We start from the raw sequence: 113,557 nt of genomic DNA, 5'->3' as shown, positions 1-113,557 counted from the left end.
TCACGCTGGACAAGCCCGACCTGCCCATCACCTACATCGACAACGAGCCCGATGCCATCGATTACGTGCTCGAAACGGCCAAGGAAGGTTCGGTCATCACCATTTTCACCGAGGACATCAAAGCTACCATTGCCAAGCTGGAAGCCTTCGAGGCCCGCGTACGGGAGGGGCAGCCGGCGTAGCCCTCACCCCCCGGCCCCCTCTCCGAAAAAGGAGAGGGGGAGCCAGGCGTCAGCAACGAAATTCTATTTCAATAAAAAGCCCCGCCGGATGAGTCCGGCGGGGCTTTTTGCCTGCTGTGGTTGGCGGTTTATTCGCCTACGAAATCCGTGTAATCCGAATAAATCCGCTGAATCCGTGGTCTACTTCAGCGTGAAGGTGGTTTTGCCGATCAGGTAGCCGTCGGCGTACAGCTCCACGGTGTGCTGGCCGGTTTTGTATTCGGTGCCCTTGGCGTAGACGAACTGCACGCCCTGGCGGGTGTTGTCGTACACCAGCTCCTGCTTGGCGGTGTAAAAGGCTTCGTTGCCGTCGATGAGGAAGGTGCCGCCGCCGGTGCTCAGGTTGTAGAGAGCCGCGCCGTCGGGCTCGAGCAGGCGCATCATGATCTGCTTGGTTTCCTTGGGGGCCACGTCGTTCTGAGCCAGGTTGAAGGTCACTTTGATCTTCTCCACCTTCTTGGCCTTGAACTCGTTGTTGTCGTCGTCGTCCTCCTTGTTGCGGCGGTTGATGACGCCGATGCGGATGTTGTCGGCCCGCAGGCGCGAGGCAATGGCCACTTTCTCGCTCAGCTCCTGGTTGGTGCGCGCAATGGTGCCGATGGTGTCCGTGAGCTTGTTCTGCCGCTCCTTCAGGGTTTGCGTTTCGGTGAACAGCATCTCGTTATCCTTCTTCAGCTGCACGATTTCGTCGTCTTTCTGGCGCAGCTGCCGCTCGAAGTTCTGGGCGCGCTGCTGAAAGCGTTTCTGATCGGCCACCGAGAAGGAGCTGGCGCGGAAGGAGCGCAGCTTCAGCAGGTCGGCGTTGACGGAGGCAATTTTGGATTCCAGCGAGTCATTGGCCAGGCCCATGCTCTGCAGCTCCTGGCTTTGGCGCTCAAAATCGGCCTTCAGGGTTTCGTACTGCTTGATCTGTTCCTCCAGCTTGGTGTCTTTCACCTTGATGTCGGCGGCCAGCTGCTCGTTCTGCTTCGTCTTCTGCTGGTTCATGTAGAAGAGGATGCCGTTGATGCCGACAAGCACGAGCACCAGAGCCGCCAGCAGCAGCCAGCGGTTGTTATTGCGGCGTTCGGGAGCTTGTTGTTGTTCCATAAAGCGGGGGAAAAGTGAATGAAGCCGGGCCGACCGGGGCCCGGCCACAACGTTACCTTTACGCCAAAAATACACGGATAAGTTAGGCGGGCAACTTTACGCGCCCCGCGCTGCCCGGTTTTCCCTATGCCCGAGTCCAATTTCGACGCCGCCTACTGGGCCGCCCGCTACGCCACCGGCCAGGACCCCTGGGACGCCGGCTGCATCACCGAGCCGCTGCGTGCTTACTTCGCCCAGCTCGGCCCGCCCGATGCGCGCCGCATCCTCATTCCCGGCGCCGGCCGCGCCTACGAAGCTGAGTACCTGCACCAAGCCGGCTGGCCCCAGGTGTTCGTGGCCGACTTCGCCGCCGAGCCCCTGCTGGCCCTGCAGCAGCGCGTCCCCGGCTTTCCCGCCGCCCACCTGCTGCAGGCCGACTTCTTCCAGCTGACCGGCGCGTTCGACCTCATCGTGGAGCAGACGTTTTTTTGCGCCCTCGATCCGTCGTTGCGTCCCGCTTACGCCCGCAAGTGCGCCGAGCTGCTGCGCCCCGGCGGCAAGCTGGTCGGCCTGCTGTTCGACGGCCCCGTGGGCCCCGGCGACGGGCCGCCCTTCGGCGGCACCCGCGACGAGTACCGCCAGCTGTTCGCCCCGTATTTCGAGTTTCTGCACTTCGAGGCGGCCCACAATTCTATCAAGCCGCGGCAGGGGCGGGAGCTGTTCATCAGCCTGCGACGCAAGTAGCGCGAACTTTCAGTTCGCGTATCGTCGAACGACACGTCTGAACGACTGTCGGTCCAACGTCATCGTCCGCGGTACGCGAAGTGAAACTTCGCGCTACATCCCGACCTTTGCCCGGCGCTTCTTCCAACCGCGCCCGATTCCCATGCTTGATTCCCTCGCCGCCGCGCTGCCGCACTTCCGCAACACCAACTCCGGTCAGTTCTTTTTGATGGCCGGGCCCTGCGTCATCGAGGGCGAAGACATGGCCCTGCGCATTGCCGAGCAGGTGCGCCGCCTCACCGACCGCCTGCAGATTCCCTACGTCTTCAAGGGCTCCTACCGCAAGGCCAACCGCTCCCGCATCGACTCCTTCACTGGCATCGGCGACGAGACGGCGCTGAAGATTCTGCAGAAAGTGGGCCGCGAAATCGGCGTGCCCACCGTCACGGACATCCACGAATCGAGCGAAGCCGCCTTGGCCGCCGAGTATGTCGACGTGCTGCAGATTCCGGCCTTCCTGTGCCGCCAGACCGAGCTGCTGGTAGCCGCCGCTGAAACCGGCAAGGTGGTCAACATCAAGAAAGGCCAGTTCCTCTCGGGCGCGGCCATGGGCTTTGCCGTCGACAAGGTCAAGCAGTCGGGCAATCCGCACGTTATCCTCACCGACCGCGGCAACAGCTTCGGCTACACCGATCTGGTGGTCGATTTCCTGAATATTCCGGCCATGCAAAGCTTCGGCGTGCCGGTGGTGATGGATGTGACGCACTCCTTGCAGCAGCCCAACCAGAGCAGCGGCGTGACCGGCGGCAAGCCCGAAATGATCCAGACCATTGCCAGCGCCGCCATTGCCGCCGGCGCCGATGGCCTCTTCATCGAAACGCACCCCACGCCCGCCACCGCCAAATCCGACGGCGCCAACATGCTGCAGCTCGACCGCCTGGAAAAGCTGCTGGAGCGCCTTACCCGCATCCGCGAAGCCGTGCGCTAGCCCAGTCGCCGTTGTAGGCAGCGGCCGCGGTTCACCCCGCTGTCATTGCGAGGCGCAGCCGTGGCAATCTTTCGGCACAACGGCCCAATGGGCAGAAGCTAAAAACCGGCCCCGCCCGAAAACCATCATCTGTGGTTTCGGGCGGGGCCGTTCTCGGTTGGTAGGTATTGGCTCGGCGGTGCTGCGGGAGGAAAGGTTGCCGCGCTTGACGACGTCGACCTTCGGTTCGCTCGCAACGACTGCCGGTTCACCGGCGGCTTCGCTACACCCCCAGCCCGCGGCCTTCGATGCGCAGCGTGAAATGCTGCTTGGGCGCGTTCTTGCGGAAGAACACCAACCCGATAAAGAACAGGTCCACGGTCGTCGTCACGGCCGGGTGGGCTTTGATGGCCTCCCAGGCCTGCTCCATCTCGCCGGACCAGTGAATGTCGTCGAACACGAACACCGACTCCTCGGCAGCGTAGGGCAGGCACTGCTCCAGGTAGCGCAGCGTGGGCTCGTAGCGGTGGTTGCCGTCGAAAAAGGCGAAGTCCAGCGGCTGCGTGAGCTGAGCCAGGGTGGCCGGCAGCGTGTGGTCGAAGTTGCCTTCGATCAGCTCCACGTTCTGCAGGCCCAGCTGCCCAAAGGTTTCCCGGGCCACAGCGGCGGTTTCGGGGCAGCCCTCCAAGGTGAGCACCCGGGCCTGCGAGGAGGCTGCAGCCAGGTAGGCCGTGGTCAGGCCCAGCGAGGTACCCAGCTCCAGCACGGTGCGCGGCCGGCGGTAGTTGACGAGCCGAAACAAGAGCTGCGCCAGCCGGGCGGGCTTGGCCGCGTGCCGGGCCACGGTGCGCACGGCCCGCTCGCGGCCGGCGCCGGTCTGGGAGCCCGCACCGTAGTCGGTGATGCGCAGGCGGCGCGGGTCGGCAAGTAGTGCGTCGCGGCGGGCCTCGATGTTATCGAAGGGGTAAAACGCGCCGGTGTGGCAGACGACGTCGAGGTAGAGGGAAAAAACAAACGGGGAATGCAGCCCGTGTGCATTCCCCGAGCGAAGCCAGTAGCGGAAGTAGCGCAGTGCCTGCTGAAGCAAGGGAAGAGGGTTGTTAAACGGCTGAATGGTTAAATGGCTGGTTGTTCACGCGAAGTCGTTGAACAACCAGCCATTTAACCATTCAGCCGTTTGGCCATGTAGCCAGTTAATTCAGTCGGAACGGTACCACGAGGGTAAACTCGGGAATCTCGACCTCGAAGGTACGGCCGTCGGCCACGCGCTCCATCAGGTAAGTGCCGCGCATCTTGCCGATGCCGGTCTTCAGGTTACAGCCCGACACGTACTGGTGCCCGTCGCCGGGCTCCAGGGTGGGCTGCTGGCCCACCACGCCCTCGCCCTCCACCTCGCGCACCACACCGTTGGCGTCGAAGATGTGCCAGTGGCGGCGCAGCAGCTTCACGGTGTACTCGCTGTGGTTGCGAATGTCGATTTTATAGGCAAACACGAAGTGCTCTTGCTGGGGGCTGGAATACTCCGACAGGTAGTTGGTCGAGACGCTGACGGTGACGCCCTGGGTGGTCGTTGAGTTCATGGCGCGGGAATGACAACAGGTGTGAATGGAGCTAACAGCAGCCTTTCAGATTTGGTTTACGTACGTCACTCGGCTACGTTTGGCCCGCCGAACTGCATTCCGTCACCCCAAGAGGCATGAGTGTAAAGATAGAAGAAAGCTGGCGCAAGGCGCTACAGCCCGAGTTTGAAAAGCCCTATTTTCAGGAGCTTATTGCGTTTGTCCGGCAGGAATACGCCACCCAGACGGTGTACCCGGCCGGCAATCAGATTTTCCACGCCTTCGACGCGGCGCCCTTCGACCGGGTGAAAGTCGTCATCCTCGGCCAGGACCCGTACCATGGCAAAGGCCAGGCGCACGGCCTGGCGTTTTCGGTGCAGCACGGCGTGCGCACGCCTCCCTCGCTCATCAACATCTTCAAGGAGCTGGAAGACGACCTGGGCACCCCGCGCCCGCCCGACGGCAACCTGGACCGCTGGGCCGAGCAGGGCGTGCTGCTGCTCAACGCCACGCTCACCGTGCGCGCGGCCACCGCCGGCTCGCACCAGAAACGCGGCTGGGAAGAGTTTACCGACGCTGTCATCCGCAAGATTTCCGAGCAGAAGGAGCATGTGGTGTTCATTCTTTGGGGCGCCTACGCCCAGAAAAAGGCCGAGCTCATCGACCAGCGCAAGCACCTCGTGCTTAAAGCCGCCCACCCCTCGCCTTACGCCGCCGACAAAGGCTTCTTCGGCTCCAAGCCCTTCAGCAAGACCAATCAGTACCTGCAGGAACACGGCGAGGCGCCGATTAATTGGTAGACCACGGATTTCACGGATTTCGGGGACGGTCATAGAGCCGAAACCTGAGTGCTTGGGCTCTTTTCATTGTAGCCGAGGTGTGGGGATAAGAAGCTCAAATGCAAACAGCCCGACCGTAAGGCCGGGCTGTTTCCTGGACAATCGTCCACAAAATCCGTGAAATCCGAACCGAAGGTCGGCGTAGCCAAAAATCCGTCGAATCCGTGGTCTAGTTGATGGTATTGAAGATACGGTTCCAGCGGATTTTGCCGCCGACGCCCCCGTTCGGGTTCACCGACATCCAGATGAGCACGGCCTTGCCCACCACGTGGTCCTCGGGCACGAAGCCCCAGTAGCGCGAGTCCAGCGAGTTGTGGCGGTTGTCGCCCATCATGAAGTAGTAATTCTGCTTGAAGGTGTAGCTGGTCAGCGGCTTGCCGTTCTGCAGAATCTGCCCGATGCCGAGCGTGATGTTGTCGTTGTGCTCGTAGCGCAGGATGATCTTCTCGTACATCGGAATGTTCTGCGCGGTCAGCTGCACCGTCTGGCCCTTCTTGGGCACCGGCAGCGGGCCGTAGTTGTCGCGGTTCCAGTTCACCAGCTGCGTCGGGGCCGAGTGCGGGTAGTCGGGGTTGTTCGGGAACACGTCGACTTCGCCTTTGCCGGCCTCGGCCGTTTCGCGCTCCAGGCCGCGCACGTAGGATTGCTGCTTGAAGAAAGCGGCCGTGGTGGCGGTCATGTCCACCAAGTAGGTGGGCGTCGGAAACATCGGGTTGGGCGTCGGAATACCGTCGGCGTCGTTGTAGCTCACCACGCCGTGCTCCTGGAAGGCCGTTTTCAGCTCGTCGTCGGGCTGCGGAATGTCGAGGCGGTAGCTGGTCTGCGACTCAGCCGGCGTGGGCTGCACCTTGCCGTTGATGAACACCAGCTGGTTTTTAATTTCCAGCACGTCGCCGGCCACGGCCACGCAGCGCTTGATGTAGTTGGTGCGCAAATCAGCCGGGTGCTGGTCCTCGAAGGGCACGTTGAACACCACCACGTCGCCGCGCTTGATTTCGGAGAAGCCCGGCAGGCGGAAGGAAGGCAGCTGAATCAGGTCGGAATAGCTCTTGATGCCCGTGCCCCACAGAGTCTGGTGCGTCAGGGGCACTTGCAGGGGCGTCTGGGGCGTGCGCGGGCCGTAGTGCAGCTTGCTCACAAACAGGTAGTCGCCCACCAGCAGGGAGTGCTCCATGGAGGGCGTCGGGATGGTGTAGGCCTCGAAGGTGGCCCAGCGGATAAGTGTGGCGGCCACCACCGCGAAGAGGATGGCGTCGCCCCACTCGCGCCAGAAGCCTTTGGGTTTGGTCGGCTGCTCGGCCGGCTTGTTCTTCCAGAAAGTAACTGCCATCGGGGGTGAGGAGCTTGGAGTAACACGTGACAGGTGACACGTGACAAGTTTGGAGGTAATAAAAGGCGGCTGAAACAAAGGTATCAGCCGGGTACGGGGCAGCAAGAATAACGGGGCTTGACCAAATTTCAGCGCAAGCGTCCGAAAATACGGCCCTTCCCCGCCACTCAACACGTGTCACTTGTTACGTGTCACGTGTTACTTTTTACAACCCCAGCAGGTCCTTCATGCCGAACACGCCCTGCTTGCCGGGCAGCCACTCGGCGGCCAGCACCGCGCCGTGGGCGAAGCCTTCGCGCGAGAGGGCCTCGTGCTTCAGCTCCAGCACGTCGACGGGCGAGGAGTACGTGACAACGTGCGTGCCCACGGTTTCGGCCAGGCGCTCCGAAATGATGGCCAGCTCGTCCGGGGCCTGGGCCGGGTCATTGCGCCACTTCTTCTTCTCGGAGTAATGGCGCATGATGCCCTCGGCCGTGGTCAGAGCCGTGCCGCTGGGCTGGTCCACCTTGTGCACGTGGTGAATTTCGCGCACCTGCACATCGTAGCCGCCGAACTGGTGCATTTTGGCCGCGATGTACTCATTGAAGTGGAAAAACAGGTTCACGCCCACGCTGTAGTTGGAGGCGTAGAACAGCGCCCCGCCCTTTTCCTTGGCCAACGTCCTGGCCTCGCCGAAGTGGTGCAGCCAGCCCGTGGAGCCGCACACCACCGGCAGCCCCTGGCGCAGGCAGGCCTGCACGTTGGCAAAGGCCGCGTCGGGGTGGGTGAACTCAATGGCCACGTCGGCGTTGTGCGGGCCGAACTGTTCCAGCTTCGCGTCGGGGTGCGAGGGGTCGATGATGCCGGCAATCCGGTGTCCGCGGCTTAGGGCTAAGGCTTCAATGGCCCGGCCCATCTTGCCGTAGCCAATCAGGAGAATGTTCATGGTGTCAGAAGCGGCGCGGCACGACGGATTTCGCGGCCGTGCGCGGAGTAAAGGTAAAGGCCAGCCCGAACGAGGGGCTGCCGGGCACCGGCAGGGCGTAGGGCTGCACGTTCAGCGAGAGGTTGTCGCTCACGTCGAAGTCGTACAGGTGCGCGTCCACCAGTGCGTCGAGGATCTGCGCGCCGTAGGCCAGGCCGATGTAGGCGAAGAACACGTCGCGGTTGCTGCGGTAAAAGCGCAGGGCATTGAACTGCTGCGCATCGCCGGCGGCATCCTGCGTGTACACGCCGGAGCGCGTGCCGGTATCAACGGACTCGGGGCCGGTGAGGCCGTTTTGGCGGTTGCGGCGGGCGTCGACGCCGCGCTTGAACTCGCGGTAGCGCTGCCAGTAAAACACCTCGGCCGCTACCGTGCCGCCCAGCGCCCCGTACACCAGCGGCAGCTTCCAGTACTTGTGGTTGTAGACCTGCCCGGCGCCGGGCAGCATAGCCGCCAGCAGCACGGCTTTCTGCGGGCGCGTCACGCGCATGCCCAGCAGGCGCTGGTTGCGGCGCAGCGAGTCGGCCACGGTGGGCCCGGCCTGCACCCGCACCGAGTCGGGGCCGGCCGTGACGGCCTGGGCCCGCGCCGCCGGGGCAGCCAGACAAAACAGCCCCACTGCCGGCAGCAATGGGGCCGTTCGAAGCCAACTAAAACTTGGGTTGCTCATAATTGCTCCCCACAACGCCGCTTACGCCGGTTGCAGTATGCTGATGATGCGGTGCATGTCCTCGGCCGAGTCGAAGCTGATGCGAATCTCGCCCCGACCCTGCGCCGTGGGTTTCACTTGTACGCGCGAGCCGAATCGGTCGGACAAATGCCGCTCGGCCCGCTTGATTTCGGCTACCTGCACCACCGGCTGGTCCGTCGCCGGCGCGGAGTCGTTTTTCGCCGCCGGGGCCGATACGCCCTGGCGCACCAGCTGCTCCACCCGCCGCACCGACATTTCCTCCGTCACGATGCGCCGGAACAGGTTCAGCTGCGCCGCCGCGTCGTCGACGCTGAGCAGGGCGCGGGCGTGGCCCATCGAAATGACACTGTCGCGCAGGCCGATCTGGATGTCGGGCGGCAGCTTGAGCAAGCGCAGGTAGTTGGTTACGGTCGAGCGGTTTTTGCCCACCCGGTCGCCCAGCTCTTCCTGCTTCAGATTACACTCGCTCACCAGGCGCTGGTAGCTGAGGGCAATTTCGATGGCGTTGAGGTTTTCGCGCTGGATGTTCTCAATCAGCGCCATTTCCAGCATTTGCTGGTCGTCGGCCTTGCGGATGTAGGCCGGAATAGCCTCCAGGCCCGCCAGGCGCGAGGCCTGCAGGCGCCGCTCACCCGAAATCAGCTGGTAGGCGGCCGGGCCGGTCTGGCGCACCGTCACGGGCTGAATGATGCCCTGCACCTTGATGCTCTCGGCCAGGTCCTGCAGCGCCTCCTGGTCGAAGTGGGTGCGCGGCTGGTAAGGGTTGGCCTCGATCTGGTCGGTCGGAATCAGCCCCACGGAGTTGGCGGGGTGGGGCACCAGGCCCAGCCGCTCGCTCTTTTTCTCGTAGCTCCCCTCGATAAGGGCGTTCAACCCGCGACCCAGGCCCCCCACGCGGCGCTTGGCCAGCGGCGTCGGGGTCGGTTTCTCTTCGTGCTTCTCTGACATACTCACTCTGAGGGCCATCGGCCAATTACCAGCCGATGTGAAATCAAAAATAGCAGAAACCACCGTGAAACCTTCCATTAATTTTGTGGAACGTTGGGTTGGTCAATGGTTAAATTACTGGCTGTTAAATGGTTGTTCGTGGAACATTTTCTCGCTTCACTACTGACCTGCCCATCGGCCAGCCGCGTAACAACCTGTCACCTTAAAACTTACAGCTGCTCACGCACCAGCGTCAGCACGCGCTCCATCTCACGGCGGATGACGCTGGTTTCGGCCAGGTGGTTGTTGTTCATAAAGCTCACGGCCAGCAGCCGGCCCGAGCGGGTGCGCAGGTAGCCGCAGAGGTTGTGGTTGTTGGTAAGCGTACCCGTCTTGCCCCAGAACCACAGGCCTTTCGGGTCGCGGTAGGCGCGCTTAAGGGTGCCCTGCCGACCACCGGCGGCTAGCAGATCAAACAGCCGGGCCTCAGGCACCAGCTTGTGCAGCTCCAGCAGCAGGGCCACCTGGTTGCGCGGGGTGGTCAGGTTCTGGCGCGAGAGGCCCGAGCCGTCGACCCAGGCCACCGAGTCGGGCAGGGTGCGCAGCCAGCCCTGCCGGCGCACATGCTGCACCGTGCGGGCAATGCTGAGCGTGTCGTGGCCGAGCTGGGCGGAGCAGAGCAGCAGGGTTTGCTCGGCCAGAAAGTTGTCGCTGACGCGGATGCAGCGGCGCAGCAGGGAGTCTACGTTCAGGCCGTAGTACGTCTTCGCCGTTTCGCCGGGGCGCAGGCGCCAGCGCACGGGCTGCACGTCGCGCTTCAGGGTGTCGCGCAGCAGGCTCAGCAGCAGGGCGGCGTCGGTGCGGAACGGGACTTCGTCGACCCAGGCCCGGGGCGCGGGAAACCAGGTGTAGCGGTTGGCTTCCAGCTCGCGGCGCACGTGGTCGGGGCTGGCGGCGCCGGGCGGGGCCTTCTGCGTAGCGGCCCGAAACCAGGCCGGGCGCACCGCCACCGTGCTCTGGCCGGGCCGGCGGTAGTAAAAGCGCACGGTGTGCCCATAAACGGGGAAGGGGCCGCGCTCGGGCTGAAAGTAGTAGGGGTAATCGTCCCAGCTCCAGCCGGGCCCCAGCTTGGCGTCGGCCATCGGGGTTTCGGCGTAGCCGAGCGGGCCGGGCCAGCGGCGCAGCAGCTGGTAGGCGCGGGTACTGGGGATGTCGCCGTGGAGGAAGGTGGGGTCGGCGGTGCCGCGGAAGAGGAGCGTGTCGCCGCGGACGACGTAGCGCAGGGCCGGCACCGAGTCGGGCAGCAGGCGCAGCGCGGCGTAGAGCGTGAGCAGTTTCTGGGTGCTGGCCGGGGTGAAGTACTTGTCGGCGTGCCAGGCAGCCAAGACTTCGCCGGTGGCTACGTCGGCGAGCTGCAGGCCGGCGTGGTGCTGGCGCAGAATGGGCGAGTTGTCCAGCTCGCGCACCAGCCAATCGGCCGGGGCAGCGGGCAAAGCGGGGGGAGCAGCAGGAGGGGCAATCTGGGCCGGGGCAACGGCCGCAAGGCCAATCCAGCCGACGAAAAGCAGAAACAGGCGGCGCATGGGGCGCCTAAGCTACGGCGAACGGCCGCAGTTTGGTGCCCGGGCGGCGGACCGTTGCGGGCCAGCAACGCATGGGGTGGTCAGATTGCCGGGTTTTCGGTAATTTACCGATATGATATACGTTCTCAGGGTTTGGCGCGTTTGACGGGCCCGGTGCTGCCGGGGCATCTGTCCGGCAAGGCCGCTTTAGAGCCCCGGCACCGCGCCGCAGATTACAATCGGGCGGCTTGATTAACGTCTGTCGATTACGTGGACTATTAGAAGTATTACGCTTGGCAAAATGAGGACGAGAGCAGGGGCCCTGACGGCTGGAACTTTGGGAGCAGTGATGCTGAGCGGGTGCATCGACCAGATCAGCGCCGACTTGCCGCTGCCAGCGAAGCAGCTGGTGCTTAACGCCATCCTGACGCCCGATAGCATTTTTCGGGTCCAGGTCAGCCGCGTCGCCGGCGTTACCGACTCCGCCACGCGCCTGCTCGACGCGGCCCAGGTGTACCTGCAGGCGCCCGGGCAGCCGGCCGAGCAGCTGCACCGCCAGGGCCGGGGCTGGTACTACACGGCCGCCCGCCCCCGCCCCGGGCAGCCCTACACGCTGACGGCGGCGGCCGACGGCTACCCCGGCGTCGGGGCCACCGATACCGTGCCGGCGCCGGTGCCCATCCAGGATGCCTGGTATCTGTATCCGACTGCCACCGACCGCAACAACGAGCTGCTCGGCACCGTGGTGCTGCGCTTCGACGACCCGGCGGCCACCGCCAACTACTACGAGGTCAGTCTTTACCAGTCGGCCGGGGAGCGGAGCGGCATTCCGCTGGACGCGCGCGGCAACCCCACCCTGGCGGCGGAAGACGATGCCGGCTTCAACCCGCCTTCGCTGGTGTTTTCGGACCAGCTATTCAACGGCCAGCGCTTCGAGCTGCGGGCGGCTTTTCACCCCAACGGCGCCGGCGTCCGCAACGGCGTGCCTTACGCCGAGAATCCCTACCTGGTGCTGCGCTCCGTGAGCCGGGCGTACTACCGGTACCGCAAAAGCTGGACCCGGCACCTCTACAACCAGGGCACCAAAGGCGACACCAACGACCTGAACCAGCTGCTCTTCCTCGGCGACCCCAGCGCGATGTACACCAACGTGCGCGGCGGGTACGGGGTGGTGGTTGGCTACGCCAAGGAGACGCTGCTTTTACGCCCCCGCTGATATGCTGCTACGCTGCTCCTTTCGCGGCGGCTGCCTGGCCGGAGCGCTGCTGCTGGCGGCCCACTCCGGCCGGGGCCAGGCCACGCGCGTGACCATCAGCGGCACCGTGCAGGACGCGCTGACCGGCGAAAAGCTGATCGGGGCGGCGGTATACGTGGCCGGCGGCCAGGTCGGGACGACCACCAACGCGGCCGGGTTCTACTCCCTGACCCTGGGGGCCCAGGATACCGTGCAGCTGACGGCCAGTTACCTGGGCTACCGGCGCACGGCGCTCCGCCTGCCGGGGCGGCGCACGGCCAGCCAACTCTTCGCCCTCGTCGCCGACAACGAGCTGGGGGAGGTGCAGGTGCATGGCGCGCTGGAAGCCCCGCTGGAGCGCCGCGCCGAGATGAGCACGCTGCAGATTCCGATAACCCAGCTGCGGCAGCTGCCGGCCCTGCTCGGCGAGGCCGATGTGCTGCGGGCGTTTCAGTTGATGCCCGGGGTGCAGTCGGGGCGCGAGGGCAGCGGCGCGCTGTACGTGCGCGGCGGCTCGCCCGATCAGAACCTGACCCTGCTCGACGACGTGCCCGTGTACTACGTGAGTCACCTGGGCGGCTTTCTTTCGGTGTTTGACGCGGCCGCCATCAGCGACGTGCGCCTGATCAAGGGCGGCTTTCCGGCCCGCTACGGCGGCCGTCTGTCGTCCGTGCTCGATGTGCGCCTGAAGGAAGGCAACCGGCAAAAACTGAGCGGACGGGCCGGCCTGGGGGTGCTGGCCACCCACTTTTCGCTGGAAGGGCCGCTGGGCAAGGGCAAAACCACCTTTCTCGTCTCGGCCCGCCGCGGCAACCTGGACGTGTTTTCGCGCCTGGCCAGCAAGCGGGCCTCGGGGGGCGGCAGCGTCGTGGGCTACTCCTTTTACGACGGCAGCCTCAAGGTCAGCCACCAGGCCACCGCCCGCGACCAGCTGTTTGCCGCCGTGTACCTGAGCGGCGACCGGCTGTTTCTGGTGCAGAAGCCCCAGGTAGTGGCCCGGCCCCAGGGCGAGTTTCGCTCGCAGGGCGCCAGCAACCTGCGCTACGGCAATGCCCTGGCCTCGCTGCGCTGGAACCGGCAGCTGTCCCCGCGGCTTTTCGGCAATGCCACGCTGGCTTTGACCCGGTTTCGCTACGAAAACGGGCAGACCTACCGCGCCGAGGACAGCTCACCGGCCGGCCGCAGCGAAAACAGCGCCGCCCGCTTTACCTCCGGCGTGCAGGACGTGCAGCTGAAAGCCGACGTGGACTACTACCCCAACCCGGCGCACCAGCTCCGGTTCGGCGCTACGGGCCTGCAGCATACGTTCACGCCGGGCGTGAATTACTTTACCACCCGCACCAACGTAGCCGGGGTCGATACCGTGTTCGGCAGCCACCGCCTGACGGCCCTGGAGGCCGCCGCTTACGCGGAAGACGAATGGCGGCTCGGGGCACGCTTCTCGGCCAATGTGGGCGTGCGGGCCGTGGCCTACACCGTGCAGGGACACACCTTCGGGGGCGTGCAGCCGCGCGTGCTCGGTACCTACCTGCTGGGCGCGCATACGGCGGTGAAGGCGTCCTACGCCGCCATGCAGCAGTACCTGCACCTGCTCTCCAACAATGGGGCCGGCCTGCCGACCGACCTGTGGGTGCCCGCCACCAAGCGCATTGCGCCGCAGCGGGCGCAGCAGGTGGCCGTGGGCCTGGCCCATACCGTGGCCGCCTGGGGCGTGGAGGTGAGCGTGGAGGCCTTCTACAAGCGTCTGCGCAGCCTGATCGAATTTCGGGAGGGGGCCACGTTCTACAACAGCTCCCAGGACTGGCAGGACAAAGTCGTCGGCGGGGGGCAGGGGCGGGTGCGGGGCTTGGAGGTGCTGGTGCAGCGGAAAACCGGCCGCCTCACCGGCTGGGTGGGCTACACGCTGGCGCGCAACGAGCGGCAGTTCAACGGTCTGAACCAGGATCAGTGGTACCCCTACAAGTTCGACCGGCGCCACGACGCCTCGGTGGTGCTGGTGTACGCGCTGCGGCCCGGCCTGACGCTGTCGGCCACCTGGGTTTACGGCACCGGCAATGCCCTGACGCTGGCCCAGGGTACCTACAACGTTGTGGAGCAGAGCTACGGCCTGGGCGGCGGCCTGGCCGACCGCTACGCCTACCAGGAGGCCGAACTATACGGCCCCAAAAACAGCTTCCGCATGCGCGCTTACCACCGCCTCGATCTGGGGGCAACCTTCACCAAAACCGTCCGGCACGGGGAGCGGACCTGGCGCGTGGGGGCCTACAACGCCTACAGCCGCCACAACCCGTACTACCTGTACTTCGAGCGCGACCAGCGCCAGCAGAAGCAGCTCTACCAGCTGAGCCTGTTTCCCATCCTGCCCGCCGTCAGCTACGAACGCAGCTTCTGAGGGCAGCCCCACCCCGAAAACAACAAAAGGGCCTCCTGGGAGGCCCTTTTGTTGTTTTCGGGGTGATGTCGGCTTAGTTGGCCCAGTAGAGCACTGCTTCCGGCCGGAAATTGACCGGAATGCACTTGAAAATCGAGTTGTTGTCGATTTTGATGCCCTGGCTGATGTAGTAGTTGTAGCCGGTGCTGGGGTCGAAGTAGGGCGTATAGGTGCCGTTCGGGAACAGCTGGTTGCCGAACTGCGGCGCCCCGGTGGTGTAGTCCATCTTGATGGTGCCGGGGTGGGTATCGGGCACGTAGTACACGTAGGCGTTGCCGGGGGTATAGCCGGGCACGTTCAGCGTCATGGTCGAATACCAGAAGGGGTTTACCTGCGCCGTCCACGAATAGGTGGCCTCAATGCCCCAGATACCGTCGCCGAAGCTTTCGTCTACCCAGTTGCCCCAGAAGTTCTTTTTCAGGCAGCGCGCTTCAATCCAGAAATCAACGAAGTTCTGCTTGTGCGCATCGTAGAGAATTTCCGAGTACAGCGACACCTTGATGATAGCCTTCTGCTTGGAGCCGTTGTAGGCGTCGCGCCACTGGTTGCCGTTGTAGGTTATTTCGTTGGTGCGCTGCTGGCCTTGCTGGCTTTCGTAGCGGAACGGACTGGTCTTGACGGTGATGTGCTGCGCCGCATCGGAGGCCGAAGCGGCCTTGAGCGCGGCGGCCTGCCCCAGGCCCTTCGTGGTTACCTTGATTTTGTTGCCGCGGTACTGGTAGAGCGTGTCGCCGAAGGCCACCATCCCGTCGGCGTTCATCACGTTGGTGTAGTGGGTGTGCGAGGCATTCACGTCCAGGGTTTCGCCGCCATCGGGGCTTTTCTCGGCGCGCAGCACCCCGGCATTCACCCACTTGGTGTAGAGCGCCGAGTGCAGCGCGGGCTGCTGGCGGAGCTGCGTGAGCTGCGCGGCTGTTTTGCCCCGCAGAAAATCAACTTCCAGCTGGGTTTCGGCGGCCTTCACTTCGTTCAGGATGTGCGCCATGGACTCAAACCCCAACGACTGCTCCCACTGATCCGCATACGCCGTGCCCTTGGCGTTGAGGCGGGCGTTGAATTCGCGCATGGTCTTCCGGTCTTTAAACACCAGAATCCCGTTGCGCAGAACCACTTCTTCGCTGACTTTGGGCTGGGGAGCCGCTTCACCGGCCGGCTCTTTCTCGCAGCTGGCCAGGCTCAGGCCCGCGGCTACGCACGACAATACCAATAATGACTTTTTCATGGGGAATGGATGAAGGTGAAAAAACAAAAAACTGCCCCTGTAAGGGCGAATCAGCAGGTAAAACCGGCCCGAGAAGCGTAATAGGATGCACTACAGGGCCTGGCCGAATAACAAAACGAAGGTCCGCCTGAAAGACGGACCTGAAAAGGAGGAAACGGTGCCCCGTGGGGCTATGATAATTGCGGTGTCAAACAGGAGTACGCCGCAGGCAGGTGCCCCCAGCAGCGGCAGATCAGCCTTTGGGTGTCTCTGGTATAAAAAAAACGGTGTGGCTGTGACGCGCCGGGCGTCGGCGGAACGCGGCCACGATGGCCGGGCCCAGCCGCCCCGGTAAGCCGGGCGGCCCGGCTGGCGCAAAAGCGGAAGCAAGTGAGCATAAACAAGCCGGCCCTTGCAAGGGCCGGCTTGTTTTCCAGGGGGCGGAGGCCGGGGCGCCTAGCGTAGCAGCTCGTTGCGGCGCATGGCGCGCGAATAGCCCGATTCCTTGACCTTGCGGCGGGCAAACAGCGGGGCCCGCGCTTTGGATGCTTTTTTCACTTTGGCCTTGCTGGTTTCCGTTGAGGTTTTGCCCGGCTCGTCGGGGGCGGTAGCAGCGGTGGTCGGGATGGAGGCCGCGGCCAGCAATAGCAGTAAGAGCGTAGCGGATTTCATAAGGCAAATGGGTTGTTTGGAGTGGTGAAAAACAGCTTTGACGGGCTGCGAAGCCGCTCATTACCAGCCGTGCGGCAACCGGTGCGCAAGCCTGAAAGAGCTCGGCGGAACTGGCTTCGATGACCTCTGGCACGCAGGGCGGGCGTTATCGGGCTGTGGTATACGGGTTCTTGATTGTGATGATGAAGTAATAAAGTAAATATTTTCTTTTTATAAGTATAAATCCTTGCCCGCAACGCACCTAGCAACGGTGCTGGCCTTGCTGGCCCGGCGCGTATTGGTACTCGATGCGCGCCCGGCCCGCAGGGCCCGACCACCACTCCAGGCCGCGTTTTTCCGCTTGCTGCAGGTCGCGCCCGCGCCGCCCGGCTGAAAACCGTCCGCGCCGGAGCGGCCCGCTAAGAATTGGTTTCCCGTGCTCGGCGGTCGGGCGGCGGGGAGGGGACGGCGGCCCGGTTAGTTTTTCGGCGTATTCAGGCGTTGCAGCAGCTGCTGGGATTGGGCTTCCAGCCGGGCATTTTTGGCGCGACGCGGCCCGCGCAGGCGGCGGCGGTTTTCCAGCAGCTCGTCCACGTAGTTGCCATACACCGCCGTGGCCCGACCATTTTCCACGCGGTAATAGGGGGCCGGGTAGTGCTGCAAAACGTACTCCGGGGCCGCGCCCGCCACGTCGATGACCACCGGCGCGGCAAACGCCATCGGCCGGGGCTGAATGGGCGGCGCCAGCTCCGGGTCGTGGTGGTCGAGCCACTGGTAGGGCGCGGCCCAGCGGCCATCGGCGGTGCGGTACACGGGATAGTACTGGTATTTCTGGTGGATCAGCCGGCCGCAATAATCCTGCACGAACAGCAGCACCTGCTCGTGGCGGCCAAACGCGGGCGAGCCGTAGTGGTCGTAGGCGGTGAAGGCCATGGTGTCGCGGGGGAAGCGGCCGGCGAGCTGGGCCAGCAGCTGGTACCGGGCCGCGTACCGCCCGTCCATGCTCAGAAAAGGGCGGCCGGCTTCCGGGCAGTAGTAGGGGTGTTCCGTCCGTTCCAGGCTGATTTTGCGGCCGATGAAGGCGTACTCCGCGCCCGCTGTATCCTGGCAGGTTACGTACGGCTCGCAGGGCTGAGGCTGGAGGTGAATGTCGACGGCCCGGCGGCGGCGCAGCTCGGCCACGGGGTAGCGGGCCGGCAGGGAGTGGTAGGACGAAAAGTACAGGGAATCCGTCTTGCGGGCCCGGATGCGGAAGCGTCCCTGCTTATCGGTGCGGACCACGTACGCCGTGTCGGCCGCCAGGGCCCTAAACTGCCGCAGCAGTGCTTCCCGCTGCGCCTCGCCGAGGCCCGGGGCGTCCAGCTGCCGGCGCGCCGCCCGGGCGAATTTGTTCACGGTGTCATTCACCACCACCGTTACCGGGTTGCGGCCCCGCGTGGTGTCGCGGGCCAGGCCCCGGACCAGGATTTTCTGGGCCGAGCCGCTGAGCGTGAGCAGCACAAACGCCAGGGATAGGAATAGTTTTATCATCATACAGGAGCAGATGCGGCTGCCGCCCGGTTTCCACATGCCCGGGCCATTTCGGGGGCGGTAACCGGGAGCAGGGCGTCACCTTCCTACGCGGGCCGGCTCCAAATGGCGACGCGGCCGTCCGGTGCGCGTTTCGCCGCTGGCGGTGGCCGGTGGCGGCCGGGTGGCGGTCCGGTGAGCCGTTGGCAATGCGCTGCCGCCTTACTCCGCCAGCTCCCGGCTCTCAATCAGCACAAACGTCGGGCGCTGGCCCGGGCGCTTTCGGTACTCCAGCACCTGACGCTCGGCCGTAAACGCCTCCGCCAGCGGCCCGCTGCTGGTCTCGACGATGGCTTCCCGCACACCGTCATGGTTCAGGTCCTCGAAAAACAGCTCGCCGTAGTCAGCCCCGATGGCGGGGCCGAGCACGACGGAATGATCGGTGCTCAGCACTGGTGTAAACGTCGCGTACCGGTCGCCCGCGCCCGGGTGGTCTTCAAGCCATTCGACTTCCTCAAACGGGTTGCGGCACCGGGCCGCGAAATAACAGCCCGCCAGGACCAGCGGCGCGGCCAGGGCCACGGCCTTAACGAAAAGCTTCGGCATCTCAGGGAAAGGGACGGGGTGAATGGGCTGCTACGGGCGCCGGTCCTCGGGCAAGGCGCCGGCGCATCAGCGGTGCTGGTCGATATAAATCACGTTGCCGTCCGGGTCGGTGAGCGTCAGGCTCGCCGGGCCGGCGGTTTGCTCGTCGGCTTCGTGGTCGATGCTGACGCCCTGGCTTTTCAGCTGCCGCTGAATCTCCCGGACGTCATCAAACGGCTCCGTATTCGCGGCGTTTTCGTCCCAGCCGGGATTGAACGTCAGGATGTTATTGGCGAACATGCCCTGGAAAAGACCGATCAGGGCATTGCCGTTCTTCATGATGAGGTAACGGCTCGCTACGTCGCCGGCAAAAGCCGTAAAGCCCAGGCGTTCATAAAACTGCTTTGAGGCCGTGAGGTCCCTGACGCTGAGGCTCACCGAAAATGCTCCGAGTTTCATGGGGTCGTGCTTGAGAAGTTGAGGTGTTGATTGGGCTTGTTGAGGTCCGCCGTTATTTCGCTGCATGGCGCGGCGGGCGCGGCGTCACGGGGCGCTCCTGCTACTGGGCCTCGGCGGCCGCGCCGGGCATTTCGCGGTGTCGTTGGCGGCCGGTCGGTGGGAGGCAGCTACGGGGCAGCGCCGAAAATAAGCGCCGGGCAGGGCCCGGTCGCGCGCCGGCTCTACGCTGCCAGCACCTGCAGCCACTGCGTCAGCCGCGCCCGGTCGATGTCCGCCGGCCGGCGGAGCTTGATGTGCCGCATGCTCTGCCCGGTGCCGTCCAGCAGGTGCAGGTCCTCGTGCAGCCGGGCCGCGTCGAAAAAGCCCAGCGTGACGTAGGCTTTGGCGGTTTTGAGGTAGGCCACGTCCGGGCCGGCCGAAAACACGGGCCGGCCCCACTTAAACTGCTCCTGCACGGCCGGCAGGGCCTGCCGGATCAGCTCCCGCAGCTCCTGCAGCAGGGCGCGCTGCGCGTCCGGTGCATTGTTGATGTAGTCCGTAACCTGGGCGTTCATGCGTCGATGGGGAAGGAGTGGAGGCGGGCGGGCGCCGCCGCCCGGCCCGACAAAAGTCTGGATCCGTCGCCGCTTATACCCGGCCGCCGCTAAAAAAAGACCCCGGCTCCGCCGCCGGAGCGGGGCCGCTTTGGTCAGCGCGCGTCAGCCACGGCCAAGCCTCCGAGCCGGCGGCCCGCCCCGGGCTACAGCAGCCGGCCGAACACCTCCATAAACGGGTCGCGGCCGACCACGGTGTAGAAGAAGACGGCGCCCAGCCAGCCGTGGAAGATGCCCAGCACGTACAGGTTGCGCTCCTTCAGGTACACGAAGCCGTAGAAAACAGCCAGCACGAAAGTACCCAGCATCAGCCAGGCAAAGGGGTAATGCACGGCGCCAAACAGCAGCGCCGACGCCAGCACGATGATGAATGTGCGCGGCCTCAGGCCGGGCAGCTCGTGCAGATTGCCGGCCGTCAGCGCAATCAACAAAAACTGCTGCACCGTGCCCCACAGCGGGTAAAGCAGCAAAATGGGCAGTATGTGCCAGGTCACGTTGAGGGTGTCGCGGTAAAGGCCGAGCAGGGTGCATACCACCACCGTACTGATTCCAAACGGCAGCACCAGGCGCAGCGCCGGGTTGAAGTTATCCGTTCGGAAGCCCCAATAGGCCGTAATGCCCGGCACCTGGCGTTGCCGGACAGCCACGTAAAGGCCCCAGCCGGCTATGGCGGTGAGGATAAACGCCAAGCGCCAGTTCAGGTAATCCATAAACAGGAACTTGCCGGCCGCCGTCAGGAGCACCGCCGCAATTTCCAGGATGCGGGTCTGCAGTGCAACCGCCGGTGGAGTCATAGGAAGGCCGAAAAAGCTGGGGCGTGATGCTGCCCGCCGGGGCAGTGGTCTTCGCTGCGGGGCTAGGGCTTGATGACGAAGGCCCGCAGCTCGGCCATTTTACCCTCGCGAAACCGCCACACGTCGCAGTACGCGTACTCCACTGCCTGGCCGTCCTCGGTCATGGTGATAGAGCCCAGCGCCGTCACGAAATCCGCCTCGGCAATCAGGTGCTCCACCCGAAACTGCGGCGGCTGCCGGTACGCGGTGCGCATCCACTCGCGCACGGCCTGCTTGCCGCGCAGCGTCTGCTCGCCCACGAAGGTCCACTGGGTATCCTCGGTGCAGTGCGCGAGGAAGCCTTCGTAGTCGCCGGCCGTAATGGCGGCGTTGGCTTGCTGCAGGATGGTTTTGTTGGGGTCGGGCATGGGAGAGGAGGTCGGTTGGAGGTCAGCGGCTGGGGCAGGCGCGAGGCTAATTGATGATTTCCCCTTTGTTGTTCGCCAACAGGGCGCGCCAGTGCTGGATTTGCTCGGGCGTTTGCCGCACCCACTCGGTCACTTCGCCTACGATTCTCAGCGGCGCCTGGCTGCGGTAGGAACGGGTCGGGTTGCCCGGAAACTTCTTGTCCGTCACGTTCGGGTCGTTTTCGAAGCTGCCGGTCGGTTCCACCAGGTATACCCGTTCGGGCCCCGTTCCGGCCGCCAGCGCCGCCGCCAGGCCCGCGCCATTGGGCAAGGCCGTGAAATAGATATGGTTCATCACGACTTCGGGCCGGTAATTCGAGCTGAACCCGGCCGTGAGTAAGTCCCCAACCCGCAAATCGGCCCGGGTGCCGTGGTAGAAGGGGCCTTCGTCCAAAACGTCCTGGCCATGGGGGGGGATGGTTGCGCTTGTCATCTTTTAATGCAGAACGTTGGAAATTGAAGCCCCCGCAACGCAAAATAATTGTTCAGCCCTGCAGCTGGGTTAGGGTTTTGTGATGCGGCTACCCCTGCAACTGCCTAAAAAGTGGTCTGGTGATTTATAATTGAATACTTGATGTCAAGCGTCAACTTTTAGAGCGTGTTTGGGATTTTAGGTTTTGGTCATGCTGAGCTTGCCGAAGCATCTCTACCGCTTCGTCTGGGCTCGTTCAACGAAGCGGTAGGGATGCTTCGGCAAGCTCAGCATGACGCGCTGGAGGCCTGTTCAGCAAAATCCAAACACGCTCTTGTAAACCGGTAGTTGGCAGTCGGTTATTCTTTCAAGTATCATGCGTTAATGTAAATAATACTAAGTTGTTGTCGACAGTGCCATCTGTCTTGAAATTTAATTTCTTCAATATGCCTGTCGAAGGTTGGTTTTCCAGGTGCGTGTGGGCTTCTATTGCATGTAGCCCGATCTGATAAAAACCAAATTGAATTACTGCTGCAAGTGCTTCCTGCATTAGGCCTTTTCCCTGGAAGTCTGGTGCTAACTCATACCCAATCTCCGCCTTCGAATGGTTTTCTGAAAAATTGAACAGGCACACTGCCCCCACTAATTTGTCCGTGTCGCTCAAGGCAATTCCCCAGTAAACGGAGGTGTTGCTTTGGGTGTTTGCGGTAATGGCTTGGATAAACTTCCTCGCGTCCTCAATGGATTTGCTTGGTTGCCGGTCAAGATATTTGTTTATGTTATCATTCGAACGCAAAGCGAATATTTCATAGTCATCATTGCTTCTGAGCTGCCTCAAGGTCAGTCTGGCAGTTGTCAAAACTGGAAACGGTGTAAAGCTTTTGCCTTCCATTTTATCTGGCTAAATCGTTGGGTTTCGTCAGTGCAGCGGCCGGTAATATCTGGTTGCAGTCATTGGTGGCAACAGCTCAAGGTGGTCAATTATTCATTATTCTGCCATTCAACGACTCAATCCAAGTGCCGTTACCCGGAATGCAGCGCCGGCCTGGCTACACCGATTGGGAAACTGCTCTGATACGCGGGCCGGGCTCATGCTACCGGAATTTCTTCCACAGTTTGGGCAGCAGCTTGGGCAGGTCTTCCTCGATCCAGTCGGTGCCGGTGGTGGGCGGGGCCATAAAATCGTAGTCCAGGCCCTGGCTCACGGCTACGCCCCGCGGAAAAGTATCGTCTTCTGCCTGGCCGGTCTGCTGCTTGTAGGCCTCGGTGGCCACGTACAGCAGGGGCTCAAAATCACATTCGTAGGCGCCAGGCACAAGGGCGGCCAGGGAGTCGGGGTGCTGCAGGGCCGCCCGGAATACCACTTCGCCCTGCCCGATCAGCCAGCAGCGAAAGTAGAGGTAGGGGTCGTCGGAGACGTAGCCATCGATGATTTTCTGCGCCGCCATGATGCCGTAGTCGTCGGCCTCGATCAGGTGCTGGCGCAGCGTCAGCTCGAAGGCCGTTATTTCCTCCAGCGGCCGGCTCGCCAGCGCATTCACCAGCAACTGCGCCCGGGCGTCGTTGTCGGCAGGAGCAGCCGCGGCGGCTTGGTCGATAAGTTGCCAGAAGGCAGCGTCGGGCATCGGGTTCATCGCGTCGGATTCTTTTTTCAGCTGGGAGCTGAATACGGCGGTAAAATCTGGCGGTGAACTTAGCCAAACCTGATGACGTAGGGCATGGCCCGTTGCGGAATCCGCAATCGGGAGACAGGAAAAGCTTACGCATCGGGCGGGTAAGCAAGGCCCCGCCCAACTCTTTCCCTACCTTTGTTCCCCGTTATGCCAGACCGAACCATCACCCCCCCGGCTGCAACGGCCAAGTTCATTTTCGTAACGGGCGGAGTTACCTCCTCCCTGGGCAAAGGCATCGTTTCGGCGTCCCTTGCCAAGCTGCTGCAAGCCCGCGGCTTCCGGGTCACCATCCAGAAGTTCGACCCCTACATCAACATCGACCCGGGCACCCTGAACCCCTACGAACACGGGGAGTGCTACGTGACCGACGACGGGGCCGAAACCGACCTGGACCTGGGCCACTACGAGCGGTTTCTGAACGTGCCCACCTCGCAGGCCAACAACGTGACCACCGGCCGCATCTACGACGCGGTCATCCGCAAGGAGCGGGAAGGCGCTTACCTCGGCAAGACCGTGCAGGTCGTCCCCCACATCACCGACGAGATTAAGCGCCGGATGCTGCTGCTAGGCCAGAAAGGCGAGTTCGACGTGGTCATCACCGAAATCGGCGGCTGCATCGGCGACATCGAGTCCTTGCCCTTCGTGGAGGCCGTGCGCCAGCTGCGCTGGGAGCTGCCCCCGAACGACTCGCTGGTCATTCACCTCACGCTGCTGCCCTACCTGAAGGCGGCGGGCGAGCTGAAAACCAAGCCCACCCAGCACTCGGTGCGCGACCTGCGCGAGGCCGGCCTGCAGCCCGACATCCTCGTCTGCCGCTCCGAGCACCCCATCCCGGCCGAGATGCGCAAGAAGATTGCCCTGTTCTGCAACGTGCAGGTCAACTCCGTTATCGAGTCGCTCGACGCCGACAGCATCTACTCCGTGCCCTTGCTCATGCGCAAGGAAAAGCTCGATGAGCGCGTCATCAAGAAGATGAAGCTGGTCGGTGGCGCCCCCGACCCCGACCTCGACGCCTGGAAAGACTTCCTCGGCCGCCTCAAGAACCCCACCGAGGAAATTACGGTGGCCCTCGTCGGCAAGTACGTGGAGCTGCCCGACGCCTACAAATCCATCCTAGAAGCCTTCGTGCACGCCGGCGCCCAGAACGAGTGCAAGGTGACGGTGCGCATGATTCAGTCGGAGCACATCACCGCCGAAACCGTGGCCCAGCAGCTGCACGGCGCCGACGGGGTGCTGGTAGCGCCCGGCTTCGGCGAGCGGGGCTTCGAGGGCAAGCTGGCCGCCATCCGCTACGTGCGGGAGTCGGGCATTCCGTTCTTCGGTATCTGCCTGGGCATGCAGTGCGCGGTGGTCGAATTTGCCCGCAACGTGCTGGGCCTGCAGGGCGCCAACTCCACCGAAATGGACGCGGCTACTCCGTACCCCGTGATTGGGCTGATGGAGGACCAGAAGAACATCACCCAGAAGGGCGGCACCATGCGCCTGGGGTCCTACGTGTGCGAGCTGCGCAAGGGCTCCAAGGCCGCCAAGGCCTACGCCGCCAACCGCATTGAGGAGCGCCACCGCCACCGCTACGAGTTCAACAGCGAGTTTCAGCAGCAGTTCGAAGCCGCCGGCATGCTGGCCTCGGGCATCAACCCCGACACCGGCCTGGTGGAAATGGTGGAGCTGCGCGACCATCCGTGGTTTGTGGCCGGGCAGTTTCACCCCGAGCTGAAAAGCACCGTGCAGGCCCCGCACCCGCTGTTCGTGCGCTTTATCCGCGCCGCCATTCAGCACCGCAAGCAGCAGGTGGCGGTGGCGTAAGGGCCAGTAGCCAAGCAAGGGTTGAAAACAGCCCTAGCGCGTCATGCTGAGCTTGCCGAAGCATCTCTACCGAACAACGAAGCGGTAGAGATGCTTCGGCAAGCTCAGCATGACGTTCTTTTTTAGTCGTTCACTGTCAGCTGGTAAGATTCTTCACTCTGCTTAGCTCGACAAGCTGCCTTGACCGGCTGATCTGGCCGGGTGCTACTCAGCGGTAATGCCCGCGGCGGCCAATTTGGCACACTGCCCCGCCTGCGCCCGGTTGTTGCTGACGCCGCCGCGCTGCGCAGTTCAGGGCGGGGCTGGTCACTTCGCTGATTACCACGTACTTTTGCGGCTCCATTCGTTGGCGCCGAACTGCTTAGGCGGCGCTAACTGCTTTTTACCCAATACCTAATCCATTCATGGATAAGAACCAGGCCACGGGCCTCATGCTCATTTCGGCCCTGCTGCTGGCGTACCTGTTCTTCTTCAAGCCCCAGGCCGAAGAACAAGCCCAGCAAGCCGCGAAACCGGCCGCCGCCGCTGCCAAACCCGCCGCTGCCCCGGCCCCGCTCGACTCGGTCGCGACGGTGCGCCTACTCGGCACGTTTGCCGCCGCCGCCCAGGGCCAGGAGCAAAGCGTGGAGCTGCGCAACAGCAAGGTGAGCGTGGCGCTGAGCACCCGCGGCGGCCGCCCGCAGGCGGTGCGGCTCGAAGGCGAAAAGACCTTCAACGGCCAGCCCCTGTACCTGCTCGACAAGCAGAGCGCCGACATCGACGTGCAGGTGCCCACCGCCGAAGGGCGCCGCGTGAAGCTTAGCAGCCTCTACTTCCGCCCCTCGGCCGTGACGCCGGTGACGGAAAACGGCAAGCCGGGCCAGCGCGTGCAGCTGACGGCCGAGCTGGCCCCCGGCCAGCAGATCCTGCAGACCTACACGCTGTTCGACGACTCGTACCAGCTGGGCTACAACCTGAAGTTTCAGAACCTGAGCGGGCTGGTGACGGCCGAGCCGCTGACCTACACCTGGCTGGACCGCGTGCGCCAGACCGAGCAGAGCGCCAAGCAGAACCGCAACCACTCCACCATCAACTACTGGTCGGACAGCGACCTGGGCAGCATTGCCGAGGCCAGCGAGAAGCCCGAGGAGCAGACGGCCACCGCCCCGGTGCAGTGGATCGGCCACAAGCACGACTTCTTCACCGCCGGCCTGATTGCCGACAAGCCTTTCCCGAGCGGCAAGTTCAACACCAACGTCAAGGAAGGCGACTCCACCTTCCTGAAGACCATGCAGAGCACCCTGCAGATTCCGGCCGCCGATGTGCAGTCGGCCAGCGGGGCCAGCTTCCGCTACTACTTCGGCCCGAACTCCTTCCGGGTGCTGAAGGACGTGGCGCCCTATTTCGAGCGCAACGTATTCCTGGGCTGGGGCGTGTTCCGCTACGTGAACCGCTTCCTGGTCATTCCGGTGTTCAACTTCCTGGAGCAGTACATCAGCTCCTACGGCCTGATCATCGTGCTGCTGGTGGTGTTCCTGAAAACGCTGCTCTGGCCGCTGGTCTACAAATCCTACCTCTCGCAGGCCAAGATGCGGGTGCTCAAGCCCGAAATCGACGCGATTAAGGAAAAGCTCGGCGACGACCAGATGGCCGTGCAGCAGGAGACGATGAAGCTCTACCAGAGCACCGGCTCCAGCCCGCTGGCCGGCTGCCTGCCCATGCTGGCCACCCTGCCCATCCTGTTCGCCCTGTTCCAGTTCTTCCCCAATGCCATCGAGCTGCGCGGGGAGTCCTTCCTCTGGGCCAAGGACCTGAGCACCTACGACGCGCCCATCATCCTGCCGTTTACGGTGCCCTTCCTGGGCAACCACATCAGCCTTTTCACGGTGATGATGACCATCAGCACCCTGCTGATGACCTGGCAGAGCAACCAGATGAACCCGGCCGCCATGCAGGGCCCGATGAAGATGTACAGCTACCTGATGCCGCTGATTTTCTTCTTCGTGCTCAACGACTTCCCGGCCGGCCTGACCTGGTACTACTTCGTGTCGAACGTGGTGACTTTCGCCCAGCAGGCCATTACCCGCCGCTTCGTCGACGAGGACAAGCTGCACGCCCAGCTGCAGGCCAACAAGGAGAAAAACAAGGACAAGAAGCCCGCCGGCTTCCAGGCCCGCCTGGCCGACGCCATGAAGGCGGCCCAGGAGCGCGAGACGGAAGCCCGCAAGGGCGGCGCCCAGGCCAAGAAAAAGTAAGCCTTCGGGCTCAGCTGTTTAAAAGCCCCGCTGCACTGCGCAGCGGGGCTTTTTTGTGTTCAAATAGTCGCAACTTGCGGTGTTGGTCCGCTTTTTGGAAAAAGCCCGCCGAACCCCTTCTCTCTCCCGAACCGCTATGCGTGCAAACTTACTTCCGTTGGCCCTGGGCGCCCTGCTGCTCAGCTCGCTGTCGGCCTGCTCCGTGAATTACTACGTGGGCGGCAGCCGCTACCAGCAGACCCCGGCCCCCCAACCCGGCTACGACTACGATTACCCCACGCCGGCGCCCGGCCCGGTGGTGGTCATGCCCGGTCCGGCCTCGCAGCCGCCGGTGCGCACCGGCCCGCCCGTGCGCACGGCCCCGCCGGTTCGCACGCCGCCGGTTCGTACTACGCCGGGGACGGGCCCGGGCGGCGGCGGGCACACGCCCGGCTCGGGCAGCACGCCCGGCTCGGGCAGCACCGCCGGGCCCGCACAGCCCACGGGCGGCGGGCTGCTGCCCACCGCCCCGCACAAGCCCATTCCGGGCCAGGCGCAGACCAGCAACGGCCCCACGCGCCAGCCGGTGAAAGAGCCCGACCTGCTGCCCACCGCGCCCCACAAGCCCATTCCCGGGCCGGGCACCGCGGCCGGCCCCACGCGGCAGCCCGTGAAGGAGCCCGATCTGCTGCCTACGGCCCCGCACAAGCCCATTCCGGATCAGCCCGCCGCTCCCGGCCCCACGCGCCAGCCGGTAAAAGAGCCGGATTTGCTGCCCACGGCCCCGCACAAGCCTATTCCCGGCAGCAGCGTGGGGCAGGCGCCCCAGGCGGCCGAACCGGTAAAGGAGCCCGATCTGTTGCCGACCGCGCCGCACAAGCCCATTCCGGGCAGCGAGCTGGGGCAGTCGACCCAAACGGCTGAGCCGGCGAAGGAGCCCGACCTGCTGCCCACCGCCCCGCCCAAGCCGGCGCCCGAGCAGCCCCAGAGCAACTCGCCCGATGCCAGCCCCCGCCGCCGCGGCCGCGTGGGCGACGGCGAAGTCAAGACGCCGTTGGGAGTCAACCAAGGAGCGCCGGCCCAAGCGGCCGGCGCTCCTGTTATCGTGCTGCGCAAAACGCCCTGCCTGGGCTTCTGCCCCTACTTCGAAGCGTCCATTTACGCCGACGGGCGGGTGCATTACGTGGGGCACAGCAACGTGCCCAAAGTGGGCACCTTCGAGCTGCAGCTGGCCCCCGAGGCGGTGCACGAAATCATGCGCCGGGCCGATGAAATCGGCTTCAGCAACTTCCGCGACCAGTACCTGAGCGGCGCCACGGACATGCCCTCCACCTACCTGACCTACAACCGCCCCGGCCAGCCCGGCAAGACGGTGCAGGTGGAGGAAGGCGCCCCGGCCGAGCTGACGGGCCTGCTGAACTACGTCGGCACCCTGGTCGACAGCGTGAGCGGGGGCACCAAGGCCGACCGATAAGCTCCCGGGGCTTACAATCTGCCCCCAAACAACAACGGCCCGGCTCTGCAGCCGGGCCGTTGTTGTTTGGGGGCGGCGGTCAGTCTTTCCACACGCGCTCCAGTACCAGCTGGTTCATGGGGTTGGGCGTGAGCCCGTGCACGTTGTTCTGCGTGAGGCGCACCACCTGGTCGTAATAGAGCGGAATGACGGGCACGTCGCGCACCACGAGGCGGTCCATGGCCTGGTAAAGGGCCCAGCGGCGGTGGTCGTCGCGCTCCAGCTTGGCCTGCTCGTAGAGCTTGTCGTACTCCGCGTTTTTGTAGTGGGTCTTGTTCGGGCCGGCGGGGCTGAAGTTGGGGCTGTAGAACAGGGCCAGGTAGTTTTCCGCGTCGGGGTAGTCGCCCAGCCAGCTTTTGGTAAAGAAGGCCACCCGGCCGTTGTCGACCACTTCCTGCTGGGCCGCCGACTGGTTCACGTCGATGCCGACCTGAATACCCACTTCGGTCCACTTCTTTTGCAGGTACTCGCACACTTCCTTGCGCTCGGCCACGGTGGTCAGGGTCAGCGTCAGCGGCTTGCCGGGCCCGTAGCCGGCCTCGCGCAGCAGCTGCCGGGCCCGGGCGGGCTGGTAGCTGTAGCCGGGTACCTCCTTTTCGCTGTAAGATGGCAGGGACGAGGGCACGAAGCCCGAGGCGCCGGGCACGCCCACGTTGTTGAGGAAATAAGCCAGCAGCTCCGGCTTGTTGAGCGCGTAGTTCAGGGCCTGGCGCACGCGCCGGTCGCGCAGGGCGGGCTGGTTGGCGGCGCCGCGCAGATTGGTCGGGTCGAGCTGAATGCCGAGGTACTCCGTGTTCAGGTAGGGCACCTTCTCGAAGCGGAACTTGCCGGCAAAGTCCTCGCGCACCTGTCCGTTGGGGTACAGAATCAGGTCGCGGGAGCCGGCCCGGATGCCCGAGAGAAAGTCCAGCTTGCCCTGCTGAAAGGTCAGAAACTCCGATTTGCGGTCGGCAATGAAGCTGATCTGCACCGCGTCGAGGTAGGGCAGAGGCTTGCCTTTCGCGTCGCGGCGCCAGTAGTGGGGGTTGCGGTGGTACACGATGGCCGAGCCATCGTCCCAGCGCTTGAAGATGAACGGCCCGGTGCCCACCGGATGCTCCCGGAAGTCCTTGCCGTAGCGCTCCACGGCTTCGCGCGGCACCACGTAGGCGTAAGGCATGGTCAGGATGCCCAGAAACGGGATAAACGGCTCCTTGAGGTGAATGCGCACCGTGGAGTCGTTCGGGGCCACGAAGGCGGTGTCGGACGGCTCCCCGTCGGGCTTTTCGATGATTTTGCCGCGGAAAATCCAGCCGCCGGGGCTGGCCGTGGGTTTGTCGAGGATGCGGCGGAAGGAATAGACCACGTCCCGGGCCTTCACCTCGCGGCCCTTGCCGCCGGGAAACACCTCCGAGTCGTGGAAATGCACGCCGGGACGCAGCACGAAGGTGTAGGTCTTGCCGTCGGGGCTGATCTGGTAGCGCCGGGCCAGGGCGGGGGCGGGGCGCAAGGAGTCGTCGAGGTCGACCAGGCCGTTGTAGAGCTGGGTCACGGCCCAGATGTTGGCCTGGTTGCGCGAAAAAGCCGGGTCGAGCGAGGTCAGCGCCTCGGGCTGGTTGTAGCGAAACACCCGGCGCGCGTCGGCTGGCTTATCGGCTGAACCACAGCTGGCTAAAAAACTTAGGCTCAGCAGGCCAACGCCGGCGGCGCCGAGCCGGGCAGCGCGGAAATCCGGCCCGAAAAGCCGGCGGAAAACCGGCTTTGTCAGGCCCTGGAGCGCCGAAACCGCTGATTCTGAGGAACCCTGAAAACGGCCCGCGAAGGCCAAAAAGCGGGGCATGCGAACGGGAAAGAGGTGTATATTTGTAGCAAAGTACGCCGAAAACCGCGGGCTGCCGCCGCCGTACTACGCAGCTAAAACTCGTTGCATGGAACTTACCTATTACGGCCACGCCAGCTTTGGCCTGCAAGTCGCCGGCTCCCGGCTGCTCTTCGACCCCTTCATCAGCCCCAACCCGCTGGCCAAGGACATCAAGGTCGACGACATCGAGGCCGATTACATCCTGCTCTCCCACGGCCACGGTGACCACGTCGCCGACGTGGAAGCCATTGGCAAGCGCACCGGCGCCGAGCTGGTGGCCATTGCCGAAGTGGCGGGCTGGTTTGGTCAGAAGGGCCTGAAGGCTACCTACCAGATGAACATCGGCGGGCGCGTGCAGCTGCCCTTCGGCTCGGTGAAGATGGTGGCGGCCCTGCACAGCTCTTCCCTGCCCGACGGCTCCTACGGCGGCCTGGCGGCGGGCTTCGTGCTCGAAACAGCGGAAGGCAACGTGTACTTTGCCGGCGACACGGCCCTGACCTACGACCTGAAGCTGCTCGGCGAGCAACATAAGCTCGACGTGGCCCTGCTGCCCATCGGCGACAACTACACCATGGGCATCGACGACGCGCTGACGGCCGCCAAGTGGGTGGGCGTGAAGAAAGTCATCGGCATGCACTTCGACACCTTCCCGGTTATCAAAATCGACCACGCGGAGGCGCTGCGCAAAGCCGAGGCGGCCGGCATCGAACTGATTCTGCCGACCATCGGGCAGCAGATTAATTTGTAAAGTTGTCCGTTGCGGGTTGTCCGTTGGCAGTTTCTTACCTTCGAAAACTGAATTGCTGACTGACAACCGCCAACCGGCCACTGTCAACTAGAAAGAAATGGGTAAAATCATTGCGGTAGCTAACCAGAAAGGCGGCGTGGGCAAAACCACCTCGTCCATCAACCTCGCGGCCTCCCTGGCGGCGCTGGAGTACCGCACCCTGCTGGTGGATGCCGACCCGCAGGCCAACGCTACCTCCGGCGTGGGCTTCGACCCCAAGGACATTCAGCACAGCATCTACGAGTGCATGGTCGACGGCATCAACGCCCAGGACATCATCCTGCCGACCAACATCCTGCCCCACCTCGATTTGATGCCCTCCCACATCGACCTCGTCGGGGCCGAAGTGGAGATGATCAACCTGCCGAACCGGGAGGAGAAGATGAAAGTGGCGCTGGAGCCCATCGTGGACCAGTACGACTTCATCATCATCGACTGCTCGCCCTCGCTGGGCCTCATCACGGTGAATGCGCTGACGGCCGCCAACTCGGTCATCATCCCGGTGCAGTGCGAGTACTTCGCCCTCGAAGGCCTGGGTAAGCTGTTGAATACCATTAAGATCATCCAGAGCCGCCTGAATCCGCAGCTGGAAATCGAGGGCATTCTGCTCACCATGTACGACGTGCGCCTGCGCCTGTCGAACCAGGTAGTGGAGGAAGTGAAGCTGCACTTCCAGCAGCTGGTGTTCGATACCATCATTCCGCGCAACGTGAAGCTGTCGGAGTCGCCGAGCTTCGGCATTCCGGTTATCCTGCACGACGCGGAAAGCAAGGGCTCGATCAGCTACCTGAACCTGGCCCGCGAAATCGTGGAGAAGAACGTGGTGCCCGGCGGCGAAAACGCCTACGCCGAGGACGACGCGGCGTAAACGACTCGTTCTGATAGAAACAAAAAAGCCCCCGCTTAAGCAGCGGGGGCTTTTTTGTTGGTATCCGACGGTGTAGGCAGCAATTGAAAAACGACTCCTGAGCGCAGCCGAAGCATCTCTGCCGAACAACGGGACGGTAGAGACGCTTCGGCTGGCAGCTGCTGACGGCCAGCTACACCGGCACGTCCGCTACTTTCGTGACCATCGACATGGGCTACAACTTCCCGCGCCCGGTGGTAACGGACCTCGACGGCAACGGCCGGCTGGACCTCCTCGTGGGCGACGACAACGGCCAGCTGGCCCGCTTCGAGCAGATTGATAACACGACCAACGCCGGCCGGTTTTCGACCCTGACCAGCAGCGCCGCCGGTTGCTCCTACCTGAAGCTGAGCACCGGCAGCCCCATCGACGTGGGCTTCACCTCCAAGCCGCAGGTGACGGACCTCGACGGCGACGGGAAAATCGACCTGCTGGTGGGCACCCGCGCCGGCAACGTGCAGCGCTACGAGCAAACCGCTACCAACGGCCTGGCCTTCACCGACCTGGGTGCCGTGGCCTACACCAGCACCCACCCACCCATCAAAGTGGGCACGGCCGGCACCGATAACAACTACGCCGCCCCGGCCATCGGCGACTTCGACGGCGACGGTATCGAGGCCCTGGCCATCGGCAGCAACGACGGCGCCATCCTGCGCTTCGAGCAGGCCCGCGTGACGCCCACGCCGCTGCCCGTGGTGCTGAGCAGCTTCGGCGGCCAGGCCACCACGGCCGGCGTGAAGCTGAGCTGGACCACCGCCCTGGAGAAAAACAGCGCCGCCTTCTACGTGGAGCGCTCCATCGACGGCAAAACCTTCGTCACGGTGGGGGAAGTAGCCGCCGCCGGCAACAGCACCACCGCCCGCAGCTACCAGTTCCTCGACGCCAGCGCCGCCACTGCTGCCACCCGCTACTACCGCCTGCGCCAGGTCGACCAGGACGGCACCACCGACTACTCGGCCATCGTGCCGGCAAGCACCCGCGCCGCCGGGGCCGGCCCCGGCGCCGAGGCCTACCCGAACTCCTGCACCGACGCGCTGTACGTGGCCCTGCCCGCCGGCACCGAGCCCCAGGCCGCCCGCGCCGAGCTGCTGACCCTGGCCGGCCAGCCGGTCTTCAGCGCCAAGCGGCAGCTGCAGGCCTCGCCCCAGCTGCTGAGCGGCCTGCCCGCCACGCTGGCCCCCGGCCTCTACGTGCTGCGCCTGACCACGGCCGCCGGCAGCACCACGCAGCGCATCACCCGCCGCTGAGCCGCGGCCGGCCATCCGGATCCGCCCCGCCGTCGTCCAACTTTGGGCGGCGGCGGGGCCGCGGCGTGCTGGGCGCGGCCAACGCCGCGGCGGGGCCGGCCCCGCGGGCCCGGCTCGGCCAAAAAGCCGCCGGGCGGGGCCGGCAAGCGGGCAGGCGGCCCGGTCATCCGAAGTCGGGCGGCGTGGGCCGCCTTGGCACATGACCCCGATGCAGTTAGCTCCAGCCGGGAAAATGTGAAAAAAGGTGGCCGCCGGAGGGCGCCGGACTTGGCGCGGCTGGCCGATAAACCGTAGATTCAACCCACCGCTTGCCACGCCTCGCTGCCGCGGGTTTCGTGCTCCGGCAGATTCAGCGCTTCGGCCAGCGGTACCACCTCTAATTAAGACGCCGTGCGTAGACTGTTACTCTGCTCGCTGGTAGCCGGCCTCAGCTCCGGAAATGCCACTCTTGCTGCAACGCTCCCCAGCCGCGCCGACCATACTGCCGCAACGACTACCGCGCCGGCCGCTTCCAACCAGGGCATCGGCGTGGGCACGGGCCTGACGGCTTCGTACTACACCAACGGCACGCTGGCCGGCGCCCCCGTGCTGCGTCGCGTCGACCCCAGCCTGGATTTCCGCTGGAATATGGGCGTGCCCGCCCCGGGTATTCCCGAGGATAACTTCTCGGTGCGCTGGGAAGGCCTGATTGCGGCGCCGGGCACCGGCAGCTACCGCTTCGTGGCCCGCACCGACGACGAGGTGCGCCTCTGGATCAACGGCAAGATTGTGCTCGACACCTTCAACGGCAAGAAGAAGAACGGCGAAGGCTCCGTGGGGCTGGCATCGGGCGAAAAAGCCACCATCAAGCTGGAGTTTGCCGAAGCCGACGGCGACGCCCACCTGCAGCTGCTCTGGGCCGGCCCCGGCCAGGCCCCGCAGATCATTCCGACAAGCTACCTCTACCCGCTGGAAGGCCCGGGCATGCCCACCGCCCCGGCCCCGGTGGCCGCCCCCGCGCCGGCGCCCGCGCCCAAGGCCGTGGCCAAAGCCAGCGCCGAGGTCGACAAGGCCGAAACCAAAGCCGCCAAGGCGGAGGCCAAAGTCGAAGACAAGGTGGCCCAGGCCGAGGCCAAGGTGGCCAAGGCCGAAAGCAAGGCCGATAAGGCCAGCGCCAAAGTAGCCGAGGCTGAAGCCAAGGCCAAGGCCAAAGCCGAAGCCGCCGCCAAAGCCAAGGCCGACGCCCAGGCCAAAGCTGATGCCGCCGCTCCCGCCGCCCCGGCCGCCGTGGAGCCCGGCGTGTACGTGCTCACCTCGCGCACCACCGGCAAGCCCCTGGAAGTGGTGGACCCGGCCCGCCCCAACAGCCGCGCCTACCAGGCCGCCGGCCTCACCACCACCGATACCAACAAGGGCGCCCCGCAGTGGCGCATCGAAAGCCTGGGCAACGGCTACTACCGCCTGCTGGTGCCCGGCAACAACAAAGTGCTGGAAGTGCTCGGCAGCGCCACCTCCAACGGCACGCCGATGAACGTGTGGACCTACTACAGCGGCAACAACCAGCTCTGGCGCATCGAGCCGACGGAAAACGGCTACTACAAGCTGCTGGCCAAGCACAGCAACAAGGCCCTGAGCATCCGCGACTCGGTGGACGGGGCCGTGCAGTGGCGCTACAGCGGCAAGGAAAGCCAGATGTGGAAGCTCACGCCCGCCCAGGACGAGGAGCCGGCCCCGCTCATCATGGCCGGTGCCCGCCCCGGCGTGGGGGCCAACAAGATGAGCATCTACCCCAACCCCTCGAACGGCGTGGTGCAGCTGCGCTACGAGCTGCCCGAGGCCATTCCGATGGGCTGGGTGCTCTACAACCAGAGCGGCGCCCCGGTGCGCGTGTCGGACTACCGCCGCCAGAACGCGGGCCTGCACCACCAGACGCTGGACTTCACCGGCCTGCCCCCGGGCGACTACAACCTGCGCATGACCGTGGGCACCGTGACCACCCGCGAGCAGCTGCAGCTGCGCAAGCAGCGCCCGGCCGAGGCCACGCCCCTGGGCGAGTAAGTCGCCATCGGCCACCAAACAGCGTCGGCAGCCTCGCAAGGGGCTGCCGACGCTGCTTTATACGGGCGGGAGTCGTGGGCCTACTCCCCCTGCTGAATCCAGGTGTAGCGCCGCCCGTCCCAGTACACGATGCCACCGGCGTAGGTGTCCTGGGTAGCCATGATGAGCAGCCCGGGCCGGCGCAGCTTCACCGTACGCGTGCCCGCTAAGTCCCCGTTGGCGCTGGTCACGGTGGCTTCGGCCGTGGCCGACTTATACACCTTCCACTCTGTGAGCCAATCGAAATTGTCGCCGCCGTTGCCGAAGCGGCGGCCGGCGCCCAGCACCACCGGCGCGGTCGGGCCCTGGTGCAGCACCACGATGCCCCGGCGCTGCTGCCGGTCGACGACCAGCACGGCCACATCGGTTTTGCCGTCGCCGTCGAAATCGGCCTGCTGCGTGGCCGGCTGCAGGTAGGCCGTGCGGGCGTAGCTCTTGCCCAGGCCAGCGGCCTGCCAGCGGGTTTCGGCCCAGGCGGGGAGCGGGGCGGGTAGCGCGAATGGAATCATAGTCGCTTCTGGGGCAACTTGTAAGCCCGGTCAACCTGCGTAAAGTATTTGTCCAGCAACATATAGGCAGCCTGGGTGGTAAGCAGCTCGTCCAGCGGGTGCAAATCGGCCTCCGGTACCAGTTGCGGCCCCTGGCGCTTGAGCAGCTGCGCAACGCAGCGTTTCAGCACGACCGGCTCAAACGGGCCTTTCATGTTATCCAGTACTTCCAGACAGGCCACCACCGATTCGTCGGGGTCGGTGCTCCGGAGCAGGACGCGCACAAAAAATGGCAGGTACCGGGTGCAGTCGTAAGCGCTGCAGGCCCAGATGAAGCTGGCGGCGTAGCCCTCATTGGCGGGGTCGGCAATGGCCTTCATCAGCGGCCGCAGTACCCGTTCGTCCTGCGCCTTTTCGAAAACGCGGCTGATAAAGTACTTGGTTTCGAAATGCGGCGTGGCCAGGAGCCGTTTCATCAGCCGGCCAATGGCTTGCGCCTTGCGCTGTTCGATTTCGAGTAGTACCTGCGCAAATTCCCCGGCCAGTGCGGTATTGCCGGCGGCTTGCGCTTCGCGCAGGTACTGCTGGGCGCGTTGGCGGTGCGTCTGTTGCTTCTTGGCCATTAATAAAGCACCCGAAACTTAATCGTGTGCTCCACCGCGCGCAGGGCCTGAATCACGTCCGGGCCGTACTGCCGGTTCACGTCAGTAATCACGTAGCCGATGTGCTCGTTGGTTTTCAGGTACTGGCCCAGGATGTTCACCTGGTGCTCGGCCAGCACGTTGTTGATGCGGGCCAGCACGCCGGGCACGTTGTGGTGAATGTGGATCAGGCGGTGGGCTTCCTGCTGGGCCGGCAGCTGCAGGTTGGGCAAATTCACGCTCTGCTGGGTGTTGCCGGCGTTGATGTACTGCATGATGCGCTCCGGCACAAACTCGGCAATGTTGCGCTGGGCCTCGGCCGTGCTGCCGCCGATGTGCGGGGAGAGCAGCACGTTGGGCAGTCCGCGCAGCTCGCTCTCAAAGGTTTCGGCGTTGGTTTTGGGCTCGTACGGAAATACGTCGACGGCCGCGCCGCCCAGGTGGCCGCTGCGCAGGGCCGCGGCCAGGGCCGGCACGTCCACCACGTGGCCGCGGGCGTTGTTGATGAGCAGGGCGCCGGGCTTCATCAGCTGCAGCTCGGCGGCGCCGATGAGGTTGGTGTTTTCCTTGCGCCCGTCCACGTGCAGCGTCACCACGTCGGCCTGCTGCAGCAGCTCGGCCAGGGTGCGGCACTTCACCGCGTTGCCCAGCTGCAGCTTCTCGGCAATGTCGAAGTAGAGCACCTGCATGCCCAGGTTTTCGGCCAGCACCGAGAGCTGGGCCCCGATGTTGCCGTAGCCCACGATGCCCAGCTTCTTGCCGCGCACCTCGAAGGCCCCGGCCGCCGACTTGTCCCACTCGCCCTGGTGCATCTTCTCGCTCTTGACGGGCAGGCGCCGGGCCAGGCTGATGATTTCGCTGATGGTCAGCTCCACCACCGAGCGGGTGTTGGAGAACGGGGCGTTGAACACCACGATGCCGCGCTGCATGCAGCCCACGAGGTCAATCTGGTTGGTGCCGATGCAGAACGCGCCCACGGCAATGAGGCGGTTGGCCCGCTCCAGCACCCGCGGCGTCACCTGCGTCTTGCTTCGGATGCCCAGGATGCTTACGCCCTCGATGCGCGCCAGCAGCTCGTCCTCGTCCAGCCCGCCCGGCACGATTTCCACCTGGTAGCCTTCTTCCCGAAACAGCTTTTCGGCGGTGGGTTCGATGTTTTCGAGCAGCAGGGCCTTGATGCGGTTCTTGGGGTAGGAGAGGGTCATCGGGAGCTTGTTCTGGTAGAGAAATTCGTCGAAGGTGGGCGCAATCTGGTCGGCGTGGGCCACCACGGCGGGGCGGCTCACGTTTTCGGTGAAGGCGTAAAAGCGGTGGGCCAGCCCGGCCTCGCGGATCTGATAGTCCGTGATTCCGTCGCCGAGCACGTACACTTCGGCGCCCTCCAGGCCCAGCTGCTGCAGCTGCCGGATCTTGCCGCCGTCCTGGCTGAGCGGGTTCGTGGCGTCGAAGCCGGTGATGTTGCCGGCCTCATCGAAGGTGAAGGTGTTGGCCAGCACCTGTTCGGCCGGAATGCCAAACTCGGCTACCACCGGCACGATAAACTCGCGAAAGCCGCTGCTCACGATGTAGATGCGGCCCAGGGCGTGCTCGTGGAAGAAGGCCTGGTTGCGCCGGATGCTCTCCGATACCTTGGTGCGCAGGTGGCGCACCAGCTCGTCGAGGTGCTCGCGGCGGGCGGGCAGCAGGGCCACGCGCCGCTTCAGCGACTCGCTGAACGACAGGGAGCCGTCCATGCCCGCGTCGGTCAGGGCTTTGATGTCGGCCACCACTTGTTCCCGCTCGGGGCGGCCGCGCAGGGCAATGTCGGCCAGCTCGTCCAGGGCTTCGACCTGGGTGAACGTACTATCGAAGTCGATTACCAGAAAGGGTAAAGGCGCAGGTGCAGTCATGGCCGCAATATCGGGCAGAATGCGCCGCGGCCCGCCGCCGGCGGCGCCAACCGGAAAATTCCGGCAAAACTTCCCCGGCCTTGCAACGCTCGCCCGCCTACCGGGCTCCTCCCCGGGCAGGCGCGGGCATCGGCTGGCCGCCCCGATTTTCGGGTTGGGGCGCCCTGGCCGCCAGCGGTGCTTCGGCCCGGCGCGTCGGTACTGCATTTCATCTTTTCAGCCATTTTCATGCTGCATCCTTACGCCAAATCAACTCCTGCCGCGCCGCACCGGCGCCGCACCGCTTTCCTGCTGCTGGCCGCCGCGCTGGGCCTGGGCACCGGCGCCCAGGCCCAGAGCTGGGAAAGCGCCGCGCTGCTGACCTCGACGGGCTTCAACTTCCGCGGCCCCTCGGCCGAGCGCCAATCCTCCATCAACCTGTACCGCACCGGCACGACCGGCTACACCAACAACCCCTACGGCGCCCTGCCCGGCGTGGGCTACGGCGCGGCCCTGCAGCAGCAGCGCGTCACGCGGGGCAAGGTGCTCTTCGGCCTGCAGGCCGGCTACGAGCAGCTGCGCAGCCGCGTCGAGAACGTACTGGTGTGGCCCGGCAGCGGCGACGTGCTGGAAGAAGCCCACGGCCACACCAACCTCGTCCTCGATTTCATCGACGTGCACCCGTACGCGGGGCGCCGCTTCGGGCTGGGCGCCGTGAGCCTGGACGCCACCGGCGGCCTCGACCTGGGTTGGCTGCTGCACTGCCAGGAAAAGGGCTTTGCCACGGCCGGCAACGGGCAGCGCTTCACCACCGACCTGGAGCGCCGCCAGCCCCGCCTCGACACCCGCCTCCGCCTGAACCTGACGGCCTACTACCGCCGCGTGGGGCTGGCCACCAGCTACGCCCACGGCCTGCGCAACTACCGCGAGGGCTGGGTGGGCGGCACCAATGAAGCCTACGGGCAGGTGTGGCGCCTGGGCGTGGTGTACCGGCTGCTGTAGGCCCTGCCCGGGGGCGAATCTGCGGCGGCAGGCCGGGCGCTGCCACCGCCCGGCCTGCCGCCCAGCAAAACGGCCCGGCCCACCGCAGTTGGGGAGCCGGGCCGTTGGCGTGTCAGCCGGTAGGCGGAACCTAGTTGTCGATTTTGGCTTTCGACTTGCGACGCTTGTCCTTCACCTTCGCGTCGTCGGTGCGGGGCGTCACGGTGCCCTGCGTGACGCCGGTGCCGGCCTGCGTCTGAATGCCGGTGCCGCCGCCCGTCGTGGTCGATTCCACGGTCGTGGTGGTGGTTTCGGTGGTCGTGGGCGCCGGCGCGGGCTGCACGATTACCGGGGCCGGCGCCGGGGCGGGCGTGGTGGTCGTTTGCTGCGTGGTCGTGGTGGTACGCGTCTGGGCGTTGGCGGCGGTGCCGGCGGCCAGCAGGGCTGCAATGACGAGAATCTTTTTCATGGCTAGGTTCGGTTCAAAATGAAGTGAAACCATAACCGCCCCTGGAAAACCGGAGGGCGGTTGATTAGCCTTAAACGAAGCTCGGCCGCAGGGGTTCGGCGGCGCGGGGTTCAGCCCCGGGCGGAAAGCGGCGTGGCTGCCCGCCCGTGCTGCCAGCGCGGGTCGTAATGCACGCCCCCGAAAAGGTAGAGCATCAGGGCCCGGGAGTAGCGGTACACCAGCGGCGCGGTCAGCAGCGTGACGGCGGCTACGGTGGTCACGTACACCCACAGCGCCGGGTCGCCGGCCAGGTAATAGAGCAGCACCCCGCACACGGCGAAGGTGGCCACCGCGAAGCCGAAGCTGATGTACATGGCCCCGTAGTAGAAGCCCGGCTCGGGCTCGTAGCTCTGCCCGCACACGGGGCAGTGGTCGGGCATGTCGGAAAACTTGGTGAGGTGCCAGGCCGAGTGCGTGAACAGCGGGCCCTCGTGGCAGCGGGGGCACTTGAGCTGCAGTAGGGCCAGCTTGGAAGAATCGGGAGCAGCCATGACGAAGATGGGCGAATAGGAAGAGGAAAGGCCCGAAAGTGGCCGGCGGGCCGGAGCCGTAATGTTGATACGACAAAATTACCGCCCCGGTACGCGGGGCGCGTGGACTATCCGCGGGCTGGTCTGGTACAAATCACCGGTGCTGCTGGCGGTAGGCCTCGGGCGTGCGGCCGGCGTACTTGCGGAAGTAGCGCCCGAAGTAGCTCGGGTCGTCGAAGCCCAGCTCGTCGGCCACCTGCGCCACCGACAGGGCCGAGTGGGCCAGCAGGCGCTGGGCCTCCACCACCACCCGCTCGTGGATCAGGGCGCTGGCCGTTTTGTTGAGCACCCGGCGGCACACGGCGTTCAGGTGCCCCGCCGTCAGGTGCAGGTGCTCGGCGTACTGCTGCACGGTGCGCTGCTGACGGTAGTGCTGGTTGAGCAGAACCCCGAACTGCCGGATCTGCTGCTGGGCCAGGGCCGCCGCGCCGGTGGCCGGGGCCGCCACGTGGCGGGCGGCCAGCTCCAGCAGCAGCAGCAGGTAGGCCCGCACCACTTCGACCTGCTGGGGCTGCTCGGCGCGGGTTTCGGCGTGCAGGCGCTGCAGCAGCCCCAAGAGCCCGGTTTCGGCGGGCGGCAGGTAGAGCACCGGCGGGCGTATCCCGTCGAAGAAGGGGTACTCGTAGAGGCGCGGGCCGGGGTAGCGAAACAGGTAGAACTCGGCGCTGAAAAACACCACATAGCCCTGCACTTCGGGCGGCAGCTGCCAGTGGTGCACCTGCCCCGGCGCCAGAAAAAACAGGCTGCCCGGCCGCAGCTCGTAGGTCACCTGGTCGATGGTGTGCAAGCCCGCGCCCTCGGTCACGTAAATCAGCAGGTAGAAGTCGTGGGCGTGCGGTTCGCGCACGTGCGGAAAGCGCGCCAGGTGCTCGGCCAGGCCGGCCACGTAGTAGGGGCGGGGCCCGGCCGAGGGCGGAAACGACTTGAGGGCCAGAACGGGCGGGGCGGTGGGTTTCATCGGCAGGCGGCAAAATAGGGGAAAAGCCCGCAGCCCGCGGAACCCGGGGTTGTACCTTTGCCGGGCAGCAGCTGTCGTCGTGGCCGAACCCGGCGGGCTGCTGGCCGTTTCCAGGTCTTATGTTCTTGCCCGTTCGTTTTACGCCGCGCTGCGCCGGGCTGCTGGCCGCCGGCGTCGCCCTGCTGATGCTCCCTGCCGCCCAACCCGCCGCGCCCATTGTGCCGCGCGTACGCACGTTTGCCTTCGATTACCAGACCACCGTGGCCGCCGCGCCGGCCGGCACCAAGGCGCTGGACCTCTGGCTGCCCGTGCCCCACGACGACGCCTCCCAGGACGTGGGCAAGCTCAACATCGAGGCGCCCTACCCCTACGAGCTGCACACCGGCCAGTACGGCAACCGGATGCTGCACCTGCGCGTGAGCCCGGCGCCCGCCCAGCCCTTCGCCGTGGCCCTGCACTGCCAGGTTACGCGCCGGGAGCACATCAACCCGCTGCTGCCCCACGTAGCCGGCCGCCGTGCCGCCGCCGCCGACCCTCACCTTGGCCGCTGGCTGGCCCCCGACCGTCTCGTGCCCCTCGACGACTCCATCCGCATCTGGGCCCTGCGCGTGACGGCCCAGGCCGGCGCCCGCACCGACCTCGACAAGGCCCGCGCCATCTACAACCACGTGGTCAGCACCGTGAAGTACGACAAGAGCGGGCAGGGCTGGGGTCGCGGCGACATCTACTACGCCTGCGACGCGCGCCGCGGCAACTGCACCGACTTCCACGCCCTCTTCATCGGCTACTGCCGGGCGCTGGGCATTCCGGCTCGCTTCAGCATCGGCTTTCCGCTGCCGGCCGAGCGCGGCGCGGGCGAGGTGAAGGGCTACCACTGCTGGGCCGAGTTCTACACCCGGCAAACCGGCTGGGTGCCCATCGACGCCTCCGAGGCTGCCAAGAACCCCGACAAGCGCGAGTACTTCTTCGGCCACCACGACGAAAACCGCGTGGAGCTGACCCGCGGCCGCGACCTGACGCTGACGCCCCGGCAGCAGGCCGAGCCGCTGAACTACTTCGTGTACCCCTACGCCGAGGCCGACGGGCAGCCCTTCACCGGCCTCACCAACCAGTTCCGCTACCGCGACGCGACGGAGTAGGCACTAGCGGAATAATTTAGAACGTCCTGCCGAGCATGTCGCGCATCAAGGCAGGGACCCGAGACATCTCGCTCGATAGTAATCGGCTCGGTGAACAAGAAGTTACGTGTGGGCGTCAGCACGCGAGAATCTTCGCCGCGCGCCGAATGACGGTCTGTTGGGGTCGTTCAGCGTCGGGGCGGCATCACAGCAGCCGGCGCTACATCAGAATGTCGTGGACGGGCGAGAGGGGCGCGGGCAGCTCGGTTTCGTCGAGCATGTCGCGCAGGTCGATTTCGATGGTGCGCGAGATGCTGCTGATGGGCACGTCGTTGGAGCTGCCCTCGAAGGGGTTTACGCTGCTGTCGCCCACGCGGTCGATGGTCAGGAACACCCACATCAGCAGGGTGGCGAAGGGAATGTTGACCCACACCGAGTAGCCGGCCATGAAGGTGCCGTCGCCCAGCCGGTCGAACTCGCGCAGCAGGCCGAAGGGCACCAGCAGCACGAACACGTAGAGCAGAATGGTGGTGATGGAGGAGAAATTGCGCGGGTAGGGGAAGTTCTTGATGCGCTCGGCCTGGCCCTGCAGGTCGTAGAAGCGCGTGACGGCCGTCTGGAGCTGCAGCAGCTGAAACTCCGTCAGCGCCCCGGCGGCGTGCAGCTCGTTCAGCTGCTTCGACTGCAGAGCCATGAGCTGGGTGGCGCGGTTTTTCTTGCCGAGCACGTAGGTCTGCTCGGCGGCCGGCAGGTAGCGGGCCAGCTCCGGCTCCAGGGGCGCGTCGTGCTCGGGCACGCGGTAAAGCTGGGCGTACTCGCGGTTGGCGGGCTGGTTCATGTTTTCCCAGGCCCGCGGCTCGCGCAGCTGGTAGCGCAGGGCCGTCAGCCAGGCGAAGTGGCGGCCGAACAGCCCGGGCACCGCCGCCGGGGCCGTGGGCCGCAGAAAGTCGCGCACCATCACGGCGAAGGCCCGGCTGTTGTTGACGATACCGCCGTAGATCTGCCGGGCCTCCCAGAGCCGGGCGTAGCTGGAGTTGTTCTTGAAGCCCACCAGAAACGACACGGCCGTACCCAGCAGCGCCACCGGCACCCAGCTCAACGATAGGAAAGTGAAGCCGCACAAATGGTACAGCGCCGTGGGCGGCGTGGCCCAGAGCAGGCAGCGAAACAGGTCGCGGCGGGTCCAGTAGAGGATTTCGCGGAGGTGAAAGCGGCGGCCGGCGTGCATGGCGAAGGAGCGAGGAGGTGCAGGCGGCAAATAAACAGTTGAGCGGCCAAAACGAAGCGGCGGCTGCTACCTTGCCAAGGCCTCCGCCCCCGAGAAGCTATGCAGCTACCGTTTACCGTCATCGTCGTGCTTTTGCTGGCCGTGGTGGCCCAGGCCGTGTTTGCGGCGGGCCTGCTGTGGGTGGCGCCCCACAACCGCCGTCCCAACCGCTTGCTGGCCCTGCTCATGCTGGCCATTGCCCTCTGGATTCTCGACGGCTTTTTCCGCGTGGCGGGCGTCTACACCCAAAATGCCAACTGGTACTTCGCCCCGATTTACTACTCCTTCGCGTTCGGGCCGCTGCTCTACTTCTACGTGCGCAGCCTTACCAACCACGCCTTTCGCCTGCGCCCGCGCCACCTCTGGCACTTCGGGCCGGTGGCGCTGCAGGCGGCCCTCTACGCCGCCCTCCGCCTTACCGAGTACCCTACGCGCCTCTGGTTCTGGGAGCACGTGCACCGCCCGGTCACTTACCGCCTGGAGTTTATCGGCACCTGGGTGTCATTGATGGTGTACCTGGGACTGAGTTTGCACCTGCTGCGCCAGTACCGCCGCTACCTCGACGACAACTTCTCCGAAACCTCCCAGCTGCGCCTGCGCTGGCTGCGCACCCTGCTGGTGCTGCTGGCCGTGGTCAGCGCGCAGTGGCTGGTGGAAGTGGTGCTGCGCGAATTTTTCGACCTCTACTACCGCTACGACTACTCCACCGATTTGCTCGGCGTGGTCGTGTTCTGCATCGGCGTGGTGGGGCTGCGCCAGGCCGACATGCGCGCCATGCACTTCACGCCCGAAGCCGTGCCGGCCGCCGCGGCGGTAGCCGGGTCGGAAGCCGTGCCCGCCGTTGCGGCTCCGGTTGTTGCCGCTGCGGCAGTGGCAGAAGCCGAAGCTGCCGGGCCGGCCGCCGCTTCGCCCGCGCCGGGGCCCGCGCGCCCGCAGCCCGCCGTCGACGCGCAGGTGCAGGAGCGCATCCGCCGGGCGCTGGAGGACGAGCAGCTGTTCCGGAACCCCACGCTCACCCTCACCGAGCTGGCTGCTCACACCGGCCTGCCCGCCCGGCTGCTGTCCTTCACCCTCAATCAGGGCTTCGGCAAGTCCTTCAACGACCTGGTCAACGGCTACCGCGTGGCCGAGGTGCAGCGCCGTCTCGCCCGCACCACCGACGCGCAGCGCCTCACCCTGCTCGGCATTGCCTTCGAAAGCGGCTTCAACTCCAAAACCACCTTCAACCGCATCTTCAAGCAGATGACCGGCGTGGCGCCGAGCGAGTTTCAATCAAAGAATAATGAGCAATAGGCGGAACCGCGCCGGTAGGCGGGCGTAGGCTCCTGGCTCCTGGCTCCTGGCTCCTGGCTCCTGGCTCCTGGCTCCTGGCAGAATCAGGTGCCAAAACGCGCGTTGGGACGTGCCATTTCCGCCGCTGGGGCGCTTCGGGGCGGGCGGACGGCCACCTTCGGGTCGTTGTTCAACCCCAACCGAACCCGGCCATGAAACGCCCACTGTTCCTCCCATTGCTGCCCGCCCTAGCGCTGGCGCTCAGCCACCCCGCCGCGGCCCAACGCCCGGCCACCCCGGCCGCTGCCGCTGCCCCCACGGCCTGGACCGACCACACCCGCGCCCTGCCCGACAAGCTCCGCCGCGTGCCCGTCGGCCTCTCGCTCTGGCACACGCCCAACCCCAACTACCCCGAGCCCGACTCCGCCCGCCCCGGCGGCTACGTGTGGAAGCACCAGACCACCGTGCGCGCCGACGTGGCCGATCTGGAAATTGTGGAGTGCGGCAGCTTTATCTGGTACAGCGCCGCCGGCTGGCAGCCCAACATGCGCGAGACGCCCGCCGAGTTTGCCGAGCTGTTTGGCTGCCCCGACGGCCGGCTGCGGCAGGGCCAGCCCTACACCTTCGCCCGCAACTACCGCTACGCCGACAGCGCCCGGCGCCTCTACGGCGGCGACGCGCTCTGGTACATCCTGGCCAAAGACAAGCAGGGCCGGCTCTACAAAGGCATGGGGCTGATCGAAACCGAAGCCGACGTCAACGGCGCGGCCGTAGTGGGCCGCTAAGCCCGGCCGGTTCCCATCCATTTCGCTTCGACTTGCCATGAACCTGACCCCGCTCACCCGCCGCCTCGCGTCCCTGGGCCTCGCCCTGCTGATAACCCTGCTGCTGGCCGCCGGCCCGGCCGGCACCGTTTATCAACTACAGCCTGCCGCCAGCCGCCTCACCTGGACCGGCCACGCCGATATCGGCACCTACGCCCCCAGCGGCACCCTGCAGCTACGCGCCAGCACCCTGCGCTACGACGGCCGCCGCCTGCGCGCCGCCCGCGTGACGGTGGACATGCGCAGCCTGCACCACGACAACGCCCAGCTGCGGGAGCACCTGCGCGGCGCCGATTTCTTCGACGTCGAGCAGTTTCCCACGGCCGAGTTCCGGCTGCAAAGCACCAGCGGCGGCCAGGCCCGCGGCCTGCTGACCATCAAAGGCGTCGCCCAGCCCGTCACGTTTCCGCTTACGCTCACGCGCGGGGCCGCCGGCGAGCTGCGCCTGCGCGGCACGGCCAGCATCGACCGCACCCGCTTCGGCATCCGCTACAACTCCCGCAGCTTCTTTGCTGGCGTCGGCGACCAAGCCATCCGCAACGATTTTCAGCTGGCTTTCGACGTTGTAGCCCAACCCGAAACCGTGGCTGATGGACAACCGGTAAAGCCATGATTGTTAGTGTATGCACGACTAGTATTGCTATTTTTATTAGTAAATCAATAGCTATATATTTTAGCGTGAGCTATATTTGTTCCGACCACGCTAACGGGACAACGGCTATGAACAAACGCGCTTTGAGTACCCTGGAGCTAGATGCCTGGCTGGAGCAGGCCTGCCACGAAATCGACGGGCAGCCGGTGCTGGCCCGTGCCAGCGCCACCCAGCAGTTTCGCGGCGACATCGAGGGCACCGGGCAGCTGGAGGTGCTGCTCACCTACCACCCCGACGGCTCGGCCAGCTCCGTGGGGCTGGAGCGGGTGGTGGGGCGCGTGGGCGGCCGGGCGGGCAGCTTCGTGCTGGAGCACACCGGCTGCGTGGAAGACGGCGTGGCCAAGGCCCAGCTGGCCGTGGTGCCCGGCTCCGGCACCCACGACCTGGGCGGCCTGCGCGGCCGCGGCTGGTTTGTGCGCCCGCCCGGTCGCGCCGCTTCCCTCACGCTGGAGTACGAGTTTATGGAGCAATAGCCGGGCGCCGGTCCGGCGGCGAAAAGCCGCTACAGCGCCTGCTCTTCAGCCGCAACGGACTGCGCCACCGCGGGCTGGGGCCGGGGGGCGAGCGTGCCGGGCAGGTGCAGCCGGAAGGTGGTGCCCTCGTTCACCACGCTCTCGACGCTGAGGCGGCCCCCCAGCTGCTGCACGATGCGGTTGACGAGGTACAGGCCCATGCCCGAGCCCTCCACGTGGTCGTGGAAGCGGCGGAACATCTGGAACAGCTCCGGGCCGTGGCGCGCCAGGTCGATGCCCAGGCCGTTGTCCTGCACCACCAGCACCGGCTCGTTGTCCACCAGCTCGGTGGCCACGCGCACCACGGGCTCCCGGTCGGGGTGGCGGTACTTGAGCGCGTTGCTGAGCAGGTTGTAGAAGATGCTCTGCAGGTTGGGCCGTACAAACTGCAGGGCCGGTACGGCATCGAAATCGAGCGTGAAGCTGGCGCCGCGGCCCCCGGCCGGCTCCTGCAGGCTGCGGATGATTTCCTCGGCAAACGGGCGCAGCTCCAGCGGCTCGGCGGGCAGCTGCTCGTGGCGGCGCTGCACCTGCACCACGTCCGAAAGGTCCTGAATCGTGTCGTGCATCTGGTGCATGGCCCGCTCGAACATGCCGCGCAGCTCGTGCGCGGCCGGGTCGTCGAAGTGGGCCGTGCGCATCAGCTCCTCGAAGATGCCGGCCATGTTGTTGACGGGTTGCTTCAGGTCGTGCGAGGCGGTATACACGAAGTTGTCCAGGTCCTGGTTGATGCTGGTGAGCTGGGCGTTCTGGGCCTGCAGCAGCTGCTGGGCCTGCTTGAAGTCGTGGATGTCGGTGCTGGTGCCGAACCACTTCACCACCTCGCCCGCGGCGTTGCGCATGGGCGTGGCCCGGTGCAGGTACCAGCGAAACTGCCCGTCATGGGCCGAGCGCAGGCGGCCTTCCTGCTCGTACGGCTCGCCGCTGGCAATGCTGGTCAGGTACTTGCGCCGCAGCGGCAGCCGCTCGGCGGGCGGCACCAGCTCGTCGTAGCCCTGGCGCAGCGCCTGCTCCACGGGCACGCCGGTTACCTCGGTCCAGCGCTGGTTGAGGTAGTCGAGGCGGCCGTCGGGGCGGGCCGTCCACACCACCTGCGGAATGCTTTCGGCCATGAAGCGGAAGCGCGCCTCCGAGCGCAGCAGCTCGTCGCGCAGCTCTTTCTGCTCGTGGTGGTCGACCACGGTACCGTACCAGCGCAGGGCCTGGCCATCGGGGCCGAGCTCGGGCACGGCGCGGCACACCTGCCAGCGGTACTGCCCGTCGTGGTGCAGCAGGCGGTACTCAAATTCCAGCGGCGTGTTCTGGGCAATGGCCCGGGCGTAGGTGGCGTAGGCGCGGGGCCGGTCGTCGGGGTGAATGAGCGTGGGCCACACCGCGTCGGCGTCGGTGCCGGGCGGGTAGCCGGTGAGCTGGTGCCACTGCGGGCTGAAATACTCCAGCCGCATGTCGGGCGAGAGGATAAAGGAAATGGCCGGCAGGGCCTCGGTCATGCGGCGCAGCTGCATGGCCTGGCGGGTTACTTCGGCCTGCAGCTGCTCGGCCCGCTGCCGGTCGCGCACCTGCTCGGTCACGTCGAGGGCGAAGGAAAGGATGCCGCGCGAGGCCGGGCGGCCGGCCAGCTCGGGCAGCAACTGGTAGCTGAAGTTGAAAAAGCGCGTTTCCAGCTGCCCGGTTTCGGGCACCCGGATATCGACGCGCTGCTCCAGGGCCGCAAACGGCTCCCCGGTCTGGTACACCCGGTCGAGCACCTCGACGAAGCCCTGCGCGGCCACTTCGGGCTGGGCGTCCACCACGCGCCGGCCCAGCTGCACCCGCTCGCCCACCAGCGCCTGCATCTGCGGCGAGAGGTAGGTGTAGCGGTGCTCGGGGCCTTCCATGGTGTTGATGATGGCCGGCAGGGTGTGCAGCATGCGCCGCAGCTGCTCGTCTTGCTCTTCCAGCCGCTGCTGCAGCCGCTTCTGGTCGTCGATGTCGACGCTGGAGCCGTACCAGCGCTGCACCTGGCCCTGGGCATCGAGCAGGGGCACGGCGTGGGTGAGCACCCAGCGGTAAGTGCCGTCGTGGCGGCGCAGGCGGTACTCGCCGCGCCAGGGCCGGTGCAGGCGGCGGCCCTCGGCGAACAGCTGGCGCATGCGCGCGGTATCGTCGGGGTGCACGGGCTCGTCCCAGTGAGCGAGGGCGCTGGCCAAGTCCTGGCCGGTGTAGGCCTGGCGCTGGGGGTTCACGTAGAGCATGCGCCCCGCGGCGTCGGTGATGTACACGTACAGCGGCAGCGACTCCACCAGCAGGCGGAACTGCTCGTTCTGCTGGCGCACTTCTTCCTGCAGCTCGGCGGCCCGCTGCTTGGCCTGTACCCGCCGCGTCACATCCACCCCGAACACCAGCACGCCCGTCGACTGGCCCTGCTCGTCGGTGAGGGGCTGAAACACGCCGTCGAAGTAGCGCGGCTGCCCGGCCGTGGCCGCGGGCGGGGTGCTCACGGGCAGCTCCTCGAGCGCGTAGGGCTGCTGGGTGCGGTACACCTGATCGAGGATGAGGGCCAGGCCGCTGGGCTGCAGGTCGGGCAGCACCTGGGCGGCGGGCCGGCCCAGCTCCGCGCTCGGGCCCAGCAGCTCGCGGCTGCGCTCGTTCACGAAGGTATAGATGTGCTCGGGGCCCTGCAGCGTGGCCACGTAGGCGGGCAGCAGCCGCAGAATCTGTTGCAGCTCCCGGTCCTTGTCGTTGACCTGCTGCTGGCTGAGCTTCTGCGCGTGAATATCGGTGCCGGTGCCCACCCAGCTGGTGATGCCGCCGTCGGCGCTGCGGCGGGGCACGGCCTGCACCAGCAGCCAGCGGTACTGGCCGTCGTAGCGGCGCAGGCGGTATTCCACCTGGTAATCGGTGCCGTGGGCCAGGGCCAGCCGCCAGGCTTCGTTGACGGCGGCGCGGTCGTCGGGGTGAATGTCGTCGAGCCAGCCCCACTCCTGGGCCTGGGCCAGGGTGCGGCCGGTGAAGCGCAGCCAGCCCGGGTTCTGGTAGTCGGCCGTGCCGTCGGCGCGGGTGGTCCAGAGCATCAGCGGCAGGGCTTCGAGCATGAAGCGAATCTGCTCCTGACTTTCGGCCAGGTTTTGCTGCGCCAGCCGGGCGCGCTGCTCGGCCAGGTGCCGCTCGGTCACGTCTTCGGTTTGCTGCAGGATGTAGCGCAGCGCCCCGTCGTCGCCGATGATGGGGTAGTGCGTGGCCTGCCAGTAGCGCTCCTCCAGGCCGCCGCCCAGCGCGGCGGGCCGCTCCAAATCGTAGCGAATCAGCGGCATGGTGTGCGGCTCGCGGCTGCGGCGCACGTGCTCGATAGAGGCCCGCAGCACCTCGGCCTCGTTCTGGTCGGCGGCCGGGAAAGCCTCGAACAGCGGGCGGCCCGCCACCTCGGCGCGGCTTTTCATGGCCACGGCCGCGTGCCGCTCGGTGTTATCGACGATGGTCAGGGCCGCGTCGGGCGCCAGCAACAGGTAGTTGCCCGGCAGATGCCGAAACAGGGCCAGGTAATCGGACAACGCAGTGGGAGGCACCATATAGGACCGACGAGCGAACGGGAGGGGAGGAAGGGGCGCGGCGCGGTCTGCCCGCAGGCGTGGCCGTGGTTTAAATGTACCGATAAATCAGTCGGGCTGATAGAGCTTGCCCGCCTTGTCGGCCGACACCTTGATGCCCTTGATCAGCGCCGAGCTGAAGCCCTGGTGCTCCATCTCGTTGAGCCCCGCGATGGTGCAGCCCTTGGGCGAGGTGACCTTGTCGATTTCCTGCTCGGGGTGCGAGGCCAGCTGCAGCAGCAGGTCGGCGGCGCCCTTGGCCGTCTGGGCGGCCATTGTCAGCGCGTCGTGGGCGTGAAAGCCGATTTCGGTGCCGCCCTGCGAAGCAGCCCGGATGGCACGCAGGAAAAACGCCACCCCGCAGGCGCACAGGGCCGTGGCCGCGGTCATCAGCTCCTCCTGAATGCGCACGCTCACGCCCACGGTGTTGAACAGCCGCTCCACCAGCTCCATATCGGCGGCCGGGGCGTCGTCGGTGGCCAGGCAGGTCATCGACTGCCCGATGGCAATGGCCGTGTTGGGCATGGCCCGCACCACCCGCACCGGCAGCCCGAGCCGCTCCCGAATGGCCGCGCAGCTCACCCCCGAGGCCACCGACACCAGCAGGTGCCGGGCCGGGTCGACGGCGGGGCGAATCAGGTCGAGCAGCTGATCGAGCTGCTGGGGCAATACGGCCAGCACCACCAGGTCGGCGCCCTCGAGGGCAGCGCGGTTGTCGGCCGTGACGCGGTAGCCGGCCTGGGCCAGCGGGGCCAGGGCCGCCACGTTGCGGCGGGTGAGGGTGATGGTGGCGGGCGCGGTCAGGCCGGCTTTCACCAGGCCCCGGGCCAGCGAGAGGCCGATGTTGCCGCTGCCCAGAATGGCAATGCGCAGGGAAGTCGTGTCCATAGGGTGCAATAGTAGGGGGCGCAGACGGGTTTCTTTCGCACGCCGTTGCGCGATGTTCGCCCAGCAAAAGGCGCCGTTGGACGAGAAGCCGCCCCGGAACCCGCCCCGGCCGGCTATTTTCGATGGTTGAATTGCTCTCGATTACCGCTACGATGTCCGTCCCCAACACCGTAAATCCCGTCGACCTGCAGGCCGCGCTGGCCCAGGCCGAAGCCCGCAATGCCGAGCTGACGGCTGCCCTCCACCGCGCCACCGCGCAGGTCGCGCAGTCGGCGCACCAGCTCCGCACCCTGGCCGACAACCTGCCCGTGGGCGTGCTGCACGTCGCGGCCGACCACACCGTGCAGAGCGTCAACGCGCTGTACTTCGCCCTGCTGGGCATCGACGGCGACGCGGCCGAGTGGCAGGGCCGGGCCGTGGACGGGCTGGTGGAGCTGGTAGGCCGCCACCACACCGGCGCCAACGGCCAGCCGCTGACCACCGGCGCCGACGACACGCTGGTGCTGCCCGACGGCCGCGTGCTGCGCCGCACCCAGCAGCCCCTGCCCGCGGGCGGCTACCTGGAGCACCTCTGCGACGTGACCCGTGAAGACCTCGACGAGGGCATGCTGGCCGCCGCCAGCATCCCCGAGCAGAGCCCCTACCCGATGGTGCGCTACGCCCTCGGCGGCGAGGCCCTCTACGCCAACCCCGCCGCCTGGCGCCTGCGCCAGCGCCTGACGCCTGAGCAGCAGCAGCAGGCCCGTGCGCAGTACTACGCCATGGCCGCCGAAGCCCTGCGCACCGCCGAAGCCCGGCAGATGGAGCTGCAGATCGGCGAGGGGCAGTACATTGCCTACGTGGTGCCCTTCGCCGCCGCCGGCTACTACAACCTCTACCTGCTCGACATCACCGAGCGCTACCACGCCCAGGCCCAGACGCGCGCCAGCGAAGCCAAGCTGCACGCCCAGCAGCGCTTCACCCAGCACATCCTCGACTCGATTCCGAACACGGTGATGGTGCGCACCGTGGCCGGCCACGAGCTGTTTTCGAACCGCGCCTTCCGCGAGCTGATGCAGCAGAGCCTGCAGACCGACGAGGCCATTATGGCCGAGTACCGCGCGGCCTCCGAGCGGGTGTTGCGCACCGGCCGCGACGAGGCCCTGAACGTGCCCTTCACCCTGCACAGCGGCGACGTGCGCTGGCTGCACGTGGAGCTGCGCCGCCTGCCCCGCCCCGACGAGGAAGCGGCCATCCTCATCGTCTCGACCGACGTGACCGACCTGACCGAGGCCCAGCGCGAGCTGACCCGCAACGAGCGGCGCTACAACGAGCTGATGGACTATGCCCAGGCCCTGATCTGGACCCACGACCTCGACGGGCGCATCCTCTCGGCCAACCCGGCCCTGAGCGCCATGCTCGGCCTCGGCACCCAGGACCTCACCGGCCGCCCCCTGCAGGACGCCATCGACGAAGAGCGGCACGCGGCCGTGGCGGAGTACCTGCGCCTGATCCGGGAGCAGGGCGAGCACGCCAGCGTGGTGAAGCTGCGCGACCAGCAGGGCGGCCTGCACTACGTGCAGCAGTACAGCCGCCTCGTCGACGAGCCCGGCGAGGAGGCGCACGTCATGGCCTTCGGCCACGAAATCACGGAGCGGGTGCTGGCCCAGCGCGCCACCCTGCAGGCCAAGGAAGCCGCCGAAGCCGCCGCCACGGCCCGCGCCAACTTCCTGGCCAACATGAGCCACGAAATCCGCACGCCGCTCAACGGGGTGCTGGGCATGGCCACTTTGCTGAGCAAAACCCCGCTCGACGGCCGTCAGACGCAGTACCTCGACGTCATCCGCTCGTCGGGCCAGCACCTGCTGGGCGTCATCAACGACGTGCTCGACATTGCCAAAATCAGCTCGGGCAAGGTGGAGTTTGAGCAAGCGGCCTTTAACCTCTGCGACTCGATGGGCGCCGCCATTCAGCCCCTGGTGCTGCAGGCTGCCCAGAAGGGCCTCACCTTCAGCGGCACCCCGCTGCGCACCAGCTGCGCCTACCCCTGGGTGACGGGCGACGCGCACCGGCTCAACCAGATTCTGATCAACCTGACGGCCAACGCGGTGAAGTTTACCGACGCCGGCGGGCACATCGACGTGGTGGGCGAGCTGCTCGCGGAAACCGACCACACCATCTCGGTGGAATTCCGGGTGCGGGATACCGGCCCGGGCATCGCGCCGGAGCGGCTGGAGCGCATCTTCGACTCGTTTACGCAGGCCTACGCCGACACCTCGCGCAAGCACGGCGGTACCGGCCTGGGCCTGACCATCTCGCGCGCCCTGGTCGAGCAGATGGGCGGCACGCTCACCGTCACGAGCGAGCTGGGCCAGGGCAGCACCTTTGCTTTCCAGGTGACGCTGCCCAAGGCCGACCGCGCGCAGCTGCCCGCGGCCAGCGGCCCGGCCCCGCTCGACACCGGCGCCCTGCACGGCAAGCGCGTGCTGCTGGTGGAAGACAACGAAATCAACCGCGACGTGGCCCGCCTGCTGCTGGAACAATGGGGCGTGGTGGTGGAGGAAGCCGTCAACGGCGAGGCGGGCGTGCAGCAGTTCTACGCCGCCGCCTACGACGCGGTGCTGATGGACATTCAGATGCCGGGCATGAACGGCCTGGAAGCCACCGCCTGCCTGCTGCAGCACCCCGACCCCGCGCGCGCCGCCACGCCCATCGTGGCCCTGACGGCCAACGCCTTCCGCGAGGACAACGAGCAGTACCTGGCCGCCGGCATGACCGCCACCCTGGCCAAGCCCTTCGACGAAGCTGACCTCTACCGCACGCTGGTGCAGGTGCTGGAGCACCCCGCCGCCCCCGCCGCCCCGGCCTACGACCTGCAGCCCCTGCGCGACATGGCCCGCGGCAAGGAAGCCTTCGTCACCAAGATTATCCGCTCCTTCCTCGCCAACATGCCCGACAGCCTGCTGGAGCTGCAGGCCGCCGCCGCCGGCGCCAACTGGCCCGCCGTGGCCCGCATCGTGCACCACATCAAGCCCAACCTGACGGCCCTGCGCGTGCCCGGCACCGAAGCCCCGGTGGCCCAGCTGGAGCAGTTCCGCCACGACGTGCCCGTGCACCTGCCCGACCACGAGCTGCGTGCCTCGGCCGCCCAGCTGGCGCAGGCCGTGCAGCGCGCCCTGCGCCAGCTGCCGCGGGAGCTGCCGGCGGAGTAAAGCGGTCCGTGCGAGCGAAACCGAAGCAATCGGTCCTGGCCAATGTGCCGCCCAACAAATGAGCACCGCCCGGAACTGTCGTCTGCAGTTCCGGGCGGTGCCATTTTCGGTTGGTAGGGATTTTCACCACCTTTGAAGCAGATAAGCGCTTTATGAAGAGTCTGCTATTGCTGATTGCGTTGGTATTGAGTAGTGGGCGGACCGCGCGGGCGCAGACGGCCCTGCTGAGCGAAGATTTTGAAACGGGCACGCTGGGCGGCTTTACCGCCGTCAACGGGCAGCAGCCGCCGGCCTGGTACGTGGGCCCGGCCCCGGGCAACGGGCCGCGCTGGGCAGGTACTACGGCGGCTTTCGTGTCGACCAGTGCCGGCACCTACGGGCCGCTGGCGGGCCTGAGCGGGGTGGTGCACCTGTACCAGGACGTGACGTTTCCGGCCCAGCCCGCCGACTTCGTCCTGCGCTTCGACTTCCGCAGCCAGGGGGCGCTGGATGTGCTGCTGGTCCCGACGTCCTACCAGCCCACGGCCGGCGTGCGGCCCGCGGGCCCGACGGTCATGCAGCTTAGTGCCAACCTGCAAAGCGGCGGGGCTTACACCTCGACCTGGCTGCGCCTGCCCGGGGCCCTGGCCGGTACCACCCAGCGCCTGATTTTCACCTGGGCCAGCGCCTCAGCGGTGCCGGCCGCGCTGCCGGCCGTGCTCGATAACGTGCTGCTGACGGCCGGCGCCCCCGCCGCCCTGGCCGGCACCTACACCCTCGACCGCCGACAGCCCCGCGGCCCGCGCAACTTTCAGAGCCTGACCGACGCGGTGTACCAGCTGAACACGGCCGGTACCAGCGCCCCGGTCACGGTGAACATAGCGGCGGGTCAGCGCTTCACCGAGCTGGTGCCCCAGCTGTGGGGCACGAACACGGACCCGGTCGTTTTCCAGAAGCAGGGCGCGGGCGCTAACCCTGAGCTGCAGAGCGGCAACATCGACCTGGTGGGCGCCCACCACCTCACCTTCGACGGCCTCGACATCGTGCCGGGGCCGGAAGCCGTGGGCCGCGAGGCGGGCTACGCCATATCGGGGGCCTTCGACCAGGGCAGCCACGATATCCGCATCCGCAACGCCCGCATCACCATGCGGCAGGACCAGCCGCACACCAAGGGCATCTACCAGCGCAACCTGCTGCTGGCCAGCAGCGGCCCCGCCGACTCGGCCCTGGTGAACCGGCGCATCCGCTACGAAAACCTGCAGATTCAGCAAAGCCGCCACGGCATCTGGGTGACGGCCGGCGTGGGCAACGTGCCCGACTTCGACGTGGAGGTGGCCCGCGTAACCATCGGCGACGGCACCTCGGGCAGCATTGGCTACCCCGCGGCCGGCGCCGGCTACGAGGCCTACGGCATGTACTTTATGCGCGTCAATGGCCTGAACGTGCACGACAACCTGGTGCAGAACGTGGTCAGCCGCACGAATGCGGCGGTGGGCATCTACGCGTATGACCTGATGGGGCCGCGGCCGGCGGTATTTGCCAACAACCGCGTCCGCGACATCGAATTCCGCCACCCGGCCGACCCGGCCATGTTTGCCTCCCTGCCGGCCCTCGTCCGGGGCCTGTGGCTGCTGCAGGCGCCGGCTTTCCGGGCGTTGGCCGCCGGCCACCCGCTGCGGGTGTACAACAACGAAATCAGCGAGCTGCGGCACGGCCTGGACCCGGGCGCGGCCCAGCCCACCACCCGCGACGGGCAAACCCACGGCGTGCTGGCCGACCTGGGGGGGATGGCCGGCAGCGCCCTGCTATTCGCCCACAACACGGTGGCGGTGGCCGCTCCGGCCTGGGCGGGCTTCAGCAGCACGGCCCTGTGGGTGAGCACCAAAAACCAGCAGTACGGCACGGCCGAGGTGGTCAACAACCTGCTGCTCAACCTGACGCCGGCCATCAGCCCGGTCACGGCCACCACGGTGCAGGCGGTGGTCGACGTAGGCATTCCGGCCACCCAGGCCACGCCGCCGCTCACCCGCGTGCGCATGGACCACAACGACCTGGTGCTGGCCACGGCCGGTACGCAGCGCCGCCTGGGCACCTACTACGCCGGACCGGCGGCGGGCACGCAGGCATACGCCGCGCTAGCCGCCTGGCAAACCGGCACCGGCTTCGACCAGAACTCCCGCAGCCTCGACCCGCAATTCGGCACGGGCCCGCGGCTGCGCCCCACTGCTGCGGCCCTCGACAACGCTGGCACGCCCCTGGCGGCCGTAACCACCGATCTGGAGGGCACCACGCGCGGCGCCGTGCCCGACGTGGGGGCGTATGAGTTCGGGGCCGGCATCACCGCGGCCACGACCCCGCGCCCGGCGCTGGCCCAGCCGTGGCCCGTCCCCTTCGCCGACGAACTGACCGTGGCCACGCCCGGTACGGCCCTCGGGGCGGGGCAGCTGGAGCTGCTGGACGCGCTGGGCCGGGTGGTGCGCCGGCAAGCCGTGCCCCGCTACAGCGAAGCGGTACGGCTCACGGGCCTGCACAGCCTGCCGCCCGGCGCGTACTGGCTGCGCCTGAGTGGGCCCGCCGGCCCGCAGTATACCCGGCAACTGGTGCACTAAGCGCCGCGGCTGCCGGATGCCCGCTTGGCGTGCGTGGGCGCCCAGCCCGAAACCACCACGGCCGCGCCGGGAGCTTCCCGACGCGGCCGTGGCGCGTTTGTGCGTCATCACCCCTGGCTGTTTTACAGCCCCCGCAGCTGCTTCATAAACTCCTCGGCGTAGCTTTTGCCCACCGGCACTTCGTAGCTGCCGAGCTGCAGCATATTGTCCTGCACCGCGTCGATGCGGCGGGTGTTGACGATGTAGGAGCGGTGTACCCGGCGGAAGTGGGCGAAGGGCAGGCGCTCCTCCAGGGCCTTGAGGGTGATGTAGACGATGTGCTTCTGCGTCTCGGTGACCAGAATGGAGTAGGTCGACATGGCTTCGATGAAGAGCACGTCGTTGAAGTCGAGGCGGATGAGCTTGTTGTTGACTTTCACGAACAGCTCGGAGTCCTCCACCTTCAGGTTGGCCGCTTCGGCCGGGGCGGGCGCGGCGGCGCGGCGCGGCTCGCGCACGCGGTCCACGGCCTTGAGGAAGCGGCCGTAGTCGACGGGCTTGACCAGGTAGTCGGTCACGCGCAGGTCGAAGGCGTCGACGGCGAAGCTGGGGTGGGAGGTGACCATGACCACGTCGGGGGCGGGGGAGGGCAGCAGCGGCACCAGCTCCAGGCCGCTGAGCACGGGCATTTCGATATCGAGGAAGAGCACGTCGACGGGGGGCTGAACCGAGCGGGTGAGGGCCAGCGCGGCGCGGGCGTCGGGCAGCGAGGCCACCAGCTCCAGGCCGTCGGTCAGGCTCACGTAGTGCTCCAGCGTGAGGCGGTTGATTTCATTGTCGTCGACGATAACGACGCGCAGAACAGAGGAGGCGGGCATAAGGAGCAACAGGGAAGGCGGGCGGAGAGAAGGGATTGGCAGAGCCGGCGCCGTCGTTCGCACAGCTATACGTAGCGCCGGGCAAAATACGCAGCAGAGCTATCTGGGACGAAACTAAGTTTGAATTAAAACAACTGTCCAGCTTTTCGATAAACCCCCCGCTCTGGCTCGATGAAACAGCTTCTACTCCTGCTTGGTTTGCTCACGGGCCTGGCCGCGCAAGCCGCGGAGAAGCCGCGCCGGCCGGCCGTCGCCGCGCCGCGCCCGGCGGCCGACTCGGTGCAGCAGCGGGCCGCCTGCCGCACCCGCTACCTGACCGACGTGCTGCACCTGAGCAGCCGGCAGGCCCTGGCCGTGCGCCGCTGCGCCTACGAGCAGGCCGCCGCGGTGGCCACCGCCCCGGCCCGGCAGCGCTTCGACGAGCAGATGCTGCGCATTCTCACCCCTGGCCAGTACAGCGCCTTCGTGTGGCTGGCCGAAAGCCTCTCCCACTAGCCGCCCGGGTTGCCGCCCGCCGTCTGGTGGTTTCTTTCTCCTTATTACCACACCTGCCATGCATCTTCTTGTTTTGCTAGCCGCCGCGCTGCTCAGCTCCGCTGCCTTCGGGCAGGTGCGGGCCCCGGGCGCCGGCGGCTCCAAGGTTCGCCCCGCCCGGGTGGCCGCCCCGCCCGCCAAGGGCGCCGCTGCGCCGGCCAAGACTGCCGCTGCGCCGGCCCCGGGGACCAAGCCCGCCGTCCACGAGCTGTTTGCCGTGACCGTATCGGGCAGCATCACCGATGCGGAGGGCCTGCCGCTGCCCGGCGCCACCGTCTGGAACCCGAGCACCCACGAAATTCTGGCCGTCACCAATGCGGAGGGCGAGTTTACGCTGAACCTGCCCACCAACGCCGCCGTGACGTTGACTTGCGGCTATGCCGGCTTCGGCGACCAGCAGATCAAGCTCCGCCAGCCCCACCGCAACAACGACTTTGTCATCAGCCTGGAGCCCACCGCGCCCAAAGTGCCCAGGGCTCATTAAGGCCCCCCCGCCTCGATTTTTCTCCTTTTTCCACACCGCTTGCCGCACGCACACCACACCATGCAACGTAACCGCCGCTTCCTGCTCGCCCTTTCGCTGACCGCCCTGCTGCTGCCCGGCCTGAGCTTCACCAGCTTCGGGGCCAACGAGCCCGTGCTCAACCCCGGGGCCAAAGATGCTGCCGACCAGGGCGCCCTCTCCATCACCCTCTACCTGACCGACGCGCTGCACCTCTCGCAGGCCCAGGCCCAGGCCGTGCGCGCGTGCACCCGCCACGAGCTGGAGCAGCTGGCTGCCACGCCCGGTGCCGCCACCCCCGCCACTGCTCCGCTGCAGGTGCAAAAGGAGTACGAGCTGGCCATGGCCCGGATTCTGAACCCCGAGCAGTACCGCTCGTTTCAGCTGCTGGAGCGCGGCCCGCTGGTGGTATCCACCGTGTCGCGGGTGCTAGCCGCCCGGTAAGTAAGAGTTGTCTGTAAAAAGGCGTTGTCGGTTGCCAGGTCGTTCGAATGCGGAACGATGCTGGCAACCGACAACTCTTTTACAGGCAACAGACAACTGCTTACGCCTGGCGGCGGGTGGTGCAGGCGGGCACCCAGGCGTCGGCGCGGCACACGGGGCAGGGGCGGGCCGTGCCGCGGGCCAGCTCCAGCACGTGGCCGCACTGGCAGCAGGCGTGCTGGCCGGCTTCTTCCACCCGGCGGCGCTCCTGCTGCAGGCGCTCGGGCCAGATGGGCAGGCCGGGGCGCACGTCGGCGTCTTCGCAAAAGTACACGCTGACGTCGCCGGTGGCCTCGATGTAGGCGCGGCGTACCTGGCCCAGGTGCTCCACCTGCCGCTGGCGCAGCTCCCCGAACAGCTCCTTTTGCGTCAGGTTCTGGCGGCGGAAGTTGGGAATGTTCACTTCCCCGTCTTCTACCAGCAGCACCGGGGCGCCCTCCAGCCAGTCGCTGAAGCGCGGAAACCACTCGGTGAGGCGGTTGAAGAGCAGGTACAGCCCCGACACGGCGGCAAAGACCACCGCCACGTGGGTCAGCGGCACGTCGTCGTAGAACATGGCGTCGCCGGCGGCCGAGCCCAGCGCGAGGATGATGCTCAGCTCGAAAATGCTCAGCTGCCGCACCCCGCGCCGCCCCGTCACGCGCAGGGCCGCCAGGGTGAGCAGGTAGGTGATGACGCAGCGCATCAGTACTTCCAGCAGGAAAAGCGGCGGGGCATCGGCCCAGAGCAGGCGCTGCCAGTCGAAGGGCGTGATGGGGGCTTGGAGTAGAAGCATGGCGGCAACGGGCAACAGCTGCCGGGCGCCGGCAGCCACAATGAAATACGCAGCCCCCGCACGGCGGGGGCTGCGTGTTCTACGAAGCTCGGCCGTAATGGCTGCGCCGGGCCGCTGCTGATGCCCGCGCCGGAAAGGTCAAGATGGAGGATTGTATCAGCGGCCGGCCGCGGGCGGCGGGGCCGCCGGCACCCACGCATCCTGCTGCCCGCCAAAAATGCGCGCCACCGTGTACGGCCGCGCCTGCCGCCGCGTGAGCTGCCGGCTCCAGGCCACGCGCTGCCCCGCCGGCGCCCCCGGCCCCGTCGACTGGTACTCGGCGTAATAGGCCGTCTGCTCGTTGGCGGGCTTGCCCCAGTTGTGCCAGCCTTCGGGCCGGATGTGGGCGCCCAGCTCGCAGCGCACGAGCACCGTGCGGGCGTAGGGCCGCCATGGCCGGCCCAGGTACACCTTGTGGGCCGCCGGGGCCGCCGTGAAGCGGCAGTCGAGAAACACAAAGCCGTAGCGCTGCCGCGGGGTGGTGGAGGCCGCCGTCACGTACGAATCCTTCAGGCTGTGCAGCGTGCAGTGGTCGAAGACGGCCGTGGCGCTGCCGAAGAGGAAATCGGTGGTGCCCTCGATGAGGCAGTTCTGGTAATACTGCCGGCTGTTTTCGGCGGCGGCAAACAGCGTATCCTGGTGCCCCCGGATGCGGCAGTGGCGGAACGCGGCCCGGTCGCCGGTCACGTGCAGGGCCACGGCCTGGCCCACCGGCCCGGCCGCGTTTTCGATGGTGAGGTTTTCGGCTCCGAAGTCGTTGCCTTCCACCTTCAGCGAGTAGGAGGAATAGGTGTTGTGGCCGGCCGCGTCGCCGGTGTGGTCGGCCCAGGTCAGGATGGTCTGGTCGCGGTCCTCGCCCACGAGGCGCACGTTGGTTTTGTGAGCGGGCACCAGCAGCTTTTCGCGGTACACGCCCCGACGGATGAAGATGGTGACCGGCTGCTGGGCCAGGTCGCGCACGGCATTCACGGCTTCCTGCACGGTGCGGAAGTCGCCGGAGCCGTCGGGGGCCACCACCAGGCGCAGGCGCTCGGCCGGCGGGGCGGTGGCGGGCGCCGGCGGCGCGGCCGGGGTTTGGGCCAGGGCAGGCGTCGCGCTCAGCAGCGCCAGCAGCAGGGGCCAGCAGGGCTTGCTCACAGGTCCAGCTTGGGGTTCCAGTTCCGGAATACGCGCTCCACGGTGTACTGCCGGGCTTCCTCGTCGCTGAGCTGGCGGCTCCACAGCACGCGGCGGGCCGGCTGAGCACCCGGGCCGCGGTTCTGGTATTCGGCGTAGCGCGCCGTCTGCTTGTTGGTGTCCTTGTCCCAATGGTCCCAGCCCGCGGCCCCGATCTGCGGGCCCAGCTCGCAGCGCAGAAACACCGTTTTGGCGTGGGGGCGCCAGGGGCGCCCGAGCAGGAAGGTGCCGGCCGGGGCGTCGCCGGTCACGCGGCAGTTGTTGAACACGTAGCCATAGCGCACGCTGTCGGGGGTGGAGGCGGCCGTCACGTAGCCGTTTTTCTTGCAAAAGAGGGTACAGCCCTCAAACCACGCCGTGGAGGAGCCGAAGATGAAGTCCACCGTGCCCTCGATGTAGCAGTCCTGGTAATACTGCCGCGAGCCGTAGCCGTAGGTGTAGAGCGTGTCCTGAAAGCCGAGGAAGCGGCAGTTTTTGAAGCGCATCCGGTCGCCGGCCACCCACAGGGCCACGGCCTGCCCCACCGGCCCCGAGGAGTTCTGGAAGGTGAGGTTTTCGGCCGTGAAATCGGTGCCGTAGAGGTAGCCGCTGGCCGAGCCCGAGGTACCCTTATCCTCGCCGAAGATGTTTTTCTTCTGGTTGTAGTCGTCGTAGGTCAGGATGGTCTGGTCGCGGTCCTCGCCGATGAGGCGCACCAGGTTTTTGGAGCCAGCCAGCACCAGCTTTTCCTTGTAAGTGCCCTTCTTGACGAAGATGGTGGTGACTTTCTTGCGGAAGTCGGGCACGGCGTTGAATGCCTCCTGCACCGAGCGAAACTGCCCCGAGCCGTCCTGGGCCACCACGAAGTCGTAGGCGCAGGCGCGGCCGAGCGTGAGCCAGCCCAGGCAGATAAGTAAGAGTAGGTGTTTCAAGGAGTAGTGGGTTGAGCGTCTTTGCCGGCCGGCGTGGGCGGCACGGCGTTTTTGGGCAGGGGCTGGGCCAGGTGGTCGGAGAGGCCCGGCAGCTGCTGCGCCCTGATTTCACCGACCACCAACTGGGCCATCTTCCGCGCCCCCAGCTCCGAAAAGTGGGTGTTGTCGTTGCGGCCGTAAGGGTAGTTGGGATGGTCGCCCGGGGCCAGCTGCAGAAACAGCAGCTTGCTGTTTTCCTCGCCGAACTGCTGCAGCAGCGCCCGGCTCATCCGGTCCAGGTCAATCAGCGGCACCTGCTGGGCCCGGGCCAGCTCGGTGGTGGCGGCGGAGTAGGGCGCGTGGGTTTCCTGCTGGCGGCCGTCCTTGAACTTGCGCCGCGTCACCGGGGTGATGAGCACCGGGTAGGCCCGCTTCGCCCGCGTTTCCTGCACGAATTTCAGCAGGTTGCGGCGGTAGTCCTGGGGCGAGGTGTAGCGGTCCGGGTGGGCTTCCGATTCGTCGTTGTGGCCGAACTGCATCAGCACGTAGTCGCCCGGCTGCAGCGCGTCGACTACGTGCTGCCAGCGGTTTTCGGCCAGGAAGGTGCGGGTGCTGCGCCCGTTCTGGGCGCGGTTGTCCACCACCACCGTCGTGTCGAAAAACGTGCTGAGCGGCATGCCCCAGCCGGTTTCGGGAAACGTCTGTCGCACTTTCTGGGCAATGGTGGAGTCGCCGATGAGGTAGAGCCGGAGCTTCCGGGGCGGCGCGGTGGGCCCGGTAAAAGCCGCCAGCAGCAAAAGCAGCAGGCTCAGCGGCAGGAAATGGCGCAGGGAGGGGCGGTAATGCATAGAGGCGCGGGTAAAAAAGGCCGTCATGTCGAGCGCAGCCGAGACATCTCGCTGGATAGTAATTCCTTCGTCGAACTGGGTTTGCTCCCGGACGTCAGCACGCGAGCTGTCTCGACAAGCGCGACATGAGGTTCTACTATCGTCGTTCAACTAAACCGTTGGGTCAGGTTACTTCGCCTGCGCGTCCACGGTCTTCTTGGATTCGCGCTTGACGATGCGCTCGGCCAGCTCCAGCTTGAGGGCGCGCACGTCGGCCAGCACCAGCTGGGCCATCTTGCGGGCGCCCAGCTCCGAAAAGTGGGTGTTGTCGTCGCGGCCGTCGGGGTAGTTCGGGTGTTCCCCGGGCTGCAGCTGGTTGAAGAGCAGCTTGCTGTTTTCCACCCCGAGCTGCTGCAGCAGGGCCATGCTGGTCTGGCTCAGGTCGATGAGGGGCACCTGATTGGCGCGGGCCACCTTGCGCACCAGCTCGGCGTAGGCCGCGTGGGTGTCCTCCACCCGGCCGGCCGCGTCGAACTTGCGGCGGGCCACCGGCGTGATGAGCACCGGCGTGGCCTTCTGGGCGCGCGTTTCGGTCACGAAGCGCAGCAGGTTCTGCTGAAACTCGGTTTCGGTGGTGTAGCTCTTTTTGGTGGGCACCTCGTCGTTGTGGCCGAACTGGATCAGCACGTAGTCGCCCGGCTTGAGGGCTTGGGCCACGGCCTGCCAGCGGTTTTCGGTGAGGAAGGTCTTGGTGCTGCGCCCGTTCTGGGCGCGGTTGTCCACGCTCACCGATTCGTCGAAAAACACGGCAAACGGGGTGCCCCAGCCGGTTTCGGGATACGCCTTGACCTCCTTCTGGGCCATGGTGGAGTCGCCGACGAGGTAGACCCGGATGGGCGCCGGGGCCGACGCCGTGAAAGCCGTGAGCCACAGGGCCAGCAGCACCCCGGCCACGAAACGAATGCGCATAGTGCAAGCCGGTGAGTGGGGAAAATGCAAGCGCCCGCGGCGCCAGCTCAGCGGCCCGAAGGCAGCGGCCGGCGCCGGGGCATTTCACTCACCACCCGATAGTTGCGGCTTTCTGGGGCGGCGTGCAAGCGGCTCCGCGCTTTTTTCTGCGCAATCGTTATCGGGAACGTTGCCATCTTTGGCGCGTAGTTAGGGCGCAACCTGCCGGCCCGGCCCTGCGTCTGTGCCCGAAGTTGTCGCCCCTGTTTTTCGCGCTATTGCTAATGACTGCTCTTACGCCTTCGGCTGCCCCCACGCCCTATTTTGATAACCCGGCGGGAAACATCTGGTACCACTCCACGGGCTACATCCGCCTGGAGTGGAGCCGGGCCCCCGGCCGCGAAGCCAACGTGCGCGACCTGTACAAGGCCGCCACCGAGGCCCTGAAGCACTTTGGCGTTACCCGGATTCTTTCCGACCACCGCCACATGCCCCCGATTTCGCCGCCCCTGCAGCGCTGGCTGGCCGAGGAATGGGTGCCCACCACCGCCCGCGAAACGGGCTACAACCGCGGCGCCGTGGTGCAGGCCTTTAACCTGTTCAACCGCATGGCCACCAATCAGATAGTCACGCAGATGACCAATACCAACGTGCCGGTCGCCGTCGACTACTTCGACAACGAGGAAGCGGCCGAACGCTGGCTGCTGAGCGACGACACGCCCCAGTCCGGCGCGGTCGGCGGGGGCGTGTAGGTCCTGACTGATTGCCTGATTCGTTCAGCGGCTCGCCCGGCCCGGTGCTGGCTTTTCGGCGAGGTGGCGCGTTCCGGCGCCTGAGCCCAGCACGACGCGGCCCCGGTAGCTGATGCTACCGGGGCCGCGTCGTGCTGGGCCAAACCGGGCGTGTGGGCGCTGGGCTCAGTAGGCGCTGGCCTGCTTCAGCGCCTCGAGGTCGGCGGGGCTGAGCTGCAGCTGCAGGGCCGGCAGCAGCTCCTCGATCTGCTCGGGCTTGCTGCCCGAGGCAATGGGCGCCGTCAGGCCGGGCTGGGCCATAATCCAGGCCAGGGCCACCTGCGCGGGCGTGGCCCGGTGCCGGGCGGCCACTTCGTCGACGGCCGCGAGGATGCCCAGGCCGCGCTCGTTCAGGTATTTCTGGCCCACGCCGCCGCCGCGGGCACTTTTCTGCAGGTCGGCCTGAGAGCGGTACTTGCCGGTGAGGAAGCCCGCGGCCAGGCCGTAGTAGGGAATCACGCCCAGGCCGTGCTGCTGCACCACCGGCAGCAGCTCCCGCTCGAAGTCGGCGCGGTCGTAGAGGTTGTAGAGCGGCTGCAGCGTCTCGTAGCGGGGCAGGCCGTGCTGCTCGCTGGCCTGCAGGGCCTCGGTGAGGCGCCGGGCCGAGAAGTTGGAGGCCCCGATGGCGCGCACCTTGCCCTCCTGGATGAGCTGGGCGTAGGCCTCCAGCGGCTCCTGCACCGACACCGTCTCGTCGTCCTTGTGCGACTGGTACAGGTCGATGTAGTCGGTCTGCAGGCGTCGGAGCGAGCCTTCCACGGCGCGCAGGATGTAGTCCTTTTTCAGGCCCTTATTGTCGGCGTCGACCTCCCAGCCCACCTTGGTGGCGATGATGACGTCGTCGCGGCGGCCGCGCCGGTGCAGCCACTGGCCGATGATGGTTTCGGACTCGCCGCCCACGTGGCCGGGTACCCACACCGAGTAGCCGTCGGCCGTGTCGATGGCATTGCCGCCGCCGGCCACGAAGGCGTCGAGGATGCGGAAGGAGGTGGCTTGGTCGGCCGTCCAGCCGAAGACGTTGCCGCCGAGCACGAGGGGCGCAATGCGCAGGCCGGAGCGGCCCAGTTCGCGTTGTTGCATGGATTCAGGGGTGATGATGGAGTGGCTATAACTGCCCGGGAGGGCCCGGGGTTTGAACGGCCGGGGTTGCGGTAGCGCGAACTTCAGCCCGCGGCTGTCAGAACGATTGGTGCGGGCTGTCATTGGGCGGGCCGAGAAGTTGCTATCCGCCGAACGCGGGCTACACCCCGCGCTACACTCCGCGCGGGGCGGTAACTTGCCCGTCCCAACCCTGCCCGTTGCCGCCATGCCCATTCACCTTTGCCTGCTGCTCCTGACCCTGCTGGGCCTGCCCGCCGCGCCGCCGGCCGGGCCGGGCCTGACCGAGCGCAACTTTCAGTCGCTCTTCGATAAATACGGCCTGCGCGGCTCGCTGCTGCTCTACGACGCCCAGACCGGCAAGTACGTGGCCTACAACCCGCAGCGCAGCCGGCAGGCCTTCATTCCGGCGTCCACGTTCAAGATTCCGAACACCCTCATCGGGCTGGAAACCGGCGCGCTCCGCGACACGGCCGAAGTGTGCAAGTGGGACGGCGTGCGGCGCAGCTTCCCGCAGTGGAACCAGGACATGACCTTCGCCCGGGCCTTGCGCGTGTCGTGCGTGCCGTGCTACCAGCAGCTGGCCCGGCGCGTGGGCGTGGCCGGCTACCGCCAGCAGCTGCGCCGCCTCGGCTACCCCGGCATGCAGGTGACGGCCGCCACCCTCGATACCTTCTGGCTGGGCGGCCCCTCGCGGCTCACCTCGTTTGAGCAGATCGGGTTTCTGCGCCGCCTGCAGGCCGAGCAGCTGCCCGTGGCCCTGCGCCACCAGCGGGCCGTGAAGCAGCTGCTGGTGCTGCAGAAAACGCCGGCCTACACGTTCTGCGGCAAAACCGGCTGGCGCTTCCGCTCGGCCCGGAACCGCGACATCGGCTGGTTTGTGGGCTGGCTCACGCGGGCCGACGGGCGTACGGTCTTCTTCGCCCTGAACGCCGAAACCCAGCCCGACCACGTAGCCGATGAGCGGTTTCAGACCGGCCGCCGCGCCATCGTGGAGCAGGCCCTGGCGGCGTTGGGCTGGCGGCCGTAGCCGCGGCCTGCCACCAGCGGCGCGGTTTGCGGCTCAATAAAGGACGCCGCCCCGGCGTTTTCGGCGACGCCCCCGCGAATGTCTATTTTGCACCTATGAAGCTTTTGTTGCGCTTTCTGCCGCTGCTGCTCGGGCTGGCCCTGCCGGCGCGGGCCCAGCAGCCGCGCGCCGACGTGCTCATCCGCCACGGCCGCCTCTACGACGGCACCGGCAACGCCTGGACCTACGGCGACGTGGCCCTCCGGCAGGGCCGCATCGTGGCCGTGGGCCGGCTGGCCGCCGATTACCCGGCCGATACGGTTATCGACGCCACCGGGCTGGCCGTGGCCCCGGGCTTTATCGACGTGCACACCCACATCGAGGACGACGAAGTGCGCCAGCCCACGGCCGACAACTTTCTCTACGACGGGGTGACGACGGTGGTAACCGGCAACTGCGGCTCCTCCCGGCTCGACCTGCGCCGCTACTTCCGGCTGCTCGACAGCACCCGGCTGTCCGTCAACGTAGCCTCGCTGGTGGGCCACGGCACGGTGCGCAAGGCCGTGATGGGCCGGGCCCGCCGCGCGCCCGCGGAAGCCGAGCTGCGGCGCATGGAAACGCTTATCGACTCGGCCATGCGGGCCGGGGCGGTGGGCCTCTCGTCGGGGCTGATTTACGTGCCGGGCACCTACAGCCGCCTGCCCGAGCTGGTGCGGCTGGCGCGGGTGGCGGCGCGCCACCGGGGCCTCTACGCCACCCACATGCGCAACGAGGGCGACAGCGTGGCCTTTGCCGTGCTGGAGGCCCTGCGCGTGGGCCGCGAAGCCGGCCTGCCGGTGCAGATTTCGCACCTCAAGCTGGGCGGGCAGCAGAACTGGGGCCACACCGCCGAGCTGCTGGGTCTCATCGAAACGGCGCGCCGCACCGGGCAGGAAGTCACCATCGACCAGTACCCCTACACGGCCTCTTCCACCTCCCTGAGTACCCTGCTGCCCGACGACGTGCAGGCCGACGGCGCCGACTCCCTGCGGGCGCGGCTGCAGCGGCCCCGGGTGCGGGCGGCGGTGCTGCGCAGCATGGTGCGGCGCCTGCACGCCCGGCAGCTGCGCCACTTCAGCTACGCGGTGGTGGCCAACTTTCCGCCCGACACCACCCTGAACGGGCTGAGCGTGGAGGAAATCAACCGGCGGCGCAGGCGCCCGCACCGCGCCCGCGCCGAAGCCGCCACCGTGCTGGAGCTGGTGCAGCAGCACGACGCCAGCGCCATCTTCCACGGCCTGAGCGAAGACGACGTGCAGCAGATCATGCGCTACCCGCACAACATGGTGGCCTCGGACGCGAGCATCCGGGTGTGGCGCGAGGGCGTGCCCCACCCGCGCGGCTACGGCTCCAACGCCCGCGTGCTCGGCCGCTACGTGCGCGAATTGCGCGTGCTGCCGCTGGAAGAAGCCATCCGCCGCATGACCTCGCTGCCGGCCCAGACCTTCGGCCTGGCGGGCCGCGGCCTGCTGCGCCCCGGCTACGCCGCCGACCTCGTGGTGTTTGACCCGATGACCGTGCAGGACCGCAGCACCTTCGCCCAGCCGCACCAGTACTCGGTGGGCATGCGCTACGTGCTCGTCAACGGCCGCATCACGGTGTGGGAAGGCCGGCACGTGGGCGCGCGGGCCGGGCAGGTGCTGCGCGGGCCCGGGGCCGCGGCGCCCGGCCCGCCGGCCGGGGAAACCGGGGAATCCCGGCGGCGCTGAGGCGCAGGGCTACACGACCACGCGCTCCAGCACCCGCCAGCCGTGGGCCGGCACGGGTAGGGCCTCGCCGGTGGCGCAGAGCAGCTGCTGGCCGCTGAACACGTCCTGCCAGGTGCCGGCCGCTTCTTCGGGCAGCGTCAGCTGGGCTTCAGTGGCCTCGGTGTTGAGGGCGCAGAGCACGGCGGCCGGGCCCCGCTCGCGCAGGAAGGCGTACTGCGCGGGGCCGCAGCGGAGGCGGCGGAAATGGCTGGTCGCGTCGCCGTTGCGCAGGGCGGGGTGGCGGCGCTTGAGCTGCAGCAGGCGGGTGTAGAAATCCTGCAGCGGGTAGTTTTGCCAGTCGATGGGGTCGGGGTCGAAGAACTGCAGGCGGCGGTTCAGGGCGGCTTCCTGGCCCGAATACACCAGCGGCATGCCGGGCAGCAGCACCGTGAGCACGGCGAAGGGCCGGGCCAGGGGCCCCAGCCGCTCGTACTCGGTGCCGTCCCAGCTGTTCACGTCGTGGTTGCTGGTGAAGTGCATCAGGTACACCGAGGGCGGGTACTTGGCCCGCTCGGCCGCCAGGTACGCGTCGATGGCGTGCAGGGGCTCATGGCCCTCGGCCACGCGGTCGAGCAGGTAGTGCAGGCGCAGGCCGAACGACATGTTGAAGGCCCGCTCCAGCAGCCGGGTGTCCGGGTTGAAGTCTTCCCAGCTCAACCCGCCCGAGGGGTACAGCTCGTCCCACTCGGCCAGCATGAAGATGGACTTCACCGCGTCCAGCTCCGGCCGCGCCGCGTCCCAGAAATCGGTGGGCACCAGGCCGGCCACGTCGCAGCGGTAGCCGTCGATGTCGGCCGCGCGCAGCCAGTAGAGCAGCGCGTCGGTCATGTAGCGGCGCAGCCCGGGCTGGCGGTAGTCCAGGGCTACCACGTCGGTCCAGTCGGGCACGGGCGGCACGAGCTGGCCGGCTTCATCGTGCTGAAACCAGTCGGGGTGCTCCGTGACGAGCGGGTTGTCCCAGCTGGTGTGGTTGGCCACCCAGTCGAGCAGCACCCGCAGGCCCAGGCCGTGGGCCGTCTGCACCAAGTGGCGCAGGTCGTCGAGGGTGCCGAATTCGGGGTTGACGGCGAAGTAGTCCCGCACCGCGTACTGGCTGCCGAGCGTGCCCTTGCGCCCCACCTGCCCGATGGGGTGAACGGGCATCAGCCACACGATGCTCACGCCCATGGCCGCCAGCCGCGGCAGGTGCGCCTCGAAGGCTCGAAACGTGCCCTCCGGCGTGAACTGGCGGATATTGACCTCGTAGATGGTGGCCTGGGCGGCCCAGGCGGGGTGGGGCACCCGAAACAGGTGCTGGTGGGGGTGCGGCTGGAGCTCGGGCACGGCGGCGCGTTCAGAATGACGAAAACAACGAGCCCCCGTGTACGCAAAACCCGCGGACAGGGCCGCAGGCGGAGTTCCGGCCGTTGCTGTCAGGCACTCCAACTAGGTGCGGATGACGTCGGTATCCACCGGCACGTAGCCCAGCTGCCGGCTCATGCTCAGCACCTGGCCCTTGTGGTGGAACTCGTGGGTGATGACGTGGGTGAACAGCTGCAGGGGCGTGAACGACAGCGGCGCGGGGCGGCCGGGCACCGCCAGCGGCGCGGCCTGCTGCTCGCGCCCCGCCGCGTACGCCAGGAAATCCAGCATCAGCGCATCGACGGTGGCAAAACAGGTGCGCGCGGCGGCCACGTCGGGCATAGCGGCCACGTCGAAGTAGGTGCGCGGGTGCTGCCGGGCCACCACGCCCAGCCAGTGCCGGTAGGTGTTGGCCGTGTGCAGCAGCAGGCTGCGGATGCTGCTGTCGTTGAAGGCGGGCAGCGGCACCACGAAATCGGCCGGGGCCAGGGCGGCGCAGTAGTCGAGCAGGGCGCCGCGGGCGCTCTGCACCAGGGCGTATTGGTCGCGCAGGAAGGCGTGCATAGGCAGGGCAACGGAAGATTAGCGAGGAATGCGGTATACGACCGTCTTGTTGCGCCGGTAATGGCCCACCAGCGTCGAATCGGTGCGCGTGATGTGGCTGAAGCGGATGGGGAGGACCAGGCGCCCCGTCGAGTCCACCACGCCTTTGCGGCAGGCGTCGTCGCCCACGATGGCGAAGCCGCGGTTGAACTGGTAAAAGGACGTGAGGCTGCGAAAATGCCCGATGGCGCAGAAGGGTATTTCGTACGCAAAGGGAGTAATGGCCTGGCCGTGCCGATTGATGAAGCCGTAGCCCGTAAGCACGGCCAGCCCGGGCTGCTGCACCAGCACAAAGCCGTTGCGGAATTCCCGATGGACGGCTTGGTACAACGGCGGAATAACCTCGCGGCCGGCCAGATCCAGAAAGCCCCACTTCCCTTCGCGCCGGGCCGCCAGGCGTCCTTCGCTGTACCGGTCCAGGTCTTCGTAGCGCGGCGGTATGATTTCTTGCCCAACGGAATCGATCAGGCCCCAGCCCTGCTGCGCGCGGGCCGCCAGCCACCGCTGCGGGTGCCGGATGCGGCGCAGCGAGGCATAGCGCAAGGCAATGACCACCGTGCCCTGCTGGTTGATGACGCCCTCCCGGTCATCCCGGTGAACAATGGCCTGGCCGTTCTGGAAGTCGCCGGAGCCGTACTGATACGGCCCGCCCGGCAGCGGCCGGCCGGCGCCGTCCAGGTAATACACGGGCATCGTCGGGTAGACGGAAATGCTGCCGGCGGCATTCAGCTTGTAGGCGGTGAACGGTGGCCCGTTTTTGCTCGCACTGACAAGAAAATAACCCAGCCGCTGCAGGCGGCGGGCCACGGTGTCCGGCGGCGGGGGCTGCCCGGCAACCGGCCGCCAGAGCAAGAGCAGGAGCAGAAAGCGCAACGCTGGCATTCGGGCTTAAGGCTGATGCGTGACAGCTCTTTCCAGCACGCGGTAGCTGTGGGGCGGCACGGGCAGGGCGGCGCCGGGGGCCAGCATGTAGGGCTGATCCGCGAAGACGTCGCGGTAGTCGCCGTGCCAGGCGGCGGGCACGGGCAGCTCGCGCAGCTCCGGGCCCAGGTTCACGGCCACCAGCACGGCCTCGGGGCCGCCGCCGCGGTGGCGCACGAAGGCGTACACGTCCTTGTCGGCGGCGGGCAGGCGAGTGAGCCGCCCGCAGGCGTCGCCGTTGGCCAGGGCGGGGTTGCGCTTCTTGAGCTGCAGCAGGCGGGTGTAGAAGTCCAGCAGCGGGTAATTGCCCCAGGCAATCGGGTCCTTGTCGAAAAACTTCAGCCGCTTCCGCATAGCCGCTTCCTGGCCCGAATACACCATCGGAATGCCCGGCAGCAGGGCCGCCAGCACGGCCTGGGGCTGCACGTCGGGGCCCAGCCGCTCGTACTCCGAGCCGTCCCAGCTGTTGATGTCGTGCGAGGTGGTAAACGTCATCAGGTAGCTGCTGGGCGGGTACTTGGCGCGTTCCGCCTGCAGGTACTTATCCACGGCGGCCACGGGCTGCCGGCCGCGGGCCACGCTGTCGAGCAGGTAGCGCAGGCGCAGGGCGTAGGTGGCGTCGAAGGCTTTTTCGAGCAGGCGGGTATTGGGGTCGAACTCGCCGGGCCGGAGGAAGGGCGGCGCGTGCAGCTCGTCCCACTCGGCCAGCATGAATACCGGCTTGATCTTCTCCAGCGCGGCGCGGGAGCTGTTCCAGAACTCGGTGGGCACCAGGCCGGCCACGTCGCAGCGGTAGCCGTCCACGTCGGCCTCGCGCACCCAGTACAGCAGGCTTTCGGTCATGTACTGGCGCAGGCCGGGCTGGGAGAAGTCGAGGTCGATGACGTCCTGCCAGTCGGCCACCGGCGCCACGAACTGGCCCTGCCGGTTGCGCGTGAACCACTCCGGGTGCTCCCGGGCCAGCTTACTGTCCCAGCTGGTGTGGTTGGCCACCCAGTCGAGGATGACGTACATGCCGCGCCGGTGGGCCTCGGCCACGAGGTGGCGCAGGTCGTCCATGCTGCCCATTTCGGGGTTGACGGCGCGGTAGTCGCGCACCGAGTAGTAGCTGCCGAGCGTGCCCTTGCGGCGCTCCTGCCCGATGGGGTACACCGGCATCAGCCACAGAATGCCCACGCCCATCTTCTGCAGGCGCGGCAAGTGCGCCTCAAAGGCCCGGAACGTGCCCTCCGGCGTATACTGGCGGATATTGACCTCGTAGATGCTGGCCTGCCGGGCCCAGTCGGGGTGCCGGATGGTGTATTCCGGCGGGGTTGCCGGGCAGTCCGTTTGCCCCGACGGGGCTTTTTCCTGGGTCGATTGGGACTGGCAGGCCGGCAGCAGGGCCGCGGCCAGCAACGTGGAGGCGAGGGATGGGAAAGGGCGCATAGGCCTAAACATACGCCATTCGGCGGCCCCGGCGGATATGCGCGCATGCGGCCGGGCTCCTTATTTTTGAGCGTTGGTTGGGCCTGCTGTTTCCGGACTCCTATTCAAGCTGATTCCATGTTGGGCAATCGTTTGCTGCGCAAATTATTGAAAGTGTGTATGCTGCTGGCGCTTGGCCGGCCCGCGGCCGGCCAGGCACCGGCAGGGCCGCGCCCGACCAACACCGACGACGCAAACTGGGAAGGGCTGCTGGGGCCGGGCAACGGCTTGAGCAGCTACGTACACGCCGTCCGGCAGGCACCCAACGGGGATATTTACGTCGGGGGGGATTTTACCAATGCCGGTACCAGCCCCAATGCCGACTACATTGCCCGCTGGAACGGCAGCAGCTGGCAGCCGCTCGGGCCCGGCCTCACCGGCTCGGTGTACGCCATTGCCGTGGCGCCCAACGGCGACCTGATTGTCGGCGGTAATTTTGCCAACGCGGGCGGCAACCCCGATGCCGACGGTATTGCGCGCTGGGACGGCACCAGCTGGCACGCCATCGGCAACCAGCTCTACGGGCGGGTATATGCCATCAAGGTGCTGCCCAACGGCGACATCATAGCCGGCGGCATCCTGCTGGACGCGGCCACCAACTCGGCCGGCGGCCTGCTGCGCTGGGACGGCAGCAGCTGGACGCGCCTGGGCGGCGGGGCCAAATTCAACGGCGACGTGTACGCCCTGGCCACCGATGCCAACGGCGACCTGCTGGTGGGCGGGGCTTTCAGCAACGTCTTTGGCGTGGCCGGGGCCACGAGCATTGTGCGCTGGACCGGCAGCGCCTGGCAGGCCCTGGGCGGCGGGCTGGGCGCCCCGGGCTCCAGCGTGCGCACCATTGCCCGGGAGGCCGGCGGCACCATCTTGGCGGGCGGCGAAGTGCCCGGCGGCCTGACCCGCTGGAACGGCACTAGCTGGCAGACCGTGGCGCCGGGCATCTTCGGTCGCGTGTCGGCGGTGGTGGTGGCGCCCAACGGGCAGCTCGTGGTGGGCGGCTATTTCGAAAACGCCGGGGGCAACCCGCTGTGCGACTACATCGGGCGCTGGGACGGCTCCACCTGGCAGCCCATGGGGAGCGGATTGAGCATTTTTGGCTTGTCGGGCTACGTATTCGCGCTCGACCTGACGGCCGGCAACGATGTCATTGCGGGCGGCGCCTTCACGCGCACCGGCGACGGCAGCCGCACTCTTGGGCGGGCCGCCATCTACCGCACCCGCGGCCTGCTGACGCCCAGCGCGGCGGCGTGGGCCCGGGAAGGCTGGGCCTTGTATCCCAGTCCGGCGCGGGAACAGGCCGTGCTGCTGGTGCCCGGGGGCCTGCGGCCGGGGCCGGTGGAAGCTACCCTGCACAACGCGTTGGGGCAGCGCGTGCGGCGTTTCGGGGCCGGGGCGGTGCCGGCCGGCGGCGGGCGCCTGCCGCTGGATGTGACGGGGCTGGCGCCGGGCTGCTACGTGCTGCGCGTGCAGCATCAGGGCCGGCTACTCAGCCACCAGCTCCTGGTGCAATAGAAGGCTATGGGCTGCCTAAGCCGCCTGATCGGCGGCGGAAGGGGCCCGCAGCCAGCGGTTCAGCGGCTGCTCCACCAGGTAGTACAGGCCGATGGCCAGCAGGTTCAGCAGCACGAACCCGAGGCCGGCACTGGCGCTGACGTGGTGCTTCAGCCACTGCTGCAGCACGCCCACGTGGATAAGGTAAAACACGTAGGAGCTTTTGCCCAGCACCTGCAGCGGGCGCGTGCCCAGCAGGCGGCTAAGCCAGGTGCGCTCGGTGAGCAGGCCGGCGTAGAGCAGCAGGATGCCGCCGGGAAGCACCGCGTTGTTGAGCACCACGCCCCAGGGCGTTTCCTGCCCAAACTCGTCGGCGGGGCCGCGCACGGCCGCCAGTGCGGCCACTACGGCCGCCAGCAGCAGCAGGCCCGCGGCGGTGAGCAGCCCCCGGGCCGGGCGCAGCAGGCCGCGGCGGTACCACAGCGCCAGCTGCACGCCCGCAAAGAACTCCACCGCCCGGCCGAAGAAGGTGAACAGCAGCATGAACAGGTAGTTGCCGAACAGGCCGTGGTGCTCCAGCCGCCCCAGCGTGTTGACGAGCACCACGCCCCCGCCCAGCAGGGCCAGCGGCAGCAGCCACAGCAGGCGCGGACGCCGGCGCAGCAGCGCAAAGGCCAGGGGCGCAACCAGGTAGAAGCATTCCTCCACCGTCAGCGTCCAGCCCTGCTGAATGCCGGTGTACTTGTAGTCGTCGAAAAAGCCGCTGAGGAAGGTCACGTTCAGCAGCCAGCTGCGGAACACGCTGGGGCCCTTTTCGAGGAAGACCACCGCGTAGGTGAGCGTGGTCAGCAGAAAAAACATCGGGTAGATGCGCGCCACCCGGTTGCGCAGGTAGCGGCGCCACCAGCGGCCCGTCCACTGCTCGGCGCCGAAGTAGCGCAGGGTGATGAGAAACCCGCTGAGCACGAAGAACAGCGGTACGCCCACGTGAAACTCGCGCAGCGCGTCGTTGGGCCACGTGCCCGCCGGAAACGGATTCTGGTGATGCAGGCACACGAGGTAAGCGGCCAGGGCGCGCACGCCCGTCAGGGCCGGCAGGTAAGCGCGGGCGGTGGTGGCCGCCGAAGGCGGGGAGGCTAGCGTAGGGGCAAACATGGGCGCGAAGGCGGTAACGGAACCGGCAAGATAGGGGGCGTCGGGCCAGGCTCAGCGGAAGTCACGCAGGCGCTTTTTGCTTAGCTCGTAGCTCAGAATGGCCGGGATGTAGAAGGTCACATCGGCCAGCAGCTTGGCCAGCAGCACGCCCCCGGCAAAGTGGCCCAGCCACAGCGGCAGGTAGTACATCAGCGCCGGCCGGATGACCAGCGAGTCGGCCAGCTCGGCCACGCCGAACTCCACCAGCAGGGCGCGCACGTTGCGCCCGAACGTGGCCCAGTCGTAGCCCCGGCCGGCGGCGCGGCGCTGCTGCCGGGCCCGGTGCATGTCGGTGAGCAGAATGGTGCCGAAGTAGAGCACGTTGCCGGCCCAGGTGCCCGCCAGCGCCGCCGTCACGCGGCTGTGCGTCAGCCCCAGGGCCAGCCAAGCCCCGGCCAGCGTGGCCAGCAACGACAGGATTTCGGCCGGCAGGTAGCGGCGCAGCCACTCGCGGAGTTTGCGTTTCATGGGCGGAGCATATCAGAGCGCGAACCAGCCCACTACGAAATACAGGAGCAGCAGGGCCGCAAACGCCGCCGCCAGCGGCAGCACCGCCCGGCGCGGCACCACCAGCAACACCAGCACGGCCACGGCGGGTACCACCACGCCCACCAGCAGCGACACGGCCACGTAGCCCAGGCCGGTATAGCGCCCGGCCCGCTCCAGCACCCGGATGTTGTAATCGTAGAACCAGCGGCTGAAGGGCGCAAAGCGGTGGCGCGCCACCGTCAGCGCGCCGATCAGCAGGGCGGCCCCCAGCACCAGCGGGCCACCAAGGCGGGGACGGCGCAAGGCCAGCACCAGCAGCCAGCTCAGGGGCGCGAGCAGGCAGTACACCAGGATATTCAGCTCCGGGTAGCTCAGGCCCGTAGCGCGGCAGGTAGCCACGAACACCCGCACGATGTCGTCGAACAGCTGCTGCATGGCGGCTTAGGGCTGAGGCGGCAGCACCACCAAGCGCTGCCGCTGCCCGGCCAGCTCGGCCCAGTACACGCCGCCGGGCACCGGGTGGCCCTGCGCGTTGCGGGCGTCCCAGGCCAGGGAGTGGGCGCCGGTGGTACCGTCGATGGCCAGAGTGCGTACCAGCGTGCCGCGGCTGTCGAGCAGGCGCAGGCTGGGGCCGGGGCCGGGCCGGTGCACGGTGTAGCGCAGCGTGGTGCGGCCGCGCAGGGTGCGCTCGGTGGGCGCTTCCAGGGTTAGCGCGTCGGGGTCGAGGTAGCGGGCCGGCGTGAGGTCGAGGCGCAGGCCCTGCACCGTCAGGCTGGCGCGGCGACTGGTATCGTTCAGCGTGAAGCGCAGGTGCAGGTTGCGGGCAGGCGCGTCGTAGCGCCAGGCCTCGGCCGGCAGGGGCCGCCCGGCCAGCAGCACGGCCGTGGGCGTGGCGGCCACCCGCGGCAGCAGCAGCTCGATTACTCGCTGGGTGGACGCCGCGCCGGGTGGCGCAAACCCGGTAAGCGTGGCCGTGATGCTGGCCTGCGCGCCGGCCACGACGCCCTGCAGCGTCAGCAGTTGGTAGGCGGCGGGAGCGGCAGTGCGGCCGTCGTCGTCGTACGCGGTGAAGGCGGTGGTACCGGCTGCGGGGTCGGCGAAGTACTGCACCTGCAGGGTGTCGGGGCGGTAAAGGGCGGTGCTGGGGCGGTAGCGGGTAAGGGGCACGAAGGCGCCGGCCCGCACCAGCAGCGGCAGGTGGTGCAGCGGGGCCGGGCGGCCCACCGTCTGGCCGCCGGGGAGGGTTTCGTGCGAGTCGAAGTCTATCCAGGTGCCGGCGGGCAGCACCACGTTGCGGCGGCGCTGCCCGGGCTGCAGCACTGGGGCCACCAGCAGGTTGGAACCGAGGAAGAACTGGTCGTTGACGTCGGTCAGCGACGGGGCGTTGTCGCGCCGAAAGGCCTGGCGCCGATTGGCCCGCAACTTCTCGGCGCCCCAGGCGCTGGAGGCATTGGTGCTCCAGCTCCAGGTGGGCTCGGCGGGCTGCCGGGCGCGGGCCGCGTCGTGGCGGGCTTCTTCGCGCATAGCCGCCGTGTCGGCCTGCCAGTTGCCCGTTTCCTGCCAGGCATCGGCCAGGCCCGCCGCCAGCTCTTCCGCCGACAGGCCTTGCTCGACGTCGGCCTGCACCGCCGTTGCGCCATAATTCAGAGGCCGGGCCAGCGGGGTGCCGGTCTGCGCGTTTTCCCAGGCCAGGGAGTAGAGGTAGGGCAGCAGGCGGTAGCGCAGGTGGGTGTAGGGACGCACGGCGGCCTGGGTGGCGGGCGGCCACTGGTAGGGCTCCGGGGGCACTTCGGGGCCGCCGTGGGGCCGCAGAATGGGCCCAAGGCTGGCCAGCTGCAGCCAGCGCGTGTACAGCTCAGGGTCGGTGGGGCCCACGCCGAAACCGCCCGCGTCGGAATGCATGTAGCCCACCCCGCCCAGGCCCAGGCTGAGCATGATGGGCACCTGCGCCTGCAGGCCCGACCAGGACCGGTTCACGTCGCCCGACCAGGGAAACACGGAGTGGCGCTGCACCCCGGCCCAGCCCGAGCGGGCGAGGTTGAACAGGCGCTCCTGGGGGTAGTGGCGGGCGTAGCCTTCGCTTAGGATGCTGGCCCACCGCTGCCCGTAGCCGTTGTGGGTGCGGCGCGTCGGGCCGGCGTCGTAGTACATGTCGGCGGGCTGGTTTTCCGGCTCGCCGAGGTCGGTCCACCAGCCGGCCACGCCGTCCTGCTTCAGCCGGGCGTACTGCTCCCACAGCCACTGGCGGGCGGCGGGGCGGTACATATCCAGCAAGGTGGCGGGCCCGGCCCAGAACGACTCCACGGTGTAGGGCTGTCCGGCCGCGTCGCGCCCCACCAGGCCCTGGCGGCGCACCAGCGCGTCGTTCAGGGAGGCGCGCATCACGTAGGGCTCCGAAATCAGCAGGGTCTTGATGCCCAGCGAGTCGAGGCGGCGCGTCAGGCGGCGCGGGTCGGGGAAGCCGGCGGGCGCCCAACGGAAGTCGCCCTGCTGCCGGGTGCCGCCAAACCAGTAGAGGTCGAGCACCAGCGCGTCGAGCGGGAAATCGGCCTGGCGCATGCGGCGCGCCACCTGCAGCATTTCGGCTTCGGATTTGTAGCCGAAGCGGCTTTGCAGCAGGCCCAGGCCCCAGCGCGGCGGCAGCGGCTGCCGGCCGGTGAGGGCGGTGTAGCGGCTCAGGATTTCGGCGTAGGAGTCGCCGGCCACGATGAAATAAGCCAGGCTGCGCAGCCCCTCGCCGCGGTATTCGAGCACGTTTTTATCCGTCGCGCCCAGGTCGAGGGTGCCGGGTGCGTGGTGGTCGAAGAAGAGCAGGTAGCCCCGGCTGCTGAGCACCGTGGGCAGGGTCAGGTTCAGCGTCGGCTCGCCGTTCTGGTAGCCGTAGTGGGCTTCGTTGTAGAGGATGAGCCGGCGCCCGCGGCGGTCCAGGGGCAGGGCCCGGGAGCCGGTGCCGTAGAGGTGCTCGTCGGGCTGAAGCCGGAAGCTGACGCCGGTGCCGCCCGCCCCGCCGAGCTGCTCGAACGCGCCGCCGGCTTCCTGCGCTACAGTTTCGCCCTGGGCGCGCTGGTAGCTCACGCGTAACGGGTTTTTCTGCACCACCACGGTGTAGCAGTCGTGGTGCAGCTCTACGGCCGCGGGCGTGTTGAAAACGCCGGAGCAGATGTCAGGGCCGTAGCGGGCCACCTCAGCGAGCATTGGCGGACCATCGCAGCCCGGTCGGCATGTGAAGGTGCGGACCTGCGGCGCCTGCACCACGCTCAGCGACGAATCGGGGCGCACGGGCTGGCCGGCGGGGTACAATTCCACCCGCACCACGCCCTCGGCCCAGGGCCGCACGCGCAGGGTAGCCCCGTCAGTGCTGCGGATGGTCAGGGTGCCGTTTTGGTACGAATGGCTGCGGTAATTGCCGATGGCGCGCGTCGGCACCGGCGTTTCGCGCCGCCCGAATGGGTCCTGGGTAGGCGGACTGCCGCCTTCGCGCTGGGCCCGCGCGGGCGTGCTCAAAGCGGAAAGCACCAGCAGGGGCAGCAGGCGGCGAAGACGGGTCGGCATCGGGGAGGCGGGAAAGGCGTGGGCGCCGCAAAATACAGGCTTTGGGGCCGCCGCCGGGCGGGCGGCGGTGCAAAGCCGCGCCGTTCACGCGCCGCCAAGCGGCCCGGCCGCCGGGGCTAGCCGGGAGCGGCCCCGGTGGCCGGCCGCACCCGGTGCAGGGCCAGCACGCCGGGAATGGTGGCCTGCTCGGGCAGTTGGCCGCGGCGGGCAAACTCAACCCAGAGCTGCCGCAGCTGCCGCCCGGCCCGGTCGATTTCGGCCCAGTCGGCGCGGCCGAGCAGGGGTACCCGGGCCCAGGTGGCTTCGGTGCCCAGCAAAAACGGCAAATCAACGGTGTGGGCCGCCCCGAACGCGCTGCCGGGCGCCTGGTAGGTGAGCGTGAAGCGGTAGGCGCGCCCCCCGGCCGCGGCGTGGCGCCGGGCAAAGGCATCGGCCGGGGCGCCGTAGATGCGCCGCGACACCTGCTCGACCAGCAGGCGCACCGCCGGCCGGCCCAGCAGCGGCACCCGGCCCAGCCACCGGAATTTCGGGTCGATGACGGCGAAGAAGCGCACTTCCTCCGCCGTGGTGCCGATGAGCACATCGACGCGGGCCGCGGCCGCCCGCCAGGCCGCGTCGAGGTCGGCTTCGGGCGGCAGCGGCTCGGCGCCGTACTGGGTGCCGAAGGGCATGCCGGCTTTCAGGCCGAAGCGCCGGGCCGCCCGCCAGGCCTGCGGCTCGCGGGCCAGCACGTCGGCGGGCGTAGCCGCGCCGGGCAAGGCGCCCACGGCGGCCGTCATGGCCCGCGTGAGCGGGGCGCGGCCCGGGGCTAGGCCCAACGGCGCGCTGTGCAGAATGACGCGCCGGAACAGCCCCGCCGCGCCCCGCGCCACCAGCAGGTGGGCCGCCGCGTCGCCGCCCGAGGAGTGGCCGAGCAGGGTCACGCAGGCCGCGTCGCCGCCGAAGGCCGCGATGTTGCGCTGCACCCAGCGCAGGGCTTCCAGCAGATCGAGCAGGCCCAGGTTGGGCGGCGTGCCGCCCTGCTGGCCCAGAAAGCCGAACAGGCCCAGCCGGTACGTCACGGCCACCACCACCACGCGCTGCTCGGCCACCAGCCGGGCCGGGTCGTAGAAGGGCAGGTCGCCGGCGCCGGTCACGTAGGAGCCGCCGTGAATCCAGACCAGCACCGGCAGCTGCTCGGCGGGCCGGCGGTCGGCGGGCGTGGTCACGGAAAGGTGCAGGCAGTCCTCGTCGAAGCGCGCCCCGGCCCAGAAGTCGCCCAGCGCCTGGGCCAGCAGCTGATCGGGCGCCTGCGGGCAGGCCGGGCCGGGCTGCCGGGCCGGGATGGGCGCAGCCGAGGGCGGCTCGGGCACCGGCGGCTGAAAGCGGGCGGCGCGGGCGTAGCGGATGCCCTGCGCGCGCAGCACGGCCCCGTCGCGGCGGCCGATGATGCGGCCGGCGGGGGCGTCGAACTGGGCAAAGTCAGAAGTCGTCATGCTGTCCTGCTTACTGTTTTTTCAGGTTGCCGTTGCGGTCCAGGCGCGCACAGGGGTAGCTCAGGCCGGGCTCGGTGCGGCCCAGCTGCTCGCGGGTGTAGCGGTACACCCGGTCGCCCCCGAAATGGCGCACGATTACCTCCAGCTCCGGCGTAAGCAGACAGCGGGCGTAGTTTCCGTCCTCATCCCGCAACTCGAACGAGACGCAGCGGTCCAGGTAAGCATCGGTGGCGTTGGGCAGACAGGCCTGCTCCGGCAGCGCTTTATCGCGCTGCTCGTCCCGGATGCGCCGGCTGACGGAAGTGGTGTTGTTGAACGACACGGCCAGCCGGCGGGCCGGGTGGGCGGCCACAAAATCCAGCAGAAACGGCACCAGGCGCAACTGCCCGAGGTAGTAATCGGCTTTGCGCAGCAGCGAGTCGGGGGGAAACAACTGGCCGTCGTCCTGAATGGTCAGCGACACAAACAGGCTCACGCCGGCGGGTAGGGCGGGGTCGCGGGCGGTGCAGGTCAGGCGCGGCTCACCCTGCCACTGCCAGTCGTACGAGCCCGGGTCCTCCTGCGCGTCGGCTATGGGGTAGCGGCCGGCCAGCCGCGCCAGGGCCGGCTGAAAGTTTAAGTAGGTCAGGGCGTTGAGCTTTTGCGCGCAGCGGTCGGCGTAAATCTGGCGCGCCAACGCCAGCAGCAGGTCGTGGCGCTCGAAGTAGAAGGTAGTGCCGCTTTCGGTGGCGGGCAGCAGCGCCAGCAGCAAGGGCGCCAGGCCGGGGTTGTAAAACACCCGGTCGTGGGCGTCGCGCCAGGGCAGGCCGAGTGGCTGCTGGCTGGCTTTCAGGACAATGGTTTTGTGCGGGTATTCCAACCGGAGGCGGAAACTGGTGTTGGTCGAGCGGTGCATGACGGCGTAGTGGTACCTCAGCACGTACCGCCGGATGGCGTAGTCGATGTTCGCCGGCCTGGCCAGCTCCTGCCGCGCCAGGGCCAACTGCCGGGCGTTCCAGGAGCGGCGCATATGCCGCAGCGAGTCGAGCAGCCGCGGCTGGCCAAACTCCTCGTAGCGTAGGCCCAGGTCAGACAGGGTCAGGCGGCGCCGGCGGTGGGTGGCCTCCCAGGCCAGGCGCCTAACCGCGGCGCGGTCTACCACTTTCAGGAAGTGCCGCAGCGAGTCCACAAGCTTGTTTTCCTGCCGCAGCGTGCGGTACAGGCGGTAGCCGTCGGGCCCGGCCACCAACTCGTAGCGGTAGATATACGTGCCGTAATAGCCGGCGAAGGTTTCGTCAGTGATGCTGACTTTCGTCGGCAGCGACGAGGCCCGCCCCGGCGACGAAACGGCCAGTGCCAGCAGCAGGAGTAGGGTTCGGAGAAGCTGAGTCAAGTAGGTCAAAGCCTTGCGCATAAGCAGGTGGCTGGCGTCGAATCGGCGAGACGCGGCGGCGCGCCCCGGGGCCGGCTCGCAAGCGGCGTTTGGGCCGGCGAACAGCGTGGCCGAATCGGGGCAAACCCGCGGTCCGGCCCCGGCCCGCTGGCCGCAAGCCTGCCCGAAAGTCGGCGCCGGGGACGCCGGCGGCCAAGCCGGCGCGGGCGGCGCACGGCCGCTGCGGCTTTAGTACCCGGCCGCCGTGTCGTCGCCGCGCGGGTCGGCGCCGCCGCGCAGGGTGCCGTCGGGCAGCCGCTCGATGAGGTCGATGCGGCCCCAGGCGCTGCGTGGGTTCAGCTTGTAGCCGCGGCGCTGCAGCTCGGCTTCGGCGGCGGGCGTGAGGGCGCCGGCTTCCACGTCGATGTGGTCGGGCAGCCACTGGTGGTGCAGGCGCGGGGCGGCCACGGCCTGCTGCGCATCCAGGCGGTAGTCGAGCACGTTCAGCGTGGCCTGCAGCACCGAGGTAATGATGGTGCTGCCGCCGGGCGTGCCCACCACCAGCCGCAGCCGGCCCTTTTCGGTGACGATGCTCGGCGTCATCGACGAGAGCATGCGCTTGCCCGGCCCGATGGCGTTGGCCGTGCCGCCGATGACGCCGTACATGTTCGGCACGCCGGGCTTGGCCGAGAAGTCGTCCATTTCGTTGTTGAGCAGAAAGCCCGCGCCGGCCACCACCACCTTCGAGCCGTAGCCTCCGTTGAGCGTGGTGGTGCAGCTCACCGCGTGGCCCGCGGCATCCACGATGCTGTAGTGCGTGGTCTGGTCCGGCTCGTAGCCCGGCAGCCCGGCGCCGGCCGCCACCTGCGCCGAGGGCGTGGCCGCGCTGGCCGCCGTGACGCCGGCCATGCGCTGCTTCAGGTAATCGGGCGCCAGCAGCTGCGCGACGGGCACGCGCCCGAAGTCCGGGTCGCCGAGGTAGGTGGCGCGGTCGGCGTACACGCGCCGCTCGGCTTCGGTGATGAGGTGTACCGCGTCGGCCGAGTGCCAACCCAGGCGGCGCAAATCGTAGGGCTCCAGCATCTGCAAGAGCTGCAGCAGGGCCACGCCGCCCGAGCTGGGCGGCGGCATGCTGATGACTTCGTATTGACGGTAGCGGCCCCGCAGCGGGGTGCGCCACTTGGGCTGGTACTGGTCGAGGTCCTGCTGGCTGATCAGGCCGTGGCCGCGCTGCATTTCGGCCAGCAGCAGGCGGGCGGTTTCGCCGGCGTAGAAGCCGGCGCGGCCCTGGTCGCGGATGCGCGCCAGCGTGGCGGCCAGAAAGCGGTGGCGAATGGTGTCGCCGGGCTGCCAGGGCCGGCCGGGCCGCTCGTAGGCGTTGGGCAGGTGGCCAAACTCGGGCACCTTCACTTCCGCGTGCAGCTGGGGCGACACGTCGGCGTGCTCGTAGCGGCTGCCGGTCTGCACTTCGGTGGTGATGAACTTGGTCGCGTTCAGCCCGGCGGCTTCCTTGCTCGTCAGCGCCAGGCCCTTGGCGGCCAGGTCCACGGCCGGCTGCACCAGCTCCCGCCACGGCAGCTTGCCCAGCTTCTGGTGCAGGGCCCACATGCCCGCCACCGTGGCCGGCACGCCCGCGGCCAGGTGCCCCCGGGTGCTCAGGTCCGCCACGACGTTGCCCTGCTTATCGAGGTACATATCCCGCGAGGCCTTGGCCGGAGCCGTTTCCCGAAAATCCAGCGCGCCCACCGCGCCGTCGGCCCCGCGGTACACCACGAAGCCGCCGCCGCCGATGTTGCCGGCCGCGGGCAAACTCACGGCCAGGGCAAACTGCACGGCCACCGCGGCGTCGTAGGCGTTGCCGCCCCGGCGCAGCACTTCCAGCCCGATGCGCGTGGCCTCCGGGTGAGCCGAAACCACCATGGCCTGCCGGGCCGTGACGGGCGCGGCGGCCGCGGGCAGGGGAGCAGCAGTGGGCGTGGTGGCCGGGGCCGCGGCGCGCTGGCAGGCCGGGGCCAGCCCGAGCAGCGCAATCAGCCCGAGCGGGAGCAGGGAACGGTGGAGCATATGCAGCCAAGATACGGCCGCTGGTGTCATGATAGGGCAGGAGGGTAAGAGGGCAGGAGTTTTCGAGGAAAGAAGTTCGTCGCTTTTATTATCCTGAAACTCACTGCCCCTACCCGCATACCCTCCCGCCCTCATACCCTCCCGCATGCGCCACCGTTACTGCCCGCCGTTGTTTGCCCTGGCTTCGCTGATCTGCCTGCCCGCCGCGGGCAGCGCGGGCCAGGCCCTGCCGCCCAACCTGCTGCTCGACGACACCTTCGACGACAACCGCCAGGGCTGGCGCACCGGCCGCACCGACAACGGCACCTTCAGCCTGGAAGGCGGCAGCTACCGCCTGCTGAATCAGCAGGCCGTGAGCTTGACCTACCAGGCGCTGCCGCTGAACACCGCCGCCGACTACGCCCTCGAAGCCACCGTGCAGCAGCGCGGGGCGGGCCGCGGCGGGCTGTACTGGGCCGCCGCCGACGAGGACAACGGCAACGTCTTCGCCCTCGAAAACGACGGGCGCAGCGTGGTTATCGGGCGCTGGCAGAAGGGCAAGTGGGAGGAGCTGCACCCCGCCGCGGCCCTGCCCGGCGCCGCCGGCGCGGCCCACACGCTGCGCGTGCTGGTGCACAACGGCGCGGCCAGCTACTTCGTCGACGGCCAGGAAGTGTGGACGCAGCCGGCGGCGCGTACCTTCGGCACCGGCGTGGGGCCCTACGCCAGTCGCGCCACCGAGCTGCGCCTCGACCGCCTGCGCGCCTGGCACGTGGCCCGCATCCGCCTCGCCCCCGACGTGCCGCTGACCCTGGAGCGCACCGCGCTGGGCGCGGCCATCAACGAGCCGCGCACCCGCGAAACCAGCCCGCGCGTGAGCCCCGACGGCCGGCAGCTCTACTTCGCCCGCGACGTGCAGTCGGGCCAGCCGGGGCAAAACCTCGACATCTTCGTGGCCCAGCGCCAGCCCGACGGCCGCTACGCCGAAACGCGCAGCCTCGGCTTCCCGCTCAACAACGAGGGCAACAACGCGGTGGAGAGCATCACGCCCGACGGCAACACGGCCCTGCTCATGAACCTCTACCAGCCCGACGGCCACCCCCGCCCCGAGCGCGGCGCCTCCCTGGCCCGCCGCCGCCCCGACGGGCAGTGGGGCGTGCCCGAGCCGGTGCGCTTCCGCGCCCTGCCGCCCGCCGCCCAGCGCGCCGACTACTTCCTAGCCGCCGGCGGCACCACCATGCTGCTGGCCCTCGATGCCCCGAGCCACCCGCAGAAGTGCGACCTGCTGGTGAGCCACCTCACCCCGCGCGGCGACTGGACCGAGCCCAAGCCCCTCGGCCCGACCATCAACACGCCCGGCGACGATTACGCCCCTTTCCTCGCCCCCGACGGCAAGACGCTGTACTTTGCCTCGGGCGGCCACCCCGGCTTCGGCGGCGACGATATTTTCGTCTCAACGCGGCTGGACGAAACCTGGACCAAGTGGAGCGAGCCGCTGAACCTGGGCCCGGGCATCAACACCCTGCAGGACGACGGTTATTTCTCCGTCACGGCCGCCGGCGACTACGCCTTTCTGGTGGGCAGCAACGAACAGGGCGACTACGACCTGTTCCGCGTAACCCTGCCGCCCGCGCTGCGCCCCAAGGCCACCGTGCTGCTGCGCGGCCGGGCCGTGGACGCCCGCAGCGGCCAGCCGCTCCCCGTCGCGGCCGACATCAAAGTGGAGCTGCTGCCCAAAAACACGCCCGCCGGCCAGGCCACGGCCGCCTCGGCCGGCAAGTTTCAGCTGACCCTGCCCGGCGGCGCCAGCTACACCCTGCGCGCCTCGGCCCCCGGCTACCTGCCCCTGACCCAGGAGCTGGACCTCACGGCCAGCACCCAGTACGGCGAAATCAGCCGCGACCTGCCGCTCACGCCGCTGTCGGCCGGGCAGCGCATGGCGCTGAACAACCTGTTCTTCCAGCAAAGCAAGGCCGACATCCTGCCCACCTCGCGCCCCGAGCTGGACCGCCTCGTGCAGGTGCTCAAGGACAACCCCGAACTGAAAATCCGCCTCGAAGGCCACACCGACAATCAGGGCGACCCGAAACTGAACGTGAAGCTCTCCGAGGAGCGGGTGCAGCACGTGCAGCAGTACCTGGTGGCCCAGGGCATTGCCGCCGGGCGCCTGCAAACCATCGGCTACGGCGGCGCCAAGCCCGTGGCGCCCAACGACAACGAGTACAACCGCCGCAAAAACCGCCGGGTGGAGCTGGTGGTGCTGGAATAGGCGCCAGGCTGATTCGGGTGAACAGCAGGCCCAAAGAACGTCCTGCTGAGCCTGGCGAGGCAGCTCTACCGCTTCGTTGCACCGCTCACTAGCCCAGGGTTTAAAACTCTGGGCCATCGGTAGGGCAATGGACACCCGGCCGTCAGGCCGAGCTGGCCGAGACATCCCGCTTGCTTCGTTGAACCACCAAAGCAGAACATCATGCTGAGCCTGCCGAGGCACCGCTACCGCTGATGTCGGGTAATAATTTCTATCTGGCGAAGCGCTAGAGATGCTTCGACTTTGCTCAGCATGACAATTACGGCCATCAGCGCGCGAGATGTCTCGACAAGCTCGACATGACGTTCCTGGTGCTGGCTGAACGAAGCAATAGCAAGGCTTGCTTACGCCGTGGTGCCGCCGCAGCTGGAGCCGGCACCGGCCGTGCAGCCGTAGCAGTGCTGGTTGACCACCACGGCGCGCTCGGCCAGCCGGGCCGCGTCGAAGTCGCGGATGTGGCGCACGGGGCCGGCCACGGGCAGGTCGAGCATCTGGTTGAAGTCGCAGTCGTAGAGCTGCCCGTCCCAGCCCACCGACACGGTGCTGCGGCACATCACGCCGGCGGCGGCGGCGGGGTTGAACGACGTCACCAGCTTTTCCATATAGGCCGCGTAGTTGCCCGATTCGATGAGGTAATCGAGGTAGCGGCTGATGGGAATGTTGGTAATGGCGAAGAGCTGGTTGAACACGATGCCGTGGTCCTTGAGCAGGGCGCGCTTGAAGTCGCGCTCCAGCCCGACCTGCGAGGACGGCATAAACGCCCCGGCGGGATTATACACCAGGTTCAGCGTCAGGCCGCTGCCTTCCTGCCCGTAGCCCACGGCGTTGAGCATTTTCAGGGCCCGCACCGAGTCCTCAAACACCCCGTCGCCGCGCTGCCGGTCGGTTTTGCTGGCGTTGTAGAAGGGCAGGGAGCTGACCACCTCCACGCCGTGCGCTTTGAAAAACTCCGGCAGGTCGTGGTACTTCTTGTTGGCCACGATGATGGTCAGGTTGCAGCGCACGATGACGTGGCGGCCCAGGGCCCGGATCTGCTCCACAAACCAGCGGAAATCCGGGTTCATCTCGGGCGCGCCGCCCGTCAGGTCCACCGTCGCAATGTCGCTCTGGGCCAGCGCGTCGAGGCAGAGCTGCATGGTCTCGCGGGTCATGATTTCCTTGCGGTCCGGCCCGGCGTCGACGTGGCAGTGGCGGCACACCTGGTTGCACATTTTGCCCACGTTTACCTGCAGCACCGCCGAGGCCAGCGGCCGCAGCGGAAACAGCCCGGCCTCGCGCATTTTCTGGGCGAACGACGGCAGGTAGGCGCCCGCGGCCTGGCCGGGCTGCAGCACGGTGAGCTGGTAGGCCGGGTCGGCGAGCTGGCTGCCGGTGGCTTTCAGGGACTTGATCATGAGCAAAAAAGGCAGCGGCCCGGGCGCCGAGGCTGGCAAGACGGTGGAAAGCAGAGGCCGGCCGCTGGACGGTGGCTACCTACGAACAACGGCCGACCGGCAGATGTTACCCGCCCCGTTATTTGGCCAAAGGTAGCCGCCACCGGCGCGGCCCGCCCGGCCCCGCGGGCCCGCGGGGCCAAGTGCGGCTTTGTCGCGGAAAACCTTTGCGGCCGGCGCCGGGTTGGGGGCTAACCACCCGCCGCGCCAAAAGCTGGTCGGGCCACGTCTGCCCGCGCCCCGGCTTCCGTATGTCTGCTGCCATGAAATTACTGACGACTTCTTTGCTGCTGGCGGCCCTGACCACCGGCACGCTCGCGGCCCTCGGGCTGAGCCACGGCCGCCTCAACCCCGTGCCCGCACCCGCCTACGCCGTGCCCGCCGGCAGCGCCCCCGTCGACCACGCGGCCTACGACCGGCTGCTGAAAAAGCACGTCAACGCCAAGGGACTGGTGGATTACCGGGGCTTCAAAGCCGACGAAAAGGCGCTGAATCAGTACCTGGCGCAGCTGAGCAACAACCCGCCGGCCGCCAGCTGGAGCAAGCCCGAGCAAATGGCCTACTGGATCAACGCCTACAACGCCTACACCATCCGCCTGATCCTCGACCACTACCCGGTGGAAAGCATCAAGGACATCGGCTCGAAAATCAAAATTCCCTTCGTCACCACGCCCTGGGCCGCGAAGTTCTTCAGCATCGGCGGCGAGAAGATGAGCCTTGACGACATTGAGCACGGCACGCTGCGCAAGCAGTTCGATGACCCGCGCATCCACTTCGCGCTGGTATGCGCCTCGCTCTCGTGCCCGCGCCTGCGGCCCGAAGCCTACACCGCCCCGCGCCTCGACCGGCAGCTCGACGAGCAGGGCCGCGACTTTCTGCGCGACCCGGCCAAAAACAAAGTCGGCAAGACCCAAGCGCAGCTCTCCCGCTACTTCGACTGGTACCGGGCCGATTGGGAAAAGAACGGGCAGTCGGTGGCCAGGTGGGTGAACCGCTACGCCGCCACCCCGATGGACGCCGACGCCAAGGTGACGTACCTGGACTACAACTGGAGCCTGAACAAGCAATAGAAACGGGCCGCCGTTTACCAACCCCTCGGGCGCTGCCGGCCGCTACCGGGCCGGAAACCGGCGCCACTTCTCTTCTTCGAATGAGCTACTTAGAAACCACCGCCGACGTGTACCGCCAAGCGGCCCAGGAGCCCCAGGTGGGCCTGTGCTGCACTACCAACCCCGTCTGGCAGCTGCCCGGCCTCAGCATCCCGCAGCGCATGCTCTCGATGAACTACGGCTGCGGCAGCACCGTGAACCCGCGCGACCTGACGGGTAGCCCCACCGTGCTTTACGTGGGCGTGGGCGGCGGCATGGAGCTGCTGCAGTTTGCCTACTTCAGCCGCCGCCCCGGCGCCGTCATCGGCGTCGACGTGGTGCCGGAAATGCTGGAGGCCTCGCGCCAGAACATGCGCACGGCCGAGGAGCAGAACGAGTGGTTCCGCAGCGAGTTCGTGGATTTGCGCCCCGGCGACGCCCTGCACCTGCCGGTGCCCGACGAGAGCGTGGACGTGGCCGCCCAGAACTGCCTGTTCAACATCTTCAAGCTCGACGACCTGAAGCGCGCCCTGCAGGAAACCTACCGCGTGCTCAAGCCCCACGGCCGCCTCGTCATGTCGGACCCCACCTGCGAGCAGCCCATGAGCGCCGAGCTGCGCGCCGATGAGCGGCTGCGGGCCCTGTGCCTGACCGGCTCCCTGCCCCTGCAGCAGTACCTCGATTTGATAACCTCCGTGGGTTTCGGCACGGTGGAAGTGCGGGCCCGACGCGCCTACCGCGTCCTCTCGCCCCAACACTACGCCACCGACGAGCTGATTTACATCGAGAGCGTGGAGGTGTGCGCCATCAAGGACCCCATGCCCGCCGACGGCCCCTGCATCTTCACCGGTCGCACTGCCATTTACTACGGCGCGCAGGAGCTGTTCGACGACCAGAAAGGCCACGTGCTGCTGCAAAACCAGCCCCTGGCCGTGTGCGACAAAACCGCCGCGGCCCTGCTCGCCCTCGGCCGCGACGATATTTTCGTCTCGCCCTCCACTTACCACTACGACGGCGGGGGCTGCTGCTAGCACAATGTAGCGCGGGCTTCAGCCCGCGTCCGGCAGATAGTAATTCCCCGGCGTTCGGGTATTTGTCCGGCGACAATCGTTTGGACGGACGCGGGCTGAAGCCCGCGCTACCCCGCCCAATACTACAACCCGCCCGGTCGGCCCTGCGCCGGCCGGGCGGTTTTGGTGCGGCCGACGAAGCCACGGCCTGGGGCAAAAGCCGCCGGCGCCCGCGCCGCTGAAAAAATCTACAACGGCGTTAGCGCCGCCGCGCGGCCATTCAATCGTTTGCGCAGCCCGGGCCCGAGCTGGCCGCCCGGCGGCGCGGCTCCATTAGATGAGCCAGCGGGTTACATTTGCTTGAACCCAAACGCCTCCCGTGCCCATGGAAACTGCCGCTGCCGATACCCTGACCACGGCCGACCACCCCGCCGCCCCGCACCTGCCCCTGGTCCAGCACGACCCCTGGCTGGCGCCCTACGCCGCCGTCATCCAGCACCGTCTCGACCGGTTTCACGCCCGCAAAGCGGAAATCGTGGCCCAGGCCGGGGCGCTGACCAAATACGCCTGCCGCCACCAGCAGCTGGGCCTGCACTACGACGCGCGCCGCCGCGGCTACTGGCTGCGCGAGTGGGCCCCCGCCGCCCACGCTCTGTTTGCCGTCGGCGACTTCAATGAGTGGGACCGGGGCTACACCCCGCTCACCCGCCGCGACGACGGCGTGTGGGAGGTGTTCCTCTCGGAGCAGACCTTCCCGAACCTGACGCCCGGCTCGCGCTACAAGCTGCACGTGCACGCCGCCAACGGCCAGCGCGACCGGCTGCCCGCCACCGTGCGCCGCGTGGTGCAGGACGAGCACACCAAGGACTTCAGCGCCCAGATCTGGCGCCCCGAGCAGCCGTTTCAGTGGACCGACCAGCAGTTCCGCATCAATAACTACGTCAAGGAGCCGCTCATCTACGAGGCCCACGTGGGCATGGCCCTGGAAGAGGGCCGGGTAGGCAGCTGGCGCGAGTTTGCCGACCAGATTCTGCCCCGCATTCAGGAAGACGGCTACAACGTGGTGCAGCTCATGGCCGTGGCCGAGCACCCGTACTACGGCTCCTTCGGCTACCACGTGGCCAATTTCTTCGCGCCCTCGGCCCGCTTCGGCACGCCCGAGGATTTGAAGTACCTCATCAACGAAGCCCACCGCCGCGGCCTGGCCGTGGTGATGGACATGGTGCACTCGCACAGCGTCAAAAACGAAGCCGAGGGACTGGGCAACCTCGACGGCTCGGGCGGGCTGTACTTCCACGAAGGCCCGCGCGGGCAGCACCCCGGCTGGGACTCGCTGCTGTTCGACTACGGCCGGCCCGAGGTGCAGCAGTTTTTGCTGAGCAACCTGCGCTACTGGCTCGAAGAATTCCACTTCGACGGCTTCCGCTTCGACGGCGTCACGTCGATGCTCTACCACCACCACGGCGAGGGCACGGCCTTTACCGACTATGCGCAGTACTTCGGCCCCGAGGCCGACGAGGACGCCATTCTGTACCTGCAGCTGGCCACCGCGCTGGTGCGGGAGTGCAAGAAGTCGGCCCTGCTCATTGCCGAGGACATGAGCGGCATGCCCGGCCTGGCGCGGCCGGTGGAGGAAGGCGGCCTGGGCTTCGGCTACCGCCTGGCCATGGGCCTGCCCGACTACTGGATCAAAACGCTCAAGCACCAGCGCGACGAGGACTGGAGCATGGGTGGGCTCTGGCACCAGCTAACCAACCGCCGCCAGGGCGAAAAAACCGTAGCCTACGCCGAAAGCCACGACCAGGCTTTGGTCGGCGACAAGTCCCTCTCGCACTGGCTGCTCGACGCGCGCATTTACTCGGGCATGTCGCGCCTGCAGGAGGCCGACCTGCTTACCGCCCGCGGCGTGGCCCTGCACAAGCTCATCCGGCTGGTCACGCTCGGGGCCGGCGGCGAGGCCTACATGAACTTTATCGGCAACGAGTTCGGCCACCCCGAATGGGTCGACTTCCCGCGCGAGGGCAACAGCTGGAGCCACCACTACGCCCGCCGGCAGTGGAGCCTGGCCGACAACCCCGACCTCTACTTCCACAGCTGGCTGCTCTTCGACCGGGCCATGATTCAGCTGGAGCGCCGCACCCGCTTCCTGGCCGCGCCCACCCAGCTGCTGCACGCCGACGAGGACAACAAGGTGCTGGCCTTCGAGCGCGCGGGCCTCGTGTTCGTCTTCAACTTCCACCCCGAGCGCAGCCTCAGCGACTACCGCTTCTTCGCCGGCCAGCCCGGCAGCTACACCTTGCTGCTCGACTCCGACCAGCCCGAATTTGGCGGCTACGCCCGCATTGCCGCCGACGTGAAGCACTTCAGCCTGCCCGACGAGCACGGCACGCCTTTCCTGAGCCTGTACCTGCCCAGCCGTACCGCCCAGGTGCTGCAGCGCGGCAAGTAACACGCTATGCAAGCGGCGGCAGCACTGGCAGTCATTGCGAGGCGCAGCCGAAGCAATCCTTCCTCTCGCGGCACAAACGGCCCAACTGGCAGCAGACGAAATTCCGTTAGAACCAAAACAGCACCGCCCGCAACTGGAGTTACCAGTTGCGGGCGGTGCTGTTTTCGGGTAGTGGGTATTGCGTCGGCGGGGCTACTGGAGGAAGGATTGCTTCGGCTGCGCCTCGCAATGACTGCCAGTGCTGCCGCTGACCAGTACGACCAGTGCTAGCTGCGCTTACGGCCGGCCTTAATCATTTCTACGGCCTTGCTGATCCGCTCGAAGCGCGTTTCGGTCTTCTTGGCCGACTCGATCCAGCGGGTGTATTCCTTTTGATGCGTGTAGGCCAGGTCGTCGAAGCGCTGGCGGATGCCGGCTTGGCTGAGGGCGCGGGCGAAGTCCTCGGACACCTCGGCCATGCGCGGCTCGGTGTCGCGGGCCAGGGCCACCTGCACCCGGTTGCCCCAGGTTTTGCCGATGGCGCCGCGGATCTGCTTGGGCACGCCCAGCAGGTGCTGCCCGTCGCCCATGGGGGCCAGGGAGCCGCGGTAGGGGAAGCCGTCGAAGGTCGCCAGCACTTTCACCTGCCCGCGGGTGCCGTAGGCCTCCTTCACGTCGAAAGGAATGATGACGAACACGCCGCCGTTTTCGCTTTCGAGCTCCAGCTCGGCGTCGAAGGTGTGCTCGGGGGTGAAGGCGGGAAAATCGGAGGGCATTGCAAAGGGTAGTTAATGGGAAAATCGGGAGTCGAGGACCAAGGCAGCGGCCAGCTCGGGGGCGCCGGCGGGCAGCACGAACACGCGGCTGGCGAGCTGCTGGTAGCGCTGGCGCAGGCGGGCCGCCATGGCGTCGTCGGGCACCAGGATGCGGTCGGCCTGGGGCAGGGTGATGCGCTCCAGGGCCTCTACCCAGCCCCGCTCGGCCGGCGTGGCCAGGTCGGTGGCCAGCTGCGTGACCTGCAGCACCAGCGGGCGGCGCGTGAGCTGGCGCAGCTCCACGCCAGCCAGCCAGGTGTGCCAGTCGGGTGCAAAGATGACCTCAAAAGTTGACTCGTGCGCCAGACGGGCGGCGTGGCGGGCGTACTGGATGATGCGGAAGTTGAGGCCCGCCGCATCGGGCGGGGCCGCCAGCAGCGCCACGTCGTCGGCGTCCAGCGCCGGGTCGGCGAAGGCGGCGGGTTCGGGCCGCAGCTCGGCCGCAGCCGGCGCAGGGGCCGAATCGGCGGGCGGGGCGGGTATTTCGGCTGCAAGCGGCAGGGGAGCCTCGCTGCTAAGCTCAGCCGCTTCGGCGGGGCCGGGCTCGGCGGCCGGGGCCACATCGGCGGGCAGAGCTGGCGCCGGAGCGGCTGCCGTGGCCGGCGAAGCGGGCATGGCCGGTAACGTGCCGACAGGCAGACGGTAATCCGGCACGGGCGCGTGCAGCAAGGCACTATCGGCGTGGTGGGCGGCGCCGATGTAGGGCGCCGCGGGCACGGCCATGGGGCGGTCAGTCGTAGCAGTGGCCGGGCCGGAAGCGGCGGCGCGGGCGGTGGTTTCGGCCGGTGCCGCGCTGCTGCCCACGTAGGGCGCGGCGGGCACGGCCACGGGCTGCGGCTGGCCCACGCCCCGGCCCACGTAGGGGAAAGCCGGCACGCGGTGGCCCAGCGTGGGCAGCACGGCGGGCAGCGGCGGGGCCACGTCGAGGGAGCGGCTGCGCGGCGCGGCGGGCGCGGTCAGCGGGGCCGCCGTCCAGAGTTCAGTAGCAGAGGTAGCGGATAATTGGCGGGCTAGGGGCAGGGCGGCGGACGTATCATCCCAGCCCAACAGCAGCACGGACGACGGGGCGGCAGGCATCGGCATAGAACGGTGTACGTGGGCCACGAACCTACGGCCGCCCGCGCCCCCAAACAAGCTCGCTCCTCGGAAACGCCGGCAAACCGGTCGAAACGAAGGGAATCTTGGGAAAACCAGCGGAAACGCGCCGGTGCCCGCCGAAGCCCCGCAAAACCTCCGTATTTTGCGGCTTCCTTCCGCCGGAACCGCTCCGGCGGAAGTTTTTTTTCTCTCCGCACCTCCTTGCTCCGCCTGAACCCATGGCCGATTCGTCGATTCAGGATAACAACTACATGCTCAACGACCTGGCCCAGAAGGGCCGCCAGGAATTCTTTCCGGGCCAGGTCATTCGCGCCGAAGTCGTGCCGGGCACGGCCGACTTCCGCTTCACCTGTGACAACGGCGTGGTGCTGCTGGTGCAGGTCATCAGCGACAAGATTGTGCGCTTCCGCTACAGCACCGACGGCTACTTCGCGCCCGATTTCAGCTACGCCTTCGAAGGCGGTGCCCCGCCGCGCCAGCCCACCAGCATGCTGGAGTTCGTGGAAAAGGACGACCACTACCGCCTCACCACCGGCCGCGTCATCTGCATCGTGGGCAAGGAAAGCCTGCACATCCGCCTGCTCAACCGCTCCGGCATCGTGCTGCTGGAGTACGAAAAAGGCTTCCACTGGGAGTACGACTGGGACTCCGGCAACGACATCGTGAAGATGAGCCAGCAGGTGCAGCCCGGCGTGCACTACTACGGCCTCGGCGACAAGCCCGCCAACATGAACCTGCGCGGGCAGCGCTTCTGCAACTGGGGCTCCGATACCTACGGCTACGAAAAAGGCTCCGACCCGCTCTACAAGAACATTCCCTTCTTCCTCGGGCTGCACCAGAAGCTGGCCTACGGGCTGTTCTTCGACAACTCCTTCAAGAGCTACTTCGACTTCGCCGCCGAGCGCGCCGACGTGACCAGCTTCTGGGCCCACGGCGGCGAGATGAACTTCTACTTCATCTACGGCCCCACGCTCACCGAAGTCACCCAGGACTACACCAAGTGCCTGACGGGCACGCCCGAGCTGCCCCCGCTCTGGGCCCTGGGCTACCACCAGTGCAAGTGGAGCTACTACCCCGAAAAGCTGTTCAAGGGCATCGGCGCCGAGTTCCGCAAGCGCCGCATCCCCTGCGACGCCCTGTACCTCGACATCGACTACATGGACGGCTACCGCTGCTTTACCTGGCACCCGGAGCACTTCCCCGAGCCGAAAAAGATGGTGCAGGAACTGGCCCAGGACGGCTTCAAAACCATCGTCATCATCGACCCGGGCATCAAAATCGACCCGAACTACCCGGTCTGGCAGGAGGGCTTCGAGCAGGGCCACTTCTGCCGCCGCGCCGACGGCCCGCTGATGAAGGGCTCGGTGTGGCCCGGCCTCTGCCACTTCCCCGACTACACCAGCCCCCGGGTGCGCGAGTGGTGGGCCGGGCTGTTTCAGGGCCTGATCGAGGACGTGGGCGTGCGCGGCGTCTGGAACGACATGAACGAGCCGGCCGTGTTCGAGAAGGGCACCTTCCCCGACGACGTGCGCTTCAACTACGACGGGCACCCGGCCTCGCACAAAAAGGCCCACAACGTGTACGGGATGCAGATGGCCCGCGCCACCAACGAGGGCGTGAAGCGCTTCAGCTACCCGCGCCGGCCCTTCACCATCACCCGCAGCACCTACGCGGGCGGGCAGCGCTACTCCTCGGGCTGGACGGGCGACAACATTGCCTCCTGGGAGCATCTGTGGCTAGCCAACATCCAGTGCCAGCGCCTGAGCATCTCGGGCTTCAGCTTCATCGGCAGCGACGTGGGCGGCTTCATCAACACCCCCGACGGCGAGCTGTACGTGCGCTGGGTGGCCCTGGCGGCCTTCCACCCGTTCTTCCGCACTCATAGCAGCGGTGACCACGGCGACCAGGAGCCCTGGTCTTTCGGTGAAGAATACGCCGACCTGGCGCGCCACTTCATCGAGCTGCGCTACCGCCTGCTGCCGGTCATGTACACCGCCTTCTGGCAGTACGTGCAGCACGGCACGCCCATTCTGCGCCCCCTGGCCTTCCTCGATCAGTCGGACCCGCAGACCTACCAGCGCATGGCCGAGTTCGGGGTGGGCGACCATCTGCTGGTGTGCCCCATCACCCAGGCTGGCGTGGATGGCCGCTGGATGTATCTGCCCCGCGGCAAATGGTACTACTGGTGGACCGACGAGCAGAAGGACGGCGGCGCCGAAGTATGGGCCCCGGCCGGCCTGGAGCGCATTCCGGTCTACGTGCGCGCTGGGGCCGTAGTGCCTGCCCGCCCCGTGATGCAGTACACCGACGAGCACCCCGTCACCGAGCTGGCCCTGCACATCTACCACCTCGAAGGCCAGGAAACCAGCACCCTTTTCGACGACGGCGGCGAAGGCTACGGCTATCAGAACGGGGAAGCCACCGTGCGCACCTTCACCACCACCGGCACTGTGATGAGCCTGAAGGTGCAGCAGCACACCGAGGGCGACTGGGCCCCGAGCTGGCGCACCTACCGCGTGGTGCTCCATGGCCTGCCCGTAACCGCTGAGCAGCTGACGGTGACCGTAGACGGCGCCGCCGCGCCCGTGCGCCTGGCGCCTTCCGCCACCGGCGGCCAGGAGCTGCCCCAACTCACCGTGCCCGCCGATTTCCGGGAGCTGATGATTCAGACCACCGCGCCGGCGAAGAAGTAGGCGGGTTCGAGCCAATGAAAAAGCCACCTTGGGTAATTCCGGGGCGGCTTTTTTTGCTCGCAGCCGACTCTAAGCGCCGGTGCCGTAACTATGCACCATGACTTTACTTCCGCGGATGGCCGGGCTGCTGGCTGGGGGCGCGCTGCTGAGCTTGCCGGCCCTGGGTCAGCGCGTGACCACGCCCCAGGGCGAGTACATGGATACCACCCGGCGGCTGAACCCGAAATGCCCCGGCGTGTACCCGTACTACTACAGCGTGAAGCTGAAGTACCCGCGCAGCTCGGCCACGCTGCGGGCCGAGGCCCAGGCATTTCTGCGGGCGCGGGGCGGCCACTACGCCGGTAGCGGCTACATCACCTTCCGCTTCGTCGTCGACTGTGAGGGCCGGCCGCTGCCCCGCACGCAGGTGCTGCAGACCGATGCCGCCTACCAGCCCGCGCACTTCGCCCCCCGGCTGGTGGAAGAGCTGTACGCCTTTGTGGGCACCCTGCGCGAGTGGCCCCGGGCCAAGCGGCCCGGCAGTGGCGAGGCCGTGAATTACATTGCCCTGGTTTCATTCAAACTTACCGATGGTCAAGTCGTTGCTGTGCTGCCTTAGCCTGCTGCTGAGCCTGAACAGCTGCCAGGGGCAGAGCGCCCCGGCCCAGCAGCCCGCCGCCGACCCCTGCGCCAACCGCCGCTACCAGGATAGCCTCGTCACGCGCTACCAGGATAGCCTCGTCACGCGCTACCTGGAAAACGGGGCCCAGCGCTTCGGCTACAACCACCCCAACTGGGAGAAGTACTGCGACAGTCTCATTGCCGCCTGCCCCAACGTGGCCGAAGCCTACCGCGAAAAGGCCATTCCTTACCTGAAAAACGGCGACTACGCCCGGGCCTTTCCCCTCGAAGACCGCGCCGTGGTCCTCGACCCCAAGCGCAACACCGCCTACCGGGCCTTCCTCAAGTGCATCTTCACCAAGGACTACGCCGGGGCGCTGGTGGATTTTGAGCGGGCCGAGCAGCTCACGCCCGGCGGCTACGAAATGGACCATACGTACTGGTTTTACCGCGGCCTCTGCCACCTGGAGCTGGGCCAGCTGGAGCAGGCCGCCGCCGCCCTGCAGCGCGATGTGGCCGCCCAGCAGGGCGGCGACCAGCGCCGCGAGCCGCACTTCAATACTCTGTTTTACCAGGGCGTGGTGGAGCTGGAGCGCCGCCGCTACCCGCAGGCCGAAGCCCTGCTAACCGCCTGCCTGCGCATCTACTCCAGCTTCCCCGACGCGCACTACTACCTCGCGCTGGCGCTGCGGCAGCGAGGCCAAGACGCCGCGAGCCGGCAGCACCTGCTGCTGGCCCGCGCGGGGCTGCAGAAAGGCTACGGCCTGAACGAAGACAACGTGTACTACGCCAATTACCCCCACCAAATCACGCGCTACGAAGTGGAGCAGGCCCTGCAGCCGGCTCCGTAGCGGAATGAATTGGCCCGGCTCAGGCCAGCGCGGTGCCCGCCAGCCGTGCCCGGATGTACTCGTACACGTCGGCGTCGGCGAGCAGGGTGCCGTGGTGCTGGCGCGGGAAGATGCGCACGTGTACCTGCTCGGCCCGGCGAAATACGCTGCCGGTGGCCGAATGGCCGCCCACCAGCCCGTCGCCGAAGTACTGGGCCAGGGCCGATTCGGCGTTTTTCAGCAGCGAGGCGGCCAGCACGTGGTACTGCACGCCGGGCAGCGGCGGCACCTTGGTGCGCGGGGGCAATAGGTCGTCGGCGTGCGGGTTCTGCCAGTCTTCGTCCACCAGGCGGGCGTGGCGCAGGTCCCGGATGCCGCTGCTGCGCCGGTCGATGGTGTCGGCCAGCAGGCGGGCCAGGCGCAGGTCGAAGCGGCGCAGGGCCAGGGCCGTGAGGAAGCTGTGCTGCTCCAGGAAGGAGCCCTCGTTCGGCACGCCCAGCAGAAACACCTGCCGCAGGTACGTCAGCCACGGCGCGGCCGCGGCTGAGTCGGCCGCGGCTTCCCGGGCCTGGCGCAGCTCCTCGCTGGCGTAGTAGCCCGCCGAGCGAATCACCAGCCCGCCCATGGAGTGTCCGACGAGGGTGAGGTCCGTCACGGCGTCGGGCCAGGCCTGCAGCAGCTGGGTGAGCAGCTGGTGCAGGGCGCGGCCGTTTTCCGAGATGTGCCGGCCGGTGTTGTAGCGCACGTAGAGGCAGCGCACATGCGGCAGGTCGGCGGCCAGGCGCGGGCCGTAGCGCAGCAGGCCGCTGGGGCCGGTCTGCCAGATGTGCTCGTCGCCCATCAGCCCGTGCACAAACACCACCGTGGGCCGCGGGCCGTCGGTCAGGTCCAGGTCGATGGCGGGCACGTCGGCATCGTGGCGGCGGAAGCTCAGGCGAATGGCCCGCTGGTCGCCGCGCAGCGCCAGCTGGTCGCCGATGGCGCCGTTGAGGGCCGGCAACAGGAAGTGGCGGTAGCTGCGGCCGGTTTGGCGCAGGGCCTCCAGGCCGGCAAACGGGGCCGTGGCCGCGCGGCGCAGCGCGCCGGTGGTGCGCTGCCAGCGCGAAACCTTGTGGGCGGAGGAGTCCTGTGTCATCGGCAGTGAAGGTAAGGCCCCGGGCGCTTCCTGGGCCAATTTGCTAGGGTGAAGTCGCTGGGCGAACAAGTTGTTTAAACCGTTCGTCATCCTGAGGCGTGGCCGAAGGACCTTCCTCGCCCCCTGCACCAACTGACAAGCGCAGCCACTTCCGCCCTTTTGGCCGGGCCGCAGTGGCTGCGCTTCGTCGGCAGCGGCAGTGCGGGGTGCGAGGAAGGTCCTTGGTTACGCCGACCTTCGGTTCGCTCTGCTCAGGATGACGGGCGAATATTCAATACCGAAATCATCCAGCCACGTAGCCCGCCGCCAACGCAAAAAAAACCGCCGCCCGGCAACCCGGACGGCGGTTTCGCAAGTGGAATAAGGCCGGCTACTGCACCACCAGGCGGCGCGTGACGGCCCCCTGCGGGCCGCTGAGGCGCAGCACGTACACCCCGGCGGGCTGCCCGCTCAGGTCGATGCGGCGGCTGCCGGCGCTGGCCGTGCTGCCCTGGCGGAGCACGGTGCGGCCCAGCGCGTCAGTCACGGTGAAGGGCGCGCGGAGCAGGGCGGCATCCTGGCGGGCATCAAGGGTGAAGACGCCGTCGGGGCTGGGGTTGGGGAAGGCGGCCAGCTCGGGGCTGCGCTGGGCGTCGCGGGCGGCGGTGACGGCCGAGCCGACGGTGGTAAAGTCGTCGATGGTCAGCACGTTGCCGGCCGTGAGGTTGGAGTCGTCGAGGGCGCCGGAAAAGGCAATGATGTGGATGGAGTCGGGGGCCTGGTTGCTGACGTACTGCAGCGGCACCTGCAACTGGGTGTAGCTGGTTTTTTCCTGCAGCAGGTAGGCCTCGCCCAGGGCCAGGATGGTGGAGCGTCCGTTGACGTGGCGCGTCAGAAACACCAGCACCGAGGCCGAATCGTGGGCAATGTTGCTGCCGGTGAGCTTGTAGTGGCACTGCAGCGCCTGCGGACGGCTGGTGAAGGGCATCCCGGCGCCGTCGGTGGTGCCGCCCGGGTTGGTGCTGGGGCTGATGCGGTTGCCCAGAATCAGCATGCCCGGGTACAGAATCGGCGTGCTGAAAATGTTGATGGCCTTGGTTTCCAGACGGGCTGCAAAGCTACCGCCGTGCGCGTCGGTGGTTTTGGTTACCGCGTTTATCGTCAGCGGAATGGGAAATACGGCCTGCAGCAGGTCATCGGTGTTCTGCCAGTTCTGGGCCCGCTCGGCAGGGCCCGAGCCGGTCCAGGTTTCGAAGCCGCCGTTGGGGACGGGCGCGGATTGGGCCAGGGCGGCGGCAGCGGTGCCGGTGAGCAGGGCCAGGGAAAGTAGCAAGCGTTTCATAGCGGTAGGGTAGGGGTGAACGGGGTGTTTGTGCTCCGCAAAGTTCCGCCGCCGCTGCCCCGCGCACAATCACATCTTCGGGGGAGAAGGGCGTGGGAGGGGCGGAGGGCAGGACAGTAGGAAGGAAACAGAACGTCATGTCGAGCGCAGCCGAGGCATGACGACTTTTCTCATTCGATCAACGAGAAGATTAGCCCCCGAGCGAGATGTCTCGACAAGCTCGACATGACGTTCTTCTCCCTACCCAACACTTACCCTCACCCCCTCCCAAACTCCTACCCTCTTACCCTCATACCCTTGCTTAGCGGCCAGGCCAAGAGCGCCCCGGCCAGCAGCCCGCCGATGTGGGCCGCGTGGTCGATACCGGGCATCAGGCCGGTGGCGAAGTTGGCCCCCACGATGTAGAGGGTGTGGACAAACAGCGCCGCCCGGGCCGGGCGGCTGAGCCGGGCCGCATTGGTGGCAGTGAGCGTCAGCATGGCCCCGTATAGGCCAAAAATGGCTCCTGAGGCGCCCACGCTGTTGACCCAGCCGGGCAGGTGCCACCACAGGCTGGCCAGGCTGCCGCCCAGGCCGCTGAGCCCGTAGGCCAGCAGCAGGCGGGTGCGCCCCACCAGCGGCTCCAGCAGCGCCCCGATGACCAGCAACGCGTAGGTATTCAGCAGCAGGTGGGCCAGGCCGCCGTGCAGGGCGCAGGCCGTGAGCAGGCGCCACCACTCGCCGCGCACCACCAGCGGGGTGAAGTTGGAGCCCCAGCGGATGAGGTCCTGCCCGCTCGGGCGCAGCGCGTCGACGCCGCCGGCCACCATCAGCAGAAACACCAGCAGGTTCAGGCCGGCCAGGCCGAGCGTGACGGCCACGCTGCTCAGCCCGGGCACCGGTGTCGGCGGCGCGGGCGGGGCCGCCGGCTCGGGGTCGGGCACCTGCCCGCGCCGGTGCAGCTCGTCCCAGGCCGCCTGCACCAGCGCGGGCGCGAAGGCCTGCGGATGCTGCGTGAGGTAGAGCAGCTCCGCGTCGGTTTTGCGGGCAAAGGCCTCGGCTAGGGGCGAGCGGGGTTCCATGCCAGGCTGGCCCACCACAAGCCTGCCAAGCCGCTCGGGTGCGCCAACTTGGCAAGCCCGGCCGTAGGAACCGCCCTGGCAGCCTGCCGTATAGCCAGTAAGACCCTTTTCGTACCTAACCACCCCCACCATGACACCCGACCCCATCCAGGACGAGCCGTATAACCAGGAAACCAACCCCCGCCACGCCGGCCGCGAATACGAAGCCGAAGCCACCGCCTCGGGCCAGCCCAGCAGCGAGCAGGAGCGCCAGCCCCAGGGCCGCTTCGCCATGGGCGACCGAATGAACGTGCAGACCGGCGACAACGCCGACGATAACTCCGGCAGCGGCGGCAACGTGGGCGGCCGCGCCACCACCGGCCACAACGTGGCCCGCGGCACCCACTACGATACCCCCGGCAACGCCGCCGAAGGCGACGTGGGCGGCAGCACCGCCTCGGCCGGCACCGGTACCTCCGCCGGCCAGCCCGGCCAGGTGCCCGGCCTTTAGGTGATATAGTGAGTTGGTGACATAGTGAGTGTCGTGCTGGATGCGCGATAAAAGCCTCCTGAAGAGTACAGCCTCTATGTCACCACCTCACCACCTCACCACCTCACCACTTCGCCGCTTCAACTTCCCACACCACCCATTGCTATGAACAAAGGACAAGGTAATCCGACCAACCAGGAGAGCAGCGGCGCCAACAAAACCGGCGTCGCTAACAGCGGCCAGAATCAGTTTCCGCTGAAAAAGGACGCGCAGGACGCGGCCAAACAGCAGAACAAGCAGCCGGGCCCGGCCAGCGCCGGCTCGCAGGTCAGCGACGAAGCCAAGCACCTGCGCCGCAACGACGAGGCCACCGACTAAGGGCCCTTGCCGGTTCTCCATCAGTTCTTCCCATTCCCACCCGCACCATGAACCACAACCCGAACAAGCCCGGCAACGACCGCGGCAACCAGAACCCGCAGTCCGGCTCCAATGCCAAGGGCAGCAGCCAGCGCGGCGCCCAGCCGTCGGCCGACCAGCAAAACCAGGGCGGCGGCCAGGACAACGAAAAGCGCAAATCGACCAGCCAGGCCAAGGGCGAAACCACCAAGTACCCCAACAGCGGCCTCTCGCGCAGCTCCGCCAACGACGGCGGCACCATCGAAGATTCGCAGAACCAGTGAAGGAGCGAGTGAGTGAATGAGTGATTCTCACAACGACAACTACTTATTCACGGCGGCACTCATTCATTTCCCGTAAGCCGGTTCATCGGTGTCTGGAAGTATCTTCCGGCCTGATGAACCGGTTTTTTGCGCTCCTACTGCTGCTAAGCGCCCCGACAGCGCAGGCCCAACTGGCCAATCCGCTGAAGCAACTGCTGCGGCGCGACACCACCGCCGTGGTGCGGCAGGTGCGCCGCGACCCGGCTGCGTACCGCTTGCAGATTATCTACACGCAGATTCGGCGCGACGAGCAAGGGAAACCCACCTTTAAGTCGCACGCGTACCGGCTTCGGCCCGACGAATACTTCTACCCGGCCAGCACAGTGAAGCTGCCCGCCGCGGCCGCTGCGCTGCAGAAGCTGCGACGCTTGCAGCTCGGCCGCGAAACGCCGCTGCGCATCGACTCGGCCTTTGCCGGTCAAACCCGCGTGTTGGTCGACAGCACCGCGCCTGGCCGGCGCCCCAGCATCGGGCAGTACGTGCGCAAGGTGTTGCTCGTCAGCGACAACGACGCCTTCAACCGGCTCTACGAGTTTGTGGGGCAGGCGGAGTTGAACCACGACCTGCGGCTCTGGGGCCTGGGGCATACCCGCATCATTCACCGCCTCTCGGTGGGCGACAAGGAGCCTGGGTCGCGCCACACCAACCCCTTCGTCTTTTTCGCGGATTCGACCACCACCGCGGTGCGCTACCAGCAGCCCGCCGCCTTCAACGAAGCCCCGCTGCCCGTCCTGCCGATGGCCCCGCCGAAAGTGGGCCGGGCGTACCTGAGCGGGGAGCAGCGCATCGAGCAGCCCCTCGACTTCGGGGATAAAAACTACTTCCCCCTTGCCGAGCAACAGCAGCTGCTACGCGACCTGCTTTTTCCGGCGACGACCACGGAAGCCCTGCGCTTCAGCGTAGCTGCCGACTCCGTGGAGTGGGCCAAGAAACGGCCGGACCTCGCCGCCGCCGACTACGCCTTTCTGCGCAAGTACCTGAGCCTGCCGCCGCGCCTGAGCCGCTTCCCGCGCTACGACGCGCAGCACTACCCCGACAACTACGCCAAGTTCCTGCTCGTCGGCGGGCCGCCGGCGGCCCTGCCCGAGGGCGTGCGCATCTACAACAAAATCGGCCAGGCCTACGGCTTCCTCCTCGACAACGCCTGCATCGTCGACTCGCTGCGCGGGGTGGAGTTTATGCTCTCGGCCGTCATCTACTGCAACCAGGACGAAGTGCTCAACGACGATAAGTACGACTACGACACCGTGGGGCTGCCCTTCCTGCGCCGCCTCGGCCTTCTGGTGTACCAATACGAGCTGACGCGCACCGATGAGCGGCGCCGCCAGCAAGTGCGGGCCTACTGGTCGGCGCAGCAGGAGCGGGCCGCGCCCTGAGCCGGCCGCAGTAACTTGCCGCCATGTTTCTGCCCATCCTGCTCTGCGCTTTGACTACTCTTCCGCAACCCGGCCCGGCCCGCGTGACCGAGGCCGCCCAGTACCGCCAGCAGGTGCGCCAGGATGCGCGCCAGGAACTGGTCGACTTGGCGCAGCTCATTCCCGGCCTGCGGCTCGATATCCGCTACGCTACTACCCACAACCTCACCGGCCAGCGCATCTACCCCGAAGCCGCCGCCTTTCTGCGCCGCCCGGTGGCCGAAGACCTGCTCCGCGTGCAGCAGACGCTGGCCCGGCAGGGCTACGCGCTGAAAATCTACGACGCCTACCGCCCCTACGCCGCCACCGTGCGCCTGTACGAGGCCCTGCCCGATCAGACCTACGCCGCCCCGCCCACCCGCGGCTCCAAGCACAACCGCGGCTGCTCCGTCGACCTGGGCCTCATCGATCTGAAAACCGGCCGCGACGTGGCCCTGCCCACCGAGTTCGACGCCATGACGCCCGCCGCCCACAGCGACTATCAGCAGCTGCCCGCCGCCGCCATCCAGCACCGCGCCATTCTGCACCGGGCCATGCAGCAGCACGGCTTCCGGAACTACCCCGCCGAGTGGTGGCACTTCGACCACCAGGGCTGGGAGCAGTACCCGCTGCTGGACCTGCCCTTCAGCGCGTTGCGCTGAGGTGGCATGGCTGAAATAGAACGTTGTATGAATCAGCCCCCGTCATCCTGAGCGCCGCTGAACCGAAGGAAGGCGAAGCCAAGAACCTTTCTCGCCCCAGGCACCGCCGCCGCCTACGAAGTGCCGACGCTTTTTAGAGAGGTGCTACAATGCAAAAGCGCAGCCACCAACACCAGGGCGTTAGTGGCTGCGCTTTTCAGTTGGTGCAGAGTTCGAGCAAGATCCTTGGCTTCGCCTTCCTTCGGTTCGCTGCGCTCAGGATGACGTGCTAATAACTACACTGCTGCTGGGTTACTGCACCAGCACGCGCTGCGTCGCGGTCTGGTCGCCGTGGAAGCGCAGCAGATACACCCCCGGCTTCAGCTGCCGGCTCGGGATGCTGAGCGTAGCCTGATTACCGACGCTGACGCGCGTGAGTACCCGGCCGGTGACGTCCAGCACGTCGATGCTGCGCACGTGGCCGGGGTTGGCGGCCAGCTTGACGGTGAGGTGGTCGGTGGCCGGGTTGGGGTACACCTCGATGCCCGGCTTGGCCAGTGGATTGGCCGCGGCCGTCACGGCGCAGTTGGTGGCCGCGCCACCCTTGCCGCTGATGCTGGCCGTGGACGTGGCCACCACCAGCTTATCCAGCTGGGCGTTGCCGCCGGCGTTGTAGGCAATGGTCAGGGTGTGCGGGCCCACCGTCAGGGCGGCTTCTTTCAGCTTCAGCCAGCGCCAGCCGGCCGTGGCGCCCACTTCCTTCACGCTCACGTCGTCGATGTAGTAGGTGGTGGCCACCTGCCCCATGTCGAACAGGAAGGTGGTGGAGGCAATGGACGCGGTGATGGTCCACGTCACCTGCTGCCAGGCCGTGCCGATGGGCTGATCGGCCTGGTACTGCGGGCTGCTGGGGCCGGTGGAGAGGCGGATGGAGCCGCCCGCCGCGGCGGCCCGCACCCAGTACGAAATCTGGTACTGCTTGCCGATGGTGGTGGGGAAGGCCGTGCTGCTCACCTGCACCCGCCACTGGTTGCCGGGCTGGGCCGTGGGGTTCACCACCTTCATCGAGCCGGTGCCGCTGTGGGCCTCCGCCGCCACGGCGTTGGCCGTGATGGTAGCGCCGGTGGCGTTCAGCGTGGACCAGCCGCTCAGGCCGTTTTCAAAGCCGGGGTTGGTGGCCAGCTGGCTGGTCACGGCCTGAAACGCCTCGTTGTCCAGCTTCAGCCAGTAGCCGTATTCCTCCGTGGCCGGCACGTTCAGGCGGGCCAGGAAGCTGTAAGAGGCGGCGCTGTCGGCCCGGAAGGGCATGGTCAGGTAGGCCGAGGCGGCGGTGGGGGCGCTGGCGGGGCTGCTCAGGCCGCTCTGCACTTTCACGTAGCTGCCGCCCGAGGCCGAGGTATCGGCCACCACGCTCCAGCCCGCGCCCACCGTGGCGCACTCGGCCTCCAGCCAGTAGCGCTTGCCCAGCGGCTCGGCCGGCAAGATGGGCGTGCCGGTGCCCCACCACTGGTACCAGCGCACCGGGTTTACGCCCGGGAAGGGGTGCACGGCAATGGTGGTATTAGCTGAAGTGTTGCCCAGCATGAATTTCTCCACGAAGGCCTCGATGGCCGGCTGCTGGGTGGCGGGCACCGCGCAATGCCCGTGGGCCCCGTCGATGTAAAAGCCGAACCGGTCGGGAATGCCGAAGGTGTTCCAGACCTGCTGGGCCGCCTTGGCCGACACGTAGGCCGAGGGGTTGGCCAGCCACTCAAAATCGGTGTTGCCGGTCACCAGCAGGGCCCGCGGGGCAATCATCGCCATCAGCTCGTGGTGGTCGTGCGGGAGCTTGGCCACGTTGCTGTTGGCAAACTGCATCATGTCGTCCCGAAACCAGCGGTAGTCGGTGGCGCCGAGCTTTTCCACCGCGCCCAGGGTTTCCGACACGCGCCAGGCCGGGGCCCCGCCGCCGCCCGATTCCTGGGCAATGGTCAGGGCAATCCGCTCGTCGAAGGCGCCCGAAAACAGCGCCATCTTGCCCGCGTAGGAGCAGCCCGTCACGGCCAGGCGCTGCCGGTTGATGGGCAGCGAGGCCTGCACCAGCTCCAGCCCGTCGATCAGCCGGCTCACGCCCCAGGCCCAGGCGCTGTACTGCCCGGAGTTGGCCAGCGTCTGCGCCGGGTAGAGGCGGTAGTAGGGGTCGGTCAGCTGCGGGTTGCCGTAGGTCGTGACCTGGTTGTGGTTGAAGCGGATGGTGGCAATGCTGCGGCTGGTAAACACCGCCGCCGGAATGCTGCCCGTGGCGCTGTTCATGCCGATAACGGCCGGATACGGCCCGGTGCCGGTGGTCGGCAGCACCACCTCCGAGGTCAGCGTGAGCGTCTGCCCGTTCTCCGTCACCACCACCGTGAGCGTGCCGGTGCCGGCCGTGGTGCCGGCCGCGTAGGTGGCCGCAATGTTCTGGGGCCGCGTGGGCTTGGTGCCGATTTCGTAGTGCTCGATTTCGGTTTTGATTTCGTTGCGCCGGCACTCCCAGTCGCTGAAAGCAGTGGAGCGGGCCGAGTTGTCGGACTTCATAAACGGGTCCGGCAGCGGCTGCACCACGGGCAGCTGGCTGAAGGCGGGCAGGGCCGGGGCCGCGCAGCTGGCGCCGGTGTTTTCCAGGCTGTAGACCAGCGGCGGCGTCTGCTGCGCCGCGGCGCCCAGACTCAGCAGGCTCAGGCACAGGGAGAGGCCCCGGGCGGCCAGGGTAGAGGTGTTCTTCATTGGGAATTGGGAATGGGTAAGACGTGTAGCAGAGCGGAAGGCCAAGCAGGGTTGGCGCAAGAGGCGGCAGTAGGGCAGGGGCGTGGGACGATAGGCAGGGCGGGGGTTGACTGGTTAAAATTCAATTATTGATAGTTGAGATTCGCCAGGGGTAGGCATCCGTTAAAGGCTCCGTTCTACACCCGAAAAACCCATTTGATAGGAATATAACCTCACTTCTGCTCCGCGCTAGGGTTGCGCAACGCGGTGTATAAATGAAAGTATCACAATCGTTTCCGCAATCGATTAGATACTTGGTGGTGGGAGAAATACTATTTCGTGCCGTAACCAGGTTGCCGGCGGCTTCAGTGCGACTCAGGCCGCAGCCGGCTCGTCGAATAGTATAATTGCGTGCGACTGAATAGTCGTTTGAAACTCGTTGCCCATCTCCTGCTTCAGCTGGCGCATTGCCGATTGACCACGCCGCCAGTAGAAGCCCACCCGAGGCGCGGTCAAGCGGCAACGCCTCGGTAGAAGTCCACCCGGCACGTTGTCAATCGGCAACGCCTCGGGTGAATATCGACCCAGGGCATTGGCAATCGGCAACGGCCCGGTGGACTGCCCCTGGCGGCGTGGTCAATCGGCAACGCGCCGGGTGGATACCGCCCCCGCCGGGGCTGGTTGACCACGAGGCGGCCGGACCCGGGCCGGGGCTTGCGCGGTCCGGGCACTTTTTGCTATTTACCGGGGTAGCGCATCGTGTTCCGTCTATTTCTCCCCGTTTATGTCTTCCCAACTTCCCGCCGCCGGCGCTACGCCGCCGCCGGACCCGAAACCCACCGGCGCGGCGCGCAGCCTGCCCGGCACCGAACTGGCCCTGGCCGAGCTGGCCCTGCTGGCCGCCGACGAGTGGCTGCTGCGCCCCCAGCTTACCCTCGTCTGGACCAGCAGCGCCGCCTTCAAGCAGCTGGCCACCGCTTTCCGCGCCAGCATCAACGCCGTGGAGGATACCGGCGACGGGTTGGCCCCGCAGAGCAACCGCTTCGCCGTCCTCGACAAATCCATCAACGAGAAGCTGCGCTACCTGAAAAACGCGCTGGCCAACCAATACGACGAGGAAGACGACGGCCGCCCCTACTACCCGGAGTTTGGCATCGTTAAGGAGCACGGCACCTGGCAGCTGCCCAAGGACCGGGTGGAGCGCGCCAAGGCCCTGCAAAAACTGGTGGCCGCCCTGCCCAAGCACGGCCTGGGCCAGCAGAAATACGGCAGCGACTTCTGGCAGCCCATTGCCACCGAGTACGCCGCCCTCACCACCGACCACGCCAAGGACAAAGGCGCCCGCTCCCTCGGCGTAGCCGGCAAAGACACCCTGCGCGAGCAGGTGGAAACCGGGCTCGAAGCCCTCAAAAACCTCCTCAAAGCCAACTACCCCAAAACCCACAAAGCCGAGAAACGCAAGTTCGGCTTCCTGAAAGAGACGTACTAGCCGCCGCGGTTATCCGCAGAATAAAGCAAAACAGCCCGCCGGTGTGCGCTACCCGGCGGGCTGTTTCGTTTTAGGCTGGTTAATCAGAAACGCTGTTTAGCGTGACCCCGATAATCGGTGCGTTGCTAGAATTGAAATCGGTAACTATCGTAAGGCGCTCTTTTTTGCCCTTTCGTATTACTTGGTATTTTATTGCTAGCCCTTGAATGCTCTGTACGTCTGCTGATTTGAATCCTACGAGTTCAACGCTGTCCGGATGAATACTGCGTATCAGTTCATGGATTTTATGCGCGTCATCAGCTTTGATAAAATTTGTATTGAAGTATTCTACATGAAATGATTTATGATGTAGGCTATTAATTATTTTTTCGATTCGCTCGTATTGATTGTTGTATCGTTTAATTATTGGATATGAATATTCAAAAGTTGACCTCTCTGATTCTATGCTGAAAACTATTCTAATGAAATCATAAGAGACCCTACTGTCTTTTGTATATGGATAATACAGCGCGGAAGCATATTTGGCTGCTGGGTAATGCAAGTCGTCATGATTTTCGGGCGTAATCGTTGCAGGGTCTGTTATCGTTACTTCTAGATATTTGCCGCTTTCTTTGCCCTTCTCATTGGTTTTTATGTAGCCAATTTTAGTGCTTATAGTTGCATGTAGGCTTTGAGCCATTTGATTGATTTTGGTTTGTTCTTCTTCAGAAGTGCAGCTTGATACGCTCATTACGAATGAAAGTAAAATTATTCTTGAGAATAATCGAGGAGAAAATTGTTTTATTAGCCAGGTGTTCATAATTAGAAAGGAAGGTATGAGGCCTTGAAATTACGCAACTGACGCGAGCTTGCAGCTCGTGCCTGCTATGATGATGAGGTTGTACCTCCGTCTGCCGCGCCAGCATCAAAGCAGAACAGCGTTACCGGGCGAGGCGCAGCCTCGCGTCATGCGTAGGCACGAGCTACAAGCTCGCGCCAGTGATAACAGCAGGCCAAGTACTCACCTTCATCATTCCGTAACTTCGCCGCCGCACCCATTTCCCATCCTGCCTTGCGTTTCCCCGTCAAGTCATTCCTCCTGTTGCTGCTGTTGCTCGGGCCGCTGATGCTGCCGGCCCAGCACCGCCGCAAAGCCGCGGCCAAGAAGAAGCCCGCCGCCTCCGCCGCGGCCCGGCGCCGCCCCACCCCCAAAGCCGCTGCAGCCGCGCCCGCCCGGTCGCAGCCGGCTGCCAAACTCACTGCCGCCCAGAAGGCCGCAGCCGCCAAAGCCACCCCGGCGGCCCAGCAGCCGGCGTTTCTGCAGTATCTGCACTCGCGCTGGGTGGATTCGGTGATGCTCACGCTCACGCCCGAGCAGCGGGTGGCCCAGCTGTTTATGGTGGCCGCCTACTCCAACCGCCAGCGCATCGACGAGGACTCGATTTCGACCCTCATCCAGCAAAGCGGCATCGGCGGGCTCATCTTCTTCCAGGGCGGGCCGGTGCGGCAGGCCAAGCTGCTCAACCGCTACCAGGCCCAGAGCCGCGTGCCCCTGCTGGTGGCCATGGACGCCGAGTGGGGCCTGGGCATGCGCCTCGACAGCACCATCCGCTTTCCCTACCAGATGACCATGGGCGGCATCCGCGACAACCAGCTGCTCTACGAGATGGGGCAGGAGCTGGGCCGGCAGATCCGCCGCATCGGCATGCACGTCAACTTCGCCCCGGTGGTCGACGTGAACAACAACGCCGCCAACCCCGTCATCGGCTTCCGCTCCTGGGGCGAAAACAAGCGCGGCGTGACCCAGAAAAGCCTGGAATACATGCGCGGCATGCAGGACGCGCAGGTGCTGGCCGTGGCCAAGCACTTCCCCGGCCACGGCGACACCGACGCCGACTCCCACCTGGCCCTGCCCATCATCCGCGCCGACCGCCGCCGCCTCGATTCGCTGGAGCTGGTGCCCTTCCGCGCGCTGATGCGCCAGGGCCTGGGCGGGGTGATGATTGCCCACCTGAACATTCCCGTGCTCGACAGCACCGGCACGCCCTCGACCCTCTCCAAGCGCATCGTGACGGACATGGTGCAGAAGCAGATGGGCTACCAGGGCATCCTCTTCACCGACGCCATGAACATGAAGGGCGTGACGAGCAAGTACCCGCCTGGGGAGGCCGACGTGCGCGCCATCCTGGCCGGCAACGACATTCTGGAATTCTCGAAGGACGTGCCCAAGGCCCTGCGCGCCGTGCGCGCCGCCATCGATTCGGGCCGCATCAAGCAGGCCGATATCGACCTGCGCTGCCGCCGGGTGCTGGCGCTGAAGCAGTGGTCGGGCCTGAATCACTACCGCCCCATCGAGCTGCGGAACCTCACCGCCGACCTCAACAACTCCCACGCCCAGCACATTGCCCAGCGCCTGCAGGAGCTGAGCATGACGGTGCTGCGCAACCAGAAGAAGCTGCTCCCGCTGCAGCGCCTCGACACCCTGCGCATTGCCACCGTGCTCATGGGCTACAAGGACACCACCGACTTCCAGCGCATGGTGGCCGACTACGCCCCGGCCCGGCACTTCAACATTTCGGCCACGCCCACGCTGGATGAGCTGACCAAGCTGCGCGAGCAGCTGAAAGGCTACAACCTGCTGCTGGTGGGGCTGCAGAACCTGGGCCGCCTGCCGGCCACCAACTTCGGCATCTCGCCCGAGGAAAACGTGCTGCTGCGCGAGCTGGCCGGCCTGAAGAAAAAGATGGTCGTGTCGGTGTTCGGCAACGCCTATGCCGTGGCCAAGCTGCGCGACCTGCCCGCCGCCGATGCGGTGGTGCTGGCCTACCAGGAAAGCAAAAACGCCCAGGAGCTGGCCGCGCAGGTCATTTTCGGCGGGGTGGGGGCTACCGGCAAGCTGTCGGTATCGGTGCCGGGCAGCCCGTACAACTACGGCGCCGGCCTCGCCACGCAGGGCGGCCTGCGCCTGCGCTACGCCCAGCCCGAAGCCGTGGGCATGAGCAACCAGCTCGAAGCCCGCGTCGACTCGCTGCTGAGCGGGGCCCTGGCGGCCCGGGCCTTCCCCGGCGGCGAAGTGCTCATTGCCCGCCGCGGCACGGTGGTGCTGCGCAAAAGCTTCGGCCGGCAGACCTACGACGCCGGCGCCCGCCCCGTGCGCCCCACCGACCTCTACGACCTGGCCTCGGTGACGAAAGTGGCCGCCGCCACGCCCGCGCTGATGAAGCTGCAGGACCTGGGCAAGTTCAGCCCCGACCAGACGATGGGTTCGTACTTCGACTTCCTGAAGGGCTCGAATAAGCAGGACCTCAAGCTGCGCGACGTGCTCACCCACCAGGCCCGGCTGAAAGCCTGGATTCCGTTCTGGCAGCAGTACACCCGGCCCAAGGGCTTCTTCGCCCGCCTGTTCGGCAAGTACCCGCACGCACCGATTAAGGCCGCGCCGGGCGAGGTGCTGCCCATGAGCCCGAAGTTCTTCAAAGCCGACTCCTCGGCCCGCTTCCCGCTGAAAGTAGCCAACGGCATGTGGGGCCGCCAGGACTTGCCGGAGCGCCTGCGCAAGGCCATTGCCGAGTCGCCGCTCAACGAGAAGCCTGGCTACGTGT

At 67.0% G+C, this 113,557-nt stretch carries 97 protein-coding genes (2 of these 97 running past the window's edge); 42 read left to right on the top strand and 55 right to left on the bottom strand.

What is annotated here, in order from left to right; translation table 11 throughout:
- Positions 1-182, top strand: partial view of a cyanophycin synthetase gene (gene cphA, locus DLM85_RS16700; RefSeq protein WP_111479262.1) — the final stretch only. It extends 2,458 nt beyond the left edge of the window; only the last 182 of its 2,640 coding nucleotides appear in the window; its start codon lies beyond the left edge, outside the window; it ends in the stop codon at positions 180-182.
- A 180-nt stretch (positions 183-362) separates the two neighbouring features.
- On the opposite strand, the gene DLM85_RS16695 is transcribed toward cphA, so the two are convergent.
- Complete coding sequence (locus tag DLM85_RS16695; RefSeq protein WP_111479261.1) at positions 363-1,310, bottom strand: hypothetical protein; 948 nt, start codon at positions 1,308-1,310, stop codon at positions 363-365.
- 126 nt (positions 1,311-1,436) lie between these two features.
- On the opposite strand from DLM85_RS16695, the gene DLM85_RS16690 reads away from it, so the two are divergent.
- Together DLM85_RS16690 and kdsA are read left to right on the top strand one after the other, a co-directional pair.
- A complete protein-coding gene (locus DLM85_RS16690) occupies positions 1,437-2,033 on the top strand; it encodes a methyltransferase domain-containing protein (protein WP_111479260.1) in 597 nt (198 codons plus the stop codon).
- Positions 2,034-2,175: 142 nt separating this feature from the next.
- Positions 2,176-3,000, top strand: a complete 825-nt coding sequence (gene kdsA / locus DLM85_RS16685) for a 3-deoxy-8-phosphooctulonate synthase (RefSeq protein ID WP_111479259.1) — start codon at positions 2,176-2,178, stop codon at positions 2,998-3,000.
- A 262-nt stretch (positions 3,001-3,262) separates the two neighbouring features.
- Here kdsA and DLM85_RS16680 read toward each other — a convergent pair whose 3' ends face one another.
- Together DLM85_RS16680 and apaG are read right to left on the bottom strand one after the other, a co-directional pair.
- Complete coding sequence (locus tag DLM85_RS16680; protein ID WP_111479258.1) at positions 3,263-4,066, bottom strand: O-methyltransferase; 804 nt, start codon at positions 4,064-4,066, stop codon at positions 3,263-3,265.
- A 106-nt stretch (positions 4,067-4,172) separates the two neighbouring features.
- Complete coding sequence (apaG, locus tag DLM85_RS16675; protein ID WP_111479257.1) at positions 4,173-4,559, bottom strand: Co2+/Mg2+ efflux protein ApaG; 387 nt, start codon at positions 4,557-4,559, stop codon at positions 4,173-4,175.
- Between the two features lie 116 nt (positions 4,560-4,675).
- Between apaG and DLM85_RS16670 the strand changes: the two genes are divergently transcribed.
- On the top strand, positions 4,676-5,338 hold the full coding sequence (locus DLM85_RS16670; RefSeq protein ID WP_111479256.1) for a uracil-DNA glycosylase: 663 nt from the start codon (positions 4,676-4,678) through the stop codon (positions 5,336-5,338).
- Between the two features lie 208 nt (positions 5,339-5,546).
- On the opposite strand, the gene lepB is transcribed toward DLM85_RS16670, so the two are convergent.
- From lepB to DLM85_RS16645, 5 genes are all read right to left on the bottom strand, one after another.
- Complete coding sequence (gene lepB, locus DLM85_RS16665; RefSeq protein ID WP_111479255.1) at positions 5,547-6,707, bottom strand: signal peptidase I; 1,161 nt, start codon at positions 6,705-6,707, stop codon at positions 5,547-5,549.
- 205 nt (positions 6,708-6,912) lie between these two features.
- Entirely contained in the window at positions 6,913-7,632 is a 720-nt protein-coding gene (gene dapB, locus DLM85_RS16660; RefSeq protein ID WP_111479254.1) for a 4-hydroxy-tetrahydrodipicolinate reductase, read from the bottom strand.
- Positions 7,633-7,636: 4 nt separating this feature from the next.
- Positions 7,637-8,290 (bottom strand): DUF5683 domain-containing protein, encoded by a 654-nt coding sequence (locus DLM85_RS16655; RefSeq protein ID WP_133257111.1) that lies wholly within the window; start codon positions 8,288-8,290, stop codon positions 7,637-7,639.
- 72 nt (positions 8,291-8,362) lie between these two features.
- Entirely contained in the window at positions 8,363-9,310 is a 948-nt protein-coding gene (locus DLM85_RS16650) for a ParB/RepB/Spo0J family partition protein (protein ID WP_111479252.1), read from the bottom strand.
- Positions 9,311-9,519: 209 nt separating this feature from the next.
- A complete protein-coding gene (locus DLM85_RS16645) occupies positions 9,520-10,872 on the bottom strand; it encodes a D-alanyl-D-alanine carboxypeptidase/D-alanyl-D-alanine-endopeptidase (RefSeq protein ID WP_111479251.1) in 1,353 nt (450 codons plus the stop codon).
- Between the two features lie 328 nt (positions 10,873-11,200).
- Here DLM85_RS16645 and DLM85_RS16640 point away from each other — a divergent pair, with 328 nt between their 5' ends.
- Positions 11,201-12,067: a DUF4249 domain-containing protein gene (locus DLM85_RS16640; protein WP_243636018.1), complete on the top strand. Its 867-nt coding sequence runs from the start codon at positions 11,201-11,203 to the stop codon at positions 12,065-12,067.
- A 1-nt stretch (position 12,068) separates the two neighbouring features.
- The gene (locus tag DLM85_RS16635) at positions 12,069-14,477 is read left to right on the top strand and encodes a TonB-dependent receptor (RefSeq protein WP_111479249.1); all 2,409 of its coding nucleotides are present in this window, start codon (positions 12,069-12,071) and stop codon (positions 14,475-14,477) included.
- 73 nt (positions 14,478-14,550) lie between these two features.
- Here DLM85_RS16635 and DLM85_RS16630 read toward each other — a convergent pair whose 3' ends face one another.
- The 11 genes from DLM85_RS16630 to DLM85_RS16580 form a co-directional block, all read right to left on the bottom strand.
- Complete coding sequence (locus DLM85_RS16630; protein ID WP_133257110.1) at positions 14,551-15,738, bottom strand: hypothetical protein; 1,188 nt, start codon at positions 15,736-15,738, stop codon at positions 14,551-14,553.
- Between the two features lie 435 nt (positions 15,739-16,173).
- Positions 16,174-16,389 (bottom strand): hypothetical protein, encoded by a 216-nt coding sequence (locus DLM85_RS16625; RefSeq protein WP_111479247.1) that lies wholly within the window; start codon positions 16,387-16,389, stop codon positions 16,174-16,176.
- 456 nt (positions 16,390-16,845) lie between these two features.
- A complete protein-coding gene (locus tag DLM85_RS16620) occupies positions 16,846-17,901 on the bottom strand; it encodes a hypothetical protein (RefSeq protein ID WP_133257109.1) in 1,056 nt (351 codons plus the stop codon).
- 198 nt (positions 17,902-18,099) lie between these two features.
- Positions 18,100-18,483, bottom strand: coding sequence for a hypothetical protein (locus tag DLM85_RS16615; RefSeq protein ID WP_111479245.1), 384 nt, complete (start codon positions 18,481-18,483; stop codon positions 18,100-18,102).
- Positions 18,484-18,549: 66 nt separating this feature from the next.
- Positions 18,550-18,921 carry a VOC family protein gene (locus DLM85_RS16610; protein WP_111479244.1) on the bottom strand — a complete coding sequence of 124 codons (372 nt, stop codon included), beginning with the start codon at positions 18,919-18,921 and terminating at the stop codon, positions 18,550-18,552.
- Between the two features lie 221 nt (positions 18,922-19,142).
- The gene (locus DLM85_RS16605; protein ID WP_111479243.1) at positions 19,143-19,475 is read right to left on the bottom strand and encodes a DUF1801 domain-containing protein; all 333 of its coding nucleotides are present in this window, start codon (positions 19,473-19,475) and stop codon (positions 19,143-19,145) included.
- Between the two features lie 185 nt (positions 19,476-19,660).
- The gene (locus tag DLM85_RS16600; protein ID WP_111479242.1) at positions 19,661-20,308 is read right to left on the bottom strand and encodes a CPBP family intramembrane glutamic endopeptidase; all 648 of its coding nucleotides are present in this window, start codon (positions 20,306-20,308) and stop codon (positions 19,661-19,663) included.
- 62 nt (positions 20,309-20,370) lie between these two features.
- Entirely contained in the window at positions 20,371-20,715 is a 345-nt protein-coding gene (locus DLM85_RS16595; protein WP_111479241.1) for a nuclear transport factor 2 family protein, read from the bottom strand.
- Between the two features lie 46 nt (positions 20,716-20,761).
- Positions 20,762-21,187 carry an NAD(+)--rifampin ADP-ribosyltransferase gene (gene arr / locus DLM85_RS16590; RefSeq protein WP_111479240.1) on the bottom strand — a complete coding sequence of 142 codons (426 nt, stop codon included), beginning with the start codon at positions 21,185-21,187 and terminating at the stop codon, positions 20,762-20,764.
- Positions 21,188-21,533: 346 nt separating this feature from the next.
- Positions 21,534-22,058, bottom strand: a complete 525-nt coding sequence (locus DLM85_RS16585; protein ID WP_111479239.1) for a GNAT family N-acetyltransferase — start codon at positions 22,056-22,058, stop codon at positions 21,534-21,536.
- Between the two features lie 202 nt (positions 22,059-22,260).
- On the bottom strand, positions 22,261-22,791 hold the full coding sequence (locus DLM85_RS16580; protein WP_165822173.1) for a DUF4240 domain-containing protein: 531 nt from the start codon (positions 22,789-22,791) through the stop codon (positions 22,261-22,263).
- Between the two features lie 195 nt (positions 22,792-22,986).
- Between DLM85_RS16580 and DLM85_RS16575 the strand changes: the two genes are divergently transcribed.
- From DLM85_RS16575 to DLM85_RS16565, 3 genes are all read left to right on the top strand, one after another.
- Entirely contained in the window at positions 22,987-24,645 is a 1,659-nt protein-coding gene (locus DLM85_RS16575) for a CTP synthase (RefSeq protein ID WP_111479237.1), read from the top strand.
- A gap of 404 nt (positions 24,646-25,049) precedes the next feature.
- Positions 25,050-26,879: a membrane protein insertase YidC gene (yidC, locus tag DLM85_RS16570; protein WP_111479236.1), complete on the top strand. Its 1,830-nt coding sequence runs from the start codon at positions 25,050-25,052 to the stop codon at positions 26,877-26,879.
- A gap of 136 nt (positions 26,880-27,015) precedes the next feature.
- Complete coding sequence (locus tag DLM85_RS16565) at positions 27,016-28,332, top strand: DUF6438 domain-containing protein (protein ID WP_133257108.1); 1,317 nt, start codon at positions 27,016-27,018, stop codon at positions 28,330-28,332.
- A gap of 79 nt (positions 28,333-28,411) precedes the next feature.
- Here the strand turns inward: DLM85_RS16565 and DLM85_RS16560 are convergent, their stop codons facing one another.
- Entirely contained in the window at positions 28,412-29,980 is a 1,569-nt protein-coding gene (locus DLM85_RS16560; protein WP_243636003.1) for an ABC transporter substrate-binding protein, read from the bottom strand.
- A 298-nt stretch (positions 29,981-30,278) separates the two neighbouring features.
- On the opposite strand from DLM85_RS16560, the gene DLM85_RS16555 reads away from it, so the two are divergent.
- From DLM85_RS16555 to DLM85_RS16540, 4 genes are all read left to right on the top strand, one after another.
- On the top strand, positions 30,279-30,959 hold the full coding sequence (locus DLM85_RS16555) for a metal-dependent hydrolase (RefSeq protein ID WP_111479233.1): 681 nt from the start codon (positions 30,279-30,281) through the stop codon (positions 30,957-30,959).
- 97 nt (positions 30,960-31,056) lie between these two features.
- Positions 31,057-31,866 (top strand): ParA family protein, encoded by an 810-nt coding sequence (locus DLM85_RS16550; RefSeq protein ID WP_111479232.1) that lies wholly within the window; start codon positions 31,057-31,059, stop codon positions 31,864-31,866.
- A 197-nt stretch (positions 31,867-32,063) separates the two neighbouring features.
- Positions 32,064-33,152, top strand: coding sequence for a T9SS type A sorting domain-containing protein (locus tag DLM85_RS26230; RefSeq protein WP_111479231.1), 1,089 nt, complete (start codon positions 32,064-32,066; stop codon positions 33,150-33,152).
- A 390-nt stretch (positions 33,153-33,542) separates the two neighbouring features.
- Positions 33,543-35,189 (top strand): PA14 domain-containing protein, encoded by a 1,647-nt coding sequence (locus DLM85_RS16540; RefSeq protein WP_111479230.1) that lies wholly within the window; start codon positions 33,543-33,545, stop codon positions 35,187-35,189.
- Positions 35,190-35,269: 80 nt separating this feature from the next.
- Here the strand turns inward: DLM85_RS16540 and DLM85_RS16535 are convergent, their stop codons facing one another.
- From DLM85_RS16535 to serA, 3 genes are read right to left on the bottom strand one after another with little or no spacing between them, the layout of a single operon-like run.
- Positions 35,270-35,737 carry a hypothetical protein gene (locus DLM85_RS16535; RefSeq protein WP_111479229.1) on the bottom strand — a complete coding sequence of 156 codons (468 nt, stop codon included), beginning with the start codon at positions 35,735-35,737 and terminating at the stop codon, positions 35,270-35,272.
- Positions 35,734-36,339 (bottom strand): hypothetical protein, encoded by a 606-nt coding sequence (locus DLM85_RS16530; RefSeq protein WP_111479228.1) that lies wholly within the window; start codon positions 36,337-36,339, stop codon positions 35,734-35,736. Before DLM85_RS16530 ends, DLM85_RS16535 begins: the two co-directional genes overlap by 4 nt.
- The gene (gene serA / locus DLM85_RS16525; protein ID WP_111479227.1) at positions 36,339-38,246 is read right to left on the bottom strand and encodes a phosphoglycerate dehydrogenase; all 1,908 of its coding nucleotides are present in this window, start codon (positions 38,244-38,246) and stop codon (positions 36,339-36,341) included. Before serA ends, DLM85_RS16530 begins: the two co-directional genes overlap by 1 nt.
- A 228-nt stretch (positions 38,247-38,474) precedes the next feature.
- On the opposite strand from serA, the gene DLM85_RS16520 reads away from it, so the two are divergent.
- Entirely contained in the window at positions 38,475-39,227 is a 753-nt protein-coding gene (locus tag DLM85_RS16520) for a hypothetical protein (protein WP_133257107.1), read from the top strand.
- Positions 39,228-39,357: 130 nt separating this feature from the next.
- Here the strand turns inward: DLM85_RS16520 and DLM85_RS16515 are convergent, their stop codons facing one another.
- From DLM85_RS16515 to DLM85_RS16505, 3 genes are all read right to left on the bottom strand, one after another.
- Complete coding sequence (locus DLM85_RS16515) at positions 39,358-39,675, bottom strand: hypothetical protein (RefSeq protein WP_111479225.1); 318 nt, start codon at positions 39,673-39,675, stop codon at positions 39,358-39,360.
- A 110-nt stretch (positions 39,676-39,785) separates the two neighbouring features.
- Positions 39,786-40,205 (bottom strand): DUF983 domain-containing protein, encoded by a 420-nt coding sequence (locus DLM85_RS16510; protein WP_243636002.1) that lies wholly within the window; start codon positions 40,203-40,205, stop codon positions 39,786-39,788.
- 133 nt (positions 40,206-40,338) lie between these two features.
- Positions 40,339-41,202, bottom strand: a complete 864-nt coding sequence (locus DLM85_RS16505) for a helix-turn-helix domain-containing protein (protein WP_111479224.1) — start codon at positions 41,200-41,202, stop codon at positions 40,339-40,341.
- 125 nt (positions 41,203-41,327) lie between these two features.
- Here DLM85_RS16505 and DLM85_RS16500 point away from each other — a divergent pair, with 125 nt between their 5' ends.
- The gene (locus tag DLM85_RS16500) at positions 41,328-42,341 is read left to right on the top strand and encodes a transglutaminase-like domain-containing protein (protein WP_243636001.1); all 1,014 of its coding nucleotides are present in this window, start codon (positions 41,328-41,330) and stop codon (positions 42,339-42,341) included.
- 199 nt (positions 42,342-42,540) lie between these two features.
- Here the strand turns inward: DLM85_RS16500 and DLM85_RS16495 are convergent, their stop codons facing one another.
- Entirely contained in the window at positions 42,541-43,548 is a 1,008-nt protein-coding gene (locus tag DLM85_RS16495; protein WP_111479223.1) for a bestrophin family protein, read from the bottom strand.
- A 99-nt stretch (positions 43,549-43,647) separates the two neighbouring features.
- Here DLM85_RS16495 and DLM85_RS16490 point away from each other — a divergent pair, with 99 nt between their 5' ends.
- The 4 genes from DLM85_RS16490 (at position 43,648) to DLM85_RS16475 (ending at position 46,808) form a co-directional block, all read left to right on the top strand.
- Complete coding sequence (locus tag DLM85_RS16490) at positions 43,648-44,880, top strand: helix-turn-helix domain-containing protein (protein WP_111479222.1); 1,233 nt, start codon at positions 43,648-43,650, stop codon at positions 44,878-44,880.
- 191 nt (positions 44,881-45,071) lie between these two features.
- The gene (locus tag DLM85_RS16485) at positions 45,072-45,644 is read left to right on the top strand and encodes a hypothetical protein (RefSeq protein ID WP_133257106.1); all 573 of its coding nucleotides are present in this window, start codon (positions 45,072-45,074) and stop codon (positions 45,642-45,644) included.
- Between the two features lie 37 nt (positions 45,645-45,681).
- Positions 45,682-46,296, top strand: a complete 615-nt coding sequence (locus DLM85_RS16480; RefSeq protein ID WP_111479220.1) for a YceI family protein — start codon at positions 45,682-45,684, stop codon at positions 46,294-46,296.
- Between the two features lie 107 nt (positions 46,297-46,403).
- The gene (locus DLM85_RS16475) at positions 46,404-46,808 is read left to right on the top strand and encodes a DUF3224 domain-containing protein (protein WP_165822172.1); all 405 of its coding nucleotides are present in this window, start codon (positions 46,404-46,406) and stop codon (positions 46,806-46,808) included.
- Between the two features lie 29 nt (positions 46,809-46,837).
- On the opposite strand, the gene DLM85_RS16470 is transcribed toward DLM85_RS16475, so the two are convergent.
- Together DLM85_RS16470 and proC are read right to left on the bottom strand one after the other, a co-directional pair.
- On the bottom strand, positions 46,838-50,395 hold the full coding sequence (locus DLM85_RS16470; RefSeq protein WP_111479218.1) for a PAS domain-containing protein: 3,558 nt from the start codon (positions 50,393-50,395) through the stop codon (positions 46,838-46,840).
- 87 nt (positions 50,396-50,482) lie between these two features.
- Positions 50,483-51,301: a pyrroline-5-carboxylate reductase gene (gene proC, locus DLM85_RS16465; protein WP_111479217.1), complete on the bottom strand. Its 819-nt coding sequence runs from the start codon at positions 51,299-51,301 to the stop codon at positions 50,483-50,485.
- A gap of 152 nt (positions 51,302-51,453) precedes the next feature.
- Here proC and DLM85_RS16460 point away from each other — a divergent pair, with 152 nt between their 5' ends.
- Positions 51,454-54,492: an ATP-binding protein gene (locus tag DLM85_RS16460; RefSeq protein WP_165822171.1), complete on the top strand. Its 3,039-nt coding sequence runs from the start codon at positions 51,454-51,456 to the stop codon at positions 54,490-54,492.
- A gap of 152 nt (positions 54,493-54,644) precedes the next feature.
- Positions 54,645-57,080 (top strand): hypothetical protein, encoded by a 2,436-nt coding sequence (locus DLM85_RS16455; RefSeq protein ID WP_133257105.1) that lies wholly within the window; start codon positions 54,645-54,647, stop codon positions 57,078-57,080.
- Positions 57,081-57,202: 122 nt separating this feature from the next.
- Here DLM85_RS16455 and DLM85_RS16450 read toward each other — a convergent pair whose 3' ends face one another.
- Positions 57,203-57,937, bottom strand: coding sequence for a LytR/AlgR family response regulator transcription factor (locus DLM85_RS16450; RefSeq protein WP_111479214.1), 735 nt, complete (start codon positions 57,935-57,937; stop codon positions 57,203-57,205).
- Positions 57,938-58,108: 171 nt separating this feature from the next.
- Here DLM85_RS16450 and DLM85_RS16445 point away from each other — a divergent pair, with 171 nt between their 5' ends.
- From DLM85_RS16445 to DLM85_RS16435, 3 genes are read left to right on the top strand one after another with little or no spacing between them, the layout of a single operon-like run.
- Positions 58,109-58,432 carry a hypothetical protein gene (locus tag DLM85_RS16445; protein WP_111479213.1) on the top strand — a complete coding sequence of 108 codons (324 nt, stop codon included), beginning with the start codon at positions 58,109-58,111 and terminating at the stop codon, positions 58,430-58,432.
- 58 nt (positions 58,433-58,490) lie between these two features.
- Positions 58,491-58,955: a carboxypeptidase-like regulatory domain-containing protein gene (locus DLM85_RS16440; protein ID WP_133257104.1), complete on the top strand. Its 465-nt coding sequence runs from the start codon at positions 58,491-58,493 to the stop codon at positions 58,953-58,955.
- Positions 58,956-59,015: 60 nt separating this feature from the next.
- Positions 59,016-59,417, top strand: a complete 402-nt coding sequence (locus DLM85_RS16435; RefSeq protein ID WP_111479211.1) for a hypothetical protein — start codon at positions 59,016-59,018, stop codon at positions 59,415-59,417.
- A gap of 100 nt (positions 59,418-59,517) precedes the next feature.
- On the opposite strand, the gene DLM85_RS16430 is transcribed toward DLM85_RS16435, so the two are convergent.
- The 5 genes from DLM85_RS16430 to DLM85_RS16410 form a co-directional block, all read right to left on the bottom strand.
- On the bottom strand, positions 59,518-60,231 hold the full coding sequence (locus DLM85_RS16430) for a DUF421 domain-containing protein (RefSeq protein ID WP_133257103.1): 714 nt from the start codon (positions 60,229-60,231) through the stop codon (positions 59,518-59,520).
- 156 nt (positions 60,232-60,387) lie between these two features.
- Positions 60,388-61,407 carry a pectinesterase family protein gene (locus DLM85_RS16425; protein WP_243635999.1) on the bottom strand — a complete coding sequence of 340 codons (1,020 nt, stop codon included), beginning with the start codon at positions 61,405-61,407 and terminating at the stop codon, positions 60,388-60,390.
- Entirely contained in the window at positions 61,404-62,357 is a 954-nt protein-coding gene (locus tag DLM85_RS16420) for a pectinesterase family protein (protein WP_111479209.1), read from the bottom strand. Before DLM85_RS16420 ends, DLM85_RS16425 begins: the two co-directional genes overlap by 4 nt.
- Positions 62,354-63,184 carry a rhamnogalacturonan acetylesterase gene (locus DLM85_RS16415; RefSeq protein ID WP_111479407.1) on the bottom strand — a complete coding sequence of 277 codons (831 nt, stop codon included), beginning with the start codon at positions 63,182-63,184 and terminating at the stop codon, positions 62,354-62,356. Before DLM85_RS16415 ends, DLM85_RS16420 begins: the two co-directional genes overlap by 4 nt.
- A 168-nt stretch (positions 63,185-63,352) precedes the next feature.
- On the bottom strand, positions 63,353-64,132 hold the full coding sequence (locus DLM85_RS16410) for a rhamnogalacturonan acetylesterase (protein WP_111479208.1): 780 nt from the start codon (positions 64,130-64,132) through the stop codon (positions 63,353-63,355).
- 263 nt (positions 64,133-64,395) lie between these two features.
- Here DLM85_RS16410 and DLM85_RS16405 point away from each other — a divergent pair, with 263 nt between their 5' ends.
- A complete protein-coding gene (locus DLM85_RS16405; RefSeq protein WP_111479207.1) occupies positions 64,396-64,863 on the top strand; it encodes a hypothetical protein in 468 nt (155 codons plus the stop codon).
- Between the two features lie 165 nt (positions 64,864-65,028).
- Here the strand turns inward: DLM85_RS16405 and DLM85_RS16400 are convergent, their stop codons facing one another.
- Complete coding sequence (locus DLM85_RS16400; RefSeq protein WP_111479206.1) at positions 65,029-65,982, bottom strand: aldo/keto reductase; 954 nt, start codon at positions 65,980-65,982, stop codon at positions 65,029-65,031.
- A gap of 226 nt (positions 65,983-66,208) precedes the next feature.
- On the opposite strand from DLM85_RS16400, the gene blaOXA reads away from it, so the two are divergent.
- Positions 66,209-67,030 carry a class D beta-lactamase gene (gene blaOXA / locus DLM85_RS16395; RefSeq protein WP_111479205.1) on the top strand — a complete coding sequence of 274 codons (822 nt, stop codon included), beginning with the start codon at positions 66,209-66,211 and terminating at the stop codon, positions 67,028-67,030.
- A gap of 95 nt (positions 67,031-67,125) precedes the next feature.
- A complete protein-coding gene (locus tag DLM85_RS16390; protein ID WP_111479204.1) occupies positions 67,126-68,757 on the top strand; it encodes an N-acyl-D-amino-acid deacylase family protein in 1,632 nt (543 codons plus the stop codon).
- Positions 68,758-68,766: 9 nt separating this feature from the next.
- Here the strand turns inward: DLM85_RS16390 and DLM85_RS16385 are convergent, their stop codons facing one another.
- The 4 genes from DLM85_RS16385 to DLM85_RS16370 all read right to left on the bottom strand — a co-directional run bounded on the left by DLM85_RS16385 (position 68,767) and on the right by DLM85_RS16370 (position 73,089).
- Positions 68,767-70,119: an alpha-amylase family glycosyl hydrolase gene (locus tag DLM85_RS16385; protein ID WP_207891044.1), complete on the bottom strand. Its 1,353-nt coding sequence runs from the start codon at positions 70,117-70,119 to the stop codon at positions 68,767-68,769.
- 102 nt (positions 70,120-70,221) lie between these two features.
- Positions 70,222-70,701, bottom strand: coding sequence for a DinB family protein (locus tag DLM85_RS16380; RefSeq protein WP_111479203.1), 480 nt, complete (start codon positions 70,699-70,701; stop codon positions 70,222-70,224).
- An 18-nt stretch (positions 70,702-70,719) separates the two neighbouring features.
- Positions 70,720-71,622, bottom strand: coding sequence for a WG repeat-containing protein (locus tag DLM85_RS16375; RefSeq protein WP_111479202.1), 903 nt, complete (start codon positions 71,620-71,622; stop codon positions 70,720-70,722).
- Positions 71,623-71,628: 6 nt separating this feature from the next.
- Positions 71,629-73,089, bottom strand: a complete 1,461-nt coding sequence (locus DLM85_RS16370; RefSeq protein WP_111479201.1) for an alpha-amylase family glycosyl hydrolase — start codon at positions 73,087-73,089, stop codon at positions 71,629-71,631.
- Positions 73,090-73,248: 159 nt separating this feature from the next.
- Here DLM85_RS16370 and DLM85_RS16365 point away from each other — a divergent pair, with 159 nt between their 5' ends.
- Positions 73,249-74,637, top strand: a complete 1,389-nt coding sequence (locus tag DLM85_RS16365; RefSeq protein ID WP_111479200.1) for a hypothetical protein — start codon at positions 73,249-73,251, stop codon at positions 74,635-74,637.
- Positions 74,638-74,652: 15 nt separating this feature from the next.
- Here the strand turns inward: DLM85_RS16365 and DLM85_RS16360 are convergent, their stop codons facing one another.
- The 7 genes from DLM85_RS16360 to ggt form a co-directional block, all read right to left on the bottom strand.
- Positions 74,653-75,771, bottom strand: a complete 1,119-nt coding sequence (locus DLM85_RS16360) for an acyltransferase family protein (RefSeq protein WP_111479199.1) — start codon at positions 75,769-75,771, stop codon at positions 74,653-74,655.
- A 51-nt stretch (positions 75,772-75,822) separates the two neighbouring features.
- A complete protein-coding gene (locus DLM85_RS16355) occupies positions 75,823-76,278 on the bottom strand; it encodes a hypothetical protein (protein WP_111479198.1) in 456 nt (151 codons plus the stop codon).
- Between the two features lie 12 nt (positions 76,279-76,290).
- Complete coding sequence (locus DLM85_RS16350; RefSeq protein WP_111479197.1) at positions 76,291-76,734, bottom strand: hypothetical protein; 444 nt, start codon at positions 76,732-76,734, stop codon at positions 76,291-76,293.
- A gap of 6 nt (positions 76,735-76,740) precedes the next feature.
- A complete protein-coding gene (locus DLM85_RS16345; RefSeq protein ID WP_111479196.1) occupies positions 76,741-79,851 on the bottom strand; it encodes a TIM-barrel domain-containing protein in 3,111 nt (1,036 codons plus the stop codon).
- A gap of 116 nt (positions 79,852-79,967) precedes the next feature.
- Positions 79,968-81,326 carry a carboxylesterase family protein gene (locus DLM85_RS16340; RefSeq protein ID WP_111479195.1) on the bottom strand — a complete coding sequence of 453 codons (1,359 nt, stop codon included), beginning with the start codon at positions 81,324-81,326 and terminating at the stop codon, positions 79,968-79,970.
- A gap of 10 nt (positions 81,327-81,336) precedes the next feature.
- A complete protein-coding gene (locus tag DLM85_RS16335; RefSeq protein ID WP_111479194.1) occupies positions 81,337-82,719 on the bottom strand; it encodes a hypothetical protein in 1,383 nt (460 codons plus the stop codon).
- A gap of 207 nt (positions 82,720-82,926) precedes the next feature.
- On the bottom strand, positions 82,927-84,741 hold the full coding sequence (ggt, locus tag DLM85_RS16330) for a gamma-glutamyltransferase (protein WP_165822170.1): 1,815 nt from the start codon (positions 84,739-84,741) through the stop codon (positions 82,927-82,929).
- A gap of 145 nt (positions 84,742-84,886) precedes the next feature.
- Here ggt and DLM85_RS16325 point away from each other — a divergent pair, with 145 nt between their 5' ends.
- Complete coding sequence (locus DLM85_RS16325; protein ID WP_133257102.1) at positions 84,887-86,989, top strand: OmpA family protein; 2,103 nt, start codon at positions 84,887-84,889, stop codon at positions 86,987-86,989.
- A gap of 383 nt (positions 86,990-87,372) precedes the next feature.
- Here DLM85_RS16325 and arsS read toward each other — a convergent pair whose 3' ends face one another.
- Entirely contained in the window at positions 87,373-88,419 is a 1,047-nt protein-coding gene (gene arsS / locus DLM85_RS16320; RefSeq protein WP_207891050.1) for an arsenosugar biosynthesis radical SAM (seleno)protein ArsS, read from the bottom strand.
- 305 nt (positions 88,420-88,724) lie between these two features.
- Here arsS and DLM85_RS16315 point away from each other — a divergent pair, with 305 nt between their 5' ends.
- The 3 genes from DLM85_RS16315 (at position 88,725) to DLM85_RS16305 (ending at position 93,008) form a co-directional block, all read left to right on the top strand.
- Complete coding sequence (locus DLM85_RS16315; protein ID WP_111479191.1) at positions 88,725-89,531, top strand: DUF547 domain-containing protein; 807 nt, start codon at positions 88,725-88,727, stop codon at positions 89,529-89,531.
- An 80-nt stretch (positions 89,532-89,611) separates the two neighbouring features.
- Entirely contained in the window at positions 89,612-90,580 is a 969-nt protein-coding gene (gene arsM / locus DLM85_RS16310; protein WP_111479190.1) for an arsenosugar biosynthesis arsenite methyltransferase ArsM, read from the top strand.
- A gap of 364 nt (positions 90,581-90,944) precedes the next feature.
- The gene (locus DLM85_RS16305) at positions 90,945-93,008 is read left to right on the top strand and encodes an alpha amylase C-terminal domain-containing protein (protein WP_111479189.1); all 2,064 of its coding nucleotides are present in this window, start codon (positions 90,945-90,947) and stop codon (positions 93,006-93,008) included.
- Positions 93,009-93,274: 266 nt separating this feature from the next.
- Here DLM85_RS16305 and DLM85_RS16300 read toward each other — a convergent pair whose 3' ends face one another.
- Both DLM85_RS16300 and DLM85_RS16295 read right to left on the bottom strand, forming a co-directional pair.
- Positions 93,275-93,763: a YdeI/OmpD-associated family protein gene (locus DLM85_RS16300; protein ID WP_111479188.1), complete on the bottom strand. Its 489-nt coding sequence runs from the start codon at positions 93,761-93,763 to the stop codon at positions 93,275-93,277.
- Positions 93,764-93,775: 12 nt separating this feature from the next.
- Positions 93,776-94,885, bottom strand: a complete 1,110-nt coding sequence (locus tag DLM85_RS16295) for a glycosyltransferase family 4 protein (protein WP_133257101.1) — start codon at positions 94,883-94,885, stop codon at positions 93,776-93,778.
- A gap of 233 nt (positions 94,886-95,118) precedes the next feature.
- Between DLM85_RS16295 and DLM85_RS16290 the strand changes: the two genes are divergently transcribed.
- From DLM85_RS16290 to DLM85_RS16280, 3 genes are all read left to right on the top strand, one after another.
- Complete coding sequence (locus DLM85_RS16290; RefSeq protein WP_243635998.1) at positions 95,119-97,593, top strand: glycoside hydrolase family 31 protein; 2,475 nt, start codon at positions 95,119-95,121, stop codon at positions 97,591-97,593.
- A 97-nt stretch (positions 97,594-97,690) separates the two neighbouring features.
- Positions 97,691-98,191 (top strand): hypothetical protein, encoded by a 501-nt coding sequence (locus DLM85_RS16285; protein WP_133257100.1) that lies wholly within the window; start codon positions 97,691-97,693, stop codon positions 98,189-98,191.
- The gene (locus DLM85_RS16280; RefSeq protein ID WP_111479185.1) at positions 98,163-99,044 is read left to right on the top strand and encodes a tetratricopeptide repeat protein; all 882 of its coding nucleotides are present in this window, start codon (positions 98,163-98,165) and stop codon (positions 99,042-99,044) included. The genes DLM85_RS16285 and DLM85_RS16280 overlap by 29 nt, the downstream gene beginning before the upstream one ends.
- Before the next feature lie 19 nt (positions 99,045-99,063).
- On the opposite strand, the gene DLM85_RS16275 is transcribed toward DLM85_RS16280, so the two are convergent.
- The 3 genes from DLM85_RS16275 to DLM85_RS16265 all read right to left on the bottom strand — a co-directional run bounded on the left by DLM85_RS16275 (position 99,064) and on the right by DLM85_RS16265 (position 102,540).
- Positions 99,064-100,158, bottom strand: a complete 1,095-nt coding sequence (locus DLM85_RS16275; protein WP_165822169.1) for an esterase/lipase family protein — start codon at positions 100,156-100,158, stop codon at positions 99,064-99,066.
- Positions 100,159-100,528: 370 nt separating this feature from the next.
- Entirely contained in the window at positions 100,529-101,479 is a 951-nt protein-coding gene (locus DLM85_RS16270) for a T9SS type A sorting domain-containing protein (protein ID WP_111479183.1), read from the bottom strand.
- Positions 101,480-101,754: 275 nt separating this feature from the next.
- Positions 101,755-102,540: a rhomboid family intramembrane serine protease gene (locus DLM85_RS16265; RefSeq protein WP_165822168.1), complete on the bottom strand. Its 786-nt coding sequence runs from the start codon at positions 102,538-102,540 to the stop codon at positions 101,755-101,757.
- Positions 102,541-102,670: 130 nt separating this feature from the next.
- On the opposite strand from DLM85_RS16265, the gene DLM85_RS25530 reads away from it, so the two are divergent.
- From DLM85_RS25530 to DLM85_RS16240, 5 genes are all read left to right on the top strand, one after another.
- Complete coding sequence (locus DLM85_RS25530; protein ID WP_165822167.1) at positions 102,671-103,030, top strand: hypothetical protein; 360 nt, start codon at positions 102,671-102,673, stop codon at positions 103,028-103,030.
- A gap of 144 nt (positions 103,031-103,174) precedes the next feature.
- Complete coding sequence (locus DLM85_RS16255; RefSeq protein WP_111479180.1) at positions 103,175-103,387, top strand: hypothetical protein; 213 nt, start codon at positions 103,175-103,177, stop codon at positions 103,385-103,387.
- Positions 103,388-103,434: 47 nt separating this feature from the next.
- Entirely contained in the window at positions 103,435-103,689 is a 255-nt protein-coding gene (locus tag DLM85_RS16250) for a hypothetical protein (protein WP_111479179.1), read from the top strand.
- Between the two features lie 113 nt (positions 103,690-103,802).
- A complete protein-coding gene (locus DLM85_RS16245; RefSeq protein WP_111479178.1) occupies positions 103,803-105,104 on the top strand; it encodes a serine hydrolase in 1,302 nt (433 codons plus the stop codon).
- A 50-nt stretch (positions 105,105-105,154) separates the two neighbouring features.
- Positions 105,155-105,784, top strand: a complete 630-nt coding sequence (locus DLM85_RS16240; RefSeq protein ID WP_165822166.1) for a M15 family metallopeptidase — start codon at positions 105,155-105,157, stop codon at positions 105,782-105,784.
- Between the two features lie 291 nt (positions 105,785-106,075).
- Here DLM85_RS16240 and DLM85_RS16235 read toward each other — a convergent pair whose 3' ends face one another.
- A complete protein-coding gene (locus DLM85_RS16235; RefSeq protein ID WP_111479176.1) occupies positions 106,076-108,508 on the bottom strand; it encodes a glucuronyl esterase domain-containing protein in 2,433 nt (810 codons plus the stop codon).
- A gap of 763 nt (positions 108,509-109,271) precedes the next feature.
- Here DLM85_RS16235 and DLM85_RS16230 point away from each other — a divergent pair.
- Positions 109,272-109,976, top strand: coding sequence for a hypothetical protein (locus DLM85_RS16230; protein WP_111479175.1), 705 nt, complete (start codon positions 109,272-109,274; stop codon positions 109,974-109,976).
- A 79-nt stretch (positions 109,977-110,055) separates the two neighbouring features.
- On the opposite strand, the gene DLM85_RS25115 is transcribed toward DLM85_RS16230, so the two are convergent.
- Positions 110,056-110,775 carry a hypothetical protein gene (locus DLM85_RS25115; RefSeq protein ID WP_133257098.1) on the bottom strand — a complete coding sequence of 240 codons (720 nt, stop codon included), beginning with the start codon at positions 110,773-110,775 and terminating at the stop codon, positions 110,056-110,058.
- Positions 110,776-111,027: 252 nt separating this feature from the next.
- Here DLM85_RS25115 and DLM85_RS16225 point away from each other — a divergent pair, with 252 nt between their 5' ends.
- Positions 111,028-113,557, top strand: partial view of a serine hydrolase domain-containing protein gene (locus DLM85_RS16225; RefSeq protein WP_243635997.1) — the 5' portion only. 671 nt of this gene lie beyond the right edge of the window; only the first 2,530 of its 3,201 coding nucleotides appear in the window; its start codon is at positions 111,028-111,030; its stop codon lies beyond the right edge, outside the window.

It is taken from the genome of Hymenobacter edaphi, assembly GCF_003258365.1.
Lineage (GTDB): Bacteria > Bacteroidota > Bacteroidia > Cytophagales > Hymenobacteraceae > Solirubrum > Solirubrum edaphi.
The sequence above is the reverse complement of the archived record's forward strand: the minus strand, read 5'-3'. Positions and strand labels throughout refer to the sequence as shown.

Coding starts and splice junctions, on each gene's coding strand:
- DLM85_RS16430 (WP_133257103.1), bottom strand. CDS start 60,231: ATGCTTCTACTCCAAGCCCCCATCACGCCCTTCGACTGGCAGCGCCTG.
- DLM85_RS16625 (WP_111479247.1), bottom strand. CDS start 16,389: ATGAAATCCGCTACGCTCTTACTGCTATTGCTGGCCGCGGCCTCCATC.
- DLM85_RS16440 (WP_133257104.1), top strand. CDS start 58,491: ATGCATCTTCTTGTTTTGCTAGCCGCCGCGCTGCTCAGCTCCGCTGCC.
- serA (WP_111479227.1), bottom strand. CDS start 38,246: ATGACTGCACCTGCGCCTTTACCCTTTCTGGTAATCGACTTCGATAGT.
- DLM85_RS16270 (WP_111479183.1), bottom strand. CDS start 101,479: ATGAAACGCTTGCTACTTTCCCTGGCCCTGCTCACCGGCACCGCTGCC.
- DLM85_RS16250 (WP_111479179.1), top strand. CDS start 103,435: ATGAACCACAACCCGAACAAGCCCGGCAACGACCGCGGCAACCAGAAC.
- DLM85_RS16280 (WP_111479185.1), top strand. CDS start 98,163: ATGGTCAAGTCGTTGCTGTGCTGCCTTAGCCTGCTGCTGAGCCTGAAC.
- DLM85_RS16435 (WP_111479211.1), top strand. CDS start 59,016: ATGCAACGTAACCGCCGCTTCCTGCTCGCCCTTTCGCTGACCGCCCTG.
- DLM85_RS16455 (WP_133257105.1), top strand. CDS start 54,645: ATGAAGAGTCTGCTATTGCTGATTGCGTTGGTATTGAGTAGTGGGCGG.
- DLM85_RS16415 (WP_111479407.1), bottom strand. CDS start 63,184: ATGCATTACCGCCCCTCCCTGCGCCATTTCCTGCCGCTGAGCCTGCTG.
- DLM85_RS16235 (WP_111479176.1), bottom strand. CDS start 108,508: ATGAAGAACACCTCTACCCTGGCCGCCCGGGGCCTCTCCCTGTGCCTG.
- DLM85_RS16405 (WP_111479207.1), top strand. CDS start 64,396: ATGACTGCTCTTACGCCTTCGGCTGCCCCCACGCCCTATTTTGATAAC.
- DLM85_RS16505 (WP_111479224.1), bottom strand. CDS start 41,202: ATGAAACCCACCGCCCCGCCCGTTCTGGCCCTCAAGTCGTTTCCGCCC.
- DLM85_RS16290 (WP_243635998.1), top strand. CDS start 95,119: ATGGCCGATTCGTCGATTCAGGATAACAACTACATGCTCAACGACCTG.
- DLM85_RS16490 (WP_111479222.1), top strand. CDS start 43,648: ATGCAGCTACCGTTTACCGTCATCGTCGTGCTTTTGCTGGCCGTGGTG.
- DLM85_RS16605 (WP_111479243.1), bottom strand. CDS start 19,475: ATGAACGCCCAGGTTACGGACTACATCAACAATGCACCGGACGCGCAG.
- DLM85_RS16230 (WP_111479175.1), top strand. CDS start 109,272: ATGTCTTCCCAACTTCCCGCCGCCGGCGCTACGCCGCCGCCGGACCCG.
- DLM85_RS16375 (WP_111479202.1), bottom strand. CDS start 71,622: ATGCCAGCGTTGCGCTTTCTGCTCCTGCTCTTGCTCTGGCGGCCGGTT.
- arr (WP_111479240.1), bottom strand. CDS start 21,187: ATGACAAGCGCAACCATCCCCCCCCATGGCCAGGACGTTTTGGACGAA.
- DLM85_RS16610 (WP_111479244.1), bottom strand. CDS start 18,921: ATGAAACTCGGAGCATTTTCGGTGAGCCTCAGCGTCAGGGACCTCACG.
- DLM85_RS16600 (WP_111479242.1), bottom strand. CDS start 20,308: ATGACTCCACCGGCGGTTGCACTGCAGACCCGCATCCTGGAAATTGCG.
- DLM85_RS16340 (WP_111479195.1), bottom strand. CDS start 81,326: ATGACGACTTCTGACTTTGCCCAGTTCGACGCCCCCGCCGGCCGCATC.
- DLM85_RS16520 (WP_133257107.1), top strand. CDS start 38,475: ATGCTGCATCCTTACGCCAAATCAACTCCTGCCGCGCCGCACCGGCGC.
- DLM85_RS16245 (WP_111479178.1), top strand. CDS start 103,803: ATGAACCGGTTTTTTGCGCTCCTACTGCTGCTAAGCGCCCCGACAGCG.
- DLM85_RS16575 (WP_111479237.1), top strand. CDS start 22,987: ATGCCAGACCGAACCATCACCCCCCCGGCTGCAACGGCCAAGTTCATT.
- DLM85_RS16335 (WP_111479194.1), bottom strand. CDS start 82,719: ATGCGCAAGGCTTTGACCTACTTGACTCAGCTTCTCCGAACCCTACTC.
- DLM85_RS16315 (WP_111479191.1), top strand. CDS start 88,725: ATGAAATTACTGACGACTTCTTTGCTGCTGGCGGCCCTGACCACCGGC.
- DLM85_RS16515 (WP_111479225.1), bottom strand. CDS start 39,675: ATGAAAAAGATTCTCGTCATTGCAGCCCTGCTGGCCGCCGGCACCGCC.
- DLM85_RS16630 (WP_133257110.1), bottom strand. CDS start 15,738: ATGAAAAAGTCATTATTGGTATTGTCGTGCGTAGCCGCGGGCCTGAGC.
- DLM85_RS16305 (WP_111479189.1), top strand. CDS start 90,945: ATGGAAACTGCCGCTGCCGATACCCTGACCACGGCCGACCACCCCGCC.
- DLM85_RS16365 (WP_111479200.1), top strand. CDS start 73,249: ATGCTGCTGGCGCTTGGCCGGCCCGCGGCCGGCCAGGCACCGGCAGGG.
- DLM85_RS16370 (WP_111479201.1), bottom strand. CDS start 73,089: ATGCGCCCTTTCCCATCCCTCGCCTCCACGTTGCTGGCCGCGGCCCTG.
- DLM85_RS16495 (WP_111479223.1), bottom strand. CDS start 43,548: ATGCACGCCGGCCGCCGCTTTCACCTCCGCGAAATCCTCTACTGGACC.
- DLM85_RS16620 (WP_133257109.1), bottom strand. CDS start 17,901: ATGATGATAAAACTATTCCTATCCCTGGCGTTTGTGCTGCTCACGCTC.
- DLM85_RS16585 (WP_111479239.1), bottom strand. CDS start 22,058: ATGGAAGGCAAAAGCTTTACACCGTTTCCAGTTTTGACAACTGCCAGA.
- proC (WP_111479217.1), bottom strand. CDS start 51,301: ATGGACACGACTTCCCTGCGCATTGCCATTCTGGGCAGCGGCAACATC.
- arsM (WP_111479190.1), top strand. CDS start 89,612: ATGAGCTACTTAGAAACCACCGCCGACGTGTACCGCCAAGCGGCCCAG.
- DLM85_RS16470 (WP_111479218.1), bottom strand. CDS start 50,395: ATGGTGCCTCCCACTGCGTTGTCCGATTACCTGGCCCTGTTTCGGCAT.
- DLM85_RS16300 (WP_111479188.1), bottom strand. CDS start 93,763: ATGCCCTCCGATTTTCCCGCCTTCACCCCCGAGCACACCTTCGACGCC.
- DLM85_RS16645 (WP_111479251.1), bottom strand. CDS start 10,872: ATGCGCCGCCTGTTTCTGCTTTTCGTCGGCTGGATTGGCCTTGCGGCC.
- DLM85_RS16450 (WP_111479214.1), bottom strand. CDS start 57,937: ATGCCCGCCTCCTCTGTTCTGCGCGTCGTTATCGTCGACGACAATGAA.
- DLM85_RS16390 (WP_111479204.1), top strand. CDS start 67,126: ATGAAGCTTTTGTTGCGCTTTCTGCCGCTGCTGCTCGGGCTGGCCCTG.
- DLM85_RS16640 (WP_243636018.1), top strand. CDS start 11,201: ATGCTGAGCGGGTGCATCGACCAGATCAGCGCCGACTTGCCGCTGCCA.
- DLM85_RS16400 (WP_111479206.1), bottom strand. CDS start 65,982: ATGCAACAACGCGAACTGGGCCGCTCCGGCCTGCGCATTGCGCCCCTC.
- DLM85_RS16285 (WP_133257100.1), top strand. CDS start 97,691: ATGACTTTACTTCCGCGGATGGCCGGGCTGCTGGCTGGGGGCGCGCTG.
- DLM85_RS16380 (WP_111479203.1), bottom strand. CDS start 70,701: ATGCACGCCTTCCTGCGCGACCAATACGCCCTGGTGCAGAGCGCCCGC.
- DLM85_RS16445 (WP_111479213.1), top strand. CDS start 58,109: ATGAAACAGCTTCTACTCCTGCTTGGTTTGCTCACGGGCCTGGCCGCG.
- dapB (WP_111479254.1), bottom strand. CDS start 7,632: ATGAACATTCTCCTGATTGGCTACGGCAAGATGGGCCGGGCCATTGAA.
- DLM85_RS16535 (WP_111479229.1), bottom strand. CDS start 35,737: ATGATTCCATTCGCGCTACCCGCCCCGCTCCCCGCCTGGGCCGAAACC.
- DLM85_RS16615 (WP_111479245.1), bottom strand. CDS start 18,483: ATGCCGAAGCTTTTCGTTAAGGCCGTGGCCCTGGCCGCGCCGCTGGTC.
- DLM85_RS16410 (WP_111479208.1), bottom strand. CDS start 64,132: ATGCGCATTCGTTTCGTGGCCGGGGTGCTGCTGGCCCTGTGGCTCACG.
- DLM85_RS16295 (WP_133257101.1), bottom strand. CDS start 94,885: ATGCCGATGCCTGCCGCCCCGTCGTCCGTGCTGCTGTTGGGCTGGGAT.
- DLM85_RS16695 (WP_111479261.1), bottom strand. CDS start 1,310: ATGGAACAACAACAAGCTCCCGAACGCCGCAATAACAACCGCTGGCTG.
- DLM85_RS16595 (WP_111479241.1), bottom strand. CDS start 20,715: ATGCCCGACCCCAACAAAACCATCCTGCAGCAAGCCAACGCCGCCATT.
- kdsA (WP_111479259.1), top strand. CDS start 2,176: ATGCTTGATTCCCTCGCCGCCGCGCTGCCGCACTTCCGCAACACCAAC.
- DLM85_RS16345 (WP_111479196.1), bottom strand. CDS start 79,851: ATGCCGACCCGTCTTCGCCGCCTGCTGCCCCTGCTGGTGCTTTCCGCT.
- DLM85_RS16670 (WP_111479256.1), top strand. CDS start 4,676: ATGAGTGTAAAGATAGAAGAAAGCTGGCGCAAGGCGCTACAGCCCGAG.
- DLM85_RS16475 (WP_165822172.1), top strand. CDS start 46,404: ATGAACAAACGCGCTTTGAGTACCCTGGAGCTAGATGCCTGGCTGGAG.
- DLM85_RS16460 (WP_165822171.1), top strand. CDS start 51,454: ATGTCCGTCCCCAACACCGTAAATCCCGTCGACCTGCAGGCCGCGCTG.
- DLM85_RS16530 (WP_111479228.1), bottom strand. CDS start 36,339: ATGGCCAAGAAGCAACAGACGCACCGCCAACGCGCCCAGCAGTACCTG.
- DLM85_RS16650 (WP_111479252.1), bottom strand. CDS start 9,310: ATGTCAGAGAAGCACGAAGAGAAACCGACCCCGACGCCGCTGGCCAAG.
- DLM85_RS16510 (WP_243636002.1), bottom strand. CDS start 40,205: ATGGCTGCTCCCGATTCTTCCAAGCTGGCCCTACTGCAGCTCAAGTGC.
- yidC (WP_111479236.1), top strand. CDS start 25,050: ATGGATAAGAACCAGGCCACGGGCCTCATGCTCATTTCGGCCCTGCTG.
- DLM85_RS16690 (WP_111479260.1), top strand. CDS start 1,437: ATGCCCGAGTCCAATTTCGACGCCGCCTACTGGGCCGCCCGCTACGCC.
- blaOXA (WP_111479205.1), top strand. CDS start 66,209: ATGCCCATTCACCTTTGCCTGCTGCTCCTGACCCTGCTGGGCCTGCCC.
- DLM85_RS16275 (WP_165822169.1), bottom strand. CDS start 100,158: ATGACACAGGACTCCTCCGCCCACAAGGTTTCGCGCTGGCAGCGCACC.
- DLM85_RS16485 (WP_133257106.1), top strand. CDS start 45,072: ATGAAACGCCCACTGTTCCTCCCATTGCTGCCCGCCCTAGCGCTGGCG.
- DLM85_RS16635 (WP_111479249.1), top strand. CDS start 12,069: ATGCTGCTACGCTGCTCCTTTCGCGGCGGCTGCCTGGCCGGAGCGCTG.
- DLM85_RS16580 (WP_165822173.1), bottom strand. CDS start 22,791: ATGCCCGACGCTGCCTTCTGGCAACTTATCGACCAAGCCGCCGCGGCT.
- DLM85_RS25530 (WP_165822167.1), top strand. CDS start 102,671: ATGACACCCGACCCCATCCAGGACGAGCCGTATAACCAGGAAACCAAC.
- DLM85_RS16480 (WP_111479220.1), top strand. CDS start 45,682: ATGAACCTGACCCCGCTCACCCGCCGCCTCGCGTCCCTGGGCCTCGCC.
- DLM85_RS16355 (WP_111479198.1), bottom strand. CDS start 76,278: ATGAAACGCAAACTCCGCGAGTGGCTGCGCCGCTACCTGCCGGCCGAA.
- DLM85_RS25115 (WP_133257098.1), bottom strand. CDS start 110,775: ATGAACACCTGGCTAATAAAACAATTTTCTCCTCGATTATTCTCAAGA.
- lepB (WP_111479255.1), bottom strand. CDS start 6,707: ATGGCAGTTACTTTCTGGAAGAACAAGCCGGCCGAGCAGCCGACCAAA.
- DLM85_RS16255 (WP_111479180.1), top strand. CDS start 103,175: ATGAACAAAGGACAAGGTAATCCGACCAACCAGGAGAGCAGCGGCGCC.
- ggt (WP_165822170.1), bottom strand. CDS start 84,741: ATGCTCCACCGTTCCCTGCTCCCGCTCGGGCTGATTGCGCTGCTCGGG.
- DLM85_RS16325 (WP_133257102.1), top strand. CDS start 84,887: ATGCGCCACCGTTACTGCCCGCCGTTGTTTGCCCTGGCTTCGCTGATC.
- DLM85_RS16565 (WP_133257108.1), top strand. CDS start 27,016: ATGCGTGCAAACTTACTTCCGTTGGCCCTGGGCGCCCTGCTGCTCAGC.
- DLM85_RS16555 (WP_111479233.1), top strand. CDS start 30,279: ATGGAACTTACCTATTACGGCCACGCCAGCTTTGGCCTGCAAGTCGCC.
- DLM85_RS16360 (WP_111479199.1), bottom strand. CDS start 75,771: ATGTTTGCCCCTACGCTAGCCTCCCCGCCTTCGGCGGCCACCACCGCC.
- DLM85_RS16550 (WP_111479232.1), top strand. CDS start 31,057: ATGGGTAAAATCATTGCGGTAGCTAACCAGAAAGGCGGCGTGGGCAAA.
- DLM85_RS16350 (WP_111479197.1), bottom strand. CDS start 76,734: ATGCAGCAGCTGTTCGACGACATCGTGCGGGTGTTCGTGGCTACCTGC.
- apaG (WP_111479257.1), bottom strand. CDS start 4,559: ATGAACTCAACGACCACCCAGGGCGTCACCGTCAGCGTCTCGACCAAC.
- DLM85_RS16265 (WP_165822168.1), bottom strand. CDS start 102,540: ATGGAACCCCGCTCGCCCCTAGCCGAGGCCTTTGCCCGCAAAACCGAC.